General features: G+C 67.7%; 87 protein-coding genes and 1 riboswitch (1 of these 88 running past the window's edge). Of the genes, 45 read left to right on the forward strand and 42 right to left on the reverse strand.

The window, feature by feature from the left end:
• Positions 1-124 precede the first annotated feature (124 nt).
• Complete coding sequence (locus ACWDPV_RS19940; RefSeq protein WP_449744338.1) at positions 125-472, forward strand: transposase; 348 nt, start codon at positions 125-127, stop codon at positions 470-472.
• Positions 473-1,035: 563 nt separating this feature from the next.
• On the opposite strand, the gene ACWDPV_RS19945 is transcribed toward ACWDPV_RS19940, so the two are convergent.
• Complete coding sequence (locus ACWDPV_RS19945) at positions 1,036-2,118, reverse strand: class I SAM-dependent methyltransferase (protein ID WP_449744339.1); 1,083 nt, start codon at positions 2,116-2,118, stop codon at positions 1,036-1,038.
• Positions 2,119-2,195: 77 nt separating this feature from the next.
• The gene (locus tag ACWDPV_RS19950) at positions 2,196-2,507 is read right to left on the reverse strand and encodes a hypothetical protein (protein ID WP_449744340.1); all 312 of its coding nucleotides are present in this window, start codon (positions 2,505-2,507) and stop codon (positions 2,196-2,198) included.
• Between the two features lie 153 nt (positions 2,508-2,660).
• On the opposite strand from ACWDPV_RS19950, the gene ACWDPV_RS19955 reads away from it, so the two are divergent.
• Complete coding sequence (locus tag ACWDPV_RS19955; RefSeq protein ID WP_449744341.1) at positions 2,661-3,557, forward strand: oxygenase MpaB family protein; 897 nt, start codon at positions 2,661-2,663, stop codon at positions 3,555-3,557.
• On the opposite strand, the gene ppsA is transcribed toward ACWDPV_RS19955, so the two are convergent.
• The 3 genes from ppsA to ACWDPV_RS19970 all read right to left on the reverse strand — a co-directional run bounded on the left by ppsA (position 3,452) and on the right by ACWDPV_RS19970 (position 8,222).
• Complete coding sequence (ppsA, locus tag ACWDPV_RS19960; protein ID WP_449744342.1) at positions 3,452-5,833, reverse strand: phosphoenolpyruvate synthase; 2,382 nt, start codon at positions 5,831-5,833, stop codon at positions 3,452-3,454. The genes ACWDPV_RS19955 and ppsA overlap by 106 nt on opposite strands.
• A gap of 26 nt (positions 5,834-5,859) precedes the next feature.
• On the reverse strand, positions 5,860-6,708 hold the full coding sequence (locus ACWDPV_RS19965) for a pyruvate, water dikinase regulatory protein (RefSeq protein WP_449744343.1): 849 nt from the start codon (positions 6,706-6,708) through the stop codon (positions 5,860-5,862).
• Positions 6,709-6,848: 140 nt separating this feature from the next.
• Entirely contained in the window at positions 6,849-8,222 is a 1,374-nt protein-coding gene (locus tag ACWDPV_RS19970; protein WP_449744344.1) for an NADP-dependent succinic semialdehyde dehydrogenase, read from the reverse strand.
• A gap of 1,220 nt (positions 8,223-9,442) precedes the next feature.
• Between ACWDPV_RS19970 and ACWDPV_RS19975 the strand changes: the two genes are divergently transcribed.
• Together ACWDPV_RS19975 and ACWDPV_RS19980 are read left to right on the forward strand one after the other, a co-directional pair.
• Positions 9,443-27,757 carry an amino acid adenylation domain-containing protein gene (locus ACWDPV_RS19975; protein WP_449744345.1) on the forward strand — a complete coding sequence of 6,105 codons (18,315 nt, stop codon included), beginning with the start codon at positions 9,443-9,445 and terminating at the stop codon, positions 27,755-27,757.
• An 82-nt stretch (positions 27,758-27,839) separates the two neighbouring features.
• Positions 27,840-28,772, forward strand: coding sequence for a hypothetical protein (locus ACWDPV_RS19980; RefSeq protein WP_348805920.1), 933 nt, complete (start codon positions 27,840-27,842; stop codon positions 28,770-28,772).
• 73 nt (positions 28,773-28,845) lie between these two features.
• Here ACWDPV_RS19980 and ACWDPV_RS19985 read toward each other — a convergent pair whose 3' ends face one another.
• Positions 28,846-29,202 carry a hypothetical protein gene (locus ACWDPV_RS19985; protein WP_449744346.1) on the reverse strand — a complete coding sequence of 119 codons (357 nt, stop codon included), beginning with the start codon at positions 29,200-29,202 and terminating at the stop codon, positions 28,846-28,848.
• A 147-nt stretch (positions 29,203-29,349) separates the two neighbouring features.
• Between ACWDPV_RS19985 and ACWDPV_RS19990 the strand changes: the two genes are divergently transcribed.
• The gene (locus tag ACWDPV_RS19990) at positions 29,350-29,772 is read left to right on the forward strand and encodes a nitroreductase family deazaflavin-dependent oxidoreductase (protein ID WP_449744347.1); all 423 of its coding nucleotides are present in this window, start codon (positions 29,350-29,352) and stop codon (positions 29,770-29,772) included.
• Positions 29,773-29,879: 107 nt separating this feature from the next.
• Positions 29,880-30,245 (forward strand): VOC family protein, encoded by a 366-nt coding sequence (locus ACWDPV_RS19995; RefSeq protein WP_449744348.1) that lies wholly within the window; start codon positions 29,880-29,882, stop codon positions 30,243-30,245.
• On the opposite strand, the gene ACWDPV_RS20000 is transcribed toward ACWDPV_RS19995, so the two are convergent.
• Positions 30,242-31,546 carry an MFS transporter gene (locus ACWDPV_RS20000; protein WP_449744349.1) on the reverse strand — a complete coding sequence of 435 codons (1,305 nt, stop codon included), beginning with the start codon at positions 31,544-31,546 and terminating at the stop codon, positions 30,242-30,244. The two genes, ACWDPV_RS19995 and ACWDPV_RS20000, sit on opposite strands and share 4 nt — an antisense overlap.
• 332 nt (positions 31,547-31,878) lie before the next feature.
• On the opposite strand from ACWDPV_RS20000, the gene ACWDPV_RS20005 reads away from it, so the two are divergent.
• Positions 31,879-32,466, forward strand: a complete 588-nt coding sequence (locus ACWDPV_RS20005; RefSeq protein ID WP_449744350.1) for a hypothetical protein — start codon at positions 31,879-31,881, stop codon at positions 32,464-32,466.
• On the opposite strand, the gene ACWDPV_RS20010 is transcribed toward ACWDPV_RS20005, so the two are convergent.
• The gene (locus ACWDPV_RS20010; RefSeq protein ID WP_449744351.1) at positions 32,420-33,511 is read right to left on the reverse strand and encodes a threonine aldolase family protein; all 1,092 of its coding nucleotides are present in this window, start codon (positions 33,509-33,511) and stop codon (positions 32,420-32,422) included. The genes ACWDPV_RS20005 and ACWDPV_RS20010 overlap by 47 nt on opposite strands.
• Before the next feature lie 109 nt (positions 33,512-33,620).
• On the opposite strand from ACWDPV_RS20010, the gene ACWDPV_RS20015 reads away from it, so the two are divergent.
• Positions 33,621-34,643 (forward strand): LLM class flavin-dependent oxidoreductase, encoded by a 1,023-nt coding sequence (locus ACWDPV_RS20015; protein ID WP_449744352.1) that lies wholly within the window; start codon positions 33,621-33,623, stop codon positions 34,641-34,643.
• A gap of 31 nt (positions 34,644-34,674) precedes the next feature.
• Here the strand turns inward: ACWDPV_RS20015 and ACWDPV_RS20020 are convergent, their stop codons facing one another.
• On the reverse strand, positions 34,675-35,037 hold the full coding sequence (locus tag ACWDPV_RS20020; protein ID WP_449744353.1) for a hypothetical protein: 363 nt from the start codon (positions 35,035-35,037) through the stop codon (positions 34,675-34,677).
• A gap of 128 nt (positions 35,038-35,165) precedes the next feature.
• Positions 35,166-37,019, reverse strand: coding sequence for an acyl-CoA thioester hydrolase/BAAT C-terminal domain-containing protein (locus ACWDPV_RS20025; protein WP_449744354.1), 1,854 nt, complete (start codon positions 37,017-37,019; stop codon positions 35,166-35,168).
• A gap of 110 nt (positions 37,020-37,129) precedes the next feature.
• On the opposite strand from ACWDPV_RS20025, the gene ACWDPV_RS20030 reads away from it, so the two are divergent.
• The 5 genes from ACWDPV_RS20030 (at position 37,130) to ACWDPV_RS20050 (ending at position 43,680) form a co-directional block, all read left to right on the forward strand.
• The gene (locus tag ACWDPV_RS20030; RefSeq protein ID WP_449744355.1) at positions 37,130-38,131 is read left to right on the forward strand and encodes a hypothetical protein; all 1,002 of its coding nucleotides are present in this window, start codon (positions 37,130-37,132) and stop codon (positions 38,129-38,131) included.
• A gap of 99 nt (positions 38,132-38,230) precedes the next feature.
• Complete coding sequence (locus ACWDPV_RS20035) at positions 38,231-40,657, forward strand: Tex-like N-terminal domain-containing protein (protein WP_449744438.1); 2,427 nt, start codon at positions 38,231-38,233, stop codon at positions 40,655-40,657.
• 4 nt (positions 40,658-40,661) lie between these two features.
• Entirely contained in the window at positions 40,662-41,081 is a 420-nt protein-coding gene (locus tag ACWDPV_RS20040) for an NUDIX hydrolase (RefSeq protein WP_449744356.1), read from the forward strand.
• A 303-nt stretch (positions 41,082-41,384) separates the two neighbouring features.
• On the forward strand, positions 41,385-42,197 hold the full coding sequence (locus ACWDPV_RS20045; protein WP_449744357.1) for a shikimate 5-dehydrogenase: 813 nt from the start codon (positions 41,385-41,387) through the stop codon (positions 42,195-42,197).
• A gap of 151 nt (positions 42,198-42,348) precedes the next feature.
• Positions 42,349-43,680 (forward strand): DUF4185 domain-containing protein, encoded by a 1,332-nt coding sequence (locus tag ACWDPV_RS20050; RefSeq protein WP_449744358.1) that lies wholly within the window; start codon positions 42,349-42,351, stop codon positions 43,678-43,680.
• Between the two features lie 6 nt (positions 43,681-43,686).
• On the opposite strand, the gene poxB is transcribed toward ACWDPV_RS20050, so the two are convergent.
• The 3 genes from poxB to ACWDPV_RS20065 all read right to left on the reverse strand — a co-directional run bounded on the left by poxB (position 43,687) and on the right by ACWDPV_RS20065 (position 47,026).
• Complete coding sequence (gene poxB, locus ACWDPV_RS20055) at positions 43,687-45,420, reverse strand: ubiquinone-dependent pyruvate dehydrogenase (protein ID WP_449744359.1); 1,734 nt, start codon at positions 45,418-45,420, stop codon at positions 43,687-43,689.
• Between the two features lie 10 nt (positions 45,421-45,430).
• Positions 45,431-46,555 carry a baeRF11 domain-containing protein gene (locus ACWDPV_RS20060; RefSeq protein ID WP_449744360.1) on the reverse strand — a complete coding sequence of 375 codons (1,125 nt, stop codon included), beginning with the start codon at positions 46,553-46,555 and terminating at the stop codon, positions 45,431-45,433.
• A gap of 81 nt (positions 46,556-46,636) precedes the next feature.
• On the reverse strand, positions 46,637-47,026 hold the full coding sequence (locus ACWDPV_RS20065; protein WP_449744361.1) for a hypothetical protein: 390 nt from the start codon (positions 47,024-47,026) through the stop codon (positions 46,637-46,639).
• A gap of 33 nt (positions 47,027-47,059) precedes the next feature.
• On the opposite strand from ACWDPV_RS20065, the gene mug reads away from it, so the two are divergent.
• Positions 47,060-47,638 (forward strand): G/U mismatch-specific DNA glycosylase, encoded by a 579-nt coding sequence (gene mug, locus ACWDPV_RS20070; RefSeq protein WP_449744362.1) that lies wholly within the window; start codon positions 47,060-47,062, stop codon positions 47,636-47,638.
• A 25-nt stretch (positions 47,639-47,663) separates the two neighbouring features.
• Here the strand turns inward: mug and ACWDPV_RS20075 are convergent, their stop codons facing one another.
• The 4 genes from ACWDPV_RS20075 to ACWDPV_RS20090 all read right to left on the reverse strand — a co-directional run bounded on the left by ACWDPV_RS20075 (position 47,664) and on the right by ACWDPV_RS20090 (position 50,466).
• On the reverse strand, positions 47,664-47,963 hold the full coding sequence (locus ACWDPV_RS20075) for a DUF503 domain-containing protein (protein WP_449744439.1): 300 nt from the start codon (positions 47,961-47,963) through the stop codon (positions 47,664-47,666).
• 7 nt (positions 47,964-47,970) lie between these two features.
• Entirely contained in the window at positions 47,971-48,798 is an 828-nt protein-coding gene (gene ppk2, locus ACWDPV_RS20080; protein ID WP_449744363.1) for a polyphosphate kinase 2, read from the reverse strand.
• Between the two features lie 63 nt (positions 48,799-48,861).
• Positions 48,862-49,851: a malate dehydrogenase gene (locus ACWDPV_RS20085; RefSeq protein ID WP_449744364.1), complete on the reverse strand. Its 990-nt coding sequence runs from the start codon at positions 49,849-49,851 to the stop codon at positions 48,862-48,864.
• 75 nt (positions 49,852-49,926) lie between these two features.
• Entirely contained in the window at positions 49,927-50,466 is a 540-nt protein-coding gene (locus ACWDPV_RS20090; protein ID WP_449744365.1) for an META domain-containing protein, read from the reverse strand.
• A gap of 53 nt (positions 50,467-50,519) precedes the next feature.
• Between ACWDPV_RS20090 and ACWDPV_RS20095 the strand changes: the two genes are divergently transcribed.
• Positions 50,520-51,677: a hypothetical protein gene (locus ACWDPV_RS20095; protein WP_449744366.1), complete on the forward strand. Its 1,158-nt coding sequence runs from the start codon at positions 50,520-50,522 to the stop codon at positions 51,675-51,677.
• Between the two features lie 9 nt (positions 51,678-51,686).
• On the opposite strand, the gene ACWDPV_RS20100 is transcribed toward ACWDPV_RS20095, so the two are convergent.
• Positions 51,687-53,186: a hypothetical protein gene (locus tag ACWDPV_RS20100; RefSeq protein ID WP_449744367.1), complete on the reverse strand. Its 1,500-nt coding sequence runs from the start codon at positions 53,184-53,186 to the stop codon at positions 51,687-51,689.
• Between the two features lie 152 nt (positions 53,187-53,338).
• Between ACWDPV_RS20100 and secA2 the strand changes: the two genes are divergently transcribed.
• The 8 genes from secA2 (at position 53,339) to gcvP (ending at position 63,261) form a co-directional block, all read left to right on the forward strand.
• Positions 53,339-55,834, forward strand: a complete 2,496-nt coding sequence (gene secA2 / locus ACWDPV_RS20105; RefSeq protein ID WP_449744368.1) for an accessory Sec system translocase SecA2 — start codon at positions 53,339-53,341, stop codon at positions 55,832-55,834.
• Positions 55,835-55,845: 11 nt separating this feature from the next.
• On the forward strand, positions 55,846-56,463 hold the full coding sequence (locus ACWDPV_RS20110) for a CDP-alcohol phosphatidyltransferase family protein (protein ID WP_449744440.1): 618 nt from the start codon (positions 55,846-55,848) through the stop codon (positions 56,461-56,463).
• A gap of 82 nt (positions 56,464-56,545) precedes the next feature.
• Positions 56,546-56,950 (forward strand): glycine cleavage system protein GcvH, encoded by a 405-nt coding sequence (gcvH, locus tag ACWDPV_RS20115; RefSeq protein WP_348805896.1) that lies wholly within the window; start codon positions 56,546-56,548, stop codon positions 56,948-56,950.
• A 318-nt stretch (positions 56,951-57,268) separates the two neighbouring features.
• Positions 57,269-57,718 (forward strand): glycogen accumulation regulator GarA, encoded by a 450-nt coding sequence (gene garA, locus ACWDPV_RS20120; protein WP_348805952.1) that lies wholly within the window; start codon positions 57,269-57,271, stop codon positions 57,716-57,718.
• Between the two features lie 43 nt (positions 57,719-57,761).
• Entirely contained in the window at positions 57,762-58,442 is a 681-nt protein-coding gene (gene ftsR / locus ACWDPV_RS20125; protein ID WP_449744369.1) for a transcriptional regulator FtsR, read from the forward strand.
• Positions 58,443-58,526: 84 nt separating this feature from the next.
• Entirely contained in the window at positions 58,527-59,027 is a 501-nt protein-coding gene (locus ACWDPV_RS20130; protein WP_449744370.1) for a bifunctional nuclease family protein, read from the forward strand.
• Positions 59,028-59,309: 282 nt separating this feature from the next.
• The gene (locus ACWDPV_RS20135; RefSeq protein WP_348805893.1) at positions 59,310-59,936 is read left to right on the forward strand and encodes a MerR family transcriptional regulator; all 627 of its coding nucleotides are present in this window, start codon (positions 59,310-59,312) and stop codon (positions 59,934-59,936) included.
• A gap of 98 nt (positions 59,937-60,034) precedes the next feature.
• A riboswitch (glycine riboswitch) is annotated at positions 60,035-60,138 on the forward strand.
• Positions 60,139-60,321: 183 nt separating this feature from the next.
• Positions 60,322-63,261 carry an aminomethyl-transferring glycine dehydrogenase gene (gene gcvP / locus ACWDPV_RS20140; protein ID WP_449744371.1) on the forward strand — a complete coding sequence of 980 codons (2,940 nt, stop codon included), beginning with the start codon at positions 60,322-60,324 and terminating at the stop codon, positions 63,259-63,261.
• 2 nt (positions 63,262-63,263) lie between these two features.
• On the opposite strand, the gene ACWDPV_RS20145 is transcribed toward gcvP, so the two are convergent.
• The 9 genes from ACWDPV_RS20145 to ACWDPV_RS20185 all read right to left on the reverse strand — a co-directional run bounded on the left by ACWDPV_RS20145 (position 63,264) and on the right by ACWDPV_RS20185 (position 74,616).
• Positions 63,264-64,448 (reverse strand): hypothetical protein, encoded by a 1,185-nt coding sequence (locus ACWDPV_RS20145; RefSeq protein ID WP_449744372.1) that lies wholly within the window; start codon positions 64,446-64,448, stop codon positions 63,264-63,266.
• A 70-nt stretch (positions 64,449-64,518) separates the two neighbouring features.
• Entirely contained in the window at positions 64,519-66,711 is a 2,193-nt protein-coding gene (locus tag ACWDPV_RS20150; protein ID WP_449744373.1) for a malate synthase G, read from the reverse strand.
• A gap of 42 nt (positions 66,712-66,753) precedes the next feature.
• Positions 66,754-67,692 carry a 3-methyladenine DNA glycosylase gene (locus ACWDPV_RS20155; RefSeq protein WP_449744374.1) on the reverse strand — a complete coding sequence of 313 codons (939 nt, stop codon included), beginning with the start codon at positions 67,690-67,692 and terminating at the stop codon, positions 66,754-66,756.
• Between the two features lie 23 nt (positions 67,693-67,715).
• Positions 67,716-68,792, reverse strand: coding sequence for a hemolysin family protein (locus ACWDPV_RS20160; RefSeq protein WP_449744375.1), 1,077 nt, complete (start codon positions 68,790-68,792; stop codon positions 67,716-67,718).
• Positions 68,789-70,195 (reverse strand): hemolysin family protein, encoded by a 1,407-nt coding sequence (locus tag ACWDPV_RS20165; RefSeq protein ID WP_449744376.1) that lies wholly within the window; start codon positions 70,193-70,195, stop codon positions 68,789-68,791. The genes ACWDPV_RS20160 and ACWDPV_RS20165 overlap by 4 nt, the downstream gene beginning before the upstream one ends.
• 7 nt (positions 70,196-70,202) lie before the next feature.
• A complete protein-coding gene (guaB1, locus tag ACWDPV_RS20170) occupies positions 70,203-71,636 on the reverse strand; it encodes a GMP reductase (protein ID WP_449744377.1) in 1,434 nt (477 codons plus the stop codon).
• A gap of 20 nt (positions 71,637-71,656) precedes the next feature.
• Positions 71,657-73,114: an NADP-dependent phosphogluconate dehydrogenase gene (gene gndA / locus ACWDPV_RS20175; protein ID WP_449744378.1), complete on the reverse strand. Its 1,458-nt coding sequence runs from the start codon at positions 73,112-73,114 to the stop codon at positions 71,657-71,659.
• Positions 73,115-73,196: 82 nt separating this feature from the next.
• Entirely contained in the window at positions 73,197-74,150 is a 954-nt protein-coding gene (locus ACWDPV_RS20180) for a M48 family metalloprotease (protein ID WP_449744379.1), read from the reverse strand.
• Positions 74,151-74,217: 67 nt separating this feature from the next.
• Entirely contained in the window at positions 74,218-74,616 is a 399-nt protein-coding gene (locus ACWDPV_RS20185) for a BlaI/MecI/CopY family transcriptional regulator (protein ID WP_348805882.1), read from the reverse strand.
• A gap of 324 nt (positions 74,617-74,940) precedes the next feature.
• On the opposite strand from ACWDPV_RS20185, the gene ACWDPV_RS20190 reads away from it, so the two are divergent.
• The 8 genes from ACWDPV_RS20190 (at position 74,941) to ACWDPV_RS20225 (ending at position 81,297) form a co-directional block, all read left to right on the forward strand.
• Positions 74,941-75,378 (forward strand): PaaI family thioesterase, encoded by a 438-nt coding sequence (locus ACWDPV_RS20190; protein ID WP_449744380.1) that lies wholly within the window; start codon positions 74,941-74,943, stop codon positions 75,376-75,378.
• The gene (locus ACWDPV_RS20195; RefSeq protein ID WP_449744381.1) at positions 75,375-76,619 is read left to right on the forward strand and encodes a DUF6986 family protein; all 1,245 of its coding nucleotides are present in this window, start codon (positions 75,375-75,377) and stop codon (positions 76,617-76,619) included. The genes ACWDPV_RS20190 and ACWDPV_RS20195 overlap by 4 nt, the downstream gene beginning before the upstream one ends.
• A gap of 121 nt (positions 76,620-76,740) precedes the next feature.
• Entirely contained in the window at positions 76,741-77,043 is a 303-nt protein-coding gene (locus ACWDPV_RS20200) for an urease subunit gamma (protein WP_348805879.1), read from the forward strand.
• 65 nt (positions 77,044-77,108) lie between these two features.
• A complete protein-coding gene (locus ACWDPV_RS20205; RefSeq protein ID WP_449744382.1) occupies positions 77,109-77,438 on the forward strand; it encodes an urease subunit beta in 330 nt (109 codons plus the stop codon).
• A gap of 1 nt (position 77,439) precedes the next feature.
• On the forward strand, positions 77,440-79,158 hold the full coding sequence (locus ACWDPV_RS20210) for an urease subunit alpha (protein WP_449744383.1): 1,719 nt from the start codon (positions 77,440-77,442) through the stop codon (positions 79,156-79,158).
• Positions 79,159-79,167: 9 nt separating this feature from the next.
• Positions 79,168-79,836 carry an urease accessory protein UreF gene (locus ACWDPV_RS20215; protein ID WP_449744384.1) on the forward strand — a complete coding sequence of 223 codons (669 nt, stop codon included), beginning with the start codon at positions 79,168-79,170 and terminating at the stop codon, positions 79,834-79,836.
• Between the two features lie 64 nt (positions 79,837-79,900).
• Positions 79,901-80,584: an urease accessory protein UreG gene (gene ureG / locus ACWDPV_RS20220; protein ID WP_449744385.1), complete on the forward strand. Its 684-nt coding sequence runs from the start codon at positions 79,901-79,903 to the stop codon at positions 80,582-80,584.
• On the forward strand, positions 80,584-81,297 hold the full coding sequence (locus tag ACWDPV_RS20225) for an urease accessory protein UreD (RefSeq protein WP_449744386.1): 714 nt from the start codon (positions 80,584-80,586) through the stop codon (positions 81,295-81,297). Before ureG ends, ACWDPV_RS20225 begins: the two co-directional genes overlap by 1 nt.
• Positions 81,298-81,309: 12 nt before the next feature.
• Here ACWDPV_RS20225 and ACWDPV_RS20230 read toward each other — a convergent pair whose 3' ends face one another.
• Positions 81,310-82,746 carry an NAD(P)/FAD-dependent oxidoreductase gene (locus ACWDPV_RS20230; protein ID WP_449744387.1) on the reverse strand — a complete coding sequence of 479 codons (1,437 nt, stop codon included), beginning with the start codon at positions 82,744-82,746 and terminating at the stop codon, positions 81,310-81,312.
• 112 nt (positions 82,747-82,858) lie between these two features.
• Positions 82,859-83,464: a GNAT family N-acetyltransferase gene (locus ACWDPV_RS20235; protein ID WP_449744441.1), complete on the reverse strand. Its 606-nt coding sequence runs from the start codon at positions 83,462-83,464 to the stop codon at positions 82,859-82,861.
• A gap of 229 nt (positions 83,465-83,693) precedes the next feature.
• Here ACWDPV_RS20235 and ACWDPV_RS20240 point away from each other — a divergent pair, with 229 nt between their 5' ends.
• The 4 genes from ACWDPV_RS20240 to recD are packed head-to-tail and all read left to right on the forward strand — an operon-like array spanning position 83,694 to position 92,968.
• Positions 83,694-84,191 (forward strand): acyl-CoA thioesterase, encoded by a 498-nt coding sequence (locus ACWDPV_RS20240; RefSeq protein ID WP_449744388.1) that lies wholly within the window; start codon positions 83,694-83,696, stop codon positions 84,189-84,191.
• A 13-nt stretch (positions 84,192-84,204) separates the two neighbouring features.
• Positions 84,205-87,630 carry an exodeoxyribonuclease V subunit gamma gene (recC, locus tag ACWDPV_RS20245; RefSeq protein WP_449744389.1) on the forward strand — a complete coding sequence of 1,142 codons (3,426 nt, stop codon included), beginning with the start codon at positions 84,205-84,207 and terminating at the stop codon, positions 87,628-87,630.
• The gene (locus tag ACWDPV_RS20250; RefSeq protein WP_449744390.1) at positions 87,627-91,094 is read left to right on the forward strand and encodes a UvrD-helicase domain-containing protein; all 3,468 of its coding nucleotides are present in this window, start codon (positions 87,627-87,629) and stop codon (positions 91,092-91,094) included. Before recC ends, ACWDPV_RS20250 begins: the two co-directional genes overlap by 4 nt.
• Positions 91,091-92,968, forward strand: coding sequence for an exodeoxyribonuclease V subunit alpha (gene recD, locus ACWDPV_RS20255; RefSeq protein WP_449744391.1), 1,878 nt, complete (start codon positions 91,091-91,093; stop codon positions 92,966-92,968). Before ACWDPV_RS20250 ends, recD begins: the two co-directional genes overlap by 4 nt.
• 93 nt (positions 92,969-93,061) lie before the next feature.
• Here recD and ACWDPV_RS20260 read toward each other — a convergent pair whose 3' ends face one another.
• On the reverse strand, positions 93,062-93,814 hold the full coding sequence (locus ACWDPV_RS20260; RefSeq protein ID WP_449744392.1) for a PIG-L family deacetylase: 753 nt from the start codon (positions 93,812-93,814) through the stop codon (positions 93,062-93,064).
• Between the two features lie 154 nt (positions 93,815-93,968).
• Between ACWDPV_RS20260 and htpG the strand changes: the two genes are divergently transcribed.
• Both htpG and ACWDPV_RS20270 read left to right on the forward strand, forming a co-directional pair.
• Complete coding sequence (gene htpG, locus ACWDPV_RS20265; protein ID WP_449744393.1) at positions 93,969-95,960, forward strand: molecular chaperone HtpG; 1,992 nt, start codon at positions 93,969-93,971, stop codon at positions 95,958-95,960.
• Complete coding sequence (locus tag ACWDPV_RS20270; RefSeq protein ID WP_449744394.1) at positions 95,957-97,003, forward strand: hypothetical protein; 1,047 nt, start codon at positions 95,957-95,959, stop codon at positions 97,001-97,003. Before htpG ends, ACWDPV_RS20270 begins: the two co-directional genes overlap by 4 nt.
• A 22-nt stretch (positions 97,004-97,025) precedes the next feature.
• Here ACWDPV_RS20270 and ACWDPV_RS20275 read toward each other — a convergent pair whose 3' ends face one another.
• The gene (locus ACWDPV_RS20275) at positions 97,026-97,547 is read right to left on the reverse strand and encodes a hypothetical protein (RefSeq protein ID WP_449744395.1); all 522 of its coding nucleotides are present in this window, start codon (positions 97,545-97,547) and stop codon (positions 97,026-97,028) included.
• Between the two features lie 122 nt (positions 97,548-97,669).
• Between ACWDPV_RS20275 and ACWDPV_RS20280 the strand changes: the two genes are divergently transcribed.
• Positions 97,670-98,149, forward strand: coding sequence for a nitroreductase family deazaflavin-dependent oxidoreductase (locus ACWDPV_RS20280; RefSeq protein WP_449744396.1), 480 nt, complete (start codon positions 97,670-97,672; stop codon positions 98,147-98,149).
• 27 nt (positions 98,150-98,176) lie between these two features.
• Here ACWDPV_RS20280 and ACWDPV_RS20285 read toward each other — a convergent pair whose 3' ends face one another.
• Positions 98,177-99,004, reverse strand: coding sequence for a crotonase/enoyl-CoA hydratase family protein (locus ACWDPV_RS20285; RefSeq protein ID WP_449744397.1), 828 nt, complete (start codon positions 99,002-99,004; stop codon positions 98,177-98,179).
• A gap of 25 nt (positions 99,005-99,029) precedes the next feature.
• Between ACWDPV_RS20285 and ACWDPV_RS20290 the strand changes: the two genes are divergently transcribed.
• From ACWDPV_RS20290 to ACWDPV_RS20300, 3 genes are all read left to right on the forward strand, one after another.
• The gene (locus tag ACWDPV_RS20290) at positions 99,030-99,218 is read left to right on the forward strand and encodes a hypothetical protein (RefSeq protein ID WP_449744398.1); all 189 of its coding nucleotides are present in this window, start codon (positions 99,030-99,032) and stop codon (positions 99,216-99,218) included.
• Positions 99,219-99,373: 155 nt separating this feature from the next.
• Complete coding sequence (locus tag ACWDPV_RS20295) at positions 99,374-100,327, forward strand: helix-turn-helix domain-containing protein (protein WP_449744399.1); 954 nt, start codon at positions 99,374-99,376, stop codon at positions 100,325-100,327.
• Positions 100,324-100,929: a dihydrofolate reductase family protein gene (locus ACWDPV_RS20300; protein ID WP_449744400.1), complete on the forward strand. Its 606-nt coding sequence runs from the start codon at positions 100,324-100,326 to the stop codon at positions 100,927-100,929. Before ACWDPV_RS20295 ends, ACWDPV_RS20300 begins: the two co-directional genes overlap by 4 nt.
• Here the strand turns inward: ACWDPV_RS20300 and ACWDPV_RS20305 are convergent.
• Complete coding sequence (locus tag ACWDPV_RS20305) at positions 100,916-102,004, reverse strand: NAD(P)H-dependent amine dehydrogenase family protein (RefSeq protein ID WP_449744401.1); 1,089 nt, start codon at positions 102,002-102,004, stop codon at positions 100,916-100,918. The genes ACWDPV_RS20300 and ACWDPV_RS20305 overlap by 14 nt on opposite strands.
• 181 nt (positions 102,005-102,185) lie before the next feature.
• Between ACWDPV_RS20305 and ACWDPV_RS20310 the strand changes: the two genes are divergently transcribed.
• Positions 102,186-102,920 (forward strand): glucose 1-dehydrogenase, encoded by a 735-nt coding sequence (locus tag ACWDPV_RS20310; RefSeq protein WP_449744402.1) that lies wholly within the window; start codon positions 102,186-102,188, stop codon positions 102,918-102,920.
• A 31-nt stretch (positions 102,921-102,951) separates the two neighbouring features.
• Here the strand turns inward: ACWDPV_RS20310 and upp are convergent, their stop codons facing one another.
• From upp to ACWDPV_RS20330, 4 genes are all read right to left on the reverse strand, one after another.
• Positions 102,952-103,581: a uracil phosphoribosyltransferase gene (gene upp, locus ACWDPV_RS20315; protein WP_449744403.1), complete on the reverse strand. Its 630-nt coding sequence runs from the start codon at positions 103,579-103,581 to the stop codon at positions 102,952-102,954.
• A gap of 40 nt (positions 103,582-103,621) precedes the next feature.
• The gene (locus ACWDPV_RS20320) at positions 103,622-104,866 is read right to left on the reverse strand and encodes a URC4/urg3 family protein (RefSeq protein ID WP_449744404.1); all 1,245 of its coding nucleotides are present in this window, start codon (positions 104,864-104,866) and stop codon (positions 103,622-103,624) included.
• Positions 104,863-106,122 carry a GTP cyclohydrolase II gene (locus ACWDPV_RS20325; RefSeq protein ID WP_449744405.1) on the reverse strand — a complete coding sequence of 420 codons (1,260 nt, stop codon included), beginning with the start codon at positions 106,120-106,122 and terminating at the stop codon, positions 104,863-104,865. The genes ACWDPV_RS20320 and ACWDPV_RS20325 overlap by 4 nt, the downstream gene beginning before the upstream one ends.
• Before the next feature lie 175 nt (positions 106,123-106,297).
• The gene (locus ACWDPV_RS20330) at positions 106,298-106,891 is read right to left on the reverse strand and encodes a class I SAM-dependent DNA methyltransferase (RefSeq protein WP_449744406.1); all 594 of its coding nucleotides are present in this window, start codon (positions 106,889-106,891) and stop codon (positions 106,298-106,300) included.
• Between the two features lie 251 nt (positions 106,892-107,142).
• On the opposite strand from ACWDPV_RS20330, the gene ACWDPV_RS20335 reads away from it, so the two are divergent.
• Complete coding sequence (locus ACWDPV_RS20335) at positions 107,143-107,634, forward strand: FBP domain-containing protein (RefSeq protein WP_449744407.1); 492 nt, start codon at positions 107,143-107,145, stop codon at positions 107,632-107,634.
• A gap of 101 nt (positions 107,635-107,735) precedes the next feature.
• Here the strand turns inward: ACWDPV_RS20335 and katG are convergent, their stop codons facing one another.
• Together katG and ACWDPV_RS20345 are read right to left on the reverse strand one after the other, a co-directional pair.
• Positions 107,736-109,964: a catalase/peroxidase HPI gene (gene katG, locus ACWDPV_RS20340; RefSeq protein ID WP_449744408.1), complete on the reverse strand. Its 2,229-nt coding sequence runs from the start codon at positions 109,962-109,964 to the stop codon at positions 107,736-107,738.
• A gap of 36 nt (positions 109,965-110,000) precedes the next feature.
• Positions 110,001-110,417, reverse strand: coding sequence for a Fur family transcriptional regulator (locus ACWDPV_RS20345; protein WP_449744442.1), 417 nt, complete (start codon positions 110,415-110,417; stop codon positions 110,001-110,003).
• A 151-nt stretch (positions 110,418-110,568) separates the two neighbouring features.
• On the opposite strand from ACWDPV_RS20345, the gene ACWDPV_RS20350 reads away from it, so the two are divergent.
• Positions 110,569-111,333: a GNAT family N-acetyltransferase gene (locus ACWDPV_RS20350; protein WP_449744409.1), complete on the forward strand. Its 765-nt coding sequence runs from the start codon at positions 110,569-110,571 to the stop codon at positions 111,331-111,333.
• A 12-nt stretch (positions 111,334-111,345) separates the two neighbouring features.
• Here the strand turns inward: ACWDPV_RS20350 and ACWDPV_RS20355 are convergent, their stop codons facing one another.
• Positions 111,346-111,966, reverse strand: a complete 621-nt coding sequence (locus tag ACWDPV_RS20355; RefSeq protein WP_449744410.1) for a LysE family transporter — start codon at positions 111,964-111,966, stop codon at positions 111,346-111,348.
• A 62-nt stretch (positions 111,967-112,028) separates the two neighbouring features.
• Between ACWDPV_RS20355 and ACWDPV_RS20360 the strand changes: the two genes are divergently transcribed.
• Positions 112,029-112,934 (forward strand): hypothetical protein, encoded by a 906-nt coding sequence (locus ACWDPV_RS20360; protein WP_449744411.1) that lies wholly within the window; start codon positions 112,029-112,031, stop codon positions 112,932-112,934.
• A 476-nt stretch (positions 112,935-113,410) separates the two neighbouring features.
• Here the strand turns inward: ACWDPV_RS20360 and ACWDPV_RS20365 are convergent, their stop codons facing one another.
• Positions 113,411-114,343: an alpha/beta hydrolase gene (locus ACWDPV_RS20365; RefSeq protein WP_449744412.1), complete on the reverse strand. Its 933-nt coding sequence runs from the start codon at positions 114,341-114,343 to the stop codon at positions 113,411-113,413.
• Positions 114,344-114,346: 3 nt separating this feature from the next.
• Positions 114,347-115,343, reverse strand: the 3' portion of a protein-coding gene (locus ACWDPV_RS20370; RefSeq protein ID WP_449744413.1) for a VWA domain-containing protein. It continues 308 nt past the right edge of the window; only the last 997 of its 1,305 coding nucleotides appear in the window; its start codon lies beyond the right edge, outside the window; its stop codon occupies positions 114,347-114,349.

Raw genomic sequence — 115,343 nt, forward strand, 5'->3', positions numbered from 1 at the left:
GGTCGACCTACACGGTCACCAGCTACCGTGAGAACCCGGTCCCGGCATCCGCTGGAACCAACTAACCGAGCCTCCAGCAAACCCGGGGCGATTCACGGTATGCGTTGCGTAAGTATTGGATCAGATGGCGCGGGACCTCAAACCCGTGTACGCCGCCCGCGACCGAAGCTGCCGCCAAGGAACGGTTCGCCGAGTTCGCCGCCGCGTGGGGCCAGCGGTTTCCGGCGATCATCCGGCAATGGGAGAACGCTCGGCCCGAGTACCATTCCTGGACTACGACACCGAAATCCGGCGGGTGATCTGCTCGACCAACGCGATCGAGAGTGTGAATGACCGCTACCGGCGGGCGATCCGGGCCCGGGGGACACTTCTCACCGAGCAGTCCGTGTTGAAATGGCGGCCGAGGGGGGCCAGGCCCGGGGCGACGATCGGGGCCGAGACTATCACCGTCGGAACCCGTTGTCCCGTATGACATTTCATGTCACGTGGGGCGTGTCGCGGGTCAGTCGGCGGCTGGGAGGTCCAAGGCTGCGGCGACGAGTTCGGGGGCCTGTTCGTCAGGGGTGCGGGCCGCCGAGGCCCGGGCACGGTCATCGCGTTGTACGTCGCGCATGAGGGTTCTCCTTGGTGGTTCGTGCTGGTCAATCGCGCTGGAGAACGTGGCTGGTGTTGGCCGTGTTGTGAACACGAAACCAGACTGGCGGAGGCTCCGCGAGGGGCGTTCGTTTGTGATCCGACCCCCTGGGGGGTCCCCAGTCCTCGGACAGGATGCAGAGGGTTGTCTTCACCTTCGCGTCCCCGCGTGAGCGGTTGCATGACCGATGCGCGGCGCGGAAGTTGGCCGGGTCCAAGGCCGGTTTGGGATGAGTGGACCGCCCGGGGAGTCCTCGGTGTAGTCGATCGGGCCGGGGTCGCCGGTGACCATGATCGCCTCCGACATCGGTCTGTGCGAGGGAGTCATGGCCTACCGGATGCTGAGATTCGGCAGTAGCTCGTCGGCGATCGACATCTGCTGACCCGTCGCCCGCGGTCGAGTCACCCGACCGGAGACGGCGGCTTGTGCGCGACGTAGAAATAGTCGAAGGGGTCGGTTCGGACCTCCTTGACCTCGACGTCGACCAGGCCCGCCTCGCCCAGCATGCGTTCCGCGGTCTGCCGGCCCCACACGGTCCCGAGCCCGGCACCGCCCTGGGCGAGGGAGACGGTCATGCAATGCATCAGACTGATCGTGTAGAGATACGTCGCCCAGGGCAACGACATGTTGTCCTCGACCGCGGACTGGGCCTTGATGTCGACCATCAGGAATGTGCCGCCGGGACGCAGCGCGGTCGCGATGGATGCGAGTACCCGGTCGGGGAACGCCAGATCGTGAATCGCGTCGAACGCCGTCACGACGTCGTAGGTGTCGGTCTCGTCGAGATGTGCGACGTCTCGGATCTCGAACGTGGCGTTCGTGAGTCCCCAGTCACTCGCCCCTGCGCGCGCCACCTCGATCGCCTCGGTGCCGAGGTCGTATCCGACGAAGGTGCTCGTGGGGTAGGCACGTGCCAGGAGATTGACGGCATGCCCCGAGCCGCAGCCCACGTCGGCCACCACTGCGCCGCGGGTCAGCAACTCGTGCAGCCCGGGCACCGCGGGCACCACGTCGTCGAGCAGACCCCCGTCGTGGGTGGCTCGCGCGGTGGCGGCCATCAGCGCGTGGAATCCGGGGAACCGGTCATATCCCAGCCCGCCGCCATGCCGGAACGGTTCGCGCAACTCGGGTTCCACCCCGGCGAGCATGGTGAGCATCCGGAGGCTGCGGGCCAGGTTCACCGGGCCGTCGGCAGGGGTGAGGCAGACCGCCCTTTCCGGAGGCAGCGAGTAATGACTGGTCGCAGGGTCGTACTCGGCGACGTCGCCCACGACGATCCCGTTCAGCCATTCCCGCAGGTAACGCTCGTCGACACCGGCGGCCGCCGCGAGTGTGGCCGAGTCCGCCGGTCCGGTGCGGGCGAGCACGTCGAGCAGTCCCAACTCGTCGCCGATACCGAGGAGTAGGCCGAGCGCGGAGTCGTTGAGTACGCCGACCATGCGCCTCTGGAACGCTTTCGCCGCATCCCTGTCGAACCCCGTCATCGGTGGACCTCCTCGTACTCGGTGCGACTGACGTTACCCGGCACGGGATCACCGGATGGCGGGTGGCCGCAGCGTCGTCACTGGCCGGGAATCGGGGCCGGACAGACGCCGGTCTGCGCGCCGATCGAGTTGATCTCGGCGTTGGACCGAGGGGCGCCGGCATAGTCGATCTGATCGGTGCATCGTGGAGTCTCGCCCGGCGGAACGGTGATCGGTACCGGACACACTCCCGCTTGCGCGCCCTGTGAGCTGATCTCGGCGTTCGACCGGGGATCTGAGGAGTAGTCGAGTTGGTCGGTGCATGCGGGCGTCTGGGCTGCAGTGCCGCCCGCGGTTGTCGTCGGGACGTCGTCGGCCTCGGTGGTCGGAACCTTCACCCATGACGTCACGGTCACTGGGGTATTCGTCGGTCTGTGCGAGGTTCGAATCTTCTGAGCGGTGGGAGGGGTCGCGGGACGCTGTTCTCGGCCACCGACCAACATCTGGATACAATCGTATCCAGATATTGGTCGGGTAATGGACGGCAAGGGGACGGGGACGCAATGACGAAGCATGCGAGATCGGTGAGGCTCGACGAGGACTCGCTTCTGTGGCGCTACGTCGGTGATCGCCGATTCATCATGTCGATCTGCCGGGCGGTGTCGCTGCAGATGCTGCATCCGTCGATTGCGGCCGCGACACATGAGTTTTCGGTTGTCACATCCCGTGTCTTCGTCCACAAACACCGCACCGCCCCGTGCATCGTGCGGTCGGCGTACGAGGCGGACTTCGACGGTGTGCGGATGATTCGCTACAGCCACGACGCCTTCCACGGCGAGCGCCCCGACGGAAAGCGTTACCACGCACTCAATCCGAGCGTGTTCTTCTTCGAACACGCCACGTACGTCGACGCGCTCTTCACTTGCGTCGATGTCTTCTTCGGTGGTCTCGGTCCGCAGCTGCGCGAGCAGCTGTACGCCGAGACCTGCGAGTGGTATCGGCGCTTCGGGATCTCCGCGCGAGAGATGCCGCCGACGGTGAGCGAGTTCGACGAGTACTTCGCCGACGCACTGGCCACCGAACTCGACCCGGAACCGGGACTCGACTGGTATCGACAGCAACTGTTGCGACCCGATCACTGGATCTTCCGGAGACTACCCACCCGCGCGGTGCGCGCGATCCAGCATCCGATCGCGACCGGGTACCTCGGCGTCACTGCATCCGCGGGTGATCGCCGCGCGCTCGCCCGCTACGCCGCCGCCCTGTCCGCGGTAGACGCGGTGGCGCCCACGCGAAATGTGTGGCCGGCCGAGGTGCGCGACAAGGTGATCGAGGCCCGCCGAAGAGCCGGTGATCAACCGTGCGCGGCCAACCGCATCCAGGTGTCGACCACGGTATCGGGATTCAGTGACATCGATTCGATGCCCTGCTCGAGCAACCACTCCGCGAGGTCGGCGTGATCGCTCGGGCCCTGCCCGCAGATGCCCACGTACTTGCCGCGCGCCTTGCAGGCCGAGATGGCCAGGCCGAGCATGTGTTTCACAGCCGGATCGCGCTCATCGAACGCGTCCGCCACGAGCGCGGAGTCGCGGTCGAGTCCCAACGTCAGCTGCGTCATGTCGTTGGAGCCGATGGAGAAACCGTCGAAGTGATCGAGGAATGCATCGGCGATGACCGCGTTGGAGGGCACCTCACACATCATGATCACCTCGAGACCGTTCTCACCGCGACGCAGCCCATGGGAGTCGAGCAGCGAGATCACGCCCTCGGCCTCGGTGAGGGTGCGCACGAACGGAATCATGATCTTGACGTTGGTCAGGCCCATCTCGTTGCGTACGTACTTCAGCGCCGCGCATTCCATCTCGAAACAGTCGGCGAAATCCTTCGACAGGTACCGCGACGCGCCGCGGTACCCGATCATCGGGTTCTCCTCCTCCGGCTCGTACAGCTCGCCGCCGACGAGCTTCGCGTATTCATTGGACTTGAAGTCCGACATCCGTACGATCACCGGGTGCGGCGCGAACGCGGCGGCGATGGTCGCGACGCCCTCGGCCACCCGATCGACGAAGAAGTCACGAGGGCTCGGATAGGCGGCGATCGCCTCGCCGATCTGCTCCTTGAGGGGGCCCTCCAAGGAGCCGAAATCGAGCAGTGCCTTCGGGTGGATACCGATCTGGCGATTGATGACGAACTCCAGGCGCGCCAATCCGACACCGCTGTTCGGGAGTCGGGAGAAGGCGAACGCCTGCTCGGGCGTGCCGACGTTCATCATGATCTTGGTGCGGATCTCGGGCATCGACTCGATCGAGGACTCGGTGACGTCGAAGTCGAGCAAGCCGTCGTAGACATAGCCGGCGTCGCCCTCGGCGCAGGAGACGGTGACCTCGCGGCCCGCCGCGAGTGACCTCGTGGCACCACCCGTGCCGACGACCGCGGGGATACCCAGTTCGCGGGCGATGATCGCCGCGTGGCAGGTACGGCCACCGCGATTGGTCACGATGGCGCTGGCGCGCTTCATGATCGGCTCCCAGTCGGGATCGGTCATGTCCGCGACGAGGACCTCGCCGGCCTGGAACTCATGCATCTGATCCACCGAGTCCAGGATGCGAACAGCGCCGGAGCCGATGCGGGCGCCGATCGCGCGGCCCTCGACGAGGAGCGGTCCGGTCTCGTTGAGGCGATACCGCTGTTGGCCGGTGACCGCCGCGCGCGACTGCACGGTCTCGGGACGGGCCTGGAGGATGTACAGCTCGCCGTCGACGCCGTCCTTGCCCCACTCGATGTCCATCGGCCGCCCGTAGTGTTCCTCGATCAGCAGGGCCTGACGGGCGAGGGCCTGGACCTCACTGTCGTTGAGGCTGAGCAGCTTTCGCTGCGCCGGATCGACATCGACGAACTCGGTCGTCCGCCCGACCGCGCGGTCGTCGGTGTAGACCATCTTGGTGGCCTTGGAGCCGATGCCACGCTTGAGGATCGCCGGACGACCGGCACGCAGGGCCGGCTTGTAGACGTAGAACTCGTCGGGATTCACCGCACCCTGGACGACCGCTTCACCGAGGCCGTAGGAGGAGGTCACGAAGACCGCGTCGGCGAAGCCCGACTCGGTGTCGATGGTGAACATGACGCCGGACGCGCCGATGTCGGAGCGGACCATCTGTTGCACTCCGGCGGAGAGGGCGACGGCGTCGTGGTCGAACTCGTGGTGCACCCGGTAGGCGATGGCGCGATCGTTGTACAGCGAGGCGAAGACCTCCCTGATCGCCTGCACGATGGCGTCGATCCCGCGCACGTTGAGGAAGGTCTCTTGTTGCCCGGCGAAGGAGGCATCCGGCAGGTCCTCGGCGGTCGCACTCGAGCGCACGGCGAACGACGCCTCGTCCGAGCCGCCGGACAGTTCCGCGAACGCCGTCCGGACGTCGGCGTCGAGGTCCTCGGGGAACGGCTGATCCATGACCGCGGCCCGGATCTCACGTCCGGCCTCCGCGAGCGCCTGCACATCGTCGGTGTCGAGGTCGGCCAGTCGTGCACTGATCCGCTTGGCCAGGCTGAGGCCGTCGGCGCCCGGCTGATTCAGGAAGCGCCGGTAGGCGTCGGCGGTGGTGGCGAATCCGTTGGGGACCCGGACGCCGACGTCGGTCAGGTTGCGCACCATCTCACCCAGCGAGGCATTCTTCCCGCCCACCTGCTCGAGGTCGGCAAGGCCGAGGTCGGCGAACCATCGGATGTTGTCGGTCATGTGTTGCTCCTCAGTGCGGGATCGAGTCAGTGCAGGACTCGGGGTCGGCGGGCGAGTACTTGCAGGATGAGCGTGGACATCTCCTCGACGGACTTCGCCGACGAGTCGATGACCGGCAGGTGATGCATGCGGTAGAGCTCCTCGGCACGACGCAGCTCGTAGGCGCACTGCCGGAGTGAGGCATATGTCGAGTCCGGGCGACGCTCCGTCCGGACCGCGTGCAGACGGGCGGCGCTGGTGATGATCCCGAAGCAGCGATCCTGCAGGTGCCGGATCGGGCGGGGCAGATCGGTACTCGCCAGATCCTCCTCGACGAGGGGATAGTTGGCGACACGCAACCCGTGCTGCAGGGCGAGGTACATGGTCGTCGGCGTCTTGCCGCAGCGCGACGGGGCCACCAGGATCACGTCGGCCTTGTCCAGGGATCGGACGCTCTGGCCGTCGTCGTGTTCGATCGCGTACTCCACCGCCTGCATCCGCGCGTTATAGCGCTTGACGTCGCCGACCCCGTGGAGCCGTGCCGGAGTCCGGGCACCCCGGACGCCGAGGATGCGCTCGACCTCCAGCATGTGCATGTCGAAGAAGTCGATCAGCGGCGCACGGGACTTGTGGAGTTCCTGACGGACATCGTCGAGTGCGGCCGTCACGAACACCAGCGGTGTGACGCCGCCGTCCATGGTGGTGTCGATCTGCGCCACCACCTCGCGGGCATCGTCGGGCGTGGTGATGAACGGGATGAGGGTCCGTTCAAACCGGTGGTCGGGAAAGTGGAGCAACAGGGCATTGCCCATGGTCTCGGCGCTGATTCCGGTGCTATCGGAGAGGAAGAACACCGGGATCGCACGGCTGATGTCCTGGGTCTGTGTCTCACTCAACAGATCGTTTTCCCGCCACCCGACGTCACTGTGGGTATCCATCATCGTTCATCTGTCCGTCGGGTCGACGGGCGGGTCCGTTTTTCGGGCATTCGCCTCGGCGGCGAGCGACGCGGCCCCGGCGTGCGCCACGCCGTACGTCAGCCGATCCAGACCGTTTTGATGTTGCAGAATTCGCGGATCCCGTGGGCGGTCAGTTCTCGGCCGTACCCGGACCGTTTGACACCGCCGAAGCCGAGTTCGGGGTAGGAGGTCGTCATCCCGTTGATGAACACCTGACCGGACACGATGTCGTCGATGAAACGGTTCTGCTCGGCGGTGTCGGTGGTCCAGGCGTTGCCGCCGAGGCCGAAGGTGGTGTCGTTGGCGATGGTGATCGCCGCATCGATGTCGTCGACCCGGTAGACGGCGGCGACCGGCCCGAAGGCCTCAGCGGAGTAGATGTCCATCTCGGCGGTGATGTCGGCCAGAATGGTGGGCTGATAGAACCAGCCCGCACGTTCGACGCGCCGCCCGCCGATCAGCACCGAGGCGCCCCGGGTGACCGCGTCGTCGACCAACTCTTCGAGGTCGGTACGGCCCTGTTCGGTGGCCAGCGGGCCGACATCGGTCGCCGCGTCGGTGGGATCGCCGACGACGAGGGCGCCGAATCCGTCGACGAAGCGCTCGACGAACTCGTCGTAGACATCGGTATGAACGATGAAACGTTTTGCTGCGATGCAGGATTGGCCGTTGTTCTGCACACGTGCGGTGACCGCGGTGCGCGCGGCCGCGGCGATGTCGGCGCTCGGCATGACGATGAACGGGTCACTGCCGCCGAGTTCGAGCACCGTGTGCTTGACCTCATCGCCGGCGATCGCGGCCACCGCACGCCCGGCGGGCTCGCTTCCGGTGAGGGTTGCGGCGGCCACGCGCGGATCGCGCAGGATCGACTCGACCATGTCCGACCCGACCAGCAGGGTCTGGAAGCAGCCTTCCGGGAAACCGGCGCGGCGCAGCACGTCGTCGAGGTACAGTGCCGACTGCGGCACGTTGGATGCGTGCTTGAGGATGCCGACATTGCCGGCCATCAACGCGGGAGCGACGAATCGGACCGCCTGCCACAGTGGGAAGTTCCAGGGCATCACCGCGAGGATGACGCCCAGTGGCTGGTAGCGCATGAACGCGCGAGAGGCGCCGACGGCCCCGGCGTCGGCGACCTCGTCGGCGAGCATCGCCGCCCCGTGATGGGCGACATACCGAAAGGCCTTGGCGCATTTGAGTGTCTCCGCCTTGGCCGCGGCGAGGGTCTTACCCATCTCGGTGGTCATCATCGTCGCGACATCGTCGGCCTCGGACTCGAGGAGGTCGGCGGTGGCCCGGAGCCAGGTGGCCCGCTGGTCGAAGGACGTGGTGCGGTAGTCGGCGAACCGCCACGCGGCGCGGTCGAGGGCGGCGTCGACCTCCGTCGGGGTCAGCGACTCGAACTCCCGGACGGTCTCTCCGGTGGTCGGGTTGATGGTGGCGATGGCCATGGTGCCGGTCCTTCCGCGCGTGGATGGTTCCTCACCACCACTACCACTCGGTGATCTCCACGCTCATGACCAGCGGTTCGGGAGTGCCGAGGACTCATCCACAGGTGGCTGATCGTCCGGCGTGCTTTGGCAAGCGGCCGACCACGGCGACCGTCTCGAATTCGAGCGACTGATCGGCTCCGGGACCATCTCGGCCGGCGAGTACGGCCGTGCCCATCATCCACTCGGTCTTCTCGGCGTCACCGGCACCGCACGGGGGACAGTTGGGGTGAGGGGCGCCGATTGCGCGGCACGAGCCACCCTGGTGGCGAGTCTGTCCACGCACTCGGATCGAGGCCGCGGAGCTGACGGTGACGGCTCTTCAGGAATGGGGTGTGGAACCCCTTTGATGTCGGGATCGGATACGTCGTCCCGATCGACTATCTGGTCCATGCCGCCGATGGCGTGATCGTCGACGGCGATGAATGAAACCGCCTGCAGCGCAACCACAGGCGTGAAAACGTCTGCGGTCCTGCAGATCACGTCATCGAACAGGGTTCTCTCCGGGTGCCGAATGGACGCGATTTGAAATGATTAGCACGGCAGCCTAATGATATTGGCACCATGCAAAGTTTCGGGATAGCGCCGCAAATATTGTAAGCAAGGCCGGATGCTGGACGGGTCCGGTCAATTCTGACGCTCGGGCGCGAACGTGTTCCGTCGTAAGGATTCCGAACGATCGCATTAGCGAAGGATTTCCTGAGACTCTGTGCCGTCGCCAGGCGGAGAAATCGCTCCGAATCAAACGAAGGACATGGACGTAGTGTGTTCGCACTACCTCTCTGTGGGGGCTCGTATGAGTCCAAAAGTGTTGCATAGCAATATATTACGGCCTCAACGAAGAGTCTTCTGGTGTGCGGCGACGATGTTTTATCCGAAATCGCTGGTTTCTTACAGTTTGCTGAGGGTATCGTCCATTTCTGTCGAGGAGTTGCCAAAAAGTCGCCAATCACGACGCTCGGGCGGGCGGTGGTCGGTGATGGAGGAATGCTGACGCGACCGTGGTGACGAATCGAAAACGCGACTGACCCAAACAACAAGAAGACCACATATTCACCCCTTCGACCCTTCTCGCATCACGACGCGGAGGGACGTGGACGATGTGCGGTCGAAATCAACTCCATCAGCTCCGCGGGCGCCGGCCGGCACCTCGGAGGTGTGGAAATCTGCCTGGAGATCACATGGCCCTCTCTGAAGAGAACTTCGTGAGTCCGCCTCGGCGGCTGCAATCGCAGGCGCCGAACGCGTCAGATCGATTCGGCCATCCCAGCCCGGTCACATCGGCGGTTGTCCCACCCGGGGGTGCCCCGGTCAACCCGCCGGCCGAGACCCTGCCGCTCTCTGCGGCACAGCGCGGGATGTGGTTTGCCCAGCATGTCTCGGGTGATCTGCCGATCTCGGTGGCCCAGTACGTCGAGATCGACGGTGTACTGGATACCGACCGACTCGAGGACGCGTGTCGCACCACCGGACTCGAGTTCGGTTCCGGGAACCTGCGTCTGATCGAGGTCGACGGTGAACCGCGTCAGTATGTGGACGAGACGCACGGCGCTCCGGTGAGTACCGTCGATCTGCGCGCCGAAGACGATCCCGTCGCGACGGCACACGAGTTGATGCGGCTGGACTACTCGAGTCCGCTCGACCTGCTCACCGACGCTCTCATGACCAGCGTTGTATTCCAGGTCGGAGCCGATCGTTATCTGTGGTACGTCCGCGCCCACCACATCGCCCTCGACGGGTTCGCCGCCGTCACCATGCTGCGCCGGATCACCGAGCTCTACAACGCGGATATCCGCGGCGAGGAGGCTCCGCGTTGCACCGCAAGCGATTTTGTCGACATCATCGCGCAGGACATCTCCTATCCCGGTTCGTCGCGCCACGACAACGATCGGAAGTACTGGAGCGAACACCTCGCGGATGCCCCACCGGTCGTGAGCCTGGCAGGACGGCTCGGCAAGCCGACACTGCATCCGGCGCTGGTCAGTACTCCGCTACCCGATGGCACCGCACAGCTGCTCGCAACGGCGGCACGCGAGGGTGCCGGTGGGGTGACCCCGGTGATCGTCGCCGCGTTCGCCGCCTACCTCGCCCGGATGACCGGTAGCCCCGAGGTGCTCCTGAGCCTCCCGGTTTCGGGCCGGCACTCCGCGGTCCTGCGCCGATCCGGCGGAATGGTGGCCAACGTGGTGCCGCTGCGCGTGGGTGTCGCCGGACGCACACGCGCCGAGGTGACCGCGGCCGTAGGAAGCGAGTTAATGAGCGCTCTGCGTCGGCAACGTTATCGCCAAGAGGACATCTTCGCCGACATGGGCCTCACCCGGGATCAGGCGGCGTCCTTCGGACCCGCGGTGAACCTGATGATGATCGACAACGAGGTGGTGCTCGGTGAGGTCACCGGGCGTCTGCATGTGCTGACCTCGGGCCCGACGTCTGATCTGTTCGTCAACATCTACCCTGGTGCGGGAAAGAGTAGTACGCACATCGACTTTCAGGGCAATCCGAATATCTACACCGACGCCGAACTCGCCGGCCACCATCAGCGCTTCGTTGGCTTCCTGCACGAATTTCTCGCCGGTGCGCCCGACTGTCCGGTCGGGCGGCTTCCGCTGCTCGCCGAGGAGGAACGCGCCGAGATGCTGTCGGTTCGTGGCGATTCTCCGCTCCCGCCGCGTCTGCTGCCCGACATCCTCGCCGAGGGCGCCCACCGCCATGCCGACGCCGTGGCGATCTCCGCCCAGGGCCGAACCCTGAGCTATCGGGAACTGGACACCGCGACGTCGCGGCTCGCGCGCCGACTCATCGGATTGGGTTGTGGTCCAGACACGGCGGTCGCCATCCTCCTCCGGCGTTCGGTGGCGTCGGTGGCGGCCGCCTGGGCGGCCGCGAAGTCGGGGGCCGCGATCGTGCAGATCGACCCGGACTATCCGCGCGCACGCATCGAGCACATCCTTGCCGACAGCGGCGCCGACGTGGTGATCACCATCGACGATCACCGCGACACTCTCGCGGATTCCCCGGTGGTTCCGGTCATCGTCGACGACGCCCACCCGGCACTGGGCGTCGACGACGCGATCGATGGCGGCGCGATCGGCGACGACGACCGAATCCGACCGGTGCGCCCCACCAACATCGCGTACATGACCTACACCTCCGGCTCGACGGGTGTGCCGAAGGGCGTTCAGGTCACCCACGGTGGCCTGGCGAATCTCATCGCCGACCGCACCGCCGCGCAGCACCTGGGAGCGGGCTCGCGGGTGTCCTACGCACTGTCACCGAGTTTCGACGCCTCAATGGAACAGCTCCTGACCTGCTTCGCGACCGGATCGACGTTGGTGATCGTGCCACCGGCGGTGATCGGTGGCGAGCGGCTCACCGAACTGCTCGCCGACGAACGCGTCAGCCACCTCACGTTGACGCCGACCATGCTGGCCACCGTCGATCCCGAGCCGCTGACCGATCTGCGTACCGTCGTCGTCGGGGGCGACGCCTGCCCACCGCATGTGGTGCAACGGTGGACGCGGACGGCGTCGATGATCAACGAGTACGGACCCACCGAGGCCACCATCACCGCGGCCGGGGCGAGGATCGATCCCGCGGCGGCCCTCACCGCCGGCGGCCCGATTCGTGGCATGTCGATGATGATCCTGGACCCGACCCTGCAGCCGGTGCCCGCGGGCACGGCCGGTGAACTGTATCTCGCCGGACCCGGGCTGGCCCGCGGCTACGCGAACCTGCCGGCCCAGACCGCCGGTCGATTCGTGGCCCACCCACACGGTGGGCCGGGGGAGCGGATGTACCGAACCGGGGACCTGGCACGGTGGGTCGGAGAAGGGTCGACCAAGGCCCTGGAACTGTTGGGCCGCACCGACTTCCAGCTGAAGATCCGTGGCTATCGGATCGAACCCGGCGAGATCGACGCGGCCCTCGTCGGCCACGACGACGTCGACCAGTCGATCACGGTGCCGGTGGAGAACAATGCCGGCGCGACCGTCCTGGCCTCCTACGTGGCGCCGGTCGCCGGTCGCAACATCGACCCCGTCGAACTCGGCCGGTACGCACGCGCCTGCCTGCCGCCGCATATGGTGCCGACGGTGATCACGTCCCTGGACGCGCTACCGGTCAACGCGTTCGGCAAGATCGACCGGCGTGGCCTGCCCGCACCGGTATTCGAATCCACCGGAGCCGGAAGGTCGCCCGCGACGCCGCGGGAATGCCAACTGGCCCAACTGTTCTCCGAGGTCCTCGGAGTCGCGCAGGTGAGTGCGGAGGACAGCTTCTTCGTCCTCGGCGGCGACAGCATCCTGTCCATCCAGCTCGTTGCGCGGGCCAAACTCGTCGGGCTCGCCTTCTCGACGCAGGACGTGTTCGAGAGCAAGACGGTCGCGGCGTTGGCCGCGGTGGCCACCGACGTCGGCCAGGGCGCAATGCTCCCCGAATTCCCCGGAGGCGGTATCGGAACGCTCCCGCTGTCGCCGATCATGCACGCCATGTTCGACCGCGGACACATCGACCGATTCACCCAGTCGGCGCTGGTGGAACTGCCCGACCACATCGAACGCGCCACGCTGGTGGCCGCGCTCGGTGCCCTGCTGGACCGCCACGACATCCTGCGCGGCGTCCTGTGCGGTGAGCAACCGCTCGACGGTCAGGTCGAGGTCCGCGAGCGCACCGCGGTCGATCCCGATGCGGTCCTGCGCCACGTGTGGCTGCAACGGCGCGACGCCGCCGAGATCGACGCGCACCTGCAGGCGGCCGCCGACGAATTGGACCCGCGCGCAGGACGACTGGTGCGATTCGTCTGGATGCAGGATCGTCGGGGCACCGCACCGGATCTGATGTGGATGGTGATCCACCATCTCGCCGTCGACGGGGTGTCGTGGCGGATCATCCTCACCGACCTGGCCCGCTCGTGGCAACAGATCAGCGAGGGTGGTCACGCGCGACCGGGTCCCGCGACCACCTCGTTCCGGCGGTGGGCGCACGGTCTCGTCGAACAGGCACCGGCCCGGACCGACGCCGAACTCGAGCACTGGACCGAGGTCCTCGATCATCCCGGCCACCATCTCGGTACGCGTCCGCTCGACGCCGCGACCGATGTGCGTGCCACCGCCGGAACGATCGAGGTCCGCGTCCCGACGGAGGTCACCGACGCGGTCCTCACCACCGTCCCCGCACGATTCCACGGCGGCGCCAACGATTCCCTGCTCGCGGCGCTGGCACTGGCGTTGGCCCGGTGGCGCCGGCGCCGCGGCATGGCCCGCGACGCCGAACTGATCTCGCTGGAAGGCCACGGCCGCGAGGAGGGGGTCCTACCCGGTGCCGACCTGACCGAGACGGTCGGGTGGTTCACCTCACGATTCCCGGTGCGACTCGACCTCCACGACGTCGACATCGACGACGCGTTCACCGGCGGCCCCGCCGCCGGTCACGCGATCAAGCGGATCAAGGAGCAACTGCGAGCGGTGCCGGACAACGGCATCGGCTACGGCCTGGTGCGCTACCTCGATCCACGCGGACGCGCCGCCCTCGGGGCCCTCGCGGAGCCGGCGATCAGCATGAACTATCTCGGCCGGGCCGGCTCCCACGAGTATTCGGGACCGTGGGCGCCGGCCGCCGAGTTCGCCTCGCTGCGCGGCACCGACGACCCGCAGATGACGCTGTCGGCACTGCTGGACATCAATGCGATCGCCGAACCCGGCCCCGACGGTCCGGAACTGGCCGCGACATGGGAATTCGCCTCGCTCGCACTGGATCGCGCCGACGTGGAGGAACTGGCCGGGCTGTGGGTACAGGCCCTGACCGCGTTGGCCGGGCATGTGCACTCCGAAGGCGCCGGCGGTCACACCCCGTCGGACTTCGCACTGGTCGCGACGACACAGGACGACATCGATCGGTGGACGCAGGAGCACCCGTCGATGACCGACGTGTGGCCGTTGACGGCGCTGCAGTCCGGGTTGATGTTCCACACGCTCTACGACGAGGCCGCCGACGGCTACACCGTGCAGGCCGAGCTGACTCTCAGTGGATCACTCGACCCCGAGCGCATGCGGCGTGCCGCCCAGACGATCATCGACCGGCACGACAGCCTCCGCGTGGCCTTCGTCGAGTCGGGTTCTGGACCCCGGCAGATCCTTCTCCGCGACGTGACGGTGGACTGGACCTTCTCCGACGTGACCGACACCGCCGACACCGCCGACACCGCCGACACCGACTCGTCGGCTCGCACACGCGAGGTGCGGCGACTGACCGCGGAATCGGCCGCCCCGTTCGACCTGGCCCGTCCGCCGCTGGTGCGTTTTCACCTGATCCGGGTCGACGACGACGAGTTCACGCTGGTCATCACCAATCACCACATCGTGCTCGACGGGTGGTCGGCGCCGGTGCTCATCGGTGAGTTGCTCATGCTCTACATCGGTGACGGACACGCCGGCGACGGTCAGGCGCCGGACCTGCCGGCCCCCCAGTCCTACCGCGAGTACCTGCACTGGCTGCACACGCGCGACCACGAGGCGGCCGTCGACGGATGGCGGCAGGTCCTCGCCGGGATCGACGGTCCGACCCTGTTGACCGGCAAGCCCGACCGCGCGGCCGGGGCCCAGACCGGCGAGGTCACACTCGATCTCGATCTCGCGACCTCCGACTCGGTCCTGCGACTCGGGCGCGCCCTCGGGGTCACCGCAAACACGTCGATTCAGGTGGTGTGGGCCGTGCTGCTCACGATCATGACCGGCCGCCGTGACGTGGTCTTCGGCAACACGGTCTCCGATCGGCCCCCGCACATCCCGGGGATCGAGCGGATGATCGGACTGTTCATCAACACCGTGCCGGTCCGAATCCGGCTCGAACCCGACGAGAGCGTCGCCGACCTGCTGGCCCGGACCCAGGCCGAGCAGGCCGCCACCCTCGATCACCGTGACGTCGGGCTGGCCGAACTCCAACGGGCGACCGGCATTGCCGACATGTTCGACACGGTCACGGTCCTCGAGTCCTACCCGCTCGATCGGGCCGGCCTCGAGGCGACACTGGCCGACGCCGGCCTGTCCTGGGTCGATCTCGTCGCCCACGACGCCACCCCCTACCCGGTCAGCCTGCAGGTCACGCCGCCGCGTCCGGCCGGCGCCGGACCGTCGGTCGCCGACGAGCCGAGCACGTTCGGGCTGACCCTGCGTTTTGCCACCGACCGCCTCGACGACCGGTCGGCCGCCGCACTGCTCGACCGGTTCGTCATGGTGCTGCGCCAGGTGGTCGGCGATCCCGGGCGCGCCGTCGCCCAGCTCGCCGCCTGCCAGGACTCTGAACGTTCGGAGCTGCTGTCGGTGCGTGGTCCCGCGCCGGTCGCCGATCGGATGTTGCGCGACATCCTCCGCGACAGTGCCCGGCGCCATCCCGACGCGGTCGCGATGCGCGCGGGTGAGCACGAGATGACCTACCGCGAACTCGATCACCGCTCGGACCGGGTGGCCGCCGAACTCCTCCGCCGCGGCGCCCGACCCGAGTCGTTCGTCGCCCTGGCGGTACCCCGGTCGCCCGAACTCGTCGTCGGAATGTGGGCGGTCGCCAAGACCGGAGCCGCCTTCGTCGCGCTCGACCCGGACAATCCCGCCGAACGGCTCGCCGAACTCCTCGCCGACTCGTCCTGCCCGCTCGGGGTCACCGTCGACGCCGTCGCCGAGCGGTTGCCGGACGCCGTCGACTGGCTCCTGCTCGATGATGCCGCGACCGCCCGCGAACCCGTCTGCTCCGTCGACCCCGTCGACTCCGTCGACAACGGTCTGCGCCCGGACAATGCGGCATACCTGATCTACACCTCCGGTTCGACCGGTCGGCCCAAGGCCGTCCATGTGACGCACCGAGGACTGGCCGATCTGGTTGCCGCACAGTCGGAATCCTTCGCCGCCGGTCCCGGCTCGGTGGTCCTGCAGGTCGCCTCACCCGGCTTCGACGCGTGCGTGTCGGAGGTGCTGCTCGCCCACGCCGATGGGGCCTGCCTCGTGGTGGCACCGCCGCACGTCTACGGCGGTTCCGAGCTCGAGGAACTCGTCCGGATGCACCGGGTCACCCACGCGATCATCACCCCGTCGGCGCTGAACACCATGGATCCCTCCCAGGTGCCGTCACTGGCCACCGTCGCAGTCGTCGGTGAGGCCACCGGCGCCGACCTGGTGGGCCGGTGGGCGCCGGGGCGTCGACTGATGAACCATTACGGTCCCACCGAATGCACGATCTGGGCGACCGGTGCCGACGAGCTGCGGCCGGGGGAGCCGGTGACCATCGGACGCCCGATCCGCGGCCTGTCCGCCCTGGTCCTCGACGCCTGGTTGCGCCCGGTACCGATCGGCGTCACCGGTGAGCTCTACCTCGGCGGACCCGGGCTGGCCCGCGGCTACTTCGACCGGTCCGGCACCACCGCATCCCGATTCGTCGCCGACCCGAACTCGACCACTGCGGAAAGGCTTTATCGCACAGGAGATTCCGTCCGGTGGCAGCGCTGCGACGACGGGCTCCGGCTGGAGTACCTGGGCCGCAACGATCAACAGGTCAAGATCCACGGGCTGCGGATCGAACCGGGCGATGTCGACGCCCACCTCGCGGCGCACCCGGCGGTGGCACAGGTCGCCACCGTCGCCCGGCCCGGGCCGGCCGGCCACCCGATTCTGGTGTCCTACGTCGTCGCCGCCGACGGTCACCCGCTCGACATCGCGGCACTCCATGACGACCTCGCGGCCACCCTGGCGCACTACATGAACCCGACGGCCATCGTCGAACTGGACACGATGCCGTTGACGCGCACCGGAAAGATCGACCGCCAGGCGCTGCGTGAGCGTGAATTCCGCGCCGACACCGACGGCCGGGCACCGGAGACACCGACAGAAGAGGTGATGGCCGCGCTCTTCGCCGAGGTTCTCCACCTCGACACCGTCTCCGCCGACAGCAACTTCTTCGCGTTGGGTGGCGACAGCATCGTGTCGATGCAACTGGTGGCACTCGCGAAGTCCGCGGGACTGTCGATCACCCCCCGCAACGTCTTCGAGGCCAAGACGGTCGCCGCGCTGGCCGCGCTGGCATCCGACGACAGCGCCGCGGAGCCGTCGTTACCGCCCTACTCGCCGCCGTCGCGGCGGGTCGTTCCGGAACGCGGATTCCGTCCCTCGGATTTCCCGCTCGTCGACCTCACCCACGCCGACATCGACATGCTTCTCCGCCGGTATCCGTCCCTCTCGGATGTGTGGTCGCTCTCGCCGATGCAATCGGGCATCCATTTCCATTCGACGTTCGACACCGGCTTGTTGGACACCGACGGCCTCGACACCCGTCCCGATGGCCACCCGGACGACTACACGGTGCAATCGACCATCGCCTTCACCGGCGAGATCGACGGGGACCGGCTGCGCCGCGCGGCCCAGGCGCTCGTCGACCGCCACGACATCCTCCGGGCCGCATTCGTCGAGACGTCCACCGGCACGTGCCAGATCGTGGTCGGCGACGCCGAGGTCCGGTTCCGGGAGGTCGACCTCACCGACGACCCCGACGCCCACCCGGACCTCGCCGCCGACGCCCTCGCCGCCGCGGACACCGCCGCCGGATTCGATCTGTCGGCGCCGTCGCTGATCCGATTCACCTTGCTGCGGGTGGGTTCCGGCGCCTCCCGCCTGTTGATCACCAATCACCACGTGATCCTGGACGGATGGTCGATGCCGCTACTGATGGGTGAACTCCTCGAGTACTACGGGGCCCCGGAACGCATCGACGGGGCCCGCTCGGCGTCGTCCTACCGTGACTACCTGCGCTGGCTGAGCGAACAGGACATCGACGCCGCCACCTCGGCCTGGGCGCAGGCGTACTCCGACATCGACGCACCCACCCTCGTCAGCGATCGCCGGGTTGGCCGGGCGGCGGGCACCGCAGGGGAGGTGCGCGCGGAGATCTCCGTCGCCCAGTTCACCCGCCTCCGAACGGTCGCGGCCGACGCCGCCGTCACCGTCGGCGCCGCCTTGGCCGCCGCGTGGGCACTGAACCTGAAAGCCCTGACCGGTGAGGACGATGTGATCTTCGGTTCGGCCGTGTCGGGTCGCCCACCGGAGCTGCCGCACGTCGATCAGACGCTCGGGATGTTCCTCAACACGGTGCCGGTGCGGGTGCCACTCGACCCGGGACTGTCGTTGCGGGAGTTGCTGATCCGCGTCCACGAGCATCAGGCGATGATGCTCGATCATCACTTCGTGGGACTGCCGGAGATCCACCGCAGTGTCGGCGTCCCGGAATTGTTCGACACCGCGCTCGCCTTCCAGTCGTTCCCCCTGCATGAGGCGGCACTGGCGCAACTCGTCGAGGCGGCCGGACTGCGGGTGGAGGCGATCAGCGGCGTCGACGCCACTCCGTATCCGCTGAGCCTGGTGGTCGCACCGACCCTTGACGGCGAGGGGAGCGGGACCGGACTGTCGATCACCCTGCGGTTCCGGCACGACGTCTTCGACACCGAGCGGGCCCACGACATTCTCGATCGATTCGTCGGCGGACTCATCCGCATCGCCGAGGCGCCCGCGACCCGACTGGCCGAGATCCCGGCCGGCGGCGCGGAGGTCGCGTGGCCGGCGGGCGCAATCGCGCGGTCGGGATCGAGCACGCTGTGCGACATCCTCGAGCGCACCGCGCACCGTGAGCCCGACGCGGTCGCGGTCACCTGCGGCAGCGCATCGGTGTCCTACCGCTGGCTCGACGAACGCTCCAACCGACTGGCCCGCATCCTGCTCCGGCGCATCGCGGATCCGCACGGGGTGCTGGCCTGCGCGCTTCCGCGATCCCTCGACGCCGTGGTGGCGATATGGGCGGCGGCCAAGGCCGGCGTCGCCTTCCTGCCGGTGGACCCGAGTCTTCCGGCCGAACGCATCGGATTCCTGCTCGCCGACTCGAACGCGAGCCTGGGACTGGCAACCGCCGGTTCCCGGTCGGTGCTGCCGGGCATCGTGGATTGGCTCATCGTCGACGGCCCCGACCTGACCCGCGACATCGAATCCGAGAGTGCCGCAACGATCACCGCCGGCGAGCGTGCGACATCGATCGGGGTCGATGACGCCGCGTACGTCATCTACACCTCCGGGTCCACCGGCACGCCCAAGGGTGTGCGTGTGAGTCATCGGGGGCTGGCGCCCCTGATCGCCGCGCAGCGCCGGACGCTGGGCGTCGAGCCCGCGTCGACCGTCCTGCAGGTGGCCTCGCCGAGCTTCGACGCATCACTGTTCGAACTGCTGATGGCGCACGGTTCCGGCGGGCGTCTGGTGGTGTCCCCGCCCGACGTCTACGGCGGCCCGGAACTCGCGGCACTGATGCGCGGTGAGCAGGTCTCGCATGCCGTCCTGACCCCCTCGGCGCTGGCGACGGTGCCCTCCGACGGTCTCGAGGGACTCGCGGTGCTGGCGACAGCGGGCGAAGCCGTCGGACCCGAATTGGTCGATCGGTGGGCACCCGAACGCAGCATGGTCAACCTGTACGGGCCCACCGAGGGCACCATCTGGGCGACGGCAAGCGAACCACTCGAACCCACCGCACCGATCACGATCGGCACACCGGCCGGAGCGGTCGGCGTCGCGATCCTCGACACCTGGCTGCGCCCGGTCCCCGACGATGTCGCGGGTGAGCTCTACCTCGTCGGGGCGGGCCTGGCCGACGGATACATCGGCAAGCCGGCGACGACGGGGTCGCGCTTTGTGGCCTGCCCCTTCGGCGAACCCGGTCGGCGGATGTATCGCACCGGAGACCTGGTGCGCCGGAACGTGCACAAGCAGCTGGAATTCTTGGGACGCAACGACTTCCAGGTTAAGGTGCGTGGTACCCGGGTGGAGCTGGGTGAGATCGATGCACTCCTGGGTAACCGGGCGAACGTCGCCTATGCGATCACCATCGGCGCCGAACACGACGGCCGTCCGCCGATCCTGGTGTCGTACGTCGTGGCCGATCCCGGCACCACCGTGTCCGGTGTCGAACTCCGCACGGCCCTGGCGGATTCGTTACCCGTCTACATGGTGCCGGCCGCGGTGATCGTTCTCGACGAGATCCCTCTGACCCCGACCGGAAAGCTCGATCGCACCCGGCTGCCGAAGCCGGTGTTCGAGGCATCCGGCTACCGGGCGCCGTCGACGTGGGTCGAAGGAAGGGTCGTCAGGGCCTACGAAGAGGTCCTGAAGGTCGATCAGGTCGGTGTGGACGACGACTTCTTCGGACTCGGAGGCGACTCGCTGAGCGCGTCGCTGGTCGCCGCGCGCGTGGGCGCCGCCCTCGGTGTCCGGATACCGGTACGCCTGGTCTTCGAGGCGCCGACTCCGGCGGCCCTGGCGGCGGCGGCGACCTCGCTGACCGGTGGCGGCCGCCTGCCGCTGACCCCGACGGTGCGGCCGGACATCATCCCGCTGTCGCTGGCGCAGCAACGGATGTGGTTCCTCAACCGGCTGGAACCGGACTCCCCGGCCTACAACATCCCGGTGATGCTGCGGCTGTCCGGCCGCCTGGACCGTTGCGCCCTGGAATCGGCGCTCGCCGACGTCATCGGCCGCCATGAGGTGCTGCGGACCATCTACCCTGAGACCGACGGACAACCACGGCAGGTGGTGCTCGATGACGTGGCGCTGAACGTGGATGTCCGGCACGTGTCGGCGTCGGAGGTCGGGCAGGTCGCCGGCGGCCTCGTGCGCGCCGGTTTCGACGTCACCTCGCGGGTGCCGATCCGGGTGGGTGTGCTCGAACTCGACGATGAGCGCGACGGCGAGGCCGGGGAGTACCTGCTGGTACTCGTGGTTCATCACATCGCCGGTGACGGTCAGTCGATGGGACCGCTGTCACGGGATGTCATGTCGGCGTACGCATCGCGACTGGCCGGTCGTGAACCCATGTGGGAGCCACTGACAGTTCAATACGCCGACTACGCATTGTGGCAACGGCAGGTCCTCGGCGCCGCCGACGACCCGCAGTCGCTGATGCACGCGCAGCTGGGCTTCTGGACGTCGACGCTGACCGACGCGCCCGACCTGCTGGACCTGCCGACGGATCGGCCCCGTCCCGCGGTCGCATCGTTGTCCGGCGGTCGGGTGCCGGTGCAGATCGGTGCAGACCTGCACGGGAAGTTGCTGGCGTTGGCGCGCTCGCGCGGGGCGTCGCTCTTCATGGTGATGCATGCGGCGCTGACGGCAGTTCTCGGACGTCTCGGTGGCGCCGACGACGTGGTGATCGGCACCCCGGTCGCCGGGCGCGGCGAACCCGGCCTCGACGACCTGGTCGGTATGTTCGTCAACACCCTGGCACTGCGCACCGCCGTCGTGGCTACCGAGCCCTTCACCGAACTCCTCGATCGGGTGCGCGAGACCGACCTCGCCGCATTCGAGCACGCCGATGTGCCCTTCGAACGGATCGTGGAGGAGGTCAATCCGAAGCGCTCGACGGCGCATCACCCTCTGTTCCAGGTGGCGCTGGCCTTCCAGAATCTCTCCGATGTCCGGGTGGAACTGCCCGGGGTCACCGTGTCACGCGCACAGGCCGATACCGGGATGTGCCAGTTCGACCTGCAACTGGTGATCGCCGACGAGTACGGCCAGGACGGTGCGGCGCAGGGCGTTTCGGGCGTCATGATGTTCGCTCGCGACCTGTTCGATGATTCGACCGTCATCGACGTCGTCCATCGGTTGACCCGTGTTCTCGAGGCCGTCGCCGACGACGCGGCCCGACCCCTCGGTGCCATCGAGTGGCTCGGCGCCGACGAACGGGCACATCTGCTGTCCCGGGTGGGTTCCGGCGCCGCCGGGTCGCCGGTGCTGCTGACCGACGTGTTCGCCGCGGCCGTGCGCCGCAACCCCGACGGACCCGCCGTGATCTCCGGATCGACCGAACTCACCTATACCGACCTCGACCGCCGGTCGAATCGTCTGGCACGCAGGCTGATGGCGTCGGGTGCCGGTCCCGAACGGCGCGTCGTGGTGTCGATCGAACGGTCGGTGGAGTCGCTGGTCGCCTGGTGGGCGGTGGTCAAATCCGGTGCGGCGTATGTGCCGGTGGATCCGCACTACCCGACCGCGCGCATCGATCAGATGGTCGCGGATTCGGGAGCGGCACTGGGCATCACGACGCTGGCGGCGCGACCCGCGCTGCCCGACGAGGTGGACTGGGTGGTCATCGACACGGCCGGCGCCGCCGCGCAGATCGCCGCATCGTCCGACGCGCCGATCACCGCGGACGAGCGGACCCATCCGCTGCGGGTCACCAACACCGCCTGGGTGGTGTTCACCTCCGGGTCGACCGGTGTGCCCAAGGGAGTCGCCGTCAGCCACGCGGGTATCGCCGACTATCTCGCCGGACTCCACGTCGATCCGGCCGACGGTCCCACCTCACGTGTATTGCATTTCGCATCACCGTCATTCGATGCCTCCCTGCTGGAGATCCTGCTGGCGGTGAGCGGGGCCTCGGCGCTGGTGGTGGCACCGACCGGGGTCCGCGGTGGCGACGAGCTGGCCGATTTCCTCCGCGAACAGCGGATCACGCACGCCTTCGTCACGCCCGCCGCACTGGCCTCGGTGGACGACGCCGGACTCGACGATCTGCGGGTGGTGTTCTCCGGTGGTGACGAGGTGCCCACCGATCTGGTCCGTCGGTGGGTGGGTTCCGACCCGGCCCACGCCCGGGAGTTCCGGATCCTCTACGGTCCGACGGAGACCACGATCGTCGCGACCGCGTCGCAGCCCATGCGTGCCGGGCAACGGTCGACGATCGGCCACCCGATGCCGGGAATGCAGGCGCTGGTGCTGGATTCGCGGATGCAGCCGGTGCCGGCCGGGGTCGCCGGGGAACTCTACGTGGCGGGCCCGGCGCTTGCCCGCGGATACCTCAACAGGCCCGGGATCTCGGCGTCCCGGTTCGTCGCCCACCCCTTCGGGCAGCCGGGTCAACGGATGTACCGGACCGGCGACGTGGTCCGCTGGGCTGCGGACGGAACACTGGAATTCTTGGGACGCAACGACTTCCAGGTCAAGATCAACGGCTTCCGGGTGGAGCTCGGTGAGATCGATGCGGCGCTGGGTGCGCGATCCGACGTCGGATTCGCCGTCACCCTGCCACATCGCGACGAGGCCGTCGGGCTTCGCCTGGTGTCGTATGTGGTGCCCGCCGCCGACGCGGTGATCTCGGGGGAGAAGCTGCGTGCGCTGCTCGCCGAGGCGTTGCCGTCGTACATGGTTCCGGCCGCGGTGATGGTCATCGACGAGGTCCCGCTGACACCGAGCGGCAAGCTCGACCGCACGGCACTGCCGGCACCGATGATCACCACCCGGGCGTTCCGCGCCCCGTCGACGCCGGTGGAGGAGATCGTGGCGGGTGTGTTCGCCGACGTCCTCGGTATCGAACGCAACGTCGGCGCCGACGACGACTTCTTCGATCTCGGCGGCAACAGCCTCATCGCCACCCGGGTGGTCGCCCGGATCGGGGCGGCACTGGACACCAATGTCCCGGTGTCGATGATCTTCGAGGCATCCACGGTCGAGCGGTTGGCCGCACGCGCAGAATCGCACACCGACACCGGCCGGGTGGCGCTGCGCGCACAGCAACGGCCCGACCACATTCCGTTGTCGTATGCGCAGCAACGGATGTGGTTCCTCAACCGCTTCGAGCCGGATTCGCCGGCATACAGCATCCCGATCGTCGTGCGCCTGTCGGGGGAGTTGGACGTCTCCGCCCTGCACCTGGCGATCGACGATGTCGTCGCCCGGCACGAGATCCTGCGGACGGTGTACCCGTTCGAGGCGGGCGCTCCGACGCAGGTGATCCTCCCGGTCGTCGCCCGACGCTCGTCAATGGTCGTCACCGACATCGGCGAGAACGACCTCGCCCGGTCGATCGCGGATCTGGTGCGGACGCCGTTCGAGGTGACCTGCGAGGTACCCGCACGCATTCACCTGTTCGCGCTTGGTGGCGACGAATGGGTGCTGGCCGTGGTGCTGCATCACATCTGCGGCGACGGTTCCTCGTTGGCGCCACTGGCGCGGGACATGATGACCGCCTACTCGGCCCGGATGCTCGGCGACGCACCCGGCTGGGCGCCACTGGAGGTGCAGTACGCCGACTACGCCCTCTGGCAGCGGGAGGTGCTCGGCTCCGCCGACGACCCCGACTCCCTGCTCCGCGCGCAGATCGATTACTGGACACAGCAATTGAGCGGCAGTCCGGCGCTGCTGGAACTTCCGACCGATCGTCCTCGCCCGCCCGCGCAATCCTATTCCGGCGCGACCGTCCCGTTGACGATCGACGCCGACCTGCACGCCGGGCTGCAGCGCGTCGCCCGAGAGCACAACACGACGCTGTTCATGGTCGTGCACGCCGCGCTGACGGCGCTGTTGGGCCGGCTCGCCGCCACCGACGACGTCGCCATCGGAACGCCCTACGCCGGACGTGGTGCTCCCGAACTGGATGATCTGATCGGGATGTTCGTCAACACCCTGGTGCTGCGCACCCGGCTGCGGGGCGGAATGTCGTTACGCGAGTTGATCGAGCACGTGCGGGAGACGGATCTGGCCGCGTTCGGCCACGCCGATGTCCCGTTCGAGCGTCTGGTGGAGGAACTCAATCCGGTCCGCTCGCATGCCTACAATCCGCTGTTTCAGGTCATGCTGGTATTCCAGAACCTGGCCGCCACCGATATCGCACTGCCAGACCTGTCGGTGTCGGCGGTGGAATCCGACTCCGACGTCTCACTGTTCGACATGCAGGTGACCGTGTCGGACACCTATGACGACGCGGGCGCGCCGGCCGGCATCACCGGTGGCCTCACCTACGCCACCGATCTGTTCGACGCGCCGACCGCCACCACCTTCGTCGACCGTCTCATCCGGCTGATGTCGGCGCTGGTGGACGACCCCACACAGGCCGTACACGACATCGACCTGCTCGATGCGAACGAGCGTGATGAGATCGCGGCGCAATGGGAGTCGACGACGCACCCGATCGACCGGGACGAGACCCTGGCGTCGACATTCGCCCGGTCGGTGCACGAGCACGCGGATGCACCCGCGGTCACCGTCGATTCGGTGACCTGGACCTACGGCGAGTTCGCCGCCCGGGTCAACCGGCTGGCCCGATGGCTCATCGCCGAGGGCGTCGGACCGGAGCGCCTGGTGGCGCTGCGGATGCGGCGTTCCATCGATCAGCTGACCGCGATGTATGCCGTCCACGCCGCCGGTGGCGGATACGTTCCCGTCGACCCCGATCACCCGGCCGAACGCATCGACTACATGCTCGAGTGCGCCGAACCGGTGGTGGTGCTGAGCTCGCTGCAGACCATCGATCTGAGCGGGTTCGACGATGCACCGATCACCGACGACGAACGGATCGCCCCGTTGCGACCCGACGACATCGCGTACGTGTTGTTCACCTCAGGTTCCACCGGGAGGCCGAAAGGTGTTGCGGTATCCCACCGTTCGGTGGTGAATCAGATCCGGTGGATCGCGCAGGCCTACGGCCTTGACGACACCGATGTGGTGCTGCAGAAGACGCCGGCCACCTTCGACGTCTCGGTGTGGGAGCTGTTCGCCACCCTCGCCGTGGGTGCCCGACTCGTGATCGCCCGGCCCGACGGGCACACCGACCCTGCCTATCTCGCCGAAACCATTGCCGCACAACAGGTCACGATCACCTCGTTTGTGCCGTCGATGCTCGCACTGTTCACCGCGACGGCCCCCGCCGGGTTACTGGACTCCTTGCGGGCACTGTTGGTCGCCGGCGAGGCGTTCGGCCCGGATGTGGTGACCGCGGCACGGCGGGTGCTGCCGCACGTCGCGCTCCACAACCTCTACGGTCCGACGGAGTTCACCGTGCACGCCACCGCCCATCAGGTGCGGCCCGCCGACGCCGGGGCCGTCCCGATCGGAACACCGGTCTGGAATGCCCGTGCCTACGTGCTGGATTCGCGGTTGCGTCCCGTTCCGGCGGGCGTCGCCGGGGATCTGTACCTGGCGGGTGTTCAGGTGGCCCGCGGATACCACGGGCGATTCGGTCTCACCGCGGAACGATTCGTACCGGATCCATTCGTCACCGGTGAACGGATGTACCGCACCGGCGACCTGGCGCGGCGCGGCACGTGCGGAGAGCTGGAGTATCTCGGCCGCAACGATTTCCAGGTCAAGCTCCGTGGTCTGCGGATCGAGCTCGGTGAGATCGAATCGGTGTTCGCCGGACATCACAGCGTCGCGCGGGCAGTGGCCTCGGTGCGGGCCACCGACGCCGTCGAGTACCTCGTCGTTTACCTCGTGCCCGCTGCCGGGGCCGTGGTCGACACCACCGAGGTGACGGAGTTCGCGGCAACCTCCCTGCCCGGCTACATGATTCCCACCGCGGTGATGGTCCTGGACACGGTGCCGCTCACCGCGTCGGGCAAGCTGGACCGTGCGCGGTTGCCGATGCCGACGCTGGCTGCCGCCGAGCAGTTCCGCGAACCGTCATCCTGGCTCGAAGGCGAGATCGCGCACACCTTCGAGGAGGTGCTCGGCCTGCCACGGGTGGGTGCCGACGACGACTTCTACTCGCTGGGTGGCAATTCGCTGCGATCGGTGCAGGTCGTCAATCAGCTCACCAGTGAACTGCATGTGGACATCCCGGTCCGGTGGATGCTCTCCGACCCGAATCCGGCCGACCTCGCCAAGCGGATCGAGACCGGGATGCGGGAGGGAATCGACGCCACCGAGCCCAGCGCGCTCGGCCTCGAGGTCCTGCTGCCGATCCGCACCACCGGTGAACGGGAACCCCTGTTCTGTGTGCACCCCGCCTGCGGTCTGGCCTGGTGCTATCACGGCCTCGAACAGCAGATCGGTGCCGATCGTCCGATCTACGGTCTGCAGGCACCGCAGATCGGTGGGGAGAACCCCGGTCCGACAACCATGCCCGAGATCGCCCGGCGTTACGCCGCGGAGATCCGGACAGTACAGCCCCAGGGCCCTTATCACCTGCTCGGGTGGTCGCTGGGCGGCGTGATCGCACATGCCGTCGCCGCCGAGCTGCGCGCCGCCGGCGAGGACGTCGCCCTGCTGGCGTTGCTAGACGCCGAGGCGGATGGCATCGATGCCTCGTCGGCGACCACCGTCACCGCGGGAGAGTTGATCGCCAATCTCGGCCCGGTACTCGGGATCGACTTCGTCGACCCGGACGCCACCGCGGCGGAGGCGGCCGCGGCGATCGCCGACCACCTCGGGGACGGCCTGGGTATCGACGAGGCGACGATCGAACGGCTCACCGATGCCTACAACCTGATGATCCGGGCCGCGGGTGACTGGCAGCCGCCGGTCGTGGATGTCGATGTGCAGTACTTCACCGCGACGCGGGATCGACGCCCGGACGCCACGGGGCATCACGGGTGGCGTGCACACGTTCACGGGACGATCGCCAATGTCGACATCGACGTCGACCACCTGGCGATGACGGACACCAGCTCGATCGCGGCAATCGCCGCGGTCCTCAACAAACAGATGGGTTGATCACATGGCCGGACGGCATCGTCGTATCGAAAACTCCTGTTGTGCAGTAGCTCTCGTCTCCCGATCACCAGGGAGGTACCCCATGAGCGAATCCGCCGGCCCGACCTCGCACCGCCGTCCTCAATCTCATCTTCCGGTCGCCACGCTTCTGGGTGCCGCGATGACGGCCACGGTGCTGGCCGCGGCTCCGGTGCTCGCCGACGCACCGACGTCCGCGGCCACGACCCGGACGACTCCGCTCGCGGTCCCGATCGGCGGCGACGCGACACCGGTCCATCCGGTCGTTCGGAACGCGCTCGAGGCCGCAGACGCCGTGTCGGGGATGGTGCCGTGGACCGCGGCAGGTGGCGTGGTAGGCGTATCGCAGGTCGTGCCGGGGTCACCCTCTACATCGGCCGAGACGCGTCTCTTCGGAATGGCGGTGCCCGCATCCACGTCGACACCGGCGGCGGATACGGACACGGTCGAGGTGGGCCACCTCCGGCTGCATCGTCCACGAGCGGTTTCGCCGGCGCTGGCGGCCGAGGTCACCGCCACGTCAGGGGAAGTGGTACAGGGGATTTCCGACGTCCTGCAGAGCAACGGAGTCGGGCCGGAACGTGCGGACACGGTCGCCGAACACATGGTCGGCGACGCCGCGGTCGGCGCGGTGGTCGGTGGTGTGGTGGCCGCGCCGGTCGCCGCGACCGTCGGTGCGGTAGTCGGCGGAACGGTCGGCCTCGTCTTCGGGATACCGTTCCTGCCAACGGGTCTCGTGGTGGGTCCGCTCGTCGGTACCGCCCTCGTGGCATCGCTGGTGGAGATCCCGGCGGTGACGACCGGCGCAATCGTCGGTGCGGCAACGGGATACCAACGTGGCTGGGAGGTACCCCTCGACACACCCACCTCGACGCCGCGTCACGACGTGTCCGGGCAGGTCGTGGTCACCACACCGGCACCGAGCGCGGCCGCATCGGCGCAGCCGGTGTCGCATCCGTCGGTTCCGCTGCCCCTGTCGCTTCCCGCCCTGAGGTGAGGTGACGCGGAGATGACAACGCACGAGGCGGTCGGCGCCTCGTGCGTTGTCGGGTGTGATCAGTCGGGTGTGATCAGTCGGTGACGGGATTGAAGGTCGACGTCGCAATGGGAACGCCGAGCACGGAATTGATCGCTTTGTATCCATCGGCGGTCTTGATGAAGGTCACCCGGCTGACCGGCTCGATGTCGGCATACGCGCCGTTGGGTGTGCTGATGAGGGTGAGCGGGGTGTTGGCGGGCCCGATGAGCTTGTCGCCTTCCACCCGGTATTCGTTGCAGCGTTCTTCCACCGAGGAGCCGTACTGGGTCTGCACGCAGTAGTTGTAGGTTCCCTCGGCGACCGCGGCGGAAGAATGCCCGGCTCCGGCGGCCATGGCGGCAACGGCTCCGGCGCCGGCGGCAATGGTGATGATCATCTTCTTCGACATATCGCGAAGATTGCCTTAGCCTAACCTAAGAAGTCAAGCCCGATGTGTGCGTCTACCGACGTGAGGAATGTCGCATTCGCCGGGCCGTCGGTCGAGCCGCGACACGGCGGCCGGAATAGGGGCGGCTGACCGGTGTTGTGTCCCGGTATGACTGAACAACCAGAACTCAGCCCCACCGAGTGGGTCCGCACCCAGACCGCGACGATTCTCGAGCAGGGGACCACCGACGGTGTGCAGGTGCTGGACCGGCCCATCGTGCTGTTCACCACCACCGGGGCCAAGTCGGGTAAGAAGCGGTACGTCCCGCTGATGCGGGTGGAGGAGAACGGCCGCTACGCGATGGTCGCGTCCAAGGGCGGCGCGCCGAGCCATCCCTCCTGGTATTACAACCTCAAGGCGCACCCGGAGGTCACCGTCCAGGACGGCGACACCGTGCGGGAGATGACGGCGCGCGAGATCGACGGCGACGAACGTGAGCACTGGTGGACGTTGGCCGTGGCGGCGTATCCGCCGTACGCGGAGTACCAGACCAAGACCGATCGCCTGATACCCGTCTTCGTCGTGGAGTGACCGTCGTGGAGTGATCGTCGTGGAGTGATCGTCGTGGAGTGGCGCGTTGTGCGATGACGGCGGGCCCGCTCCGGGCACCCCCGAGCCACCCATCCACAATGGGTCTCATGACTCTGACCCTGGGCATGATCACCGTCGACACCACCGATCCGATCCCGCTCGCGCGGTGGTGGTCGGAACGCATCGGCGGCACCGTCATCGCCGAGAACGACGGTTTCTTCGTCATGGTGTCCGGGGTGGCGCCGGGCGCACCGGTTCTGGGTTTTCAGAAGGTCGACGATCCGACGCCCGGCAAGAACCGCATCCATCTCGATCTCACCACCACCGATGTCGACGCCGAGGTCGATTCCCTTGTCGGCGCGGGCGCCACGAGGATCGCCGAGCACGCGATCGGCGATTTCGCGTGGGTGACACTCGCCGACCCGGACGGCAATCAGTTCTGCGTCTCGCCGGCGCACGACCCGTCGGATTAGTCGCCCGGCACTCGACTCGGACTCCTCGCCGCGCGAGTACGTCGGTACTCCCGACACACCATCGTCGTGCCCACGAGCCACAGCGGGATCTGCCACAGCATTGCCACCCGGAACGATGCCGGATCGTAGACGCCCGGCGAATCCGACGTGAGGTTCAGCGTCAGACCGATCAACAGGATCGCGATCACACTGGCCAGGAACCCGCCGGCGTTGACGATGCCGGTGGCCGTGCTCAGCCGGTCGGTCGGATTGTATTCACGGGCGAAGTCGAAGGCGACGATCGACGCCGGACCGCCCGCGCCGATCGCCATCGCGAGCAGATAAAGCACCCAGTGCGGTGCCGTGCCCGGGTAGAGCAGAACCGCGCCCCACGCCAGCACCTGACCGGCGACGAGCCCGACCACGAGGTGAACACGCCGAGCGGGGAATCGGGCGGAGATCAGGCCGAGGACGGGGCCGGCGACCACACCCACCAACACCGAAGTGACCAGGACCGTCCGTGCGGTCGACTCGGGAACGCCCTCGCCCGCCACCAGAAAGGGAAAGCCCCACAGGACCCCGAAGGTATTGGCGGAGAACGGGGTGACGAAATGTGTCCAGAACGCCAGCCGGGTGCCGGGCTCGGTGATCGACGCGCGTAGCCGGGCGCCGACCGCCGAACCTGATACGCCGGTGGTGGTGGGCCGTCGACCGTCGCTGACGAACACCGCCGACAGGACCGCCACCAACACCGCCGTCGCGGCCAGGAGTAAGAAGCCTGACTGCCAGCCCTTGGCGTGTACGAGATGGGCGAAGGGGATGATGCTGACGACCTGACCCAACTGCCCGATGACCGCGGTGATCTGCACCATCAGTGGCGCGCTCCGTCGCGGGAAGCGAATCCCGATGATGCGCAGCACGCAGGGGAAGACCGCGGCGTCGCCCGCGCCGAGGAGCACGCGTGCCGCAATGGCGATCCACACGCTCGGTGCCGCCGCCAGCACCACCTGCGACACCGCCATCAGCCCGACACCGACGGTCAGCACCGCCCGCGACCCGTACCGATCCAACGCCATGCCCACCGGGATCTGCGCGACGCCGTACACGCCGAGCTGGATCACCGCGAACAGCGACAGTGTCGCCGGGTCGATCGAGAAGTGGTGGGCGGTATCGATTCCCAGAGCCGACATCGAGGTGCGATTGGTGATGGCGACGAGATAGGCCAGTGCACCCACCGCCCACGTCGCGCCCACCGCGAGGCCCGGTTGGTGGTGCCGCACCGAGGGGTTCCGCATCGCTGACTGGGCGGACACAGCAGACATGACACCTTTCGGGCACGACGAGCAGGGATGGGCGGGCGGACTCGCCCCGCGATGCTACGCGGACGCGGGTGCGATCACGATCGCGTCCCGGCCGGGTGCTCGGAGACGCGAGTGGTTGTCCCGCAACACTTGTGGGCGTGAAGGTGGCCCCTGATGGTCCTCGTAGTGGCCAGGATCACTCTGTGGCATGCCGCACCGGGATCCCGCACCGGGATCCCGCACCGACGATGCCTGCCGAGGAGAAACAGCCCGGCTGTGGATATCGGTGGATGTGTCCACATATCGCACCGAGGGGCGCCGATCACGGACCGGCGGCAGCAACCATGTGCGACATGACAAGTCGCTACTACGCCTATCCGGTGCGCGCGGACGCCGTCGAGGCCGCGCGCCGTGACCCGATCTCGGTCATCCCCGCCGATCCTCTCGCCGATGCCTGGGGTCTGGTACCGGTGGCCGTCGGTTCGGGTTCGTTTGCCTCGGGTATCGGTGCCCGCGCCCGGCCCATCGTCTGGACGATGGTTCCCGAGATGCGCAATGTCGACATGTTGTGCCTCGATGACCGGTGGTTCGTGCTCAGCGCCCTGCTGTGGCGCGGATCGGGACGTGACGCCGCGCCGCGCCCGGCCTCGGCGCTGGTTGCGCCCGGTGCCGGGACCCGTGATGCGGTGTGCCGGCGACGGACGACGGTCCTGGACGCAGGGCAGGTGGCCGGGGTCGCCGCCGACATCGCGCTTCTCGAACCGGTGACCGACCGCGATCCGATCCTGCGGTATGCGCCGGGGTGGACTCTCGCCGACATCAACCACATGATCGGCCGGACCCGCCGGTTCGTGGCCGGAGTCGCCTTGCGCCGAATGGGACTGGCGTACTCGATCAGTCCCGCCGAACCGGCGACCCGGATGCGAATTGCTGCCGGATGATCTCGGCGAACCCATCGACGTCCGAGGGAGTGGTGTCCCACGATGTCATCCAGCGCACCTCACCCCGCTCGCGTGCCCAGTCGTGGAAGTAGACGTCGCCGCGGACGGCGTCGGCGATGTCCACGGGGAGCGTGGCGAAGATCGCGTTGGCCGGGCTGTCCTGGGCGAAACCGAAACCGGGCAGTGCGCCGTCTGCGGTGGCGGCCTCGAGATGGGTACGCAGCCGCCGGGTCATGGCATTGGCATGGCGAGCGTTGCGCAGCCCGAGATCGTCGGTGAACATGGCCTCGAGTTGCGCCGATAGGAACCGCATCTTGCTCGGCAACTGCGCGGCGGCCTTTCGGACATACTCGATACCCGCGATGCGATCGGGGTCGATGACGACCACCGCCTCGGCGCCGAGCGCACCGTTCTTGGTTGCGCCCAGGCTGAGTACATCCACCCCGACATCGGTCGTGAACGCACGGAAGGACTCCTCGAGCGCGGCCGCGGCGTTCCACAATCGGGACCCGTCGAGGTGCACTGGCAGACCGAGGCGGTGTGCGGTCTCGCAGATCGCGGCGATCTCGTCGACGGAGTACACCGTGCCGAGCTCGGTGACCTGGGTGATGCTCACCGCAGACGGCTGCGCGCGCTGCGGATCTCCCCGGGCGGCGACCTTCTCGATGATCTGATCGGGAGTGAGTTTTCCGTCGGCGGTCGCGGCCGTCAGCAGTTTGATCCCGGAGATCTGTTCGGGCGCACCACCTTCGGATGTCGCGATGTGAGCGGTGTCGGTGGTGATGACCGCTCCCCACCGGGGTGTGGCAGCGGTGAGGGCGACCACATTTGCGCCGGTGCCGTTGAAGACCGGCAACACCTCGGCTCGGGGACCGAAGACCTCGCGAATCGTCGCGCGCAACGCCGCGGTGTGGAGGTCACCACCGTAGGCGGGTTGGTGTCCGGGGTTGGCCCGCGTGATGGCGGCGAGCACGTCGGGATGGACGCCGGCGTGATTGTCGCCGGCGAACGTGTGCCGACCGGCGTCGTTCGATGTCGGGGTCATGCGAAACAGACTCTCACACCACGCAATCGGCGACGGCGCAACTGAGTCGTATCGATGGTGCAGACTGTTGGGGACGACGCCGCGCCGGTACGAGAGGAACCCGTTTTTCATGCCCACCCCGGACCGTCCGTTGCGCAAGCTCGGCTTCCTCACCATCGGATCGTTCGATCCCGACCGTCCCCGCGAGGGTCATCTCGAGACGCTGTCGGTGATCGAACGCGCAGAGGACCTCGGATTCGACAGCGTGTGGTTACGACACCGGCATCTGCAGTACGGGATATCCTCGCCGGTGGCGATGATGGCGGCCGCGGCCGTGCGGACCCGTCGCATCGAATTGGGTACCGCCGTCACCCCACTCGGCTGGGAGAACCCGCTGCGGTTGGCCGAGGATCTCGCCACCGTCGACCTCCTGTCCGGTGGACGCGTCAATCCGGGTGTGTCCGTGGGAACCCCGATGCGATACGACGACGTCAAGGCGTCGCTGTACCCCGATACCTTCGACATCGAGGACTTCTCCAAGGATCGTGTGCTGCGGTTGCTGACGTGCCTGCGCGGGGAGCCGGTCAGCGCCTTCGAAGGGGTCGTCGGAATCGAATCGTTCTCCCGCCGCGTCCAGCCTCACTCGCCGGGACTCGCCGATCGGGTCTGGTACGGCGGTGGTCGGGATTCGGCGATCTGGACCGGGCGGCAGGGACTGAACTATCTGACGTCGTCGGTGGTGTCGATCGAGGGTACCGAGTCGCGGGATTTCGCGACGATCCAGGCCGAGCACATCGATGCCTATCTCGCCCATCATCCGAATCCCGCCGCGGCGCGCGTCTCGCAGGGGCTCGTCGTGATCCCCACCGACTCCGCGACACCCGGCCAGATCGAGCGGTACCGGGCCTACGCCGCATCACGATTCGAACGCACACTCACCCCACAGGGACCGCGCGGCATGATGTTCGCCGCCGACATCGTCGGGCCCAGCGAAGAGATCGCGCAGATCCTGCACGCGCACGCCGGTTTTCGGCGCGCCGACGAGGTGGCGTTCGCCCTGCCCTTCAGCTTCGCCGCCGCGGACTACGCGCAGATCATCTCCGACATGGCGCAGCGATTGGGGCCGGCGCTGGGCTGGACGCCGACGAGTTGATCTCCGGGTATCGCGGTCCGATGCGAATTGGTCAGCGCGGCAACGGCTTCGTCGTCGACGGCGGGTAGCTGGCGATGAGCTGCATGTAGTACGCGTTCGGCGCGAACGGATACATGTAGTGCCAATCGCCCAACGGTCCGCGCTGTAGGTAGGTCACCGACCGGTTGCCCGAGATGGTGAAGCAGTAGATCCCGGCGGTGCCGTAGGGGCTGAGATAGATCGGCCGTTCCGGTTTCGTGAGGTCCACCGGCGTGCGGAACTTCTGGCTGCACGGTGTGTAGGTGAAGCCCTCGAGCGGTGCGGCGTGTGCGATCGAGGCTCCGCCGCAGACGGCGGTCAGGGTGATCGCTGTGGTGGCGAGGCCGAGGCCGAGGCGCCGAAGGGTAAAAGACATCGTGACGATCCTCTCGAGTGGTGGTGACTCGTGCTCTTGGTCGTTCCCCTTCTTCATCGCGCTGACGATGGTGCTGTTACACGCCGTGTCGCACCGACGGTCACTCGGTCACTCGGTCATCGAACCCGTCATCCGGCAATGAATGTGACGATGTCGTCGGTGAGGGCAAGGCATGCCGAAGCGTGCTCTGCCGCACGCCCGCCCAAGTCGATCCCGCCGGCCAGTTGCACGGTCGTCGGGAACAGTCCCGGGCGGAGGAAGTGGCCGGCGCCCTCATATCGGATGTGTTTGTCCGAGGATGTATTTCGTCGGCCGAGGAGGGCATCGGCCATGCGTTCGGACGGCCAGAGCGCATCGTCGGAGCCGCTGATGCACAGTATGGGGCAGGTGATCCGCTCGGATGCCAGCTGGGCCTCGGGGGCGATGCTTCTGCGCAGCCCCTCGTCGTAGGCGGGGTGCAGTCGCAGCACGGTTGGCCGCCCCGCGCCGATGTCGCGCGACAATCGCCACGCATTGCCCACCAGTTGTGGCATCAGTGCGCCGGTGGGCAGCGCGGCAAAGGGAGATGGCCAGGCGTCGAGGGTCCACGACGACGTGCCGGGTATTTCCCCGTCGGGGCCGATGGCCTGCCAGATGACACTGCTGGGACTGAGCAGGATCACGTGGGACACACCGAGATCCGCTCGATGGGAGAGCGTCGCGGTCAGTCCTTCTGCTCCCCGGGACAGGCCCACCGCGGCCACCGATGAACCACTGCGAGCGCACAGCCAGGCGATCGCCGAGGCGAATCGTTCCAGCGGGATCTCGCTGACCGGAGCGGCCTCGGGGTCGTCATCGAGCCATCCGTACGCGAGTGCGGTGTGACCGCGCGACGCCAGGGCGCCGATCATCGCACGCTGTGAGTCCACCCCACCCTCCGAGCCGCCGAAACACACCACCGCCGGTCCGATCGCGGACGTGGGTGTTGCAAGCAGGCCCGGCCGCCCGTCGACCAGGACGTCGGTGACCTCGACGCCGGCTGCGACCGGGTGTCGTCGGCAGGTGAGCGCGGTGCGGCGATCTCCGGCCCTGGCTTCCACCCGAACGAGCCACGGTTCGGTCGGCGGGATGAACAGGTCGGCGTGATCGGCGGGTCCGTCGAACTCCATCGCCCAGATCGGGACATTCGTGACCTGGGCCGAACCGTCCGCGCGTGTGGACCAGCGCCACAGCCCGCCATACAGGTCGGTGGCGGTCGTGGTGACATCAACCGTCTCACCGGTGGATTCGAGAGTGATGGTCAATGGTTCGTCGTGGCGGGAGTCCAGGGGGACATCCACCCCGAGCCGCGGGTCGATGGATGCCGCCTGCGCCGGTGGCTGAGGCACCGGGCTTCCCGGTGCCAGCGACGCGTCCCGGCGTGCCATCTGTGCCGATTTCTTGTCGAACCAGGCCGGGAACACACCGGACGCGGTGCCGGCGATCCCCATCAGCGTGAAGGGGAGGACCCAGTAACAGATGATCGACAGAGTCGAGCCGCCGTCGCGAATGGTGGCGTCGCCCTGCACGATCGGCGGGATGAGCGAGGCCACGGTCATCAGGCCGAACACCGCGGTCCACATCCAGGTCATGGCGGTGGTGATGACTCGGAATCCGTCGGTGGCCGCGGTCGCCGCATCGACCGATGCGGTTGCGTACTCGCGGACGAATGGTCGTCGGACAAGCAGACCGACCAGGGCGACCAGAAAGATCCCGGCATTTCCGAGTGGCTGCAGCCAGCGTTCCAGGAAGGCGTCGCTGACCGAGAACGACAATGCCGAGAGCACGACGAACACCGCGACCGCGCCCACCTCGAGGGAATGCCACGGGCGACGGAGCGCCCGGTTGATCACCACGGCAAGTGCCGAGAGTCCCAGGGCGATGAGCACCGCTCCCCGGAACGGCATGTTGCCCACCAGGATCCAGTAGACAATCCAGGGGGAGAAGCCGATCAGAAAACCCACTCCGAACACCTCCGTGATCGATGCCGACCCTGCGTGGAAATGGTATGCCGCGCGCGTTGTGGAGCGTGGGTCAATCACGGCAGATCGACGGATGTGACACCCTGATCCCCATGAGCGATGACGTGGCGCAACGACTTCTCGACGCCCAGATCGCCTTCACCCGACGCCAATTGCTGACGCCCGCCGAGTACGGCAGCCTGGTGGTGGAGGCCGTCGACGCGTTCCTCGACGACGCGGCGACACTGACTCTCGACGATGTGGTCACCCGTGAGCTCATCAAACTCGTCGCGCACAAGTACACGGTGCAGATGCCGGTGGAGGGTTCCATCCCGGAGCTGGTCGGCGAGATCGGCGGACGCATCTACCGGCACCGGGCCAATGACGAGTACCGACTCGCCGACATCGCCGACCCCGCCGAATTCGACGCGTTGGTCGCCGCGATCACCGACACCGGTCTTGTCCGGCGTTTGGCCACCCAGGTCATCGAGAGTCCGGCCGCAATGGACGCCTGCGTGGAGCTCGTGACGCAGACCCTCGATGCCGCGATCGAGGAACGACGGGCAGACGGCGAGACCGGCGGGGTGCGTGCGGCGCTGATCCGTGCGGTCACCCGAGTGGCCGCACCGGCGGTTCCGGTGCTCGAATCCGGCGTGGAGCGGGTGGCCCGGATCGGTATGCGTCGTCTGGCGATGATGGTCGAACGCGACGGGGACGACGTCCTCGGTGCCGCGGCGCGGGAGCTCTGGCGGGAGCGCTCCGATGAGGTGATCGGCCGTTTCCGTGACGTGCTGGAACCCGGCGACGTCGAAGACCTGGTGGTGGTGGCCTTCGAATTCTGGAAGTCGTTCCGTGACACCGACTATTTCCGACCCCTGCTCGACGAGGGCATCGACCACGTCTTCGACAAATACGGCACGGTCGCTCTCACCGACCTGCTGGCCGACCTGGGGATCGGTCGGGCAGATCTGATCGAGGAGGGACTGCGGTTCGGGCCGGTGGTTCTGACCCGCCTCGACGAGCGGGGCATGCTCGAACCTCTGCTGCGGCGTCAGTTCGCCCCCTTCTACTCCTCTCCGGAGTTCCAGGCGGCGCTGCGCGGCGACGGTCTGTGAGACCTCGAGTCCCCGGCGCGGATGTCGAGTCCCTGGCGGGGACGCCGAGGACCCGACACACCTCGCCGGGCGCCGAGCCTGTCGGTGGTCTTCGGTAGGGTGCTGCGGGTGAGTTCGAGCGCACCAGTAGTACCCGGAGTGAAAACAGTCAACGCGCGTCTGGCCGAGGAATTGGCGGTCGGCGAAAATCAGGTGGCCGCGGCCGTGCGGTTGCTCGATGACGGGTCGACGGTCCCGTTCATCGCGCGCTACCGCAAGGAGGTGACCGGAAGCCTCGATGACGCACAATTGCGCACCCTCGACGAGCGGCTGCGGTATCTCCGCGAACTCGACGAGCGACGGGCCGCCGTTCTGTCGTCGATCGAGGAACAGGGCAAACTCACCGACGCGCTCCGCGCCGCACTGGTGGCCGCCGACACCAAGTCCCGCGTCGAGGACATCTATCTCCCGTACAAACCCAAGCGGCGCACCAAGGCCCAGATCGCTCGCGAGGCGGGTCTGGAACCGCTGGCCGACCGGCTGCTCGCCGATCCCGCGCTCGTCCCGGAGGAGGCTGCGACCGCGTTCCTGTCCGACGATGTCGCCGATGCGGCGGCCGCACTCGAGGGCGCTCGTCACATCGTGATCGAGCGGGCGTCCGAGGACGCCGAGTTGGTGGGCGCGGTACGCGAGAAGTTCTGGGCCGAAGGGGCGTTGCGCACCACGCCGCGATCCGAGCAGGCAGCCACGTCGCCTGCGGGACAAAAGTTTCGGGACTATTTCGACTTCTCCGAGCCGCTGGACACGATGCCGTCGCATCGTGTGCTGGCGGTGTTGCGCGGTGAGAAGGAAGAGGTGCTCTCGCTCGATTTCGATGGCGGCGAGGACGATGCCTACCAGGCGATGGTCGCCGCGACCCTGGGTGTGGACACCTCGCACCCCGGTGCGGGAACTCCCTGGCTGACGCAGACGGTGCGGTGGGCCTGGCGGACCAAACTGATGGTGTCCACCGCCGTCGACGCACGGGTGCGTCTGCGGCAGCGTGCCGAAGAGGCCGCGGTCGCGGTCTTCGCCACCAACCTCAAGGACCTGTTGCTGGCCGCGCCGGCCGGCGAGCGCGCCACTCTGGGCCTCGATCCTGGGTTCCGTACGGGAGTCAAGGTCGCCGTGGTCGATTCGACGGGAAAGGTCCTCGACACCTGCGCTATCTATCCGCATCAGCCGCAGAAGCAATGGGATCAGGCCAAGGCGACACTCGGGGCACTCGTGGCGCGCCACGGTGTCGATCTGATCGCCATCGGCAATGGCACCGCATCCCGCGAAACCGATGCTCTGGCAACCGAACTCATCGCCGACATCAAACGCTCCGGCGCGGCTGCGCCCACCAAGGCGATGGTCAGTGAGGCCGGTGCATCGGTCTATTCGGCCTCAGAATACGCCTCCCACGAATTGCCGGCGCTCGACGTGTCACTCCGCGGAGCGGTGTCGATCGCCCGGCGACTCCAGGATCCCCTGGCCGAGTTGGTCAAGATCGAGCCCAAATCGATCGGCGTCGGCCAGTATCAGCACGACATCACTCCGGGAACCCTCGCCCGCAGCCTCGACGCGGTGGTCGAGGACGCGGTGAATGCCGTCGGTGTCGACCTCAACACCGCGTCGGTTCCGCTGCTGTCGCGAGTCTCGGGGGTGACCACCACTCTCGCTGAGGCCATCGTCGCCCACCGGGACAGCGTCGGCGCGTTTCGCAACCGCAAAGCCCTCCTGGACGTTCCGCGGCTGGGCCCCAAGGCATTCGAACAATGCGCGGGGTTCCTGCGGATCCGCGGTGGAGACGACCCGCTGGACACCTCGGGTGTCCATCCCGAGGCATACCCCGTGGTGCGCCGCATCCTCGACCGCTCCGGGGTGACGCTCACCGAGCTCATCGGAAACGAGCGGACGCTGCGTGGCCTGCGTCCGGTCGAGTTCGCCGACGATCGCTTCGGCGTGCCGACGGTGACCGACATCCTCGCCGAACTCGAGAAGCCCGGTCGTGATCCGCGTCCCGCCTTCACCACCGCCGCGTTCGCCGACGGCGTTGAGAAGGTCGCCGATCTCAGGCCCGGGATGGTGCTCGAGGGCGTCGTCACCAATGTCGCCGCCTTCGGTGCCTTTGTGGATGTGGGGGTGCATCAGGATGGGCTCGTGCACGTCTCCGCGATGGCCGACCGATTTGTCTCGGATCCGCATGAGGTGGTGAAGTCGGGTCAGGTAGTGCGTGTCAAGGTCGTCGACGTCGATGTCGAGCGGCAACGGATCGGGCTCAGTCTGCGGCTCAACGACGATGCGCGGTCCGCCGGCGGTAAGGGCGAGGCACGTCGCGGAGGCGGTCCGCAGGCCCGCGACAAGGGTGCCGGTGGGGCACAGCAGAATCGGCGCGAACAGCGGAACGGCAACGGGCGCAGCAAGTCCGGACGTGGGGGACAGGGCGGTAACGATCGTCGGCGCGAGTCCGCACCGAACGGTTCGATGGCACAGGCATTGCGCGACGCCGGCTTCGGCCGTTGATCTGATGCCCGTCGATCCGGCCGCCGAGCGGGTCATCGTCGTCAGTGCCGTGGTGCTCCGTGACGCCGCGGGTGCGTTGCTGACGGTGCGCAAGTCGGGTAGTGCGTTGTTCATGCTGCCCGGCGGCAAACCGGAGCCCGGCGAGACGCCTCGGCAGGCCGCCGTCCGCGAGTGCGGTGAGGAGATCGGGGTCTGGCTCGACGCCGAGGAACTCACCGCACTCGGCGAGTTCACCGCTGCCGCTGCCAACGAGGCAGGCTACGAGGTGCGCGCGAGCCTCTTTTCCCATCCGGCGATGCCCCACGCCGAGCCGGGCGCCGAGATCGCCGAAGTACGTTGGCTGGCCATCGATCCCATCGACCGCGAGAAACCGCTCGCACCGCTGCTGCGCGACCACGTGATCCCGCTGCTCCGGTCGCGCTGACCCGCCGACGGGCGGGAAGCCGGCTGGCGATAGCCCGCGTTGGCGCTCGCCCGCCGTTCGATCGCCCATCCCGCCGTTCGATCGCCCATCCCGCTGGTCGAGCCGTCCCAGGGCGTTGGCCGCCGCGTTGAGCTCCGTCGACACGGAGGGCCGTGTCCGCGGGCCGGGCTTGTCGAGTGTCCTCGCCGCCATACTCCACGACGGTCTCGACACCTCCTGAACCCACCCCGCGCCCACGGCCCGGCGGACAAGCCCGGCCCGGGGACACGACCTCTGCCGGTGCTCCTGGGCTAGCCTGAGTCGGTGCCAATCCTGAACAAAGACATGACGCTGTGCATCTCCCTGGCCGGGCGGCCGTCCAACATCGGCACCCGGTTCCACAACTACCTGTACGACGAGCTGGGGCTGAACTACATCTACAAGGCGTTCACCACCGACGACATCGCCGGCGCGATCACCGGCGTTCGCGCGTTGGGCATCCGCGGGTGTTCGGTGTCGATGCCGTTCAAGGAGGCCGTGATCCCGCTCGTCGACGACATCGCGGAATCGGCATCGGTCGTCGAGTCGGTCAACACGATCGTCAACGACGACGGGCGCCTATCCGCGTCGAACACCGATGTGGAGGCGATTGCCACCCTCATTGTCGAGCACGAACTCGATTCCGACGCAACGGTTCTGGTGCAGGGTTCCGGTGGCATGGCCAAGGCGGTGACCGGAGCATTCCGCAACGCCGGATTCGCCGACGTCGCCGTCGCGGCTCGCAACGAGGTCGCGGGCGGCGCCCTCGCGGACAAGTACGGCTACCGGTTCATCCCCGCACCTGTCGCCGGAGCCGACATTGTCGTCAACGTGACGCCGCTGGGTATGCAGGGTGCCGACGCGCAGGTCCAGGCCTTCGACGGCGACGTCATCGAGGCAGCGCGGGTCGTCTTCGACGTGGTGGCATTCCCGTCCGAGACGCCGCTGATCGCGGCGGCACGCGCGGCAGGCAAGGAGGTGATCACGGGCGCCGAGGTGATCGCGTTGCAGGCGGCGGCACAGTTCGAGAAGTACACCGGGGTCGCGTTGACGGCCGAACAGGTGGCCCGGGCGTCGGAGTTCTCGCGGGCCGAGTGATCAGCGCCGTCACAGGTGATTCCAAGCTGAGACGGAATCGTGATCGAGTTGACCGAGGTCGGTGCTCTCCATCTGATCTGATGTCACATCAGTAACATCAATCACTTCCGTCACGGTCTACCGCTGTGTCGGGGCTGGGAGACGACACCGGATGAATCGACGGCGAATCGGGCCCACTCGGGTGGTGGCGTGTGCGTTGGCTGTCTCGGCCACCATGGTCGGCGCGTCACTGCTGGCTACCGGGACCGCCGCTGCGTCTCCGTGTGGCAACGGGTCCTCCGGGTCGAGTGGCTCCAGCGGATCGCTGGACCTGGGTTCACTGGGCCTGGGGTCGGGGAGCTCGTCGAATCCCAGCACCGGTCCGCAGGGTGCGTTGCCGTACTACCGCACCGATGTCTCACGCACCGTCGCGTGGGTCACCGGCCCCCGCAGTCCCAATCTGACATTCAGCCGCTTCACGATCTCGGGCACCGATCTCGGCGTCAGCTGGGATAACGGCGACGGACAGACCCTGATGGCCTTCGGAGACACCTTCGGCGACTGCTCGGCTACAGGTCAGCAGTGGCGACACAACGTGCTGCTGCGGACCAACGACACGAACCTGGCCGACGGGATCACCGTGCCCGCCGCGGACCCGAACTCCACGACGTCGGGAAGTGTGGTGACCGCCGACCGGCCCACCTACGCCCAGCAGCTGATCTCGGCAGTCGGTTTTCAGGGCGTCGAGGTGACCACGATCCCCACCGCAGCCATCTCGCTGCCGAAACCTGACGGCCCCGGTTTCCGGCAGTACATGAACTACATGTCGGTGCGGTCGTGGGGCTCGGCCGGGAACTGGGTCACCAACTTCTCGGCCATCGCCTACTCCGATGACAACGGGCAGACGTGGACCACCGACACAAAAACCATCCTCATCAACGCGCCGGTCGACTTCGAGTTGCCAGAAGGCTGGCGGCCATTGGATACCAACAACGGCAAGTTCCAGCAGAACGCATACTTCCGAGGTCACGGAGCCGACAGCGAGTGGGTGTACCAATTGGGCACGCCCAACGGACGTTTCGGCGCCGCGTTCCTGGCGCGGTTCCATCCCAACGATATTCTCGACCTGGACAAATATCAGTACTGGACGGGCACTGGCGACGGATGGGTGGACACGATCAGCGAAATCCCCGAAGGCACGTCGCAGATCGTACCTTCGCCGGTCACCGAGGCCTCGGTGTCGTGGAGTCCCTATCTGAACAAATACATCATGCTCGACGGGGACAACGGCATTCGGATTCGCACCGCCGACAAGCCCGAGGGGCCGTGGAGTTCGGCGTTCACCCTGGTGGAGCCGGGCGCGGTGGTGCTGTACGGGCCCATGATGCTGCCCCAATCGCCCGCGCTCACCGGCAGCGGAAAAGACCTGTACTTCAACGCTTCCCGGTGGAGTGACTACAACGTCATGCTGGTCCGGAGCGACCTGTCGAAGGTGCCGAAGTAGCGGTCGTCAGTCGAACAGGCGTCGGAACAGGTTGGTCTCGGCGAGGTCGACGAGTTCGTCGCCCCGGCCGGACAGCACGGTACGGATGGCGTAGAGGGTGAATCCCTTCGCCTGGGCCGCGGTCACAGTCGGCGGAATCGACAGTTCCTGACGGGCGGTGGCCACGTTCAGCACGGCCGGCCCGTCGTGGGTGAGGAACTCCTCGACGGCGGCCTCGAGATCGCCGGGTTGCTCGACCCGTCTTCCGAAGATCCCCATCGATGTCGCCATCGCGGCGAAATCCGGGTTCACCAAATCGGTTCCGTAGTTGACGAATCCGGCCGCCTTCATCTCGACCTCGACGAAGTTCAGTGACGAGTTGTCGAAGACCACGACCTTCACCGGCAATCGGTTCTGGGTCAGGGTGATCAACTCGCCCAACAGCATGGTCAGGCCGCCGTCGCCGGCGAGCGCGATCACCTGCCGCCCCGGGAACGCGGCCTGGGCACCGATGGCCTGCGAGAGGGCGTTGGCCATCGAACCATGCGTGAACGAACCGATCAGCCGACGGGAACCGTTCATCTGCACGTACCGGGCCGCCCAGACGACCGGTGACCCGACGTCGGGGATGAACACCGCGTCGTCGGCTGCGTGGCGGCTGAGCAACCTGGTCAGATACTGCGGGTGGATCGGCGTCTTGCCGTCGTCGACGGCCAGGTCGTCCAGTGCCGCACGGGTTTTGCGGTAGTGATCGCGTGCCGCCTGCAGATGGTCGGATGATCGGGCGCCGCTCAACAGGGCCGTCAACGCGGGCAGCGTGTCGGCGACGGTGCCGACCAGTGCGACGTCGACGGGGGTCCGTCGGCCGATCTGCTCACCCCGCACATCAAGCTGGATGATGGTCGCCTCGGACGGATAGAACTGCTGATAGGGGAAGTCGGTGCCCAGCATCACCAGGGTGTCGCATCGCTCGATCGCCCGATACCCCGAGGAGAAGCCGAGCAACCCGGTCATCCCGACGTCGAAGGGATTGTCGTACTCGACGAACTCCTTGCCGCGCAACGCATGCACGATCGGTGCCTGCAGGGTCCGGGCAAAATCCAGCAGAGCGGTGTGTGCCCCCGCCACTCCGGCGCCGGCGAGGATCGTCACCCGCTCGGACTGGTCGAGAAGTCCTGCGACCCTGCGCAATTCGTTTTCGGGTGGGGTGACCACGGTGGGAATGGCGCGGATCGGGGCACCGGACCGGCGTCCTGACGCCTTGGCCAGAAAGATCTCGCCGGGCACGATCAATACCGCGACACCGCGGGTCTCGATGGCCGTGCGCAACGCGATGTCGAGCAGTCGCGGCATCTGCTCGGGCGTCGACACCATCTCACAGAACGAACTGCATTCGGCGAACAGGCGCTCCGGGTGGGTTTCCTGGAAGTAGCCGCTGCCGATCTCCGGTGCCGGGATGTGCGCGGCGATCGCGAGCACCGGCACCCGCGACCGGTGCGCGTCGTAGAGTCCGTTGATCAGGTGGAGATTGCCCGGTCCGCAACTTCCGGCGCAGACCGCGAGCTCACCGGTGAGTGCGGCATCGGCGGAGGCCGCGAACGCGGCCGCCTCCTCGTGTCGGACGTGGACCCAGTCGATCGAGCCGTCACGGCGCAGCGCGTCGGTGAAACCGTTGAGCGAGTCGCCGGGGATTCCGTAGACCCGGGTCACCCCGGAGGCCTTGACTGTCTCGACCAGATTGTCAGCGATGGTGGAAGCCATCGGATTCCTCTCAGGAGAGCGGATAACGGAGTGCGGCGACGGCGACGCCGTTCCACAGGGAGTTGGAGATCTCCGCGTCGCGGACCGCGACGACCTCGCCCCCGCGATCGAGGACGGTGATCACGATCGAGGACAGCACGTCGTATCCACTCTCGTCACGTGTGAGGGAGCCGGTGGTGGGATCGACGCTACCGAGCACGTCGACGGTGAAATCGTAGACGAGGGTGGCAACGGCACCGCTCGCCGCGGCCCGGCTGATGTCGTCGAGGTCGGTGGCCACCAGACCAGCCGACGTGCCGTCCGAGATCCGTTCGAGCAGTGCATTGTTGGTGGCCGCGTTGAGATCGGGTAGCTGCGCCCGGATCGCCGCGTCGACCTGATCGGCGCGGAGTTCGTCGGGTGCACCGGGAACGGCGATTACCTTCCGCGTGCTCTCGGCGTTGCGATACAGATCGAGCAACGGGTCGGTCGCGAAGAGGAACAGCGGCTGGGTGCGTCCGGGATCTCGGTGGGCGAGTTCGGTTTTCACGGCGTCGACAACCCGCCGGGCGTACTGATCGAGCAGCACCTTCTTGCCCTCGTCGCCGACCAGCCGACGCACGTGTCCACGGTCGCGAATCGTGGCGCGATGAGTGGCGTCGGCGGCGTCGGCACCGTAGTCGCCGGTCAGCTCCATCTCGGTGGCCACGGTGGTGGCGGTGGCCTCCCACAGGTTCCACCCATTGGCCGAGAGCGTCAGCGCATACGCCGACTGCGGCGACACCACCGCGCGGACCAGCTGACCGAGATCGAAGCGCGACCCCACCTGCATCTGGTTCTCGAGATGATTGGGCAGGACGAACAACTCCCACGTGTCGGGCGTGAGGAAGATCGCCACCGAGCGGGATAGCCGTGACCACGCCTCGTCGGTGCGCACCTTCTCCCACTGGTCGCGCAGAGATTCTTCGGTGGCATGGCGGATTCCGTCGTCGCGCAGCGTCCGGACCGCGCGATCGAACGCACTCTTCGCCGTCAGATAACTGCCCTCACGACCATCGGGCGCCGGCGATGTCTCCGCGTAGATGGTGATCGCATGGTCTCGGTCCGTGGCGAGTTCGCGCAGCGTGTCGAGGGTGGGGAGTTCGTATCGGGCCATGTCGTGTCCGTCCTTCGTCGGTCGTCCGTGTGTGGCGTGCTTCCCACTGTAGACATCCGCCGCGGGCCGGTGTGTCCGATCTCAGCGGGGCACCGCCGAGGGACCGATGACCGAAGCTCCCAATTGTGCTACTCGCCTGCGTAATTCGCGATCCGCGGTGACTACGGTGACCGCCGCGCCGGGATGGCCACGCACCACGTCGACGATGGCGTCGTCACCGGATCCCGACGCATCGACCACCTCCACGTCCTCGGTCGAGTGGATGCCTCGTGCGCGGCCCTCGGCCACCAGCACGACGTGGAGCGGGCCCGCCAGTCCTGCGAGTCCGGTCACGGCCACCGGTTCCAGTGCGTCGCGCAGACGCTCGGTGGCACCGCGCCGATCGCGCCACCAGCCGTCGGGTACCGAACCCACCACATTGGCGGCGTCCACGACGAGCACCCGGCGAACCGCATCTGGGTCGGCGACCATGCTGTCATCCAAGCACCCGGCTACCGTCGGTGTGTGGGCTACACCAGATCCGAACTGCTCGCCTACCGAGGTGTCGAGATCGACGACCTGATCGGTCCGGGGTGCCGGTTGCTGTTCGTGGGCATCAACCCCGGGCTCTGGAGTGCGGCGACCGGTGCGCATTTCGCCCGGCCCGGTAATCGCTTCTTCCCGGCACTGGCCCGGGCGGGGATCGTCGACCACGTCATCGACGCATCCGACGGTATGCGCCCCGACGACGCCGCGCAGTTGCTCGCCCGCGGTATCGGCATCACCAATGTCGTGGCGCGGGCGACCGCCACCGCCGCGGAGTTGACGCGCGCCGAACTCCGCAGCGGCGGTGCGGCGCTGCGGGATCGGGTGCGCCGGGTCCGGCCACGCGTGGTGGCCGTCGCCGGGATCACCGCCTACCGCGACGCGTTCGGCGACCGGCACGCGCAACTCGGCAGACAACCGTCGGACTGGGACGGAGCTGCGGTCTGGGCGGTGCCCAATCCGAGTGGACTCAACGCCCACGAGACCGTCGACTCGCTGGCGCAGGCGTACCGGGAGGTCGCCGTCGAGGCCGGAATCCTCGAGCGCTCGTCCGACTGAACCGCACGCGGCAGCATTCGGCGGGTTACCCGACGTCGTCGGAGCCGATCACCCGGACGCGCGCCGAGAGCAACTGCACGTCGGGTCGCGCGGCCGCATAGCGCTCCACTGCATCGAGGACCTCCACCGCGTGCGCGCGGTCGCCGGACACCACCGACACGCCGATCACCGTGCGGCGATGGATATCTCGATGATCCACCTCGGCGACCGACACCGAGAAGCGCTGCCGGATCTCGGCGATGACGGGTCGGATCACCGACCGTTTGTGCTTGAGGGAGCCGACGTCGCCGAGGAGATAGTCGAACTCCGCGAACCCGATCCACATCCTCGGCTCAGACATCGCCCATCAGAGTGGAGACATGGTTGGGCACGTACTTCGACAGCGATCGCGGCGGCCGGTGATAGTTGCCGGTCTCGATCGGTTTCTTGGGTAGCGACACCTTGGGAAGCGGAACCTCGTGATAGTCGATGGTCGAGAGCAGATGCGACATCATGTTCAGTCGCGCGTGCTTCTTGACATCGGACTCGACCACGTACCAAGGGCTCATCGACGTGTCGGTGTGGACCATCATCTCGTCCTTGGCGCGCGAGTAGTCCTCCCATCGGTAGACCGATTCGAGATCCATCGGGCTCAGCTTCCACTGCCGTACCGGGTCGTTCATGCGGCCGCGGAATCGGCGCAGTTGCTCCTCGTCGGATACCGAGAACCAGTACTTGCGCAACAGGATTCCGTCGTCGATGAGCATCTGCTCGAAGATCGGTGTCTGGCGCAGGAATCGGGTGTGCTCCTCCGGGGTGCAGAACCCCATCACCTTCTCCACACCGGCACGGTTGTACCAGGACCGGTCGAACAGGACGATCTCACCGGGGGCAGGCAGATGGGCCACGTATCGCTGGTAGTACCACTGTCCCCGTTCCCGGTCGGTGGGCGCGGGCAGGGCCGCCACCCGCGCGACGCGGGGACTCAGATACTCGGTGATGCGCTTGATGGTGCCGCCCTTGCCGGCCGCGTCGCGGCCCTCGAAGATGACCACCACGCGCGAGCCGGACTCGCGGACCCATTCCTGGAGCTTCACCAACTCGGTCTGCAGGCGGAACAACTCGGCCTCATAGACCTTGTTGGATATCTTCGCCTTGCCCGACTTCTCCTTCTTTGCCATGCGGGACAGGATAAGCCGCGCGCGGGTTCTGTGGGTGGGCGACGCCGCGACGCGCCGTCCCGGTTACGACGACAGCGCGGCCACCGCGTCGAGTTCGGACTGCAACTCGGCCACCGACGCGTCGATCCGGGCACGCGAGAAGTCGTTGATCGCCAACCCGTCCACCACTTCCCACCGACCGTCGACCGCCCGCACCGGAACCGAACTCACGATGCCCTCCGGGATGCCGTAGGCGCCCGTGGACGGTAGCGCGGCCGATGTCCAATCGTCGTCAGGCGTTCCCAGAACCCAGTCGTGAACGTGATCGATGGTGGCGTTGGCGGCCGAGGCCGCCGACGACGCGCCCCGAGCCTCGATGATGGCCGTGCCGCGTTTGGCGACGGTCGGAATGAACTCGTCAACCAGCCACCGTTCGTCCTCGGCGACCTGTGTGCCCGACACGTCACCCACCTGCGCGTGGAAGATGTCGGGGTACTGGGTGGCGGAGTGATTGCCCCAGATCGAGACCCGGCTGATCTCACGCACCGGCGCACCGGTGTGCCGAGCGAGTTGGGCGATGGCGCGATTGTGGTCCAGTCGGGTCAGGGCGGTGAACCGTTCCGCGGGGACATCCGGAGCGTGCGCCGCGGCGACGGCGGCGTTGGTGTTCGCCGGATTGCCGACGACGATGATGCGGATGTCTTGTGCCGCAACCTCATTGATCACCTTGCCCTGCTCGGCAAAGATCGCCGAGTTGGCGGCCAGGAGATCGGCGCGCTCCATGCCCTTCGAGCGTGGCCTCGCGCCGATGAGCAGCCCGAACTGTGCGCCGTCGAAGGCCGATCGCGCGTTGTCGAAGATGTCGATCGACTGCAACAACGGGAAGGCGCCGTCCTCGAGTTCCATCGCGGTGCCCTCGGCCGCGGTGACGGCATGCGGGAGTTCGAGCAGACGCAGCCGGACGGGGCGGTCATGTCCGAGCATCGCGCCGGCGGCGATCCGGAACAGTGAGGCGTATCCGATGCTGCCGGCCGCGCCGGTGACGGTGACGACGGCGGGGGAGAGTTCAGCCATGATGAAGTCCTTCTCTGGTGGAAAGTGATGGCCAGCGGGTTGTCGGTGTTCGGTCGGTTCGGCGTGGCGGTCGGTTCAGGTGGGTGGTGCCTCGGTGAGGACCACGGTGGAGTCGGGGCCGGACAGCGTCAGCGTGGTCTCGTCACGCCGCCAGGTCAGCGGGCCGCGGGCGAAGTCCGAGAGCCAGGCGTCGGCGGCGTCTCGGGGCGGTGGGCAGGCCATGAGCGTCGACGCGAGTTGACCGATGGTCACCGAATCCGGGCCGAAGTCGACGGCACCGATGTGGCGGTTGCATCCGGCGCCGAGCGCGATCCGACCGGTGTCGGGGAACGCGACGGTCAACGGGCCACCGCCGGGAATCGGCTTCCCGGTCACCGACACCGAGCTGTAGGACGAGCCGGCCGGTGGGGGTGTCGGTACCGCCGGTTCCTCGCCGGCATCCGGACCCACGGCGATGGCGACCGACACCGCCACCACCGTGACGCCCAGGATCGCCGCCATCGTCAGCGTCGCGCCGACCACACGTGCACCGAGCCCGGGGTTTCGCTGCGACGTGTCCGAATTTAGGGTGGGTGGAGTCCGATCGATGGGCGCGCTCGGGTCCTCGGTGCTCACGGCACACACGGTAGTCCAGTGACGACGCTCGAACACGGTGGGAGGTGGCGAGGATGGTGTCGGTGACCGCTCGAACCGAGTACACCCGCGGGCTGCATCAGGTCTGCTCCTACGGTGCCGCGGCCTCGCTCGTCGCGGGTCTGGTGGCATTGGTGATGATGCCCGCTCTCGGTGCGCCGGGCCTCGTGACGGCGGGGGTGACCGCGGGTCTGGTGGTGGTGTCGCTGGCCGCGACCGCGCTGAGTCGGATGCTGCCCCGCGGCGCGGTACTGCTCAGCGTCGACGCTGACAGCGTGTACTTCGGAACCGAGGAGCACGGTGTCACCAGCCGTGGACTGTCGCAGCTGGTGTCGGCGACGCTCGGGCCGGTGGCCACTCGCACCGAGATCGGTGGCCGCACCCTGGTGATCGGTGGAATGCGTTACCTGACAATGGTCTTCACCACCCGGGCATCCACGACAGGCTTCGGCGCCGACGAAGACGGCCACGAGGATATCGAGCGGTGGAGTGTGGTGGTCGCCGACAGTGACCCGGCGGCCGCCCGCGCCGTCGAACGTCTCCGGGTGGCGGCACCCGGAACCCCGTCGCGGATGGGCGACGGGGGCCGCACGCCGGCCGAATCGGCCTCGCAGGTGAGCCTGTCGGATTCTGAGGTGATCTCCGGGCCACGGATCGTCGACGCCGGGAGCGAGGACGCGGCCCGGCGACTGTGGGAGGAGACCACCCGGCGACACGACGACGTGCTCCGTGCCTACGGGAATTATGAGACCGACCCCGCGATGATGCTCGCCTATCCCGCCGTCACCGACGTCACCCTGGATCAGGTGCAGAACTTCCAGCTCGCGCTGGAGAACGCGGATGCGCTGCGCACCGAACGGTATCCGGGGTCACGCGACCGCGCGGGTGCCTACCAGCGGGCGGTGGAAAGCCTGCGTCGCTCCTGGGTCACCTGTGAACGCGACGGCCGGCGCATCGGGACGCGGTATCTGCAGGCCGCCGACCAGGACGACATGACCACCGCGCTGCGCCTGTACCGGCACGCCCAGGGCGAGAACACCGAGGACGCGGAGGATGCCTACACCCGCGTCCGCACCATCGTCGGCGACCTGATCGATCGTGGGAGCCTGCACCCGCCGCAGGCCGCCGTCGCCGAACTCGATGCGACGGCGGGTGTGGCGACGACGGAGCCGCCGGCGTCGCACGGTCGGTGATACCCGGCGTCAGTGATATCCGGCGTGGAGGAACCCGCCGCCGAGGGTGTAGGTGCCCTCGGATCCGTCGGAATCGCCGATCGCGACCTGGATCACCGGCACCCCGTCGGAGCGGAAGTCGGTGGTGGCCTGGATGTCGAGGGCGTTGCGGTCGACCGGTTCGACCCGGCCACGGACCATGGCCTGGCGCCGCACGGAGTCGAAGGCCGCCGCGGTCACGTTGTCGATCGCGAACCCCGGAGGTCGGTAATCTGAAGGGCGCGTGGTCAATTCGGGGAATCGACCGGGCACCACCGACACCTGCCCGTCGGTGGTGCCGGTGGCGAACTCGGCCAGCGCACCGCCGCTGTTCTGAATCTGTCCGGCGTACATGATCGGGGTGTTGTCGGCGATCCCGCGGATCTCCCACCTCGTGAACACCGGCCCATCCGTCGGGATCCCGGCATCGGCGAGGGCGGCACGCAACACCGAAAACGCGGCGGTGAAGTCGCCCGGCTCGAAATACGACGCGACGTTGCCCTGCGGCGTGGCCTCGATGACGTGGTCATCGGTGATCTGCTCGGGATTCTCGAACGTCCCGGTGAGCAGCACGCCGTCGTCGGGTCTCGGTCGGGCCACCCGCAGATCGGCGAAGTCCACCGAGCCGGCGAACGCCTCGGTGCGACGCTCCATTTCACCGGCGATCGCGGTCATGTTCGTCGCGGCGACCTCGGTCGCGTCGAAGGTGCTGCCGCTGCGCAGGGTCGTGGTCGAACGGCTCTGCCGCACCGTGTCTCCGTCGACCCACAGCCCGACGGATTCACCGGTGCCCGGGTCGTAGATCTCGGCCCGATCCGAGCCGTCGGCGAAGGTCAGCGACAAGATGTTGGTCGACGCCGTCGGACCGGACGCGGCGACGGCCGACAGCAACCGGTCGCGGCGCTGATCCAGGGTTGTCTCGTCGCCGAGGCGCAACAGCGATCCCGGTGATCCGATCGGGGCGTCGACATCCCAGACCGCGGTCGGGATGCCGAACAGCACCGCGGCGCCGACGGTCGCGGCCACCGCCGGGTAGAGGAGGGCGCGGGCGCCGGGTGAGGACGCGAAACCCTGGGACGTGCCGCTGCGGGGCGGCAACTGCTCGGGTGGCAGCGTCGTCGTCGGATCGGCGGCGACCGCGTCGAAATGCGCGCGCGACATCGCCGAGATCCAGCGGGCGTCGTATGCGGTGTCGTGGCGCGGCGTGATGTGTGCGGTCACCAGCGTGGGCTGGTCGTCGCCGGCGGCGAGGGTGCTGCGGGTCAGTGCCGAGACCTCGATGGGTACGGCGTTCTCGGTGACGCCTCGTCGGAACAGTGGCAGTTCGGATGTCCGGGTGGCGCGCGGGATGAGGGCCACCCCGGCGATCACGAGGGGAACGCCGACGACGAGAGCGGCCCACCACGGGTTGAACGCACCCAGACCGATGCCCATGGCGAGGATCGCACCGGCGACCGCCGATCGGATGACACGCACCGTGATCCGGTTCATCGCAGTCCTCGCAGGTCGCGGCATGGCGGTCGAGAAGGGTCCCGGACGGATACCGGTGTCGAAGATGATACGGCGCCTCTCGCCGCCGTAGGGGTGCCGCGTACCGTGGACGGCGATTCTTTCTCGAGATCAAGTGGCAGGAGAGATGCTCGGTGGGAAAGCTGACCAACAGCATGTGGCGTTTGCTGGGAGCCCAGAGTTCACGCAATCAGTCCAAGTCGCTCGGCCTGCTCAAGGATGCCGATGCCCACACCGAGTGGGCCGCCGAACTCGACAGTGCCGACTTCCGTTCCGAGGGTGAGAACCTCGACATCGGGTCCGACGCCGGCGACCGGGCAAAGTTCCTCGCACTGGCGCGCGAGGCCGCCGACCGAACCCTCGACATGCGTCCCTTCGACGTGCAGCTGCAGGGCGCCCTGAGACTCCTCGAGGGTGACGTCATCGAGATGGCCACCGGTGAGGGCAAGACCCTTGCGGGTGCGATCGCGGCCGTGGGCTACGTGCTCGAGGGGCATCGCGTCCATGTCATCTCCGTGAACGACTACCTCGCCACCCGCGACGCCGAGTGGATGGGTCCGCTGTTCGATGCATTCGGCATCGTGGTGAACGCGGTGTCGGAGAACTCGTCCCGGGACGAGCGCAAGCGCGCTTATGACGGCGACGTCGTCTACGGTTCGGTCAACGAGATCGGCTTCGACGTGCTGCGTGATCAGCTCGTCGTGTCCGCCGATCAGTTGGTGTCGCCGATCCCCGACGTCGCGATCATCGATGAGGCCGACTCGGTGCTCGTCGACGAGGCGCTGATCCCGCTCGTGCTGGCCGGCTCCACCGACGTCGAGGTCCCCGACGCCGCCATCCACGACGTGGTGGCACGGATGAAGAACAAGCACTACGAGGTCGACGTCGATGGCCGCAATGTGTCGCTGACCGACGAGGGTGCGGTCTTCGTCGAGGAGGAACTCGGCGGGATCAATCTCTACGACGAGGAACACGTCGGCACCACCCTCGTCCACGTCAATGTCGCGATGCATGCGCATTACCTGCTCGAGCGCGACGTCCACTACATCGTGCGCGACGGCGGCGTCCACCTGATCAACGCCTCCCGCGGCCGGGTCGCCCAGTTGCAGCGGTGGCCCGACGGCATGCAGGCGGCGGTGGAGGTCAAAGAAGGTCTGGCACAGACCGATTCCGGCGAGGTGATCGACACCATCACGGTGCAGGCACTCATCGGGCGCTACCCGAAGGTCTGCGGCATGACCGGTACCGCCATCGCCGCGGGCGAGCAGTTCCGGCAGTTCTACGATCTGCGCGTCTCCCAGATCCCGCCCAACACCCCCAACGTGCGCGAGGATCTGCCCGACCGCGTCTACGACACCAAGGCCAACAAGGTCGAGGCCGTCGTCGCCTACGTCAAGGAGGTCCACGAGACCGGTCAGCCGGTGCTCATCGGTACCCATGACGTCGCCGAGTCCGAGGAACTCGCCTACTTCCTCGACAAGGCCGGGGTGTCGTGCGTGGTCCTCAACGCGAAGAACGACGCGGAGGAGGCCAAGATCATCGCCGAGGCCGGCGCCCGCGATGCGGTGACCGTGTCGACGCAGATGGCCGGACGCGGCACCGACATCCGGCTCGGCGGTTCCAGCGACGACGAGGATGCACGCGAGGAGATCGTCGAACTGGGCGGCCTGTGCGTGGTGGGTACCGGACGCCACGACACCGAACGACTCGACAACCAGTTGCGTGGGCGCGCGGGACGGCAGGGTGACCCGGGGACCTCGGTGTTCTTCAGCAGCCTCGAGGATCCCGTCGTCACCCGCAACCTCTCCTTCAAGCGGGATCCGGTGTCACAGTCCGAGGACGGCTTCATGGGGGCCAAGGGCATCGACCTGATCGAACAGGCGCAACGCGTCGCCGAGGGCGTGATGCTCGAACTGCATGCCAACACCTGGCGCTACAACAAGCTGGTCAACCAGCAGCGCGAGATTGTGGTGAAGCGGCGCATGGAGATCTTGACCACCGACACGGCGGTGAAGGAACTGCGAGATCTCGAACCCGAGCGATATGCGGTCCTGACCGGTACCGCCGAGAAGAAGACCGAGAGTGAGTCGACCGAGGTCGCGGTGAGCACCGAGGACGCCGCCACCGACGATGACGCGGCGGCTGCGACGGCGAAGGGCGAGTCGGCGAAGACCGAGGCGGCGAAGAGTGAGGCGACGACATCCGCGGATGGCGAGCCCCCCGCTGACACCGAGGGCACCGACTGGGCCCCGGTCGAACCGATCGACGAGAAGGTCCTCGAACAGGCCGCGCGCGAGATCATGCTCTATCACCTCGACCGCGAGTGGGCCGATCATCTGGCCTTCGTCTCCGACGTGCGGGCCAGTATCCACCTGCGGGCCATCGGTCGGGAGAGCCCGCTCGACGAATTCCACCGGCTCATCCTCGAAGAGTTCGGGGAACTGCCGGAGCGTGCGATCGAGAAGTCCCGCACCACCTTCCGCGATGCCGTCATCACCGCCGACGGCGTCGACCTCGGCGCCTCCGATCTTCATCGGTCGACGATGACGTGGACCTACATGGTGCACGACAACCTCTTCGCCTCCGGTGGTGCCAAGACGCTGCAGGGAATCATCGGCATCTTCCGGTGACCTCCGGGGGAATGGGCGACGACTCGGCACCGGCCACCGACGCCGGGTTCTTCACCGTCCCCAATGCGCTCAGCGTGCTCCGGCTCGCGCTGATCCCGGTGTTCGTGTGGGTGTTGCTGGTGGTCAAGGCAGACGGCTGGGCCTTCGTGATCCTGATGGTCTCCGGCTTCTCCGACTGGCTCGACGGGAAACTGGCCCGACTGCTCGGGCAGTCGTCGCGGATCGGGGAGTTGCTGGATCCGGCCGCCGACCGTCTGTACGTTGTCGTGATCCCGATCTGCTTCGGGCTGCGCGACTTCGTGCCGTGGTGGCTGATCGGCGTCATCATCGCGCGTGATGTGCTGTTGTTCGCGACCGCGCCGCTGCTCCGATCACGGGGACTGGTGGCGCTCCCGGTTCTCTACGTGGGCAAGGCGGCCACCTTCGCGTTGATGAGTGCGTTCCCGTGGTTGCTTGCCGGACAACTGGATTCGGTGATCGGCACCATCTGCTACCCGATCGGCTGGGCCTTTCTGATCTGGGGCGTCGGAATGTATGTGTGGTCCTTCGTCCTGTATTGGGTGCAGACCATCATGGTGATGCGGACGATGCCGTCCCTGCGCCACGTGCATCCCGATGCGACGGGCTAGAGTCTCGACTGACCCGAAGTACCCGCCTGACTTGAAGTTCCCGACTGACATGAAGTTCCCGACTGACACGAAAGGGGCACCGGTGACCGATACCAATGTGCCGGCCGAGTTGACCTACACCCCCGAACACGAATGGGTGCGCAAGGTGGCACCGACGACGGTGCGCATCGGCATCACCGACTACGCCCAGGACGCGCTCGGGGACGTGGTGTTCGTGCAGCTGCCCGAGGTGGGTTCGGAGGTCGAGAACGGGGAGTCCTTCGCCGAGGTCGAGTCGACCAAAAGTGTGTCGGATATCTTCGGTCCACTCAACGGGACGATCGCCGCGGTCAACGAGGAGCTCGAGTCGACTCCCGATCTGGTGAACTCAGAGCCGTACGACTCGGGGTGGCTCGTCGAGATCTCGGTCGATGACGCCGGCGCGCTCGATGCCCAACTCGCCGATCTCCTCGATGCCGACGGATATCGGCAGGTCATCGAGGGCTGATCGGTTCCGGGTGGGCCGCATGCGCGGAGAAGGGAACGGGAAACGGCCCCCAACCCGCGTATCGGCCCTGCCCGGGCGGCTATGATCAACCGGTGTCCTTTCTCGGGCGGTTGGGGTCGAGTCGCCCCGTGCGGCCGAGGCCTGTGAATACGTCGTATTCAGCTACTTGGGTTCGACTACGTTGGATTTCGACCGGCGACGCCGAGATCGGTGAGAAATCGCGCGGTTTCCGTGGCCGGGTGATCCGGTGATCGGTTACCGAGCGCGCCGAGGGCGTCGTGATCGACAAGTGACAGCATTGCGGACGACGAAGGAGAGATAGTGAGCGATAACGACAACGGCTTCGAGGCGCCCGTGGAGACCACATCGGTCTTCCGCGAGGAGTTCATCAATGAACTCGACGCGGCCGCAACCTCGAGTGAGCCCGCCGACACCGGGGTGGAGCGTCTGCAGCCCGGCACGGCGCTGCTTGTCGTCAAGCGCGGACCCAACGCGGGTTCGCGGTTCCTGCTCGATCAGCCGACCACGTCCGCGGGCCGGCATCCCGACAGCGACATCTTTCTCGACGATGTGACCGTCAGTCGTCGGCATGCCGAATTCCGGCGCGGCGACGGGGAATTCCAGGTGGTCGACGTGGGCAGCCTCAACGGCACCTACGTGAACCGCGAACCGGTCGACACCGCGACGTTGAGCAACGGTGACGAGGTCCAGATCGGCAAGTTCCGGCTGGTGTTCCTCAGCGGCCCGCGCGAGGGATCGGCTTCCTAGACACGTGCCGGCATCCTCTGCGGGACAGCGCGGCGACGGACCGATGTCGATCGGCACGGTTCTGGCGTTGCTGCGCGAGGACTTCCCCGACGTCACGATATCCAAGATCCGATTCCTGGAATCGGAAGGGTTGATCAGCCCGGAGCGTGCACCGTCGGGGTATCGGCGATTCACCACCTCCGACTGTGAACGACTGCGATTCGTGCTGACCGCGCAACGTGATCGGTACCTGCCGCTCAAGGTCATCAAGGAACAACTCGAGGCGATCGACAACGGTGATGGTGGGGGTGGCGGTCCCCGGTTGTTGTCGTCCGCACGGTCGTCGGTCGCGCCGGCCACCGATTTCGGCGCTCGGGGCGGCCGGGTCTCACGCGAGGTGCTGATCGACCGGACCGGTGTCGACGCCGCGTTCGTCACGGAGTTGCAGCGCAACGGTCTGCTCACCGCCGGTCCGGCGGGGTTCTTCGACGAGGACGCGGTGCGTCTGGTCGAGGCGGCGGCCGCCCTGGCGAGTTACGGGGTGGAGGCCCGGCACCTGCGCGCCTTCAAGGTGTCCGCCGATCGGGAGGCCGGTCTCGTCGCCCAGATCGCGAACCCGATCGCCAAGGGCAAGGGGACCGGTGCGCGTGACCGGGCCGAGGAATTGATCCGCGAGATCGCCGCGTTGTCGGTGACGCTGCACACCCAGTTGGTGAAGGCAGCGGTTCGCGACGTGCTCGACTGACTACAACCGTCGCCGCGGCGTGCCGCGGTGTAGCGTCGAGTCCAACCATGAAGGTCCGACGTCGAGGCGTGGAGGTGTCAGGTAATGAGCGAGATGCGCGTGGTGGGTATCCGGGTCGAGCCGCCGCAGAGCCAGCCGGTTCTCCTGCTTCGCGAGATCGACGGTGCCCGCTACCTGCCCATCTGGATCGGGCAAAGTGAAGCAGCCTCTATTGCCTTGCAGCAGAAGGGGATCGAACCCCCGCGTCCGCTGACGCACGACCTGATCGTCAACCTCATCGAGGATTTCGGGCAGACGCTGGTCGAGGTGCGCATCGTCGACATGCAGGAGGGCACGTTCTACGCGGAGATGGTGTTCGCCAACGACATGCGTGTCTCGGCGCGGCCATCGGACTCGATCGCGGTCGCGATGCGCGCCGAGGTGCCGATCATCGCCGACGAAGAGGTCCTGGCCGAGGCGGGACTGCTGATTCCGGACGAGGAGTCCGATGAGGCTCCCGACGAGAAGGAGGACGAAGTCGAGAAGTTCAAAGAATTCCTCGACAACGTTTCGCCGGATGACTTCAAGGCCAGCGGCGGTGCCTAGCCTCGCCTGGCCGGAGAAACCCATGACTGTCGCGTAGCGACACGTCACGGAACGGCAACCGTCTGATCTCCGTCCGCCTCCATCTCGAGTAGAGGTCGAGGTCCCCGGGCGCGTCGCGTTGATTCGGGGTCCGGCCCCGGCATACCGTCGCTATCGAGAACGTCGCCGGACACCGGCGACGAGAACGACATCGACCGGTCCCCGGGCGCGTAAGGTAGACCACCGAAGGTGGTCGACGAGCGACGTCCGACCACCGGTTCATACCCAGGCGAGGAGTCTGCAGTGGGCGATCAGCCGTTGGACAGCGACCCGACGACCGGCACCGGCGACGTGACACGCCCAGCGCAGGCGACTCAGGGAAGCCTCGAGGACATCGCGCCCGGACTCTTCCCCAACGACACCGTTCCGGACGAATTGGTCGGCTACCGTGGCCCGAGTGCATGCCAGATCGCCGGCATCACCTATCGCCAGCTCGACTACTGGGCCCGGACCTCGCTGGTGGTGCCGTCGATTCGCGGCGCCGCCGGATCGGGAAGTCAGCGGCTCTACTCGTTCAAGGACGTCCTCGTCCTCAAGATTGTCAAACGACTCCTCGACACCGGCATCTCGCTGCAGAACATCCGCGTCGCCGTCGATCACCTCCGGCAACGCGGCGTCGAGGATCTCGCCCGGATCACCCTGTTCTCCGACGGCACCACCGTCTACGAATGCACGTCGGCCGAGGAGGTCGTCGACCTCCTGCAGGGCGGCCAGGGAGTCTTCGGCATCGCGGTCAGCGGTGCGATGCGGGAGCTGACCGGGACGATCTCCGACTTCCCCGGTGAGCGCGCCGACGGCGGCGTCACCGAGACCGCGCCGGAGGACGAACTCGCCGCGCGTCGCAAGAGCCGCGCCCGCCGCACCGGATAGCACCTCACGCGGGCGGGTGAATCCCGCCGGTCGGTCACCGGGCGGCGGGCCGACGGTGACTGCTGGTGAGGTCGCCAGAAGGTACACTGTGTGCGCGTCGCTGCATCACGGGAGAGCGTCGCCGGACCCAGGGGTAGCGGCGGCCGCCGAAGGAGCAACACCTCCTCGTCAAACTCTCAGGCACCCGGACCGTGATGAAAGACGGCGTCTCTGGAAAGTGACGGGTTGTCCCGTCCGCCCACGGTGAAAGGCCCACGCGTCGGTGACGCCGCGACGGACCGAATCTCTCAGGCGCTGCCCGACCCCCCGGTCGGGGGGCATGACAGAGGGGGAGGACCCAGCCGATCCGGCGCACGCCGGATCCCCCGAGAGGTCGCCTCCCGTCATGACCCGTCCCGCCGGTTCTGCCCATCCCGTGACCCCTGCCGCAGCAGATCATCCTGCGTTCGTCGACCGTCACGTCGGCCCCGACGACGCCGAGACCGCCCGCATCCTGTCGGCCCTCGGCGTGTCCTCACTCGACGAACTCGGCGCGCGCGTCGTCCCGTCGGTGATCGCCGATCCGATTGACGAGAACGGCCTCTGCGACAACGGACTCGACGCGCTGCCCGCACCCCGGACCGAGCCCGAGATCCTCGCCGAACTCACCTCACTCGCCGCCCGCAACACCGTGCGTCGCTCGATGATCGGTCTCGGGTACTACGACACCCACACGCCCCCGGTCATTCTGCGCAACGTGATCGAGAACCCGGCCTGGTACACCGCTTACACCCCGTATCAGCCGGAGATCAGCCAGGGCCGGCTCGAGGCGCTGCTGAACTTCCAGACGATGGTCGCCGACCTCACCGGACTGGAGGTCGCGAATGCATCGATGCTCGACGAGGCCACCGCAGCGGCCGAGGCCATGACCCTGCTGCGGCGGGCCGGCAAGTCGAAGTCGTCGCGGCTCGTCGTCGATGGCGATCTGTTCCCGCAGACCCGTGCGCTCATCGACACCCGCGCCGAGCCGCTGGGCATCGAGGTCGTCGAGGCGTCGTTGCACCCGGATCTGCCCGGGCACGGCCTGCCCGACGGCGACTACTTCGGCGTCATCCTCCAGGTGCCCGGCGCGTCGGGCCGGATCCGCGATATCGCCCCGATCATCGCGGCCGCCCACGAGGCCGGCGCACTGGTGGCCGTCGGCGCCGATCTGCTGGCCCTCACGCTCATCACGCCGCCCGGTGAACAGGACGCCGATGTCGCCTTCGGGACCACGCAACGATTCGGTGTGCCGATGGGCTTCGGTGGTCCGCACGCCGGTTACCTTGCCGTGCGCTCGGCGTACACCCGCCAACTGCCGGGCCGGTTGGTCGGGGTGTCCAAGGACGCCGACGACAATCTCGCCTACCGCCTGTCGTTGCAGACCCGGGAACAACACATCCGACGCGAGAAGGCCACGAGCAACATCTGCACCGCGCAGGTGCTGCTGGCGGTCGTCGCGGCGATGTACGCCGCCTACCACGGACCGAGCGGCCTGCGGGCGATCGCCCGCCGCGTCCATGAGCGTGCCGCCCTCATCGCCAACAGCCTGACCGCGGCCGGATTTGCGGTCGAACACGCCGACTTCTTCGACACCGTCGAGGTCCGGGCACCGGGCCGTGCCGGCCGTATCGTTGCCGCGGCACATCGCGCGGGAGTCAATCTGTGGCAGGTGGACGACGATCGGCTCCGGATCGCCTGTGATGAGACCACCACCGACGCCGATGTCACCGCGGTCCTCGGTGCATTCGATGCCGGCAACGTCGCGCCGCGGAGTTTCGCGCAACCCGTCGAAGTACGCACCAGTGAGTATCTGACCCACCCGGCGTTCAATCGGCATCGCACCGAGACGTCGATGCTGCGCTACTTGCGGGCGTTGTCGGACAAGGACATTGCGCTCGATCGCAGCATGATTCCGCTGGGGTCGTGCACAATGAAGCTCAACGCGACGGCCGAGATGGAACCCATCACGTGGCCGGGCTTTGCCGGTCTGCATCCTTTTGCTCCCGTCGAGGACGGCGAGGGCATCCGCGAACTGATCGCGACCCTGGAGTCCTGGTTGGTCGCCATCACCGGGTACGACCGGGTCAGCCTGCAGCCCAATGCCGGATCGCAGGGTGAGTACGCGGGACTGCTGGCCATCCGCGGCTATCACCGCAGCCGCGGTGACCTCGACCGCGACGTCTGCCTGATCCCGTCGAGCGCGCACGGCACCAACGCGGCATCCGCGGTGATGGCCGGGATGCGGGTCGTGGTGGTGGCGTGCCGGACCAACGGCGACGTCGACGTCGACGACCTGCGCGCGAAAATCGACAAGCACGGTGAGCGTCTGGCCGCGATCATGATCACCTACCCGTCGACGCACGGCGTGTTCGAGCACGACATCGCCGAGATCTGCGCCGCGGTGCACGACGCCGGCGGGCAGGTGTACGTCGACGGTGCCAACCTGAATGCCCTGGTGGGGGTTGCGCGTCCGGGTCGGTTCGGCGGGGACGTCAGCCATCTGAACCTGCACAAGACCTTCTGCATCCCGCACGGCGGGGGCGGTCCGGGTGTCGGCCCGGTGGCGGTGCGCCGGCATCTCGCCGCGTTCCTGCCCGGCCACCCGTTGGCACCCGAGCTGCCCGGCGGTCCGACGATCTCGGCCGCGCCCTACGGTTCGGCGTCGATCCTGCCGATCACCTACGCCTACATCGCCATGATGGGGGCGGCCGGACTGCGCCGCGCCACCCTGACCGCGATCGCCTCGGCCAACTACATCGCGCGCCGTCTCGCCGATCACTACCCAGTGCTCTACACCGGGCACGAAGCCGGGTCCGGGGACACCGGCAGCGTCGGTGGATGGGTGGCACACGAGTGCATCCTCGATCTGCGGGGGTTGACCAAGGCCACCGGTGTCACCGTCGACGACGTCGCGAAACGCCTCGCCGACTACGGATTCCACGCGCCGACCATGAGTTTCCCGGTGGCCGGGACGCTGATGGTGGAGCCCACCGAAAGTGAGAACCTCGACGAGATCGACGCGTTCTGTGAGGCCATGATCGCGATCCGCGGCGAGATCGATCAGGTGGCCGCGGGTGTCTGGCCGGTCGACGACAACCCGCTACGGGGTGCGCCGCACACCGCGGAATGTCTTGTCGGACAGTGGGATCACCCGTACTCCCGGGAGCTGGCGGTCTATCCGCAAGGGCTTCCGTCGGTGGGGGCACGAGCCAAGGTGTGGCCGGCGGTGCGCCGCATCGACGGCGTGTTCGGCGACCGCAACCTGGTGTGCAGTTGCCCGTCGGTGGAGGCCTTTGCCGACTGACCTCAGGTGAGTGGCCCGTAGACCAGGCGATTGATGTCGACGATCGCCTGGTCCTCCGGACCGGGCATCGGATCGTTGGTCATCGGGAAGGTGACGGTCGCCGTCTTGGGTGGCATCGGTGCGTCACCACGGAATCCGAGCGCGGTCAGGGCGCGCAGATGGTCGGGGTCCTCGACGAACGTCACGAACTCCGACACCGCGGCCGAGGCGAACTCGGGGACCCGGTCCCCTTTGAGCCGGATGACCGGAAAATCGGCGATCGGGGTGGGGCCGAGCGGGATGACCTCGCTCAGCCGGGGTGTCGAGTCGTCCTTGGTGAGTTGATACAGGCGTTGTTCGGTGATCGGCACCGCGTGGATGTCGGCGGTGGCGGGATCGGCGGCCTCGGCGATCGCGGTGGCCGCACCGACCGGCGTGCCGTCCGGGGATCGCGGCGCAGACCCGGTGAGCGCGCGGATGCTGGAGGACACGCGCTCGGTGGACGCGTCGGCGGCCGTCAGGGGTCCCGTCGTTCGGCTCACCCGCGCGGCGACCGCCTGCGCGGCCAGCGCCGACGGATCCGACTGTGCCTCCCGCGGCATCGCCATCCGCAACGATCCCCAGCCGCGTAGACCGAGGTCGTCGAGGCTGTCGTCGCGTGTGGCCAGGGTGGGCAGCCGGCCCCAGTCCAGTTGGTCGGCCTTCGCGCCGAGTTGCGGTGCGGTGGCGAGGACGACCGGCGAGGTCACCAGCGAGTCGGGGGTGCCGTCGACGAGGTCGGGTTTGGCGATGACGAGTTCGGCCGCCCACACCGACGACTGCGGGATCCAGGCGGCGGGGTGATCGCCCATCGACGCGACATCCCAGGAGCCGGTCAGTGACGTCAGGGCGACCTTCGCGTCGCTGGGGCGGATCGCGATGGTCACACAGTGATCGCGCACCACCGGATTCGTGCGCGTGTAGACCTCGGCGAGCGAGATGAGTCCCGGAGCGATGTCCGGGTCCGCGGCGATGGTCACCGTCGCCTTGCCGTCCACGCACGTGGCGGCGGCAGCGTCGCCCTCACGGTCGACGTGATCGGCGATCTGGAACCAGACGACGACGCAGGCGGCCACCAACACCACCGACAACAGGGTCAGGACCAGGCCGCGGCCGACCCCACGATGCCGAAGCCTGTTGCGGTCATCGGCGACGCGATGGTGTGCCACCGGGTGGTCCTCCCATAGAAGGATCTCTCATCGGGCGGTGGAGGTCACCGCCCGATGAGAGATCATCGGCTCATGCCTGCGCTGCTGCCTTGTACTCGCGGCGACGGCGATGCAGGATCGGCTCGGTGTACCCGCTGGGCTGCTTGGCGCCCTCGAGGATCAGCTCCTTGGCGGCCTGCCAGGCGATGTTGGTGTCGAAATCCGGGGACAACGGCGAATAGGTCGCATCACCCTCGTTCTGACGATCGACCACCGGCGCCATCCGCTTGAGCGCGGCAACGACGTCGTCCTCGCTGACGATGCCGTGGCGCAGCCAGTTGGCCAGCAGCTGGCTCGAGATCCGCAGCGTCGCACGGTCTTCCATCAGGGCGATGTCATGGATGTCGGGCACCTTGGAGCAGCCGACGCCCTGATCGATCCACCGCACCACGTAGCCCAGGATGGACTGGCAGTTGTTGTCGAGTTCCTCGCGCTTCTCGGCCTCGGACCAATCGGTCTTCGGGGCCAGCGGGATGGTCAGGATGTCGTCGACCGAGGCCGGGTCACGCTTGGCGATCTCGTCCTGGCGCTCGAACACGTCGACGAGGTGATAGTGCATCGCGTGCAGTGTTGCGCCGGTGGGTGAGGGCACCCACGCGGTGGTCGCGCCGGCCTGCGGCTGACCGATCTTCTGCTCGACCATGTCGGCCATCAGGTCGGTCATCGCCCACATACCCTTGCCGATCTGCGCCTTATGCTGCAGACCGGCGTGCAGACCGATGTCGACATTGGAGTCCTCGTAGGCGAGCATCCACTTCTGCTTTTTCATCTCGCCCTTGCGGATCATCGCACCCGCCTCCATGGAGGTGTGGATCTCGTCGCCGGTGCGATCGAGGAAGCCGGTGTTGATGAACACCACCCGGTTCTCGGCGGACTTGATCGCGGCCTTGAGGTTGACGCTGGTGCGACGCTCCTCGTCCATGATGCCGACCTTGAGGGTGTTCTCCGGCAGGCCGAGCACCTTCTCCACGCGGCCGAACAGCTCCGAGGTGAACGCCACCTCGTCGGGGCCGTGCATCTTGGGCTTGACGATGTAGATCGACCCGGTCCGCGAGTTCTGTAGGCCGCTCTCGCCGCCGGACAGTCCGTGCATCCCGATCAGCGAGGTGAACAGCGCATCCTGGATGCCCTCGGGGATTTCGTTGCCGTCGGCGTCGAGGATGGCCGGGTTGGTCATCAGGTGACCGACGTTGCGCACGAACAGCAGCGAACGGCCGTGCAGATCGAAGCCGGTGCCGTCGGGTGCGGTGTACTCGCGGTTGCCGTTGAGTACACGGGTGAAGGTCTTGCCGCCCTTGGTGACCTCTTCGGCGAGGTCGCCCTTGTTGAGGCCGAGCCAGTTGCGGTAGCCGAGGACCTTGTCGTCGGCGTCGACGGCGGCGACCGAATCCTCGAAGTCCATGATCGTGGTGATCGCCGACTCCATCACGACATCCTTGATGCCGGCCGGGTCGGTCTGGCCGATCGGGGAGGTCGGGTCGACCTCGATGTCTAGGTACAGGCCGTTGTGGCGCAGCAGGATCGACGTCGGCGCGTCGGCCTCGCCGCGGTATCCGGCGAAGGCGGACGGGTCGGCGAGGGTGGACGTGGTGCCGTCGGCCAGGGTCACCGTGACACCGGAGTCGGTCACCGCGAACTTCGTGACGTCGGTGTAGCTGCACTGCTCGAGCGGGACCGCCTTGTCGAGGAAGTCCTTGGCGTAGGCGATCACCTTGTCGCCGCGAACCTTGTTGTAGCCCTTGCCCTTCTCGGCGCCGTCGGCCTCGGAGATGACGTCGGTGCCATACAGCGCGTCATACAGCGAACCCCACCGGGCGTTGGAGGCGTTGAGGGCGAAGCGTGCGTTGAGGACCGGCACGACGAGCTGCGGGCCCGCGGTCTCGGCGATCTCCCGGTCGACATTGGCGGTCCCGATCTGGAAATCGTCGGGGACCGGGACGAGGTAACCGATCTCGGTCAGGAAATCCTTGTACTCACCGAAGACCGCCGGATCGCTGAAGTCGGCGCCCTTGTGATCACGGTGCCAGTCGTCGATCTTCGCCTGCAGGGTGTCGCGGATCGCGAGGAGTTCGGCGTTGCGCGGGGCGAGATCGGCGATAACCGATGCCGCACCCGACCAGAACGCGTCCTTGTCTACACCGGTGCCCGGCAGCGCCTCATTGGTGATGAAGTCGTAGAGAACGGGGTCGACCTGCAGGCCGTCGACGATGATGCGGTCCGACATGTGAGCCTTTCTGCTCGGGGTTCGCGCTTGCGGCCTTCCATGTTACTCGCCGGGAACCTCGCCTCCGGCACGGCGTTGGCCTGCGGCGATGACCGACCGCAGTTGTCCGAGCGCGGCACCGATGTCGGCCCGCAGAGCGGCGCCCCGCGCGGCGATCCCCGTCTGCTCCCGGACGTAGGCGGCCCGGCCCGCCGGGGTCTCGATCGGCACCGCTTCATAGCCGAGTGCGCTCAGATCGTAGGGGCTGGCGCGCATATCGAGTTCGCGTGCGTCGCGGGCGATTTCGAACGCCGACAAGGTCAGACGCGCGTCGAGCAACGGTGCCAACGTGAAGCAGGTGCGGTATAGATCCATCGTCGCGTGCAGGCAGCCGGGCTGGTCCCGCTCCAGGCGATCCGACGGTGTCAGCGAGTTCTCGTTGCGGGGTCGGGCGGCGTCGGTGAAGAATCGGAACGCGTCGAAGTGGGTGCAGCGCAACGGCATCGATTCGACGACGGCGTCGGTGCCGACGGCGCCCAGCCGTAGCGGGTAGGGGTGGCGGGTGTCGTCGGTGCGGTAGACCATCGCCCACTCGTGCAGGCCGAAGCAGCCCAGCCGGGCGGGGCGGGCGGCGGTGCGGGCCAGGAGTGTGTCCGCCGACTCGACGGCCCGCGCGCGTTGCCGCAGATACGCCGGATCGACGGTGACTCCGTCGGGTACCCGGTGATAGCCCCGCAGCCCCAGATACTCGCGGGCGCGGTCCTTGTCGGTGTGGGTGCCGTCGATCTGCAGCGTGACCCCGAAGCCGGGATGCCACCGCGTGACGTGGGACGGGCGCGACGAGTAATAGGTGAACAGGAAGTCGAGGACGGGATGTTTGCGGCCCCGTCGCCGGGCGCGCAGGTAGTCGCCGATGATCTCCTCGACGCGACGTTCATGTGCCTCCCGCCGTGCCTGCCACTCCGGCGCGGTGAGAACCGTGTTCACCGCGGTGAGGGTCATGACGGGATCCGGGTCATACCGGGTCACACCCGATGCGTTTCGTCGCGGACCGTGCCGACAAACTCCTCGACCAGATCGGCCAGGGCGACGATCCCGATGGTGCGGCCGCTGTCGTCGACGACGGCACCCAGATGCGAACTCGTGCGACGAAGCGTCGCTGTCGCCTCGTCGATCGGGGCGTCGGCCGCGATCACCGGTAGCGGGCGGATCTTGTCGATGCCGATGATCGTGTCGGGTCCGACGCTGTCGTCGAGAATGTCGTCGAGGACGTCCTTCAGATGCAGGTATCCGGTGTAGGTTCCGTCGATACTGCGCACCGGGAACCGGGAGAAACCGGTGTCGCTGACGGCCCGTTCCACCGAGCCGAGACGGGGACCGGTACCGCCGGTCACCGGATCGCGTTCGACGTCGACGCTGCGCATCCGGTCCAGCGGTATCAGCACCTCGGAGACACTGCGCGTCACCGAACGCAGCGCACGGTTCAGACGCGCGTGCTCCTCGGCGTCGATCAGCCCCTCCTCCCGGGACTCGCCGAGCATCTGCGCCAGTTCGACCGGCGACACCGTCGAATCCAGTTCGTCCTTGGGTTCCACCCGCAGCGCCCGCAGGGTGATGTTGGCCAGCCAGTTGTAGAACGCGACCAGCGGGCGGGCGATCGTGATGAAGCGCAGATGAATCGGCACCAGGAGCATCGCCGACGTCTCGGGGCCGGCCAGTGCGATGTTCTTGGGCACCATCTCGCCGAGCAGGATGTGCAGGACCACCACGAGCGCCAGTGCGACGGCGAAGGCGATCGGATGCAGCAGGGACTCGGGGACGTGTGCGAGGTGCAGCGGTCCCTCGACGAGGTGGGCCACCGCGGGTTCGGCGACGCGGCCGAGCAGGATCGAACAGATCGTGATGCCCAACTGTGCGGCGGCCAACATCAGCGACAGGTGTTCGCCGGCGCGGATGACCGTGCGAGCCCGCGACTTGCCCTCGTCGGCGAGGGCCTCGAGGCGGTCGCGCCGCGCGGAGATGAGGGAGAACTCCGCACCGACGAAGAAGGCGTTCCCGGCGAGCAGTGCGACGGCGAGGATGATCGCCCAGATGTCGTTCACCGCGTCTCCTCCGTGGTCGTCGGTTCGTCGTCGGACAGCGGTTGCAGCGCGACGACGTCGACCCGGCGGCCATCCATCTGCGTGACGGTGGCACGCCATCTCGTCTGCGAATCCGGATCGGACTCGTCGCCGTCGGTGTCCTCCTCGTCGTCGGTCGACGGTGTCCGCGCGGGGAGTTCGACGCTGTCGCCGACCTCGGGGATGCGTCCCAGGACGAACATCACCAGGCCGCCCAGGGTGTCGAACGAGCCCTCGGGCGCCCGGTATCCGGTGGCATCGAACAGTTCGTCGGTGCGCAGCAGGCCCGCGCACAGGAAGCCGTCGCCGTCGGCGGCGACATCGGGATGCTCGAAGTCGTGTTCGTCGGTGACATCGCCCAGGATCTCTTCGATGAGGTCCTCGGTGGTGACGATTCCCGCCGCACCGCCGTATTCGTCGATGACGACACCGAGTTCCATCCCGTCGGCCCTGATCTGTTCCATCAGCGCGTCACCGTCGAGGCTGACCGGTACGCGTGTCACCGCTCGCGCGATCGACGCGAGCGAGGTGGTGGTCTGCTCGTCGGGCGCTATGGTGAAGGCCTGTTTGATGTGCACGACACCGATGAGTTCGTCGAGACTGCCGTCGTCGACGATGGGGAATCGGGAATGGCCGGTGCGGGCACACGCGATGATGAGGTCACGCACGGTGTCGGTGCGTTCGAGGCATTCGACGGTGACCCGCGGCGTCATCAGATCCTCCGCGGTCAGGTCGCCGAACCGCAGCGATCGGTCGACGAGCGTCGCGGTGTCCTGATCGATGGCACCTTGGCGCGCCGAGTTGCGGACCAATGACGCCAATTCCTGCGGTGACCGCCCCGACCGCAGTTCCTCGGCGGGTTCGATCCCTAGACGCCGGACCAGCCAGTTCGCGGCGCCGTTGAGTCCGGTGATCATCGGCCGGAAGATCGCGGAGAACCCGGTCATCGGACCGGCAGTGAAACGTGCCACCGACAGCGGATGAGCGATGGCCAGATTCTTCGGTACCAGTTCACCGAGCACCATCGACAGCGACGTCGCGATGATCAGCGACAGCGCCAGGGCGATTCCCGTCGACCATCCGGCGCCGAGACCGGCGGCCTGCAGCGCGGGGGTGAACAGCTGGGCGAGTACCGGTTCGGCGATGTAACCGGTCACCAGGGTGGTGATCGTGATGCCCAGTTGCGCCCCGGACAATTGGAAGGAGAGCGTGCGATGGGCACGCTGCACCATCCTCGACCGCCGATCGCCGCGCTTGTCGACGTCGGAATCGATGGCCGACCGTTCCAGGGCGGTCAGTGAGAACTCGGCCGCCACGAACAGCGCGGTGCCGAGGGTGAGGGCGACGAACCCCACCAGTCCGGCGATGTAGAGAACGATCTGCACCCGCCGATCACCACCCGCCCGGAAGCGGCCGGCCCTCGGCGAAACCGGCGGGGGACTGCACGCCGAGCACCACCCGTTCGTGGAGTTCGGCGATGCTGCGGGCACCGGCGTAGGTCGCGGTGCTGCGCACCCCGGCACAGATGTGGTCGACGAGATCCTCGACGCTGGGCCGTTCCGGATCGAGGGGGATCCGCGAGGAGGAGATGCCCTCCTCGAACAGACTCTTGCGGGCTCGGTCGTAGGCGTTGTCCGAACTCGAGCGGGCGGCCACCGCGCGTTTGGAGGCCATGCCGAAGCTGACCTTGAAGGCGCCCCGGGCGTCGTGGTGGAGATCGCCGGGGGCCTCGTAGGTGCCGGCGAACCATGAGCCGATCATCACGTTCGACGCCCCGGCGGCCAGGGCCAGCGCCACATCCCGGGGATGGCGGACACCGCCGTCGGCCCAGACATGGGCACCACGCGCGCGGGCTGCGTCGGCACAGTCGGCCACCGCGGAGAACTGCGGGCGGCCGACGCCGGTCATCATCCGGGTGGTGCACATCGCACCGGGACCGACCCCGACCTTCACGATCGTCGCGCCCGCCTCGATCAGGTCGACGGTGCCCTCCGCGGTGACCACGTTCCCGGCGACGATGGGTACCCCGAGGTCGGCCGCGGCGACAGATTCGAGAGCCGAGATCATCCGCTCCTGATGCCCGTGGGCGGTGTCGATGACCAGGAGGTCGGCACCGGCCGCAACGAGTCCCTTGGCCTTGGCGGCGACGTCGCCGTTGATTCCGACGGCCGCGGCGATCCGGAGCTTGCCGGCGGCATCGAGGTTGGGTCGGTACACCCCGTGCCGCAGCGCACCGACCGCGGTGAGGACCCCGGCCAGGGTGCCGTCGGTGTGGGTGAGCACCGCCAACGATTGGTGGACGTCGGTGAGCGCATCGAAGATCTCGCGGGGCGGTGTGTGGATCGGGACGGTGACGACGAGCGGATCGAGGACGTCGCGGACCCGCGCGAACCGGTCCACATCGGCGCATCCGGATTCGGTGACCACGCCGACCGGCACCTTGTCGCGGACGACGACGGCCGCGCCGTGGGCGCGTTTGTGCAGTAGTGCCAGCGCGTCGGACACCGAGTCCTCGGTGGTGAGCACCACCGGGGTGTCGGCCACGAGGTCACGGGACTTGACGAACGCGATGGACTCGGCGGCCGCCGCTGTCGGCAGATCCTGGGGCAGCACGGCGAGTCCGCCCCGACGTGCGAGTGTCTCGGCCATCCGCTTACCGGTCACCGCCGTCATATTCGCCGAGATGATCGGCACGGTGGCGCCGGAACCGTCCCGCGTCGACAGGTCGACGTCGAACCGGGACGTGACGTCCGAACGGTTCGGGACGACGAACACGTCGTTGTAGGTCAGGTCGTGGGTCCGTTGATGACCGTCCAGGAATCGCACGTCGGGGCTTTCGGGCAGACCTACTGCTCGACCTCGGTGCGGTCGCCGCCCCACAGGGTGTGGAAGGTGCCCGGCTTGTCGATCCGCTGGTAGGTGTGCGCACCGAAGTAGTCGCGCAGACCCTGGGTGAGGGCGGCGGGGAGGCGTTCGCTGCGCAGGCCGTCGTAGTAGGACAGCGAGGACGCGAAGGCCGGCACCGGGACTCCCATCAGGGCGGCGGTGGACACCACGCGACGCCACGCATCGACCCCGGATTCGACGGCGTCGCGGAAGTACGGGTCGAGGAGCAGGCTGGGCAGGTCGGGGTTGTCGGCGTAGGCGTCACGAATGCGGTTGAGGAACTTCGCGCGGATGATGCAGCCACCACGCCAGATCGTGGCCAGCGATCCGCGATCGACGTTCCAGTCGTATTCCTTGCTGCCCGCGGAGATCTGGTCGAATCCCTGCGCGTAGGCAACCACCTTGGAGGCGTACAGGGCGGCCCGGATGTCGTCGACGAACGCGTCCTTGTCGGCGGGTGCGGCGCCCGCGGTGCCACCGGCGAGGCCCTGGGCCTGCTTGCGCTGGCCCGACGAGCTCGACAGTGCGCGGGCGAAGACCGCCTCGGCGATACCCGTCGTCGGAATGCCGAGGTCCAGGGCGGACTTCACGGTCCACCGCCCGGTGCCCTTCTGGCCGGCCTCGTCGACGATGACGTCGACGAGGGGCTTGCCGGTGTCGGCGTCGGTCTGTGCGAGCACCTGGGCGGTGATCTCGATCAGGTAGCTCTCGAGATCGCCGGTGTTCCACTGGGCGAACACGTCGGCGATGTCGGCCACCGGCAGATCCAGCACGCGCCGCATGAGGTCGTAGGCCTCACCGATCAACTGCATGTCGGCGTACTCGATACCGTTGTGGACCATCTTGACGAAGTGACCGCTGCCGTCGGGCCCGATGTGCGTGCAGCACGGCTCGCCGTCGACGTGCGCGGAGATCGACTCGAGGAGTGGCCCGAGGGATTTGTAGGATTCGGCCGGGCCGCCCGGCATGATCGACGGACCGTTGAGTGCGCCCTCCTCGCCGCCGGAGATGCCGGCCCCGACGAAGTGCAGCCCACGGTCGGCCATCGCCTTCTCGCGGCGGATGGTGTCGGTGTAGAGCGAGTTGCCGCCGTCGATGATGATGTCGTTGGGTTCCATGGCGTCGGCGAGTTCGTTGATGACGGCGTCGGTGGGGTCACCGGCCTTGACCATGATGAGTACCCGGCGCGGCTTCTCGAGCGCATCGACGAATTCGGCGATCGTCTCCGACCGGATGAACGAGCCCTCGCTGCCGTGTTCGGTCAACAGCGCGTCGGTCTTGGCGATGCTGCGGTTGTGCAGGGCAACCGTGTAGCCCTTGTGCGCGAAATTGCGGGCGATGTTGGAGCCCATCACGGCCAGGCCGGTGACACCGATCTGGGCCTTGGCGGTCGGGGAGGTCGAGGCGGCGTTTGTCATGTCTCCACCCTATGGTGTCGGTTCGGATGGTGGTGTGCGCGCGTGGTCGCGGGTCGACGCGGGGAAGCGGATGACCGTCGGATCAGCGGTGCGCGGTGAGCAGCCGGCTGATCTCGGTGAGCCACGGAATGGCGACGGCGAGCGTCGGGATCACCAGAATCGCCGCGGCGCCGGCATAGGCGGCGATGACGATGAGCGGGGTGGGCCGCCCATGCCGCAGCCGGTGCACCCGGGCCAGCGTGGTCGGTCCGCCGACGGCCATCGCACCGCGGGGAGCGACCGCGTCGGCGCAGGCCACCAACGCGCGGCCGAGGGTCGTGGGAGTGGTGGCGCGGACCGCCTGATCGTCGGCGAGTGCCTCGACGAGGAGTTTGACGGCGTCGAGGGCGGAACTGCTGCGGACGAACCGGGGGAACGCCTCGTGTAGTGCGATGAAGGCCTCGAGGACCAGATCGTGGCGGGCGCGCAGGTGCGCACGTTCATGTGCGATGACGGCGACGAGTTCGTCGCGGGTCAGGCGGGCGACGACGCCCTCGCTGAGGACGACGCGCTGGCGCAGGCCCGGGAGGCAGTAGGCGAGCGGCTCCTGGACATCGAGCATCCGGATGTCACGCGCGAAAAGCGGATGCGTGTGATCGGAGCGATCGCAGCGGTCGAGGATGTCGATCAGCTGCCGGTGGGTGGACCGGCGGGCGCGGGTGCGCAGCCCCACCCGGATGGTCGTGAAGAACAACCGGGCGCCGATGAGCAGCGTCAGCGCGAAGACACCGACGTAGAGCAACCACAGGGGGAGGCCGAGTCGTTCGATCTCATGAACCGGGTGCGTGGTGGGGGCGCCATCCGGACCGGGGGCCAGGAGATTCGCCGCGATCGCCAGACCACAACTGAATGCCGAGAGCACCGCGGCCAGGGCGATGGCCTGCCACAGCGTCATCGCCGCACGGGGCGCCCGGATCGGCCACGCCGCCCGCGACAACCACTCCGGCACAGGACCGACCAACAGCAACGTCATGATGCCGAAGAGCAGGGCGGTCATCGATGGCTGTCCTCGCGGTTGGGCTGTGCGGGCGGTGCGGTGGGGTGCTGAGCGCCCCGAAAGAAATCTAGCGTGTGATCTCCGGGTTGCGGGCGGCTTCGAGTTCATCGAGCGCCGAGCGCAGGGCGGCGGCTTCGTCGGCCCCGACGCGACCCACGAACGACACCAGTGCGGCGTGGCGTGATCCGGGGGCGTCGGCCTCGCTGAGGGCATCCACCATCAGCGACGCCACGAGATCCTCGCGGGGATGGGTCGGGACGTACTTGTGGGCGCGGTCCTCACGGATCTGGGTGACCAGATTCTTCTTGGCGAGGCGCTGCAGGACGGTCATCACCGTCGTGTAGGCCAACGACCGGCTCTCCGACAGGGTGGCATGAACCTGGCGCACGGTCTGAGGGGTGGGAGTTGCCCACAGCGTGTCCATGACCGCCCGCTCCAGGTCTCCCAAGCCATTCATCTTTCGCATTTTACTGCCGATTCTCCTCGATGCCGCATCTGGCTTCTCTGCCCAGGTCATCGGCGTGCCCGGCGCGCCGACGGTGTGGTCTCCAGTGGTTGTTGACGTGGTGCTTCCCTCGGATATTCCCCAACCGCTTGACACCGTTGGTAAGGCTAGCCTACATTAAGTACACGTTGGACCGCGCGAGAGTCCTGAGGGCTGCAGAGACCCCCGGTCCACGCCACGGTAGGCCCCACATCTCGAACGAGATGTGGGGCCTATCGGTTCCCCGGGCCCGTGTCACTCACCCGGCGGGAGGCGCCCCCACGCGGCTCATGACACTCTTGTCCGATGACCGTGAACAACGAGGATTACGTGAAGGCGGCCGGATCCCGCGGCCTCGACGGGGTGCTGGGAACCGTGATCGAGAGCGTCGGACCCGACGGCCTGGTGGCCACCCTCTCGCTCGATCCGCGACATCATCAGCCCTTCGGCATCGTGCACGGCGGTGTCTACTGTGCGGTCGCCGAAAGCGTCGCGAGCATGAGTGCATACGTGTGGCTGCAGGAGTCGGGCATCGGCGGTACCGCGGTCGGCGTCAACAACAACACCGATTTCCTGCGGTCGATCAGCGAAGGCACGGTGACGGCGCGGTCGGCACCCATCCATCGCGGCCGACGCCAGCAACTGTGGGCGGTCGAGATGTTCGACGACGCCGATCGACTGCTGGCCCGCAGTCAGGTCCGGCTGCAGAACATCGAGATCCCCGACGGTGCGGCCGCCGGGTGAGCGACACATCGAACGGCCTCGACGCCTCGGCCCGCGCCGCCATCGAGGAGATCCTGACGCCGGTCGACGCCGACCTGGCGCGCCTGTTCCCCGGTGACCGTGACGAGATCCAGCCCGCCCACACCGTCTATGTCAGCGCCGCCGACGTCGACGTCGACACGCCGGAGAGGTGGGCTGCGGCCGCCGGGCGTCTCGAGTCCTCGCCCGCCGTGGCCGACCTGGCCACCGAGGATGTCCGCGCCATCGCCCATGCGCGTCTGATCGAGAACCCGATCGAGGACCTGCGCATCGATCTCGAGGACGGATACGGGTGGCGCAGCGACGCCGCCGAGGACGCCGACGCCACCCGGGCCGGAACGATCCTGGCCGATTGGGTGCACCGGCGGCCGTACGCGCCGCGTATCGCGGGCGTGCGTGCCAAGGGGCTCGGCGCCGCCGAACGCGGACGCGGAATCCGAAGCCTGGAACGGGTGCTCGACGGTGCCGGCGGTGTGCCCCCGGGTTTCGTCATCACCATCCCGAAGCTGCGCGACGTCCGGCAGGTCGACGCGGTGTCGGTGATGTGCGCCGGCTTCGAACGCGCCCACGGCCTGGCGCAGGGGGCGCTGAAGGTGGAGTTGCAGGTCGAGATCCCGCAGGCGATCCTCGGTCCGGACGGACGTGCCACCGTCGCCGAGGCGATCCATCGAGGTGCGCCGCGTGTCGTCGGATTACATTACGGCACTTACGATTACAGCGCGGCATGTGGAATCGTCTCGGCTCAGCAGTCGCTGGAACATCCGGTGGCCGATCACGCGAAGGCGGTCATGCAGGTGGCCGCCGCGCAGACCGGGGTGTGGGTCAGCGACGGCTCGACGCAGGTGATGCCGACCGGCTCGCCCGAGCAGATCGATGCCGCGTTGCGTCGCCATCACCGGTTGGTCACCCGATCCCTCGAGCGGGGCTTCTACCAGGGCTGGGATATGCATCCGGGGCATCTGGTGACGCGGTGGCTGGCGGTGACCGGGTTCTTCCGCTCGGCGATGCCCGCGGCGGCGACCCGCCTGCAGGCGTACTTCGAGCGGCGATCGGGTGATGTCGTCGACGAACCCGCCACCGCGATGTCGTTGGCCCTGGTCATCCGACGGGGACTGGCGGCGCGCGCGTTCGCGGTCGACGAGGTCGCGGCGATCGCCCCGCTGTGTACGATCGACCGACTCGACGACCTGGCCGCCGGTGGGGGAGCACTCCGGTCCGACTGAGCGGCGTTCACTTGCCGCGCCATCGGCCTTCGGCCGTGGCAGGATGGCGAGACCGGCGATCCCCGATGATGTCGGGTCACCGCGGGGAGACGCCAGAGGACGAGACGATAGAGAGGGACCGGTGCGACTGTCGCCACATGAGCAGGAACGTCTGCTCATCTCCTACGCCGCCGAACTCGCCCGCCGCCGGCAGGGTCGCGGGCTCAAGCTCAATCATCCCGAAGCGGTGGCGATCATCACCGATCACGTTCTCGAGGGTGCCCGCGACGGCCGATCGGTCGCCGAGCTCATGTCGAGCGGACGCGAGGTCCTCGGCCGCGACGACGTCATGGACGGCATCCCGGAGATGCTGCACGACGTCCAGGTCGAGGCGACCTTCCCGGATGGCACCAAACTCGTCACCGTGCACCATCCCATCGGCTGAGCCGCGGCTCCTCGCTCTTTGCCGAACCATCCCTCCCAGGACAGAAAGCCCAGGACAGGAAAGCGATGTCGGAGAACAGATCTGCGGTCATACCCGGCGAGGTGATCGCCGCCGAGGGAACCATCGAACTCAACGAGGGCGCCGACGCGGTGGTGCTGTCGGTCATCAACGAGGGTGACCGTCCGGTCCAGGTGGGCAGCCACGTGCATTTCCCGCAGGCCAATGCCGCGCTGGCCTTCGATCGGGAGCGGGCGCGCGGTCGGCGACTCGACATCCCGGCGGGCACCGCGGTCCGATTCGAGCCGGGCATCGAGATGACGGTGACGCTGGTGCCGCTCGGCGGGACCCGTGAGGTGTACGGGATTTCCCTCGACGCACCCGGAAAGGTCGACTGACATGGCGATTCTGGGACGCGACCGGTACGCGCAACTGTTTGGCCCGACCACCGGCGACCTGATCCGGCTGGCCGACACCGATCTGTTGATCGAGGTCACCGAGGACCGTAGCGGTGGCCCCGGACTCGCCGGCGACGAAGCCGTCTTCGGTGGCGGCAAGGTCATCCGGGAATCGATGGGACAGAGCCGCGCGACCCGCGCGCAGGGCGCGCCAGACACCGTCATCACCGGTGTGGTGATCCTCGATCATTGGGGAATCATCAAGGCGGACCTGGGAATTCGCGATGGCCGCATCGTCGCGATGGGTAAGGCCGGTAACCCCGACACGATGGACGGGGTGCATCCCGACCTGGTGATCGGCGCCTCGACCGAGATCATCGCGGGCAACGGCAAGATCGTCACCGCCGGCGGCATCGACTGCCACGTCCACTTCATCTGCCCGCAGATCATGGACGAGGCCCTCGGCAACGGCATCACCACCCTGATCGGTGGCGGCACCGGACCGGCGGAGGGTTCCAAGGCCACCACGGTCACCCCCGGCGCCTGGCACCTGGCCTCGATTCTCGCGGCCACCGACCACTGGCCGCTCAACATCGCCCTGCTCGGCAAGGGCAACACCGTCAGTGCCGAGGCGATGCGCGAGCAGATCCGGGCCGGCGCATCGGGATTCAAGCTGCACGAGGACTGGGGGAGCACCCCGGCGGCGATTGACGCCTGTCTGCGGGTGGCCGACGAGACCGGCGTCCAGGTGGCGCTGCACTCCGACACCCTCAACGAGGCGGGATTCGTCGAATCCACCCTGGGTGCCATCGCCGGGCGCAGCATTCACGCGTATCACACCGAAGGTGCCGGTGGCGGGCATGCGCCCGACATCATCACCGTGGCGTCGGCACCGAACGTGCTGCCGAGCTCCACCAACCCGACCCGCCCGCACACCGTCAACACCCTCGACGAGCACCTCGACATGCTGATGGTGTGCCATCACCTGAACCCGACCGTGCCCGAAGACCTTGCGTTCGCCGAGAGCAGGATCCGGCCGTCGACGATCGCCGCCGAGGACCTGCTGCACGACCTCGGGGCGATCTCGATGATCGGCTCCGATGCCCAGGCGATGGGCCGCATCGGCGAGGTGGTGCTGCGCACCTGGCAGACCGCCCACGTGATGAAACGCAAACGCGGATCCCTCGACGGCGACGGGCGCGCCGACAACCACCGCGCGCAGCGCTACGTCGCCAAGTACACGATCTGCCCCGCGGTGGCACACGGATTCGACGACGAGATCGGCTCGGTCGAGATCGGCAAACTCGCCGATCTGGTGCTGTGGGACCCGGCCTTCTTCGGCATCAAACCCGATCTGGTGATCAAGGGCGGCGCCATCGCCTGGGCGCAGATGGGTGACGCCAACGCCTCCATCCCGACACCGCAGCCGGTGTTGCCACGCCCCATGTTCGGTGCGGCGCCTCCGGTGGCCGCCGACACGTCGATCAGCTTCGTCGCCCCCGGCGTGGACGACGATCTCGCCGACCGTGTCGGGATCCGCCGTCGCCTGGCGCCGGTGAAGAACACCCGGTCGATCGGTAAGGCCGACATGCCGGGTAACTCGGCGATGCCCACCATCGAGGTCGACCCCGACACCTTCACCGTCCGCGTCGACGGTGAGGTGTGGGAGGCGCAACCGGTCGCCGAACTGCCGATGGCCCAACGATATTTCCTGTTCTGAGGGACACCGATGACGCAGATCGATCCCCCCGCGCGCGGCGCGTCGTCGCCGCTGGCGATGATGCTCACACTGGCCGATTCCCGGCTGCCGGTGGGCGGACATGTGCACTCGGGCGGGGTGGAACAGGCCATCGCCGACGGCTTCATCCGGGGCGTCGACGATCTCGCCGCATTCCTGCATCGTCGGCTGGTCACCACCGGTCTGGTGTCGGCGTCGATCGCGGCCGCCGTCGCCGACGGTGCGTTGGATGTGCGTGCCGCACAGGGTGAGACCGACGCCCGCACACCGTCGGCGGCCGCCCGCAAGGCGTCGCTCGCGCAGGGCCGGGGGATGGCGCGGTTGGCCCGGCGGATGTGGCCGAACCTCGACTGGGGCGAGCACACCCCGACGACACATCTACCGGTCATCAGCGGTTCGGTGGGAGCCGCATCGGGTCTCTCCGGGTTCCACACCGCGCTGGTACTCGTCTACACCACCGTCAGTGGCGCGGCGACCGCCGGGCAACGGTTGTTGGCCCTCGACCCCGCCGATGTCGCACTGATGATTGCCGACCTCGGTGCCGACTGCGAGAACATCGCCGCGCAGGCCGCGATCGGACTGGCCGACCTGTCGGATCCGATCCTCGACGTTTTCGCCGAACGCCATGAGCGTCGCGGCATGCCGCTGTTCATGTCATGACCCCCATTCAGGATTTTCGTCCTGAAAAACGTTGTCCCACATCACGTCCGGAGAGGAACCTCCCATGCCCCCGCATCTGATCGACGGTGAACCGCACGACCACACCCACGACCGGCCGCGGCGCCACCGCGAACCCGGCGAGGCGCTGCGCATCGGGATCGGTGGCCCGGTCGGCTCCGGGAAGACCGCCCTGGTGGCCGCGTTGTGCCGGCAACTGCGCGACGAACTGTCGCTGGCCGTCCTCACCAACGACATCTACACCACCGAGGACGCCGACTTCCTGCGGCGCAACGCCGTGCTGCCCGACGAACGCATCACCGCCGTGCAGACCGGCGGCTGCCCGCACACCGCGATCCGTGACGACATCACCGCCAACCTCGACGCCATCGACGATCTGGTGGCGGCCAACCCGCCGCTGGATCTGATCCTCGTCGAGTCCGGCGGCGACAATCTCACCGCCACTTTCTCCACCGGCTTGATCGACGTGCAGATCTTCGTCATCGACGTCGCAGGCGGCGACAAGGTCCCCCGCAAGGGTGGGCCCGGCGTGACCTATTCGGACCTGTTGGTGATCAACAAGACCGACCTCGCCTCGCGGGTGGGCGCCGACCTCGGGGTGATGCGACGAGACGCCGACGAGGTCCGCGAAGGCCGCCCCACCGCGATGATCTCGCTCACCGACGACCCCGCGGCCACCGACGTGTTGGCCTGGGTGCGTGCCCAACTCGCGGTCCCGGTCACCGGATAGTGCGCACCGACGTCGAGATCATCGCCGACCCGGCGCGGTCGTTGCGGACACGCTGCTCCGGCGCATTCGCGGTGCGGCAAACCGGCCGCCATGCCGCACACCTGGTAGGGGCGGCCGCGACCCCGCTGGGTGGTGATCACATCGAGATCGTCGTGCGGGTGGCCGACGGTGCGTCGCTGGATCTGGGTTCGGTGGCGGCGACCATCGCGTTGCCGGCCGCCGATCGGGCCGATTCGACGTCGCATTGGCACATCGAGGTGGGCGCGGGAGCGCGGCTGCGCCTCGATCCGCAACCGACGGTGATCGCCGGTGGTGCCGATCATCGTTCGCGTATCGACATCATCGCCGCCGGCGACGCGATCGTCGACGTGCACGAGCACATCCAGATCGGTCGCTCTGCCCATCGGCATCCCGATGACGAGCGCGGCAGGTGGCGCGGCACGCTGAACGTCGACGTCGACGGCAGGCCGGTCCTTCGACACGGGGTGGCGCTGGGCGCCGGCTCCACCGCAGCCGCAGCCGGATGCCACGCACTGACCAGCGTGTTCCGGCGACCGGACACTTCTCCGGATGCGGTCGATGCCGCGCACTTCGCGGCGCGACTGGCGTTGGCCGATGACGCCGGGACCCTCACCACGTCCCTGGCAAGCACCCTCGCACTAGCGCGCGAGCGCTGCGACATCCTTGACGTCGCAGCGCTCGCGATCAGCTGAGGCCGACCGGGGTCAGCTGGCCTCGGCGGTCTTGTCGCCGCCCGGGGCGGGGTCGTCGGCGCCCACCGATTCGGCCTCCACCTCGGGGATCGATTTCTTCTCCAGTTCCGACAACTGCCCGATCGCGGTCCGCGCGTAGACCTGCTGCTCGGTGACGGCGAGCTGGGTACGACCGCGGGTGGAGAACGCGAAGAACCAGTTGACGATCGTGTTGAGCCGGTTGCGGAAACCGACCAGGTACACCAGGTGCAGCGCCAGCCAGCCGAGCCACGCGAAGTAACCCTCGGTCTCGAACTTCTTCTTGGTGCCCGGGATCGGCACCTGCATGACCGCGCTGAAACGGGAGATCGTCGCCATCGATCCCTTGTCGAAATAGCTGAACGGCTTGCGCTGATCCGGCGTCTGTCCCTTGAGCTCCGCCTTGATCGCGTCGGCGGCATACCGCCCGCCCTGGATGGCACCCTGGGCGACACCGGGCACGCCGTCGACGGCCATCATGTCGCCGACGACGAACACATCGGGGTTGCCGGGGATGGACAGGTCGGGGCCCACCTTGACCCGGCCGGCGCGGTCGAGTTCCACACCGGACTGCTCGGCCAGTTGCTTGCCCAGCGGGCTGGCCTGTACACCCGCCGACCACACCTTGCACTGGGATTCGATGCGGCGGGTGGTGCCGTCCTTCTCCTTGACGGTCAGACCGTCGTAATCGAGGTCGACGACCATCGCGTTCAGCTGGATCTCGACGCCCATCTTCTCCAGCCGGGCCGCCGCCTTGCCGCCGAGTTTCGGACCGAACGGCGGGAGCACCGCGGGGGCGGCGTCGAGCAGGATGACGCGGGCCTCGGTCGGATCGATGTTGCGGAAGGCCCCCTTGAGGGTCTTGTCACTCATCTCCGCGATCTGCCCGGCGAGTTCGACACCGGTAGGGCCCGCGCCGACCACCACGAAGGTCAGCAGCTTGGCCCGCTCGGCCGGGTCGTCGGACAGTTCGGCCTGCTCGAAGGCCCCGAGGATGCGGCCGCGCAATTCGAGGGCGTGGTCGATGGTCTTCATGCCGGGCGCGTATTCGGCGAAGTGATCGTTGCCGAAATACGACTGGTCGGCGCCGGCGGCGATGATGAGCTTGTCGTACGGGGTCACCGTGACGCGCTCGAGCAGACGTGACGTCACGGTCTGCGCCTCGAGGTTGATCTCGAAGACATCACCCATGAGCACCTTGGTGTTCTTCTGCTTACGCAGTACCACCCGGGTGGCCGGTGCGATCTCGCCTTCGGCGACGATACCGGTCGCGACCTGGTACAGCATCGGCTGGAACAGGTGGTGCGTCGTCTTGGCGATGAGCGTGACGTCGACATCGACCTTGTTCAGTCGCTGAGCGGCGAAAAGACCGCCGAAACCGGAGCCGATGATGACGACTTGTGGACGCGCCGAAGGGGTGGGGCTGCTCATCCGAGAACGTCTCCTTCTCGATTGTGGGCGTGCGTGTGCAACGCATCTCTACGGTAGTCCCCGCGCGACGATCGGTCTCGGTGAGGCTGCGAAGGCGTTGAGCCGTGTCCGCTCACGCGGTGAGGTCGGTCGCGGCGCCGTACCGCGCGCCGGTGATCTCCCAGTGCCGCCGCAGCATTTCGTATTCGACCTCCGGTTCGCCGGCGCCGGTGGGATCAGAGGCTGCGGGATCGGAGGCTGCGGGATCGGCGCAGATGTCGCGCGCGCACATCTGCATGCCGAGTTTCTCCATCACACGCCGCGACGAGGCGTGTGTCGCGGTGGTGCTCGCGAACAGGCGTTGCGCGTCGAACTCGGCGAAGGCGACGTCGGTGACGACGCGGGCGGCCTCGGTGGCCAGGCCGCGACCCCAATACTCGCGTCGCAGACGGTAGCTGAGTTCGAGTTCGGGCTGCACCGAATGCCGCGGAGCGCGCAGCGACACCCAGCCGAGGAACACCCCGTACCGTCGATCGGTCGCCGTCCAGATTCCGCCGCGCCCGGTCTGCAACTCGGCTTCGGCGCGCGGAACCACGAAGCCTTCGATGGTCGATCGGGGCGTGGCGGTTCCGCCGGTCACGAAACGCATCACCTCGGGGTCGCTGTCGAGCCGGACGAGGTGATCGACGTCGCGACGATCGACCGGACGCAACAGCATCCGCGATGTCTCGACGATCACCCGGCCCCCAATGCCTCGACCCAACTGCACTCACCTGTCAGAACCCCGGCTGTGATGCGGAGCGGCGGGTGCTCTGGTGGATCTCGAGTGTACGGACTGACCCTGGTGTCCGTCGCGGATTGTCGCCCGCGTGTCGGGGCCGTCGGATCGGTGTGCGGTGTGTGGGCCGGTATGTGGGCTGGTGTGTGGGCCGCAGTGCTGTCGGACCGAACCGATAGGCTTGCCGTTCGTGGCTCCAGAACAGTCCGTCACCGCCGCCGTCTCCGGCGAAAGCCGTGCCCCCGAGACCGACCAGTCTGATGTCGGCCCGGTGGATATCGACCTCCAATTGCGTTGGGGCGACATGGATATCAACGCTCATGTCAACAACGTTCAATTCGCCCGCCTGCTCGAGGAGGCTCGTGTGCGGACCTTCTCCCGGTGGTTCCCGGCCGGTGTCGACCGGGTGCCGCTACTGGTGGCACGCCAGGACATCGAGTTCCGCGCGCCGCTGCTCTACAGCGTCGATCCGGTGCGCGTGCGCCTGGCCATCACGCGACTGGGGACGTCGTCGTACACGATCGGTGCGACGATGGCCGCGGCCGACGGGACGCTGGTCGCGTTGGCCCGGACGACGATGGTCGCGATCGATCGGGAGACCGGAGCACCCACCCCCATCCTGCCCGCGGCGCGGGCCGTTCTCGAGGCTCACCGCGGGGACCTGCCGGCGCTGCGGCCCCAGGCCTGATCCGGGTCCCTCGATGCTGACCCTGCACCGCGCCGAACGCACCGACGTCCTCGCCGATGCGCTGGGGCAGGTGCTGACCACCCCACTGGCCGACCCCATGCGCACCGAGGTGGTGGCGGTCCCGGCGCGTGGCGTGGAGCGGTGGCTGTCGCAACGACTGGCCACGCGACTGGGCGTCTCCGGCGCCGACGGCGCCGGCCGAAGCACTGCCGACGGCATCGCTGCCAACATCGACTTCTCCTCACCGGCTGCCCTCACCGACGTCGTCATCGAGCAGGTGACGACGTCGGCAGCGAAATCCGCCGCCACCGACCTCTGGCAGCCGGGCTCGCTGGTGTGGCCGGTTCTCGACGTCCTCGACGATCTGATCACCGATCCGGATCTTCGTGTCCTCGCACGCCACGTCGGCCTGGGGCCCGACGCCCGGGCCGACGACCCGCGGGTGGGCCGCCGGTATGCGACGGCCCGTCACATCGCCGACCTCTTCGAGCGGTACGCGCGTCACCGTCCGGCAATGCTCACCGGCTGGGCGTCGGGTGACGACACCGACGGCTCGGGACAGCGGTTGCCCGACGACATGACCTGGCAACCCCGGTTCTGGCGTGAGGTGCGGTCGCGGATCGGTGCCGCCCATCCGGTCGAAGCGCTCGACGCGGTGTGCGAGCGCCTGGCCGCCGACGCGACCACGACCGACCTGCCCGAGCGGCTGTCGGTGTTCGGACCGACGCGGGTGACCGAATCCTTCCGGCGGGTCGCCGCGTCCCTCGCGGCCCACCGCGACGTGCATCTGTTCATCCCGCATCCCGGACCCGCGCTCTGGGCGGCGATCGCGTCGCAACCGGCACCGACCGACCGGCGCCGCGCCTCATGGACGCCGCCCGCACTGCGAAACCCCCTGCTGTCCGGACTGTCCCGCGACGTGCAGGAACTGCAGCTGCGCATCATGGACGATCTCGACGCCGACATCCACCACGCGCCTGCCGAGCCGACGGCCTCGCCCACCTCGGTGCTGGCTGCGGTACAGGAGGGCATTCGCGACGACACCGATCCGCGTGACCGGCCGGGCATCCTGACCCCGGACAGCTCCGTCGAAGTGCATGCCTGCCACGGGCCCGAACGCCAGGTGGAGGCGCTGCGTGACCGGCTCCTGCACCTGTTCGATGCCGACGCCTCCCTGCAGCCGCGCGACGTCATCATCATGTGTCCCGACGTCGAGACCTTCGCGCCGCTGATTCGCGGCGTCTTCGGCCAGCCCGGGCTCGACCACCCCGCATCCGCCCTACGCGTCCGGCTGGCCGACCGCGGACTGCGCCACGTCAATCCGATCCTCGACGTCGTCGCCCGTGTCGTCGAACTCGCCGCCGGCCGGGTGAGCGCCGGCGACGTCGCCGACCTACTCGCCCTCGAGCCGGTGTCCCAACGTTTCGAGATGACCGACGACGACCTGGAATGGGTACGGGAATGGTTGTCCCGCACAGGTATCCGATGGGGGATCGACAACACCCAGCGCGCCCGATTCGGGTTGGCCGGATTGGCGCAGGGCACCTTCGACGTGGGCCTGGACCGCATCGCCCTGGGTGTGGTCGCCGGCGCGGGCGAGGGACTGTGGCTGGGCACCGCCCTCCCGATGGAGGGGCTGGAGAGTACCCAGATCGATCTCGTGGGACGGCTCGCGGAGTTCGTCGACCGGCTCGGGGACCTACTCGCCCGCATGGCCGAAAGCGCGCCGGCCGCCGCGTGGGCGGCGGCGCTCCTCGACATCGTCGCCACCCTCACGGCAACCGTTCCCGGCGACGAGTGGCAGACCGCGGCGGCAACCCGGGCGCTCACCGAATCCCTGGGTGACGGTGCCGATCCGGAATCCGACACCTCCTCGCGGGTGCTGCGGCTGTCGGATGTGCGGGATCTCGTGGCGACGATGATCGCGGGACGGCCGACGCGCGCGAACTTCCGTACCGGTGAGTTGACGGTGTGCACCCTGGTACCGATGCGGACGGTGCCTCATCGGGTCGTCGTGCTGCTCGGCATCGACACCGATGCGTTTCCGCGCGCGTTGCGGATCGACGGCGACGACGTCCTCGGCCGGGTGCCGATGCTCGGTGAACGGCAACCCCGCGACGAGGATCGGCAACTGTTTCTCGACGCCGTCAACGCCGCGCACGAACACCTTCTCGTCTTCTACACCGGAGCCGACCCGGTGCGCGGTACCCGGGTACCGCCGGCGGTGGTGGTCAGCGAACTCACCGAGGTCGTCGCGGCATTGACCGGCACCGAACCCGACGCGGTGATCTGCCGACATCCGCTGCACGGTTTCGACGCCCGCAACTTCACGCCCGGTGCGTTCGAAGGCGTCGAGGGACCATTCGGCTATGACACCGCCCTGCTCGCCGGGGCGCGGGCGGTCGGCGGTGACCATCACGCCCCCGCACGGGTCGCCGACATCACCATGCCCGCCGACTCGGAATCGGTGTCCGCCGACATCGAACTCGGTTCGCTCACCGCCTTTTTCGGCAATCCGATCGAGGGGTTCATCCGGCAGCGTCTCGGTGCCCGGCTTCCGGACGACGACGCCGAGGACTCCGACCGGCTCGACGTGGCCGTCGCCGGCCTCGATGAATGGGCCATCGGCGACCGACTGCTGCGTCAGACACTCGCGGGCGTGGACCTGCGCACCGCCCAGATGGCCGAGATGCGCCGGGGGAGTCTGCCGCCCATCGAGTTCGGGCGCCGCGAACTGATCCGCATCTCACGGCAGGTGGGTAACGTGCATCGGGTGGCGGCCGGGCTCCGCACCGGGTCGGGCGGCTCCCGCGACGTGGTGCTCGATCTGCCCGACGGCGGCCGGCTGCACGGCAGTGTGCCGGATGTCTACGGCGAGACCATCATCGAGGCGACCTACTCGAAGATCCGGGCGAAGCAACGCCTCGCCGCGTGGGTACGGCTGCTCGCGACGGCGGAAGCGCAGCAGCAGTCCGCGCCGAGTGGGGAGAGAATCCACACGGCGGTCGTCATCGGACGGGCCGACCGCAGGTCATCCCACGTGACGGCGGTGAGCCTGCGGGTCCCCGACGATCCGACCGCGGTACTCGCCGACCTGATCGCGATCTATCGCCTCGGATTGTGCGTACCGTTGCCCGTCCCACTCGATCCCGGTCTGGCATACGCCGAGAAGTGTGTGCGGGGCAGCTCGGCGGAGATCGCGCGCCGCGCGGCGGCAGCGAAGTTCGACTATCGCTTTGGCGCGCAGGCCGATCCGTACATCCGATTCGCCTACGGTGACGACGTCACCACCGCGGTGGGATTCGACGCGCTCACCGAGGTGCCCATTCCCGACGATCCGCGGTGGTCGGCGATCGGTCTGGTGCCCGGCGAGCCGATGTTCGGCGCGCTGGCCACCCGGATCTGGGAACCGCTGCTGGCCCACGAGGTGATCCGATGACATCGCACGCCGAAGAGTTCATGGACACGGCAGCGGCCGAGGCAGGGACGCGGGCCCCGCTCGCCTTCGACATCGTCGAGGGCGTCGGCGACGGCACCACGGTCGTGGAGGCCAGCGCCGGCACCGGCAAGACCTACGCGATCGTCGACATCGCCGCCCGTCACATCGCCGAGGGGGTGGCCATCGACGAACTGCTCCTCATCACGTTCAGTCGTTCGGCGACAGCGGAATTGCGGGAGCGGATGCGCAGCCGATTGTGGCGTCTCGCCGAGGCGCTGAGTCCGGCGGCCACCACCGACACCGAGGCCGACCCCGGCACCGACCCTCTGCTGCGGATGCTGCTGACCGGCGATCCGGCCGACGTCGCGTCCCGCCGTGACCGACTCACCCGGGCACTGTCGGATTTCGACGCCTCCACCATCGCCACGACGCACACCTTCTGCAATCGCATGCTCGAGGCCCTCGGATTCCTCGGTGAGCGGGAACTGATCTACGAGATCGTCGAGGACGTCGACGATCTCGTCGAGGACGCCGCCCGCGATCTGTACTTCCAGGGGTTCGTCCGCGACGCGGAAGAACCGGTCTTCGGCCTCGACGACGCCATCGTCATCGCGAAGGACGCCGTCCGCAATCCCGGTGTGGCACTGGCACCGTCGGATCCGGCGGGGGAGAACGCCGACGCCGATGACCGCATCGCGGCCCGCCGCGTCCGCTTCTGCAGCCGGGTCCGCGAGATCGTCAACGAGCGTAAACTCCTCGCGCGGGTGCGCACCTACGACGACCTCCAGATGATCCTGTATTCCATCGTCACCGACACCCATGTGGGCGACGACGCATGCGCCCGCATCCGCGATGCATTCGGTCTGGTCCTCGTCGACGAGTTCCAGGACACCGACCCCTTCCAATGGGAGATCCTCCGGCGCTGCTTCCACGGGCACAAGCCGTTGGTGCTGGTCGGGGACCCCAAACAGTCGATCTACGCCTTTCGCGGCGCCGAGGTGCTCAGCTACCTCGATGCGGTCGCGGTGGCCGACGAGCGTCGCGCCCTCGAGAACAACTGGCGTACCGACGGTGACCTCGTCACCGCGCTGTATCGGGTGTACGGCGGTGCCAACCTGGGCAGTTCGCAGATCACCGTGTATCCGGTGGAATCGGCACATCCCGGCAGTCGCCTGCGCGGGCCGGGGGCGACCCCGCTGCGGGTGCGCTGGTTCGACGTCGACGACTTCCCGGTGCGCGGCCGCAGCGGATTCGCGCCGGTGAGCGCGATTCGTGATGCCGTGATCGGCGATGTCGCGGCCGATATCACCCGACTGCTCTCGTCGGGCACCGAACTCACCGTCGACGGGCACACCCGGCCGGTGCACCCGGGCGACATCGCGATCCTGGTGGTGGCCAACAAGACGATCGAGCCACTGCAGCGCGCCTTGGCCGGTCACGGCGTCGGATCGGTGGTCGGCACCGGGACCAGCGTCTTCTCCACGATGAGTGCGCGGCACTGGTTGTGGCTGATCCGGGCGATCGAGTCGCCGTCGCGGACCGACCGGGTGGCGCTGGCCGCGATGACCCCGCTGATCGGCTGGACGCCCGATGACCTCGCCGATGCGAGCGACGACGCACGGACCGAGTTGGCGGCCCAATTATCGGATCTGGCAAAGGTATTCGACATCGGTGGTTTCGCCGCACTGGTGCAGCGGGTGCTCGGTGACCGGCGAGTGGCGGCCAGGGTGCTCGCCACCGCCGACGGTGAGCGTGCGTTGACCGACCTGATGCAGGTGGCCACGGTGTGCAACAGGCATGTGGTGGAGAACGATTGTGGTCTGTCGTCGGTGCAGGAATGGCTGGCCGACCGCATCGAGGACGTGTCGCGGTGGCGGCGATCGGACGAGCAGACGCGGCGCCTGGACCGCGACACCCACGTCGTGCAGATCATGACGGTGCATGCCAGCAAGGGACTCGCGTTCCCCATCGTGTACGTTCCGTTCGGCTGGGATGGCGCACGGGTACCGTCTCCGAAGACGTTCCGTTTCCACGATGAGAACCAGACGCGGTTTCTCGACGTCGGTGGACCCGACACCACCGGACGATCGGAACGATTGCGCCGCAGCATGTCCGAGGAATCGGGGGAGGACCTGCGGAAACTGTATGTCGCGCTCACCCGGGCCGCGTCGCAGGTCGTGATGTGGTGGGCACCGTCGCAGGGGACATCGCATTCGGCACTGCATCGCCTCGTATTCGGCCGTACGCCGGGATATCTCGCTGTGGGCACCGACATCCCGGAGACGGTGCCGGTCCCCGATCCGGCGGAATGCGCGGCCCGGCTGACCCAGCTGGGTGCCGGCACCTCGTCGATCAGCGTCGAACGCGCGGTCGGCGCGGACCCGGGTCGCTGGGAGTCGGGAACCGACGGTGCCGAACCGGCGGAATTGTCGGCGGCGATCTTCGGCGGGAAGATCGACACCTCCTGGCAGCGCACCTCGTATTCGGCCATCATCGCCGGCGCCGCGCACGGACCGGCCGCCGAAACCCCCGATGCCGGAAGCGAACCCGAGGCCGAGGTGACCGTCGACGAGCCTGCGGTTCCCGGTGATGTCGCCGAGGTGGTCGATACCGAGACCGGCGGGGCGGCAGACGAAGCCGGCATGTCCCTGATGAACGGCATGCCCTTCGGTGCGGCGTTCGGGACGTTCGTACACGAAGTCCTCGAATACGTCGACACCGCGGCGCCGGATCGCCACACCCATGTGCGCGACCTCTGTTCCCGGTCGGCGGCGCGGTACGCGCTGTCGGTGGACGCCGAATCACTGACCACCGCCCTCGACGCGGTGCTGACGACACCGTTGGGTTTCGGCGACCTGTGGAGCATCCCACCGCGTGATCGGCTGGCCGAACTCGACTTCGAGCTTCCACTGGGCGACGCCGACGGGGCGGCGGCACTCTCCGAGATCGCCGGGCTGATGGCACGGATGTTGCCCGACGACGACCAACTGCGCGACTACGCCGACATTCTCGGCGCACTGCCCGCCAGAACGCTCCGCGGCTTCCTCACCGGAAGCATCGATTCGGTGCTCCGAACACCGCAGGGGCGCTTCGTGATCGTCGACTACAAGACCAACCGGCTGCGTCCCGGCGACCTGCACGCAACCGATTTCTCGACTCCGGCGATGGCCGGTGAGATGATCCGTTCCCACTACCCGCTGCAGGCCTTGCTGTATTCGGTTGCGCTGCACCGGTATCTGCGATGGCGACTGCCGGGATACCATCCGGCCGAGCATCTGGGTCCGGTCCAGTATCACTTCGTGCGCGGCATGATCGGACCCGACACCCCGTTGGGGTGCGGGGTCTTCGAGTGGAACGTCCCCACCGAACTGATCATTTCGCTGTCGGATCTGTTGTCGGGGTCGGGGTGCGACACGCGAGGCGCACGGAGCGCCGGGGACCGGGCGAGAGGAGTGGAGTCGTGACGATATCCACGGGGCCACAACGGGTTCTGGCCGCCCAGGGAATCCTCGGACGTGCCAACGTCGCCGGATTTCTCGACGCCGCCGACGTGCACGTCGTCTCCCGCCTCGTCGACCTGTGTGGCGAATCCGTCTCCGAGGTGGCGCAACTCGCGGCCGCCTTCGCGGTCCGCGCGGTCCGGCAGGGTTCGACATGTCTGGCGCTGGTCGACCTCGACCCGGTCGGCGCCACCCCCGTCGACTCCGACGGCGAGGATTCCACGGCCGACCGGATGACACTGCCCACGGTCGACGAGATGGTGGACGCACTGCGTACCTGCCCGCTGATCGTGGGATCGGAGTCGGGACCCCTGCGTCCGCTGGTGCTGGTCGACTCCGATGACGGCCCATTGCTGTATCTCGGTCGCTACTTCGAGCAGGAGGAGATCATTCGTACCACGCTCGCCGAGCGTGCCGATGACGCTCCCGAGGTGGGAATCTCGGACATCGTGGCCGCCGTCGACGACGCGTTCACCACGAGCCCCACCGCCTCACCCCGGCAACGACTCGCTGCGGCGATCGCGGCATCACGATGGACCTCGGTCCTGACCGGCGGTCCCGGCACGGGCAAGACCTATACGGTCGCGCGGATCCTCGCCGTACTCGATCGGCTCGGCGGGTCACGCCTGCAGATTGCGGTATGCGCTCCCACCGGCCGGGCGGTCGCCCAATTGCAGGCGTCGTTGGACGGCATGCGGGGGAATGACACCACCGCGGAGCCGGCGGTCCATGCGGTCACCGTCCACGGACTGTTGGGGTGGCGACCGGGTTCGGTTCCGAGGTACGGACGTACCAACCGGCTACCGCACGACGTGGTCGTCGTCGACGAGACCTCGATGCTGTCGGTCACCGCGATGAGTCACCTGTTGGAGGCGGTACGGCCGACCGCCCGTCTGATTCTCGTCGGCGACCCGCACCAGCTCGCGTCGGTGGAGGCCGGAGCCGTCCTCGCCGACCTCGTGGAACGCGAACCAGCAGGGGTGCCCATCGACGCCGCGCTCGCGGATCTGGTGGCCACCGCAGGCCTGGCCGATGCCGAACTTCCCAGACTGGCCGACGGAATCGTCGCCCTCACCGACAATTTCCGCAATCGCGGCGGCATCGCCGACGTGGCTGCGGCGGTCAATGTCGGCGACGCCGACCACGTCCTCGAACTGGTCGCCGACGATGCCATCGACGACGTCGTCCTCGTCGAACCCGAGGATCCGGGAATCCGCGCCGCGGTCGTCGCCTGGGGGCGGGCGCTGCGGTCGGCCGCGACGAGCGGTGACGCGTCCGCCGCACTCGACGCCCTCGACACCCACCGCGTGCTGTGCGCGCACCGGGATGGTCAGTGGGGAGTGGAGGGATGGACCCGACGGATCGTCGAGTGGCTCGCGGAAGCCGCCGGACACGCCCATCTCGTGGCCGACCGCACCCGCCCGATTCCCGGCGTGCCGATTCTGGTCACCGCCAACGACCGGCAGAACAAGGTGTTCAACGGTGACTGCGGGGTGATGATCCACCGCGCGGAGGGCGACGCCGTCGCCTTCCGGCGCAGCGAGTTCAGCGAGCCGGTGATGGTCGCGCCGCATCGGCTCGCCGAGACGATGTGGGCGTACGCGATGACGATTCACCGCAGTCAGGGCAGCCAGTTCGGCGCCGTGACCGTGGTGTTGCCACCCGCCGACTCCCCGCTGCTCACCCGAGAGTTGTTGTACACAGCCATCACTCGAGCACAGTCGACGGTGCGGATCGTGGGAACGCCCGAGATGCTGCGGGCGGCCGTCGACCGGCGGGTGCACCGCGCCAGTGGCTTGCGTTCGGCCATTCGTCCCATGATCGACCCCGAACCGTGAGCGGCCCCGAACCGACGCCGACCACCGAGCCGGAGACGTGAGTTCGCGCCTCGTTGACAGCGCCGGGCGCCGTCAGTGGTCCTCCAGGGGGTCCTACAGGTCGACACCGCCACGCACGAGATCGCGCCGGATGTAGTTCTCGGTACCGAGCAACGGGTCCCGCTTCTCCGGGGGCAGATTCATGAGATGGGAGATCATGTAGCTGCGCTCGACCTCGGAGCGGTGTGCACGAATGGCCGCCGCCTTACGATCCACCCACTTCGACACGTCGAGTTCGAGGTCGATCATCCCGGGCTGGGTACCGGGCAGCGCGTACTTCGACATGGTCGGGAACAGGTCGTCGGCGACGGCCTCGACCATCCAGATGGGGACGGTCGCCAGATACAGCGATTTGACCCGCCATGGCGGTCCGGTGCTGCGGTGCAGCATGGGTACCGCGGCGGCGTCGGCCGCGGCGCAGGCGAGCCGGTTGGCATGCACGTGATCGCGGTGCCCGTAGATCCCCGCTGCGTCGTAGGTGATGACGATGTCCGGCTTGATGCGCCGGATGTGCCGGACGAGTTCCTTGACCTGGCGGTCGAACCTGCCGTCGCAGAATCGCTCACGCCCCGGTGCGGACTCGGGCACCCCGTCGTCGGCGTAACCCATCATGATCGGCTCGGAGGTCACACCCAGTTCCTGCAGCGCCAGACACAGCTCGGCGTGCCGTGAGGTCCCGCGTGCCCAGGTGGTGGTCACCACCGATATCTCGCCACCGAGGTCGACGTGCCGGGCGATCGTGCCACCGGTCCACAGGGACTCGTCGTCGGGGTGGGCGTGAACGCACATCACGCGGGGGAGCTTCATCGGCGGCGCGGCCTCCCATGGGTTCCGTCTCGGGTGTCGGGGTCGGGCGGTGTGGGCGATCCGTGCCGGAATCGTCACACCCTGTTCAGGGTACTTGTTCCGGTGCTCGCTAAGATTCTTCGTTGTTCGATCAGCTGTCACGTGGAGGTCGTCGTTGAGTACTGAATCCGAAGTCCGGGAATTCCAGGCCGAGACCCGGCAACTGCTGGACCTGATGGTCCATTCGATCTATTCGAACAAGGACAGCTTCCTGCGCGAGCTGATCTCCAACGCGTCCGATGCGTTGGACAAGCTGCGCCTGGAGTCCTTGCTGAACAAGGATCTCGATGTCGACACATCGGATCTGCACATCACCCTGGACGCGCAGGGCGGCGGCGATGACGCCGACGGAACCCCTCGCACGCTGACCGTGCGCGACAACGGCATCGGCATGTCGCGCGAGGAGGTCATCGAACTCATCGGCACCGTCGCCAAGTCGGGCACCGCCGAACTGCGCAAGAAGCTCGCCGAGGCGGGCAAGGCCGGCGACGCGGCCACCACCGAGGAACTCATCGGTCAGTTCGGTATCGGCTTCTACTCGACGTTCATGGTGGCCGACTCCGTCGTCCTGGTCACCCGTAAGGCGGGCGAAGAGACCGGAACGCGCTGGGAATCCACCGGCGACGGCACCTACACCATCGGTGACGTCGACGACGCGCCGCAGGGCAGTTCGGTCACCCTGACGCTCAAGCCCGTCGACACCGAGAATCACCTGCACGACTACACCGACGCGGCGACCTTGCGTTCGCTGGTGAAGAAATACTCGGACTTCATCGGCTGGCCGATTCGGATGGACGTGGAGAAGACCACCACGACACCGGCCGCCGAGGAGGGTGGCGAACCGACAACGGTCACCACCGTCGAGGCCGAGACCATCAACTCGATGAAGGCCCTGTGGGCACGCTCGCGTGACGAGGTGTCCGACGAGGAGTACGAGGAGTTCTACCGGCACGTCTCCCACGGCTGGGACAAGCCGTTGGAGATCATCACCCTCAAGGCCGAGGGCACCTTCGAATACCAAGCGCTGCTGTTCATTCCGACTCAGGCTCCGTTCGATCTGTTCATGCGGGAACGCAACGTGGGCATCCAGCTCTACGTCAAGCGGGTGTTCATCATGGACGACTGCGACGAACTGATGCCGGAATACCTGCGGTTCGTCAAGGGTGTCGTCGACGCGGCGGACCTGTCGCTCAACGTCTCTCGCGAGATCCTGCAGCAGGACCGACAGATCCGCGCCATCCGCCGTCGCCTCACCAAGAAGATCATCTCGACCGTCAGCGAGATGCGGGCCGCGCGCGCCGAGGACTACCAGACCTTCTGGACCACCTTCGGGCGTGTGTTCAAGGAAGGTCTCGTCAACGATTTCGACAATCGCGACGCCATCCTCAAGGCCTCGGTCTTCGCCTCCACCCACAGCGACGACGACCTGACCTCGCTGGCCGACTACGTCGGACGGATGCCGGAGAACCAGAAGTCGATCTATTACATGACCGGCGAATCGCGCCAGCAGATCGAGAGCTCACCACACCTGGAGGCGTTCCGCGCCAAGGGGATCGAGGTTCTCGTCCTCGACGATCCGGTCGACGAGATGTGGGTCGGATCGGGCCTGGAATTCGAGGGCAAGAGTTTCCAATCGGTGGCCAAGGGCGCGGTGGATCTCGACGCCATCGACGGCGAGACGGAATCCGACGACGCCGCCGACGAGACGAAGTCCGCGGAGTTCGCACCGCTGCTGACGTGGCTGGGTGAGGCCCTGTCCGACGACATCACCGAGGCTCGGCTGTCCAAGCGCCTCACCGAATCCGCCGCCTGCCTGGTGGGTGACGACTTCTCGATGTCGCCGCAGCTGGAGAAGCTCTACCGCGCCTCCGGCCAGGAGGTCCCCAAGACCAAGCGCGCTCTGGAACTCAATGCCGATCACCCGCTGGTGACCGGTTTGAACACCGCATTCGGGGCGTCGGAGGATCATTCGGCGCTCATCCCGACCGCACGCCTGGTCTACGGCATGGCACTGATCGCCGAGGGCGGCGAACTCGACGACCCGGCGGCGTTCGCGCGGCTGCTGGCCACCCAGCTGACCGACGCACTGGCGACACCGCAGGGGTGAGTCTGCCGCCGACCACCCGGCGCGCACCCCGGTGGCGATGGATCGCCGGGGGCGCCGCGGTGGTGGCGGCGGCCGTCGCGCTCGTGGCGGTGCTCATCGTGCGGGTGCCGACGACGGCCCCGGAGCAACCGACGACGGCGGAAGACACGGTGCGGGCCTTCCTCGACGCCCTCGCCCGCGCCGACGGCTCTACGGCCCGACGACTCATCGTGGCTGTGCCGTCGATGGCGTTCCTCACCGACGACGCGCTGGCCCGTCAGCACGAGGCGGCCCCGATCGGTGACGTGCGGATCACCGACACCGGCACCACCGGCATCACTGAGGCCACCGACAGCACCGCCGAAACGTCCGCACCGACCGGCGACCGGGCGGTCGTCGGTGCGGCGTTCCGCATCGGTGATCATGCGGTGAGCACCACCTACACGCTCACCCGGGATCACCGACGGTGGTTGGTCACCGACGGGGTTCGGTCCGTCTCGGTCGCCGCGAGCCCTATCCCCGGGCTCACCCTGTTCGGCATCACGGTGGCCGGTCGCGCCAGCGCGTACGTGTTCCCGGGACGCCTCCTGTGGGGTAGCACCAATCCGTATCTGGCGGTGGCGGCCCCCGACGGTACCGCCACCGACGCCGCCGACGTGCCCGGCGGCTCTGCGGCCACGCCGACCCCGGATCTCGTCGCCGCGCTGAGCGAGTCGGGACGGCGAGCCGTCGATGCCGCGGTGCGCGGCCACCTCGACGGGTGCGCTGCATCGACCCAGGCCGACGCGTCGACGGACCGGCCCGGCTGCGTTCAGCGGCTCTACCGGGATGCCCGGCCCGGTTCCGTGCAGTGGACGGCACAAGACGACCTCGACGATCTCGCTGTCGACGTGGGCCAGGCCGACCCGACCCGGGTGTCGGTCTTCGGCAGCGTCACGTGGCAGGTCACCTTCACGCCGACCTACGGTGACCGCCCGGTCCGGGCGACGGTGGAACAGCCGATGGAGGGCACGGTGGACATGAGTGACACGCCGGCGCCCACCTACACGCCGTCGGACGGGTGACAAGTCGGAGCCGTGATCTCGATCAGGACGCCTCGTTGAGTGGTCGGTGGTCTGCGGTCGAGCGATGGTGCACCTCGAGTCCGACCACGTTGATGTCGTTGGCGCGGAACAGAGGCTGCAACCGAACACCGTGGCGTGCAGCGCATTCGGTGAGCAGGATCGCCCAACCCCGATCGCGGGGCGTGATGCCGTCCGCGCCCGGGCGACTCAGCAGGCACGCCACCGACATTCCGATGGTGTTCTCCAGCGTTTCGCCGAACCGGTGCATGAGCAGATCGATCAACTCAGGGTCCGGCGTGGTCGGCAGTGGAAGCTTGTTGATGGCCTTGATCAGGTGGCTGTCACGTTCGACGAACAGGAGCCACAACATCGGCTCACCGAATCCCAGCGGTCCCATGAGCGCGCGCCAGCGTTGACGCAGTTCGTCGGCGTCATGAAAGGGAAGGTCGGCGGTGTCGATCGGTGGGATCGGGTCGGCGTCGGGTAGCGCGTCCGGCAATGCATCGGTCGTCGGATCGGGGATGTGAGAGGCGTTGTGTGTCATGGTCTGATCGTGCGCCCGATCTCGGGTCGAGTGGCCGGCCCGATCCACACCTGTGGACGGCGACGTTGACACCGGCGGCGCCGTTCGGTGATGATGGCCGGTCGCCATGACAGACTCGGGTGATGGGCATACTCACCCCCGCGGCGGTACGGATCGGGTCGGTCCCGTGGATGCCGCGGTACCTCCCGCAGATCGTCAAGTGCGACAACGCTCTTCGAAAGGTCACCGGCGAACGCTACGGTCTGCTCGACATCGCCGGACTGCCCAACACCACGCTCGTGGTCGCGGGTCGCCGCAGCGGCGTCGTGCGCCGGACCCGGCTGCTGGCGGTGCCTCGCGCCGACGGCTCATGGCTGATCGCGGGCTCCTACTTCGGCGGTGCGACGACGCCGCAGTGGGTGTACAACCTGCGTGCGACCGACACCGCCGCGATCCTCGACCACGGAGCGACGGTGCCGGTACGGGTGCGCGAACTGCACGAGCAGGCCCGCGCGGATGCGTGGCAGGATCTGCGTGGGGTCTGGCCCAACTTCGACCTGTACGAGGTACGCACCGACCGGCTGATCCCGGTGTTCGAGCTGACCCCGATCGAACCCGGGTGACCGACGGCGTGCCGTCCGAGCGTCGGCTCAGGACCCGCTGAAGTTCGGTTTGCGCTTCTCGAAGACGGCGGTGATGGCCTCGGTGAGGTCGTTGCTCGGCAGGAATGCGGCGTTCCACGCGGCGACGAATCGCAGGCTGTCGGCCTGATCGGCGGTGCGACCGTGATCGAGGACCTCCTTGATGCCCGAGACCACCAGCGGCGGGTTGTCGGCGATCTCGCGGGCCGTCGCGCGGGCGGCGTCGAGGGCCTCCTCGGGAGTCGGGTACACGTCGTTGACGAGCCCGATCTTCTCGGCGCGGGCGGCGTCGATGTCCTTGCCGGTCAACGCCAACTCACGCAGGTGCCCGTCGCCGATGATCCCGGGGAGGCGGGCCAGGCTGCCGACGTCGGCCACCATCGCCACCCGGACCTCGCGCACGCTGAATTTCGCCTCCGCGCTCGCATACCGGATGTCGGCGGCCGAGATGAGGTCGACTCCGCCGCCGATACACCATCCGGAGATGGCGCAGATGACCGGCTTACGGCAATCCGCAACGGCGGTGATCGCCGCCTGCATCCGCGTGATGACTCCGTGAAACTCGGTGCGGGCCTTGGCCTTCGCGCCGTCGGCGAGAGCCGGTCCGAGGTCGCCGGCCATGGCCGCGAGGTCCAGGCCGTAGGAGAAATGCTTGCCCGCCCCGCGCAGGATCACCGCGCGCACGGCGTCGTCGGCGTCGAGGCCGGCGAACAACTCGGGCAATTCCTGCCAGAAATCAGGTCCCATCGCATTGCCCTTGCCCGGACCGATCAGGGTGACTTCGGCGACGTGGTCGTTGACGGAGACCTCGAAGGCCTTCCAGATGTCCTCACTCATGGCTAGGAGGTTACTCGGTGGTCACTTGGGGCCTCCTGAACCAGACGGTGAGTGGCTGACCATCCAGTACCGCCGGGGGACGCCGCTGGGTGCGGTGCGTGCGCAAGCGCGACTCGATCGCGTCGCGGGCGTCACATCGATCGTGACGGGCCACATCGAGACCGCCGGCGGCCTCACCGCCGAGGCCGAGGGCATTCTCGTCCTGCCGCGCTGACGCGGGCGGCCGGCGCGGCCGAACGACTGCGCAAGGCACTCGGTGACGGCTGACGCCGTCGGTCCCGTACCCGGGTCGAGGAGGCAAGAACGGTCAAGCACATCCGTGCCGACGCCGCGGATACTTGCTCTCATGACGACGATGCGCAGTCGACGATGACGGGCCCGGGCCACGACCGCATCCGCGAGTTGCTGGATGCAGTACTCGACGACGACAACGACACCCTGGCAACGATGGCCGAGCATGCACATTCGTCGGCGTTTCACTTCGGCCGGCAGGTGAGCAGGTATTCCGGTGAGGCGCCCCTGGCCATGCGGCGGCGGGTGATGCTCGAACGCGCCGCGTGGTATCTGCACCACGGTCGGCGGGTCACCGACGTGGCCTTCGATTCCGGGTACGAATCGGTGGAGGGATTCAGCCGCGCGTTCGCCCGTGCCTTCGGTCATCCACCGAGTAGCGCTCCGGCGCGGCGGGATCGGGGGCACTGGCTACCCGCACCCAACGGCATCCACTTCCACTCGCCGACGGTGCTTTACGTCGCCGCCGGGCGCGGGACCGGCCATAACGACGAGACCGGGGCGGGCGACATCCTGGCGATGATGATCCGTCACGACATCGACGACACCACGGCGCTCCTGGCGGCGGCAGCAGCACTCGACGACGCGACCTATCGTCGAATCATTCTGCCCGGCAACCGAATTCTGCAATGGCAGGGCGACGACGACTCGATCGCCCATGTGCTCTCCCATCTGGTGACCGACAAACGTCCATGGCTGGCGTGCATCGAGGGTGGTCGGGCACCCGAGGCGGTCTCCGATGATCTCGCCGAACTCACCGCACTGCATCACGAGGTATCCGCGCACTGGATCGCGCTGACGCGGGACATCGACCAGCGGGCCGCGTGGTCGGACAGCGTCATCGACGCCCTGTGTGAGCCACCGGAATCCTTCGTACTGTCCCAGATCGTCGCCCATGTCCTCACGTTCGCCGCCCACCGGCGCATTCTCGCCCGCATGCTGCTGCGTGAGGTCGGTGTCGACGTCACCGTACCCTCGCTCGACCCAGACCCGATCATGTGGCACCGCAACCAATCCGGAGGATTCCGATGACCGCTTTCCGCTACTACACGGCCATCACCCTCGACGGCTTCCTGGCCGATGACGACGACAATCTCGACTGGCTGCTGAACCAACCCATCGACGAGTCCGGACCGATGAATCACACCGACTTCATCACCGGCGTCGGTGCACTGGTCATGGGCGCCACCACGTATCGGTGGCTCCTCGATCACGAGGTGACCGACGGCAGGCCGTGGCCGTACTCGGTGCCGACCTTCCTGTTCACCCACGGCGACGTCGTTGCCGTGTCGGACACGATCCGGGTGGTCGCCGGCGACCCGAGGGAGTTGCGCACCGAGATCGTCTCCGCCGCAGGCGATCGGGACGTGTGGGTGGTCGGTGGGGGAGATCTCGCCGCACAGTTCGCCGACGCGGGCATGCTCGACGAGATCCTGGTGTCGATCGCGCCGGTCACGTTGGGCGGCGGCCGACCGCTGTTCACAGCGCCCTACGATCTCACCCTGAAATCGGTCGAGCGCAACTCCGCATTCGTCTGCGCCCGTTACGATGTCGTGGGTCCGCGGCGTTCCGGCGTGGGCTCGGGGGACGACGGCTCGGGGATGACGGCTCCGGGGGATGTCAGCCCGGAGTGAGTGCCGGACCGGCGATCAGCGGCAGGTCGAGTGTGGTCCGTAGTCCGGCCGGCCCGGCGACAATCGCCGGGATCGCGTTCACCACCCGGCCGACGCCGGCGACGATCGCGGCGTGATTGTGATCGCCCTTGCGGCTGGTCGGGCAGATGTCGACGCGATAGGACGGTTCGCCGGTGATCTCGACGCGGTAGCAGCCCCCGTCCTGGGCGGGCTGCGCCCAATCCGGTCGCAGATCTCCGCGAAGTCTGGTCACATGTTCGACGACGATCACCGGACGTCCGTCGACCATACCGATGATCTCAAAGCGCACCGCCGCGCGGGTCCCCTTGGGCACCGTTCCCGCGGCGATCTCGAATTCCTCTGGTGCGGGCTCACTCTCGTACCGCTCGATGATCTCGTCGATCACGATCCCGGACGCGGCGGCGAGCTCGTGAATGGTGGTCCCCCAGGCCAGAGCGAGTACACCGGGCAGGAACAGCATCGGGGTCTCGTCGAGGGGTTTGGCGAATCCCATCACGTCGAACATGACCTCGGCGCCGTCATAGGTGGCGTAGTCGGCGATCTCCATGCACCGGATCTGCTCGATCCGCTGACACGTTCCGGCGAACGCGAGGGGGATGAGGTCGCTGGCGAATCCGGGATCGACGCCGGAGATGAACACGCTCGCGTCGTGTTCGGTGGCGACCGCCACGATCTTGTCGATGGTCTTGTCCGGCATGGCGCCCCACGGATACTGCAGGGTCACCGGCGCGGTGCCGACGACGTCGATGCCCGCGGCGAGGATGCGCAGCACGTCGTTGAACGCCTCGATCGGCCGGGTGTCACCCATGGCGGTGTAAACGATGCAGTCGGGCTTCGCGGCGATCAGCGTGTCGAGATCGCCGACGGCGCTGACACCGGTGACGGCGCTCGTCCCGGCGAGGGCGCCGGCATCGCGCCCGATCTTGTCGGGGTTGTGCACGCAGACCCCGACCAGCTCGAATCGCGGGTCGTCGATCAGCTGGGCGAGGGCCAGACGGCCGGCGTTTCCGGTCCCGACCAGGCCCACACGGATCGCTGCTGCTTGTTCGGTCACTCTGCCATCGCTTCCCTCGTGGTGAACATCTATCTGTGGTGAACATCTATCTGTGGTGAACATCTGTCCGTGGTGAACATTGTCCGGGGTGAACATCTGTCCGGACTCCTGTCCATATCAGTAGACCATGCTCGGTAGAACGTGTTCTCATTTTCGCGTTTCGCCTGTATGGTTGCTCGCCATGGGACGTGTGGACGGCAAGGTCGCAATCATCACAGGCGGTGCCCGAGGTATGGGCGCCGCGCATGCACGGGCGCTGGTCGCCGAGGGTGGCAAGGTCGTCATCGGCGACATTCTCGACGACGAGGGCAAGGTGCTCGCCGAGGACATCGGTGACGCCGCGCGCTACGTACACCTCGACGTGACCTCGCCGGAGGACTGGCAGGCGGCGGTGGCCGCCGCGACCGACGACTTCGGCAAGGTCGACGTGCTCGTCAACAACGCCGGCATCGTCAATGGCTCGACGATCCAGAAGTTCCGCCTCGACAAGTGGAAACAGATCATCGACGTCAATCTCACCGGAACGTTCCTGGGTATCCAGTCGGTCGCCGATCCGATGATCGCCGCCGGCGGCGGGTCGATCATCAACGTGTCGTCGGTGGAGGGGTTACGCGGAAGTCCTTGGGCGCACGGCTATGTCGCGTCCAAGTGGGGTGTACGCGGACTCGCGAAGTCGGCCGCCTTGGAACTGGCGCCGCACAACGTGCGCGTCAACTCCATCCATCCCGGTCTGATTCGCACACCGATGACCGAGGGCCTGCCCGAGGACATGGTGAAGGTACCGATGGGACGGGCGGCCGACTCGTCGGAGGTCTCGACCTTCGTGGTGTTCCTGGCCAGCGACGAATCGTCCTACGCCACCGGCGCCGAATTCGTCATGGACGGCGGGCTGTCAGCGGACGTGCCGCACAAGTAGATCCGGCGCCGTTGCCGCGGCGCCGCAACCGTCACTCGGTGCCGTAGATCCGGTCGCCGGCATCGCCGATACCCGGCAGGATGTACCCGCGGTCGTCGAGTTCCCGGTCGATGCCCGCGGTGAATATCGGCACCTCGGGGTGTGCGCCCTGTAGCGTCGCGATGCCCTCCGGGCAGGTCAGCACGCACACGAACCGGATCGATCGGGGACGGTACTCCTTGAGCCGGTCGACGGCGGCCACGGCCGAATGCCCGGTCGCCAGAAGCGGATCGACCACCACGACGTCGCGTTCGTCGAGTTCCTTGGGCATCTTGAAGTAGTACTCGACCGGGATGTGGGTCTTGGGATCGCGGTAGAGACCGATGTGTCCGATGCGCGCGCCCGGGACCACGGTCAGCATGCCGTCGGCCATCGACGTGCCGCCGCGCAGAATCGCGGCGAACACCAGCTTCTTGCCGTCGATCACCATGCCGGTGGTGATCTCCATCGGCGTCTCGACCTTGACCTCCTGCATCGGGATGTCGGCGAGGACGTCGTAGGTCATCAGCGTCGAGATCTCGTCCAGGAGACGCCGAAAGTCATTGGTGGAGGTCTGTTTCTGGCGCATCAGGGTGAGTTTGTGTTGCACCAGTGGATGATCGATGACGTGCACGTCGTTCATGGAGGTCTCCTCACGCGATCAGTTGATGTGAAGCCGTCGGTCAGAAGACCGTGCCGTCGCTGGCGATGTCCAACGGCGGCAATCCGTCTCGGAGCGTGCGAGCGGTTTCGCGTCCGGCCGCCCAGGTCCCGCCCTCCAGAACGCAGGCCAGCGGCAACTCGGCCGCTGTCATGCCGAGTCGATCCGCGACCAGGATGGCGATCTCGTCGAGTAGTGCGACGGTCAGGGCCCGCCACTCGACGATGAACTCGTCGTCGACATGCCACCGGGCCGTCAGTGCGTCGTCGGGCACGGGAACGAGCACCGCGGTGTCGAGGAGCAGACCACCGTTGCGGTACTCGGGCAGTGCGGTCAGCGCGCCCAGATCCCCGACGTCGATGCCGGCCCACTCGAAGGGTTCGAGCAGTGAATAGGTCAGCCATTGCGACAGTTTGTGAAACGGCATCCACCCGGCGGTGCCGCCCGCACCACCAACCGCGGTGTGGTGCCAACAATCGCCCAGCGCGACCTCGCCGATCCGGTTGTCCGACGGCCAGATCGGCGACAGCGTGTCGAGCAGCAGCGACAAGATGTCGTGCGCGTCGACCGCACCCCCCGCGGCGGTCAGGCGATCGTAGAGGTCACCCGGCCGCCGGGAGGAGAAGACGTCGGGCCGGGCGTCGAGGGCGTCGGCGAGCCGATGCAGAACCGCCAGGCGGCCGGACAGGCCGACGAGCGGTGTGGTGGGACCGACGCCGAACGCGGCGGCGAGTGCGGCCTCGTCGATGGACCGCAGACCCGCGGCGTCGACCCGAAGCGGGACATCGGGATCCGAGGAGAACAGGCCGCCGGCGAAGGCGTGCACACCGGCCACCGCGAGGCCCTCGGATCGACGCACCCGCTGCCCGGTGCCGGGTTCGTCGAAGTACCACTCTGCGCCCGCGCCGGCGTCGAGCAGAACGCTGACGACGGCGAGGTCGATCTGGGTGCGGGCCCGTTCGGCGGCGCCGACCTCACCGAGTCGGACGTCGAGGTCGGCGACCCGATCCACGCCGCCGACCTCGAAATGCCGCCATCGGCTGTGATACGGGATCGCGAGGTCGGGATAGCGGGCGCGGGTGACCTCGGCGACCAGTGCCACCGCGTCGCCGATGCGGTCGTCGTCGACGCGGAACCACGACGAGGCGCCGGAGCGCGACCGATCCAGCAATGCCGTTGCGCGACTGCGGATCTCCGCAGTCGACCGCAGCGTCGCGACGGCGTTCGCGGTGTCGGGCGAACCGGCGACCCGGGTGCCGGCGGTCATCCGGAGAGCCCCCGGCCCTTGACCTGACGTAGATCGTCGGTGGACGGCACCGCACCCCTGGTGAAGTAGCCGGCCGCCATCTTGGCGTCGATCTCCACTCGGGCGTCGGCCGGGATGAGTTCCATCGGGATGTCGACGCGCTCACCGACACTGATCCCGGAACCGGTGATCGCGTCGTACTTCATGTTGCTCATCGACACCAGGCGGTCGATCTTGGTGATACCCAGCCAATGCAGCACGTCGGGCATGAGTTCCTGGAATCGCATGTCCTGCACGCCGGCGACGCACTCGGTACGTGCGAAGTACTGGTCGGCGGTGTCGCCACCCTCCTGACGTTTGCGGGCGTTGTAGACGAGGAATTTGGTGACCTCGCCGAGCGCGCGGCCCTCCTTGCGCGAATAGGCGACCAGGCCCACTCCGCCGCGTTGCACCCCCTGGATGCATTCCTCGATCGCGTGGGTGAGGTAGGGGCGGCAGGTGCAGATGTCGGACCCGAACACGTCGGAGCCGTTGCATTCGTCGTGGACCCGGGCGGTGAGCTCGGTACCGGGATCCGACAGCTTCGTCGGGTCACCGAAGATGTAGACCGTCTGGCCGCCGATCGGGGGCAGGAACACCTCGAGATCCGAACGTGTCACCAATTCCGGATACATGCCGCCGGTCTCCTCGAACAGCACCCGCCGCAACTCGGTCTCGGTGCAGCCGAACCGCTCGGCCACGCCCGGCAGCCACCACACCGGTTCGACGGCAGCCTTGGTCACCAGGGCGGCACCGGTCGGCAAGAGGACCTCGCCGTCGGGATGCAACCGCCCCGACGCGATGGCCTCGGCGATCTCCGGGAGGATGACGTGCGCCTTGGTGATGGCGATGGTCGGGCGGATATCGTATCCGCGGGCCAACAACTCCGGGAATGACTCGGCGATCGTCGCGCCCCACGGGTCGATGCTGACGATCGTTTTCGGATCCGACCACTGCGGATGCGGTCCGACGATGTCGGTCGGTGAGGTATTGGTGAGATCGGCGCGGTGCTCGCGCGACAACGCACCGGCGGCGACGGCCAGCGCGCGGTACACGCTGTAGGAGCCGCTGTGGGTTCCCACGACGTTGCGGTGGGCGCGATCGGTGGTGGTCGCGATGACCGGCCCACGTGCCCCGGCGGTCGGTGCACCCCAGGTGATCGATGGTGCGGCCGCTCCGCCGCTGTGGGAGGTCAGGCGGATATGGCCGGGGGGCCGCCCGCTCGCTGTGGTCGCCATTGCCCGTCCTCTCCGCGTCGTCCCGGTCCTTCACCGGAGACGATCGACGTTCTGGTGGATCCCGCTGTGGTGGATCCGTCGATACCGGTCTCACCGGTGTCGAGGAAACCGCCAGCATAGTCACGGATCCGGGCGCCTGCCCGGCGAAGCACGTGCGGTGTGCTCGCGGTGGCGCTCATTGTTGGCTGCCTCGTCGATGCACCGACACCGCGTAATCGCCTCCGGTGAACCGATCCCCATCCCAGGTGGCATATCGGTCGACCGCCGTGAGGCCCGCTGTCTCGGCGTGACTGTCGTAGTCGGACAACGACAGTCGTTCCGGCCTCACCGAGAATCCGGCCACCAGCAGGCCGCCGGGCCGCAGTCGCGCCGCACATTGCGCGAGTACCCGCGCTTCGGAACCGGGGGTGAGAAAGATCATCACGTTCCCGGCGAGGACGACGACGTCGAACCGGGCGGTCACGTGATCGGCGAGTTCGGCGAGATCGGCTGTCATCCAGTCGATGTCGGCACACTTATCCCGGGCCGTGGCGAGCATGCCGTCGTCGGCGTCGACACCGACGACGACGTATCCACGTCGATGCAGTTCGATGCCCACCCGCCCGGTCCCGCAGCCCGCGTCGAGGACCCGGGTGCCGCCGACATCCTTGAGTAGTGATTCGACGAGATCGGCCTCCCCGTGGATGTTGTCCCCGGATGCCGCCAGTTGCTCCCACCGCTGGTCGTAGTCCCGGCCGCGCGGTGCCGACGTCGCATCCCAACGTGTCATCGCTCCAGTGTGCTCCCGGGCGCCGGCGGAAACCACGTTGACCGTTGCGCGCACCGAGTCCAGACTGGTTGGGTGATCGCTTCATCGGGTGCCGGCGCACTGCGCCGTGAGGGGGTTGCCGGCGTGCGCGCCGGCCGCAGATAGCTCTCGTCTTCGGAACGCGGACGTCACCAGACGACGTCCGCGGCCTGAGTCACGCCCATCGGGCGTCCCCACCTCACTCCCGACGATCACCAGGAGCTGCTTTACTCATGCACTCATTGTCCGAATCCGACATTCGTACCGCACTTGTCAACGCCTCGGTCCGGGAACGCAAGTCCCTGCATCTTCCGCCCGACTTCGACGAGATCGGTTGGGCAGAACTCGACTACCTCGGGTGGCGGGATCCCAAGTCGCCGACCGTCGGCTATCTCGTCATCCACCGTGACGAACATCCCGTCGGTCTCATGCTGCGCGCCGGAGCGATACCCCCACGCACCAGGCCGCAGTGCGCACTGTGCGAGGACATCTCGCTGCCCAACGAGGTGGTGTTGTTCAGTGCCCGCCGCGCGGGTCCGGCGGGCCGCAAGGGAGACACCGTCGGCACCCTGATCTGTGCGAACTTCGAATGTTCACGCAATGTGCGGCGGTTGCCGTCCTCGGCGATGGCCGGCGACGACCCCGAACGCGTGCGTCTGGCCCGCATCGACGGGCTTCGTGAGCGCGTGCAGCGCTTCGTGGCGCGCGTGGCCTCGGCTGACTGACGGCCCTCCACGCGCCACGACAGGGGTCATGACGCGACAGGGGCGCCCCCGGGAATCCGGGGGCGCCACCGTCGTACTGCCGCCTCACACGGCAGGTGTGATCAGTCCAGATCGAACCGGTCGAGCTCCATCACCTTGGTCCAGGCCTTGATGAAGTCGACGACGAACTTCTCCTTGGAGTCGTCCTCGGCGTACACCTCGGCGAGGGCACGGAGATCGGAGTTGGCGCCGAACGCCAGATCGACGCGGGTCCCGGTCCACTTCTGTGCACCCGTCTCCCGGTCGGTGGCGACGTAGGTGCCGTCGTCGGCCGGTGCCTTGCTCCACTCGACATCCATGTCACAGATGTTGACGAAGAAGTCATTCGTCAAGGTGCCGGGCGTCTCGGTGAGCACACCATGGGCAGAACCCTGGTAGTTCGCACCCAGCACCCGCAGACCACCGACGAGGACCGTCATCTCCGGCGGCGACAGGGTCAACAGATTCGCCTTGTCGACCAGATTGAACTCGGCAGGCAATTCGTTGCCCTTGCCCTCGTAGTTGCGGAAACCGTCGTACTTCGGCTCCAGGTACGCGAACGACTCGGTGTCGGTCTGATCCTGGGTGGCGTCGGTCCGCCCGGCCGTGAACGGCACCGACACGTCGAATCCCGCATCCTTGGCGGCCTTTTCGATGGCGGCGACGCCACCGAGTACCACCAGATCGGCGAAGGACACCTTGGGTCCGCTCTCGGCGTTGAAGGCTTGCTGCACACTCTCGAGCTTGCCGATCACCTGCGCCAGCTCGTCGGGTTCGGCGGATTCCCACCCGAGCTGCGGCTGCAGGCGGATACGGCCACCATTGGCGCCGCCACGGTAGTCACTGCCACGGAACGTCGCGGCCGCCTTCCACGCCGTCGACACCAGCTGTGCGACACTCAAGCCCGACTCGAGGATTGATGCCTTGAGGCTGTCGGCGTCGGAATCGGAGATCGTCGGGCCCTGCTGAGCGGGAACGTTGTCTTGCCACAGGTAGGTCTCCGACGGCGCGAGCGGACCGCGGTACCGGATGGCCGGACCCATGTCACGGTGCAGGAGCTTGAACCACGCCTTGGCGAACTCCTCGGCCAGCTCCTCCGGATGATCGAGCCAACGCCGAGTGATCTCACCGTAGGCCGGGTCGAAGCGCATCGTCAGGTCGGTGGTCAGCATCGCCGGGTGGGTCTTGCCCTCGCCCTGGGCCATCGGGGTGGTGTTGGCCCACCCGTTGTCCTTGGGCTTCCACTGGTTGGCGCCGGCCGGGCTCTTGGTGAGTTCCCATTCGTTGCCGTAGAGGATCTCCAGGAAGCTGTTGTCCCACTTGGTCGGTGTGTGGGTCCAGGTGACCTCGATACCACTGGTGATGGTGTCGTTGCCGTGCCCGGTGCCCTGCGGATTCTTCCAGCCCAGGCCCATCTGCTCGAGCGGCGAGGCCTCGGGCTCGGGGCCCAGCAGGTCGGCGTCACCGTTGCCGTGGGTCTTGCCGAAGGTGTGCCCGCCGACGATCAGGGCGGCGGTCTCCACATCGTTCATGGCCATCCGGCCGAAGGTCTCCCGGATATCGGCTGCGGCCGCGAGATAATCCGGGTTCCCCTCAGGGCCTTCGGGATTGACGTAGATCAAGCCCATGGTGGTGGCGCCCAACGGGTTCTCGAGCTCCCGCTTGCCGTCCTGGTAACGCAGGTTGGTACCCAGCCACACCGACTCGGCACCCCAGTACACCTCCTCGGCCTCCCACTCGTCGGGCCGCCCGAAGGCGAAGCCCTTGGTGTGAAAGCCCATGTCCTCCAACGCGACATTGCCGGCGAGGACGAGCAGATCCGACCACGACAGAGCCTTGCCGTACTTCTTCTTCACCGGCCACAACAGGCGGCGGGCCTTGTCCAGGCTGACGTTGTCCGGCCAGCTGTTGAGCGGCGCGAAACGCTGCATACCGGTGCCGGCACCGCCGCGGCCGTCCTCGACGCGGTAGGTGCCCGCGGCATGCCACGACATTCGGACGAAGAACGGTCCGTAGTGCCCGAAGTCGGCTGGCCACCACGACTTCGAGTCCGTCATCACGGCCTTGACGTCGGCGACGAGGCCGTCGACATCGAGGCCGGCGAGCGCCGCGTCGTAGTCGAAATCAGGTTCGCGGGGCCGGATGACATCCGGATTATGGGCCAGGACACGGAGATTCAGCTTCTCCGGCCACCACTGGTCGTTGCCACCACCCTCCACGGGCGGCCGGATGTGCATCGGACAGCCTGCCGGCTCTCCGGCATCGGTGTTCGCCTCTCCGATCGGGGGGGAGGCGATGTTCTCGTCAGACACGACATTCCTTTCGGTGTGGGGTGATCCGGGCTGTGATCACGGTCGTGACCCGGGGCTGGAAGAGGCTGCGCATTTGGGGCACAACCCCCAGTAGATGACCTCGGCCTCGTCGAGAACGAAACCATTGTCGTCGGACGCCGTCAGACACGGACGTTCGCCGACCGCACAATCCACATCGCCGATGGTGCCGCAGGAGCGGCACACCGTGTGATGGTGATTGTCACCGACGCGCGCCTCGTATCGAGCCACATGACCCGATGGCTGGATACGGCGGACGAGCCCGACGTCGGTGAGTGCGGCGAGGATGTCGTACACCGCTTGCCGTGAGACGTCCGGCAGGTCCGCACGTGCGGCCTGGAAGATCGACTCGGTGTCGGCATGTGGTCGTGCATGGACAGCCTCGAGTACCGCCACCCGGGGGCGGGTGACGCGGAGTTCGGCGGAACGTAACATGCCCGCGAAATCCGACGGTGAGGTCACGGCGATCAGTATGCGCCCCTTTCTGGAATGATTCAGGACTTTCGCAAACTGAGACGGACGTTCCGGCCGCGCCGCGATGCCCCGACGCGCTGCGTGCCGAGCTGACACCGCGTGCCAAGCTGACATGGTGCGTGCGACGTCGGACAAGGTGATCGAGGAATCGGTGGCATGGCGATCGTCATGGCATCCGCAGGGGTCGCAGTACCATCGCGACGGCGCATTCGAGTTCTACGTCCTCGACGGTGAGGCGACGCTGCTGCACTATCACGGCCGCGAGACCAATCCCGTGCGCGTCCTCGACTCCGCGGCGACGGTGATGGCCCGTCGCGGCGCGTCGTCGGCACGCATCACGGTGGGAGTGGGGACCTTCGCCGGCCTCGACGAGGACATCCTGCGGCGCCGCGGCGCACGCACCGTGGCCGTCGTCGACATCGTCGCGATCACACTGGGTGATGGCGTCGATGCCGCGATGGTGGTGCCGGAACACATCACCGTGCACCGCGTGACCACGCCGGACGACGTCCCCGAGTTCGCCGACGTGTCCGGACGCGCCTGGGGTTTTCCACCGCATATTCTGGCCGAGCCGGACTTCCGCGTCGACGACCCATGCATCCGGCTCTTCACCGCCTCGGAGGGCGGGACTGCCGTCGGGACCGGCGGCTACCACTTGTGCGGCGACGTCGCCCGGTTCTGGGGTGCGGCGATCCTGCCCGAGCATCGAGGCCGCGGCGCATACCGGGCGCTGATCTCCGCGCGGCTCCGCGATGCCCTCGATCTGGGCGCCCGACTCGCGCTGGTCCATGCCGAGCAGACGTCCTCGCCGATCCTGCAGAGCCTGGGTTTCGTCAAATACGGCGAGCGGCGGCTGACGTGGCTTCCGCTCGCGTGATGCCCATGATGCTCAGGCCACCGCAAGCAGGATGCCCACCCCGATGAACAGGGTGCCGAAGAAGATGTTGAGGCGGCGCTGACCACGTTCGCTGCGGGTGCCCCGGGCGAAACCACGTCCGACGAGGGCGAAGAACAGCCACATCACGCCAATGTCGACGACGACGATCGTGATGCCGATGATCAGGTACTGCAGCAGGAATCCAGTCTCCGGTCGGACGAATCCAGGGATGAACGCCAGGAAGAACACGATGGCCTTCGGGTTGAGCAGATTGACCCACAGCCCCTGGACGAACATCGACGAAGCCGTCTGGGTGCGGGCGCCGGCGGTGGGATCGGCGGTGGCCAACGGTCGCCGAAGGATCTGTCGCACACCGAGATACACCAGATATGCGGCGCCGGTGTAGCGGATCACCTCGAACGCGGTCGGGGAGCGGGCGATGATCAGACCGAGGCCGGCGGCCACGATGGCGAGTTGGACGATCAGGGCCGCCTGTTGGCCGAGGACTCCCCAGATCGCACGCCGGTGACCGACCGCGATGGCGTTCGACATCGTGTTCACCGCGCCCGCTCCGGGGGTGAAGCTGATGAGAAGGCAGGCGAGCAGCAACGTCACCCAGGTGGACCACGACACGTCGCGTCAGAGTAGCCGTCCGATCCGGGCACGGTGTGAGCCGGGCATGGTGTGATCGAGTCATGACCGACGCCTCCGCCGATCTCGATGAGATCGCCGACGAACTGTACGGGCTCACACCGGCGGACTTCACCGCGCGGCGTAACGCGTATGCGAAAGGGGCTCGGCAGCGCGGCGATCGGGACCTCGCGGCCACCATCACCGCGCTGCGGCGTCCCACCCGGTCCGCCTGGATTCTCAACCAGTGGATTCGACGCCACCCAGACGGCATCGACGCGATCGTCGAACTCGGCACCGAACTGCGTGAGGCGCAGCGCCGCGGTGCGGTCGGGCGGCTCCGCGACCTCGCCGGCCACCGACGGCACGTCATCGTCGATGCGGCCGCCGGCATCGGCGAGGTGGCAGCGGACCTCGGTGCCCGGATGTCGCCGGCGACCGAACGGGAGATCACCCAGACCCTGCGGGCAGCGATCGCCGACGTGGCCACCGCGCACCTGCTCGGCCGGGGTCGGCTGGTGGTGGCCGCCGAATACAGCGGGTTCGGTCCCGCCGGCATCGTCGCCGTGCCCGATGCGCCCACCGAGGATTCGGCAGATCGGTCCGGGGTTGATGCGGATGAGTCCACCGACGACGGCACCGAATCCTCCGACAGGGCCGAACTCGAGAGGCGACGTCGCCACGCCGAAGCCGACCTGCGACAAGCCGAGTCCCTTCGCGACGACGCCCGGCGGGCGGTGAGCGCTGCGGCGGAAGCGGTCTCGGTCGCCGCCGCCGAGGTGGGTACGCTGACCGACGAAACCGACCGGCTGCGAGCCGAACTCGCACGCGCCGAGCAGGAATTGGGCTTCGCCAGGCGACGGCACTCCACCGCCGGCGACGCCGCCACGGCGGCGGCCGGCGAACTCCGTTCCGCCGAGCGGGCCGTCGCCGCCGCACGGGACGTGCTCGACCGCCTGCCCGGAGACTGACCGGGCCCCGGCGTAGGGTATGTCTCCCATTGCCCTTAATTCCGTTGCGCCATCACGCTGTGCGGTATTCCGTCCTCCAAAGGGGCGGAGCCGCAGGGAAAGCGCATCCTCCGTCGATACATGCAGTAGCTCAGATATGCGATACCAAGCGAAAGTCTTTCCCCGGCGACATGTGACAGTGTCCTAAACCCTGACCCGGCAACGGGAATCGGGGCATCGCACGGCCCGCAAGGCCGGACGGTGTTCATGCGTGAGTCGTGGTAGCGAGGGACCGGCCAGTCCGTCGTGACACCCAAAGCGGTGGAGAAGCGGTCTCCGATACGCCTAGTGCCACGAACGGCACTGGACACGGTGGGTACCGTCGAGAGGCGGTGGACACGCGAAAAACCCCTCCCACAGGGGGAGTGCAATTCGCCAGAGCCCACCGAGAGCCGGGAGCACGTCTCACTCCCGGCACTCACATTCTCCCCGGCGCATCACCAGGAGTCGATGACGTCGGCCAGGATCTCGCACTGTCGACCGAAGAACTCGCGGGACACCCCGAGTTTCGGTGCGACGATGTCGAATCCGTGAAATGCGCCGGGCACGGTGTCGAACGTGACGGGAACGCCGGCGTCGGACAGGCGGCGCGCGTAGGCGAGATCCTCGTCGTGGAACAGGTCACGGGTGCCGACGCCGATCCACGCCGGTGGCAGACCGCGCAGGTCGTCGCGACGGGCCGGGGCGACGAGAACCGGGTCGGCACCGCCGAGGTAGGCCGCCCACGCCACCCGATTGGATTTCGGACTCCACGCCCGAAGCCGCGATGGGTCGCCGGCCGGGTCCTCGGTGGTGCGGTCATCGATCATCGGATAGACCAACAGCTGGAAGCGTGGCGAGAAGTCGCCGATGTCGCGGTATCGCAGGGCCAGTGCCGCAGCCAGTCCGCCGCCCGCGCTCGCACCGCCGAGGATGATGCGGTCGGGGTCGACGTCGGGTTGTCGCGCAAGCCATTCCAGCGCGAGGTGGCAATCCTGCAGAGGTACCGGATATGGATGACCGGGCGCCAAACGGTACTCGACGGCGGCCACGACGATGCCGAGGCGCCGAGCGAAGTCGCTGCACCGCTGGTCGTCCCCGGCCGCCGAACCGATGACATACCCACCACCGTGCATCCACAGCATTGCACCAGCGGATGGCGCTGCGGTGACGTCGTCGGCGGCGGGACGATGAACACGGACGGCGACGCCGTCGCCGAGATGATGGATCTCCACGCCCTCGGGCGTTCGCGCGGCGAGTCGGCGACTCAACGCCTGCAGGGGACGGATCGTGGCGTTCGTGACGATGGTTCGAGGAAGCAGTCGGGCAGCGAGTCTCAGGTCGGGATGGACGGGATCGTCGGTGGGTGATCCCGGAGCGTCGTCGTACATCGGCTACCGCGCACCGTATCGCGCGTCGACGATGCCGAGCCGGACGACCTCACGCAACCAGTCCGGGAATTCGGAGAGCAGTTGCTCGTACAGTTCGGCGTCACTCATCCTGTCGACGTCGTCGATGGCGAAGAATCCGGCGTTGTCCACGACCCGGCCGGTGAGAGTGTCGAGTTCGGTCAGGATTCCGAAACGGTTGCGGCCCAGACCGATGAACTGCCAGAACACCGGCAGGCGGGCGGCGTCGTGAATGAGCGACCGGATCCTGGGCACCTTCGAATGGAATCCGCCATCGGTGAAGAACAGCACCAACACGGGCTGACGATCGGTGACGTCACCGAGGAGTGCGTTCATGATCGGCAGCTCTTCGTTGACGCCACCGATCTGGCGGTCGTAGTCGATCTCCGGACCCAGCGGGGGTCCGTGCCGGCCGGTCAGGTGTACGTAGGTGTCCATCCAGCGGTCGGCGTCGGCGACGGTGACGTCGGGGAGTTGCGCGTACCCGCTGCCGTAGAGGTAGGCCTCCAAGTTGCCGTCGCTGTCGAGTTGGGTGGCCACCGGGATCATGCGCTCCACCACCCGGTGGACGGTGCGCTGCTTGTAGAGTTTGCGCATCGACATCGTCTTGTCGATCACCAGGATCACCCGAGCAGTGGCGCCGGCGGCACCCTTGGTGAGAAGGACCTTGTGCACCTGCTCTTTTCGCAGGTTCAGTGTCTGACGTTTCTCCAGGGACAGCTTCTCTTCGCCCTTGACCATGCGAATGGCCGGTGCGGCCGGAACGCCCGGGTTTGCGGGCGCCGCAGGTGGTGTCGCAGTCGGTTCGTCATCGACGTCAACGCCGTGCTCGCGGACGAGCGCGGCGAATCCGCCCTCCCAGCCGGCCGATTCGCTGCGGACCTTCCAGCCGGCGCCACGTCGGTACACCTCGACGAGGACGGCGGCCCGCTCGACGGTCAGTCCCTGCGCCGGGGCGCTGATGGTGTCGGCGCCGTCGGTG

It is taken from the genome of Gordonia sp. NPDC003504 (genome assembly GCF_053587995.1).

Bases quoted from the DNA above. Each gene is read 5' to 3' on its own strand.
- ACWDPV_RS20100 (WP_449744367.1), bottom strand. From the start codon at position 53,186: ATGAACCGGATCACGGTGCGTGTCATCCGATCGGCGGTCGCCGGTGCG.
- gndA (WP_449744378.1), bottom strand. From the start codon at position 73,114: ATGACAAACGCCGCCTCGACCTCCCCGACCGCCAAGGCCCAGATCGGT.
- ACWDPV_RS20065 (WP_449744361.1), bottom strand. From the start codon at position 47,026: ATGGTCGCCGACCCAGATGCGGTTCGCCGGGTGCTCGTCGTGGACGCC.
- ACWDPV_RS19940 (WP_449744338.1), top strand. From the start codon at position 125: ATGGCGCGGGACCTCAAACCCGTGTACGCCGCCCGCGACCGAAGCTGC.
- ACWDPV_RS19980 (WP_348805920.1), top strand. From the start codon at position 27,840: ATGAGCGAATCCGCCGGCCCGACCTCGCACCGCCGTCCTCAATCTCAT.
- ACWDPV_RS19990 (WP_449744347.1), top strand. From the start codon at position 29,350: ATGACTGAACAACCAGAACTCAGCCCCACCGAGTGGGTCCGCACCCAG.
- ACWDPV_RS20215 (WP_449744384.1), top strand. From the start codon at position 79,168: ATGACGCAGATCGATCCCCCCGCGCGCGGCGCGTCGTCGCCGCTGGCG.
- ACWDPV_RS19985 (WP_449744346.1), bottom strand. From the start codon at position 29,202: ATGTCGAAGAAGATGATCATCACCATTGCCGCCGGCGCCGGAGCCGTT.
- ACWDPV_RS20350 (WP_449744409.1), top strand. From the start codon at position 110,569: ATGGTGCGTGCGACGTCGGACAAGGTGATCGAGGAATCGGTGGCATGG.
- ACWDPV_RS20155 (WP_449744374.1), bottom strand. From the start codon at position 67,692: ATGACCCTCACCGCGGTGAACACGGTTCTCACCGCGCCGGAGTGGCAG.
- ACWDPV_RS20320 (WP_449744404.1), bottom strand. From the start codon at position 104,866: ATGACCGCCGGCACCCGGGTCGCCGGTTCGCCCGACACCGCGAACGCC.
- ACWDPV_RS19955 (WP_449744341.1), top strand. From the start codon at position 2,661: ATGACGAAGCATGCGAGATCGGTGAGGCTCGACGAGGACTCGCTTCTG.
- ACWDPV_RS20085 (WP_449744364.1), bottom strand. From the start codon at position 49,851: ATGGCTGAACTCTCCCCCGCCGTCGTCACCGTCACCGGCGCGGCCGGC.
- ppsA (WP_449744342.1), bottom strand. From the start codon at position 5,833: ATGACCGACAACATCCGATGGTTCGCCGACCTCGGCCTTGCCGACCTC.
- ureG (WP_449744385.1), top strand. From the start codon at position 79,901: ATGCCCCCGCATCTGATCGACGGTGAACCGCACGACCACACCCACGAC.
- ACWDPV_RS20295 (WP_449744399.1), top strand. From the start codon at position 99,374: ATGACGGGCCCGGGCCACGACCGCATCCGCGAGTTGCTGGATGCAGTA.
- poxB (WP_449744359.1), bottom strand. From the start codon at position 45,420: ATGGCTTCCACCATCGCTGACAATCTGGTCGAGACAGTCAAGGCCTCC.
- ACWDPV_RS20010 (WP_449744351.1), bottom strand. From the start codon at position 33,511: ATGACCCCGACATCGAACGACGCCGGTCGGCACACGTTCGCCGGCGAC.
- ACWDPV_RS20030 (WP_449744355.1), top strand. From the start codon at position 37,130: ATGAGCGATGACGTGGCGCAACGACTTCTCGACGCCCAGATCGCCTTC.
- ACWDPV_RS20330 (WP_449744406.1), bottom strand. From the start codon at position 106,891: ATGACACGTTGGGATGCGACGTCGGCACCGCGCGGCCGGGACTACGAC.
- ACWDPV_RS20075 (WP_449744439.1), bottom strand. From the start codon at position 47,963: ATGTGGATCGGGTTCGCGGAGTTCGACTATCTCCTCGGCGACGTCGGC.
- ACWDPV_RS20095 (WP_449744366.1), top strand. From the start codon at position 50,520: ATGGTGTCGGTGACCGCTCGAACCGAGTACACCCGCGGGCTGCATCAG.
- ACWDPV_RS19995 (WP_449744348.1), top strand. From the start codon at position 29,880: ATGACTCTGACCCTGGGCATGATCACCGTCGACACCACCGATCCGATC.
- ACWDPV_RS20020 (WP_449744353.1), bottom strand. From the start codon at position 35,037: ATGTCTTTTACCCTTCGGCGCCTCGGCCTCGGCCTCGCCACCACAGCG.
- ACWDPV_RS20280 (WP_449744396.1), top strand. From the start codon at position 97,670: ATGGGCATACTCACCCCCGCGGCGGTACGGATCGGGTCGGTCCCGTGG.
- ACWDPV_RS20185 (WP_348805882.1), bottom strand. From the start codon at position 74,616: ATGCGAAAGATGAATGGCTTGGGAGACCTGGAGCGGGCGGTCATGGAC.
- ACWDPV_RS20110 (WP_449744440.1), top strand. From the start codon at position 55,846: ATGGGCGACGACTCGGCACCGGCCACCGACGCCGGGTTCTTCACCGTC.
- ACWDPV_RS20310 (WP_449744402.1), top strand. From the start codon at position 102,186: ATGGGACGTGTGGACGGCAAGGTCGCAATCATCACAGGCGGTGCCCGA.
- upp (WP_449744403.1), bottom strand. From the start codon at position 103,581: ATGAACGACGTGCACGTCATCGATCATCCACTGGTGCAACACAAACTC.
- ACWDPV_RS20335 (WP_449744407.1), top strand. From the start codon at position 107,143: ATGCACTCATTGTCCGAATCCGACATTCGTACCGCACTTGTCAACGCC.
- ACWDPV_RS20360 (WP_449744411.1), top strand. From the start codon at position 112,029: ATGACCGACGCCTCCGCCGATCTCGATGAGATCGCCGACGAACTGTAC.
- ACWDPV_RS20345 (WP_449744442.1), bottom strand. From the start codon at position 110,417: ATGTTACGTTCCGCCGAACTCCGCGTCACCCGCCCCCGGGTGGCGGTA.
- recC (WP_449744389.1), top strand. From the start codon at position 84,205: ATGCTGACCCTGCACCGCGCCGAACGCACCGACGTCCTCGCCGATGCG.
- ACWDPV_RS20325 (WP_449744405.1), bottom strand. From the start codon at position 106,122: ATGGCGACCACAGCGAGCGGGCGGCCCCCCGGCCATATCCGCCTGACC.
- ACWDPV_RS20190 (WP_449744380.1), top strand. From the start codon at position 74,941: ATGACCGTGAACAACGAGGATTACGTGAAGGCGGCCGGATCCCGCGGC.
- ACWDPV_RS20250 (WP_449744390.1), top strand. From the start codon at position 87,627: ATGACATCGCACGCCGAAGAGTTCATGGACACGGCAGCGGCCGAGGCA.
- ACWDPV_RS20050 (WP_449744358.1), top strand. From the start codon at position 42,349: ATGAATCGACGGCGAATCGGGCCCACTCGGGTGGTGGCGTGTGCGTTG.
- ACWDPV_RS20210 (WP_449744383.1), top strand. From the start codon at position 77,440: ATGGCGATTCTGGGACGCGACCGGTACGCGCAACTGTTTGGCCCGACC.
- ACWDPV_RS20180 (WP_449744379.1), bottom strand. From the start codon at position 74,150: ATGACCGCCCTGCTCTTCGGCATCATGACGTTGCTGTTGGTCGGTCCT.
- gcvP (WP_449744371.1), top strand. From the start codon at position 60,322: ATGACCCGTCCCGCCGGTTCTGCCCATCCCGTGACCCCTGCCGCAGCA.
- ACWDPV_RS20365 (WP_449744412.1), bottom strand. From the start codon at position 114,343: ATGTACGACGACGCTCCGGGATCACCCACCGACGATCCCGTCCATCCC.
- ACWDPV_RS20205 (WP_449744382.1), top strand. From the start codon at position 77,109: ATGTCGGAGAACAGATCTGCGGTCATACCCGGCGAGGTGATCGCCGCC.
- ACWDPV_RS20260 (WP_449744392.1), bottom strand. From the start codon at position 93,814: ATGAAGCTCCCCCGCGTGATGTGCGTTCACGCCCACCCCGACGACGAG.
- ACWDPV_RS20285 (WP_449744397.1), bottom strand. From the start codon at position 99,004: ATGAGTGAGGACATCTGGAAGGCCTTCGAGGTCTCCGTCAACGACCAC.
- ACWDPV_RS20275 (WP_449744395.1), bottom strand. From the start codon at position 97,547: ATGACACACAACGCCTCTCACATCCCCGATCCGACGACCGATGCATTG.
- ACWDPV_RS20130 (WP_449744370.1), top strand. From the start codon at position 58,527: ATGAGCGAGATGCGCGTGGTGGGTATCCGGGTCGAGCCGCCGCAGAGC.
- ACWDPV_RS20005 (WP_449744350.1), top strand. From the start codon at position 31,879: ATGACAAGTCGCTACTACGCCTATCCGGTGCGCGCGGACGCCGTCGAG.
- ACWDPV_RS20230 (WP_449744387.1), bottom strand. From the start codon at position 82,746: ATGAGCAGCCCCACCCCTTCGGCGCGTCCACAAGTCGTCATCATCGGC.
- ppk2 (WP_449744363.1), bottom strand. From the start codon at position 48,798: ATGGCAAAGAAGGAGAAGTCGGGCAAGGCGAAGATATCCAACAAGGTC.
- ACWDPV_RS19970 (WP_449744344.1), bottom strand. From the start codon at position 8,222: ATGGCCATCGCCACCATCAACCCGACCACCGGAGAGACCGTCCGGGAG.
- ACWDPV_RS19975 (WP_449744345.1), top strand. From the start codon at position 9,443: ATGGCCCTCTCTGAAGAGAACTTCGTGAGTCCGCCTCGGCGGCTGCAA.
- ACWDPV_RS20060 (WP_449744360.1), bottom strand. From the start codon at position 46,555: ATGGCCCGATACGAACTCCCCACCCTCGACACGCTGCGCGAACTCGCC.
- ACWDPV_RS20015 (WP_449744352.1), top strand. From the start codon at position 33,621: ATGCCCACCCCGGACCGTCCGTTGCGCAAGCTCGGCTTCCTCACCATC.
- ACWDPV_RS20040 (WP_449744356.1), top strand. From the start codon at position 40,662: ATGCCCGTCGATCCGGCCGCCGAGCGGGTCATCGTCGTCAGTGCCGTG.
- ACWDPV_RS20000 (WP_449744349.1), bottom strand. From the start codon at position 31,546: ATGTCTGCTGTGTCCGCCCAGTCAGCGATGCGGAACCCCTCGGTGCGG.
- ACWDPV_RS20150 (WP_449744373.1), bottom strand. From the start codon at position 66,711: ATGTCGGACCGCATCATCGTCGACGGCCTGCAGGTCGACCCCGTTCTC.
- ACWDPV_RS20300 (WP_449744400.1), top strand. From the start codon at position 100,324: ATGACCGCTTTCCGCTACTACACGGCCATCACCCTCGACGGCTTCCTG.
- ACWDPV_RS19945 (WP_449744339.1), bottom strand. From the start codon at position 2,118: ATGACGGGGTTCGACAGGGATGCGGCGAAAGCGTTCCAGAGGCGCATG.
- ftsR (WP_449744369.1), top strand. From the start codon at position 57,762: ATGTCGATCGGCACGGTTCTGGCGTTGCTGCGCGAGGACTTCCCCGAC.